This is a genomic window from Pseudoalteromonas sp. GCY (assembly GCF_016695175.1).
Taxonomy (GTDB): Bacteria; Pseudomonadota; Gammaproteobacteria; order Enterobacterales; family Alteromonadaceae; genus Pseudoalteromonas.
On the sequence record NZ_CP068023.1, the window covers coordinates 3,126,961 to 3,242,303 of the forward strand.

Sequence of the window (115,343 nt, forward strand, 5' to 3'; positions counted from 1 at the left end):
CTGTCATGCCACCGGGAGCCGACAGCACGATAAGCGCTTGTTGTTGGCCATGGTCTTTAACTAGCTCGCTGACTCTTTGTAAACAGGCAAAATCTTTGAGGGAAGACCCTCCAAACTTTAGTACTCGCATCATTTTTCCTCATTCCAAAAACAAAAAAGGCCTGTGTTCTTAGTGAACACAGGCCTTTTTCAAACTCGCACTGACCTATGCCACTATCCCGTTAGGATGGTGGTTGTAATAATGGTCGTAGTGATAATATTCGTTTTCATAATTTTAGATTGCCTGAAGTTTAGCCGCGCTGTCAATACGAAAGAGTAAAATAGATTATGCAAATTTTTAATAGTGACATTTGTAATTTGCATAGATAAGTTATCGGATACCAAACTGGTGCAGTAATCCTAATAACTGCTCTGCTTTAACCGGTTTTTCTAAAAACCCTAACGCCCCCAAATTTGCTACTCTTTCTTTCATCTTGGCCTGAACATCTGCCGAAATAACCACCACGAAACATTCAATTCGGTGTGCTTTTATTGCCTCTAACACAGCAATCCCATCAAGTATTGGCATGGTTAAATCCAGACACAATAAATCTATTTGCTGAGTTTTCAGTAAATCAATCGCCTGCTGGCCATTCTGTGCTTGGTGCAAGGTCAGGTCTAATTTGCTTTGTAAGTTTTTAATGACTTGTTTACGGGCGACAGCCGAATCATCGCAAACTAAGACGGAATAACTCATAAACTGGTCAGTCTTGTACTATCGTTAATAAAACGGTCACTGGATATCGCTATCTTATAACACATTAAACTTTCCTAGGTAAGGCGCTAAAAAGCATATTTAATGAAGATAATTATTTATTTTTAACCATTTATTAGCTAACTTTAAAAACAGATTATACAAAGGCGATGAACTTACCGTAGGAGCTCAGCTTAATTCATGCTGCAAAAAAGCCTCTCAAAAAAATTGCTCACCAATGTGCTGTCGGTTTACTTCCTTCTAACCTTTGTCGTCACATGTGGTCAAATCGTTGCTGAATACGTCAATACCAAAGACTATATTCGCAATGAACTTACCATGCTGCAAAAAACCTTTAGCCGCAGTTTGACCCGTGCCATTTGGGAACTCAATACGAAGCAGACCGTTACCACGGCTGAGGGCCTACTTGCGATCCCCATGATCGAAGGAATTATTGTACGGGATGACAGCGGTGAAATTATTTCACAGCTTGGCCGCTCACTAGATATTCACGAGCTATATAGCCAACAGCTTGTTCAAGAAGAAGCAATAATCGAAGATACACCATCTGGTTTGTTTGGTTACACATTTCCGTTGATTTTTGAGTTCTCGGGACGTGCAACTCAAGTCGGTGACGTAACATTATTTTCTAGCCGAGAGGTCGTCTTTAGTCGCATCATGATCTCTATTTACTTTTTGATAGGTAATGCGATGATTAAGACGACATTCTTGATTATTCTATTTTTAATTGCCTTCAGAAAGCTACTCACCGAACCACTAAGCGATCTCACCGAGCAAATTGAAGACTTTGAGGTCGACAACGTTGACGGTCATAAAATAGATATCGGCGCAAAAGAGCGCAATGAACTAAAGATCATGGAAGAGGCATTCAATAAGCTAATTGATAAGGTCTCTGAATATCGTAAAAAGCTCGATCAAACTCAAAAAGAGCTTTTGATCAGCAATGAAAAGCTTGATCAACATAATATTCAGTTGGAGCAAGAAGTCGCACGTAAGACCTCAAACCTGAGCCAAGCGATGATGGATCTCCAGCAACAAAAATATGAATTAGAAAAGCAGAAGTTAACGCTCACAGAAGAGATTGATTTAAGAAAACAAACAGAAGAAGAACTATTAACAAAACAAAAAGAGCTTGAGAAATACGTAGATGAGCTGAACATGGCACAAGAGCGCTTAGTGGGCTCTGAAAAAATGGCGGCACTTGGTGGCCTCGTTGCCGGTATTACGCACGATATTAATACGCCCGTTGGTATCGGCGTGACTGCGACGTCGTTCTTGCAGGAACGTTTAGATCAGCTTGAAGCGGCGTACAACGGAAAAACCTTATCACCAAAAGCGTTAGAAGAATTCATTAGCGAAGCAAAGCAAAGTGCTAGCCTACTTACCACCAATTTGGACCGCGCATCGGAGCTTGTCGCAAGCTTTAAACAAATTGCAGTCGATCAGGCCAGTGAAGCGGTTCGTACCATTAACCTGAAGCAATACCTTGGTGAAGTGATCCGCTCATTACATCCAAAATTGAAGAAAACTCATCATCAAGTGAATGTTGAATGCCCTGAAGACATGACGCTAAATTTACCAGCTGGGGCAATTAGCCAAATATTCACTAACCTTATCATGAACTCTTTGATCCATGGTTTTGAAAATCAAGACCAAGGACAAATAGATATTAAAATTAAAGAAGACAATGGTATGGTAAATATCGTCTACAAAGACAACGGCAAGGGCGTAAGTAAAGCCCAACTAGACCGGTTGTTTGACCCCTTCTTTACGACCAAACGCGATCAAGGAGGCAGTGGGCTTGGTACCCATATTACCCTAAACCTCGTAAAACAAACCTTGAATGGGGATATCGAAGTAAATAGTGAAGAAGGCAAAGGCCTCACCTACTACATCAGCTTCCCAAAAGACTTACAAAAACCAATGGCGATGTTTAGCTAACCAAGTTTAGTACACGACAACCATCCAATACGCCAAGCTGCACAGTGGCGTATTGGAGCAAGATATCTCCCTCCACCATCAAACATCATCTAGTGGAATACAAGCTGTGACCTTTTTGCTATGATGACCGCAATTTTATTCCAGACGGGCATATTTCTATGTGGTTCAGTAACTTAATCTGCTACAAATTCAAACAAGATGTAACTTACGCACAAGAAGATTTCGAAAAAGCACTCGAGCAGGATATTTTTCGTCCTTGTGGTAGCCAAGACATGACCACTTTTGGCTGGACAAAAGCCTTCGGTAAACATGGTCAGATGCTTTCACATTTCTCACAAGACAGCATTTTAGTATGTGCTAAACGAGAAGAGAAAGTGCTACCAGCCGCCGTGATTAACGAAATGGTCGCCGAAAAAATTGAGCAAATAGAGCAGCAAGAAAATCGTCCAGTAAAGAAAAAAGAAAAAGACGATATTAAAGAAAATATCCTAGCCACTTTATTACCTCAAGCGTTCAAAAAATCGAGCCTACAATTTGCTTTTATCGACCAAAAATCAGGTTGGGTTATTGTAAATAGTGCCAGCTTCAATAAAGCGGAAGAACTACTTGCACTACTGCGTAAGTCTCTGGGCACACTTCCTGTTGTACCTGCGTTTGCAAACTATGATTTAGACTTACAGCTAACACACTGGCTCACCGAGTTTAGTGCACCTGAAGGCTTTGCAATAGGCACCGACGCTGAGTTGCAAGAGCCAGACGACAACGGCGCTCAAGTCAAGTTAAAACAACATGACCTTTCATCAGACGAAATCAAAACGCACCTAGAAAACGGTAAACGTGTGACTAAACTCGCGTTAGATTGGCGTGAGCGCGTGAAATTCGTTTTACAAAACGATGGCACATTAAAGCGTTTAAGCTATGCAGAAGCACTTAAGGACCAAAATGCGGATATTCCAAAAGAAGATCTAGCCGTTAAACTTGATGCTGACTTTATTTTGGTCTCGGAAGAAATCAAAGAGTTGTTAGAAGATCTAACCAAAGGTCTTGGTGACGACGAAGGCTTAGAGTCTTAATTTAGTATCAATCATCTAGAGTCTGTTGACCTTTGGGTACGAAAAATTGATAGCGGATATGGCTATCAATTTTTCTTTGTCCAGTTCAATACGCTATCTTCACAAGGTCACTTTGCGCCAATAGCGAACGGACTAAACGCACTCAAGTACCAGCGTTTAGTTACTGGCTCGCCACTTTATTTGCACTAACCAACGCATTTGTCGCGCTTTATTTACTCTTCAATGGCATGATAGGAATTCGGCTTTGGCAGTAACGCTTTGCTAACCTGAATTTCAGGTATCGAAGACAATTTACGCCAGTAGTCCGATACCCAGCAACGGTAACTCGTACAATTAAACGGAGTTTGACGCGCGTGAATGTAAAAAGCATTTCATTGGCTTTGATGGTAGTGATAATTTGGGGGCTTAACTTTTCGGTCATTAAATTTGGCCTAGCAGAATTGCCTCCTATTTTATTCTCAGGCTTGCGTTTTTTGGTAGTCGCGATCCCTGCAGTATTCTTCATTCCTTTTCCTAAAACGTCGGTATGGAACGTACTCGGTGTTGGGCTGTTTTTAGGTGTGCTTAAGTTTAGCTTGCTGTTTATTGCGATGGAGTCAAACGCATCAGCCGGCATTGCTTCTTTGTTGCTACAAGCCCAAGTCATTTTCACGATATTGCTAAGTGTTTTGTTGTTAAAGGAAACCATGAATCGCTTTCAAGTGGTGGGGATTAGCATTGCAACGTTTGGCTTTAGTTTGTTTTTTATCAACTCCTCTGGGTCAACGACAATATTGGGCGCGGTGCTCATTCTATTCGCGGCATTATTTTGGTCGTTTTCAAATCTCATTATGAAGCGCCTGCAAGACGTTAATTTACTCCATTTTATTGTTTGGGTAAGCCTAGTGCCACCATTGCCACTTTTTACACTGTCTTATTTTATTGAAACTGACGCTCCATTGACCTTACTACTGAACACCCCAACACAGTCTTGGTTATCCATTGCCTATGTGGGTTATATCTCGACGCTGATTGCATTCGCAATATGGGGTTGGCTACTTAAAAATCACAAGGCCGCAGCAGTGACGCCTTTTGCTTTATTAATCCCTATTGTCGGCATTGTAGGTTCAGCCTTATTACTTAATGAGCAGTTGATGTTAATGGAAGCTATTGGGGGTGGTTTTATTTTATGTGGCTTAACGATTTCAGTTACAGGTGCTCGGTTAAGTAAAGTACTTAGAAAGCCTCCGGCTGAGGCTTTATCCTAAACAATAAAGACCTCAAATGAGGTCTTTATGTTCACGTATTACCTATGAAGCAAAGACGCTAAAACTACTTGTAGAGTTACAAGAATATTAAGCAAACATCGTTTTAACGTCTTCTAGTGTTTCAAGATAAGCTTCATCTGCAAATATATTTACAGCTCTGATCACGCCTTTTTCCTCGTAGAGTTTTAGAGCAGCTGACTTATCTGACACCTGTAAAATCCCCTCCACTATAGCCCCTACTCGAATAAAATCGACGTAGCACACATGTTCAGGCTTATAGTTTGGGTTAGCCCATGACTCAGCGACTTCAACAAATTCATCGGTAAACTCCCACTCTCGCATTATTGCACCACCAATCTTGCCGCCTAATTTCTGGATGGCATGAGCCAAAAAGCTTGGATTGGCAAACACTTCAGGGTGACGTTCAGCCTCCGTCAAAATCGGTAAGACACCGATATTAAACACCAAAGAAGCCAACGTGATTGTATCTTTGTTAAGCGATGTATGCTTGTTGACACGAAGATAAAAATCCATCGTTGTTATCGCTTGGCAAGCAACTTTTAGGGTTTTCTGCCAAGCTTTGTCCATGTAAGTCTTGATAAGCTTGTTATTAGAAACAAATAGCTGCTCCATCGCCATTGCAGTCGCTATATTCTTGATTTGTCTGAGACCGATACGAGTTACTGCTTGGTTTAAGGTGTTTACCTTCACCGAACGGCCCATAAAAGCGCTATTGGCAACTTTGATCATACGTGCTGCAAGGGCCGGGTCGTGAGAAATTACGTCAGCCATCTGCATCAAGTTAATTTCAGGGTCATCTGCCGCTTGCCTAACCCGCACTGCGATTTCAGGTAATGTCGGCAATACCAAGGTGTCGTTATTGATTCTGTCAGTTAGAATCGTGAGCAAAGCATTTTCTGTAGACATGAAACCAAATCCCTTAATAACTGAATAAAAGACCTGACTGCAAGCGTGAGCTTATGGCAAAAGTAAGCACTTGCTTGCTGGAGGTCACACTGCTGATTTTTAGTATCGATAACCTAAGTATTGTCTAACTTTCGGATAAAGTTAAGAAAATCTAAAAAATAATATTTTATTTATATACCCTCAATAATTAGCAAGTTAGAATTCATGACATATGGTGCTTTGTGGCAAACTTTGCCGCAAAAATACTGAAAATGACCCACAGCTGGACACAAATGATGACCTTTCACGTTAACAGCGGCTTGCGTATCACACCCCAATCTAAGTTAACTAAGTATTGTGATACAAAATCGTGTAAGGTGATCGCCACATAAATAGAACACAGACAACAAGGGAGCATTATGAAACACTCTATGATTTCGGTTGCAATCGCACTTGCAACAGGTCTCACCCTAACTGGCTGCTCTGAGCCATCAACCTCAACTGAGAAAACTAGTGCACAAGCTGATACTAAACAATCAGGCTATAAGCTAGTTAATGCATCTCAAGACCGGCTAGATATTTATACCCCAGTAACACTCGAAACAGACTTAAGTCACTTAAACGATAACCAGAAAAAGATGCTAGCTATACTCATCGACGCTTCGGTTATTATGGATGATTTATTTTGGCAACAAGCGTTCGGCGAAGACAAAGCAACATTCCTAAGCAAAATCTCAGACGAAAAAGTACGCCAATTCGCGGACATTAACTATGGGCCTTGGGATCGTTTAAATGGCGACCAAGTTTTTCTTTCTGGCTTTGAAGAAAAAGCACTGGGCGCGGAGTTTTACCCAAGCGACATCACCAAAGACGAGCTAAATAACGCCGATGTAAAAGATAAAACAGGACTGTATTCTATTATCCGCCGCGATGAAAACGGCAAGCTATACAGCACTTCTTACTCATCCGCATATAAAGCAGAATTGGATAAAGCCGCAGAGCTTTTACGCCAAGCAAGTAAACTGGCACAAGACAAAGAGTTTGCAAACTACTTAAACTTGCGCGCAGATGCATTAGTCAATAATAGCTACCAAGCATCTGATTTCGCTTGGATGGACATGAAGAATAACCCGATTGATGTGGTGATTGGCCCAATTGAAACCTATGAAGACCAGCTATTTGGCTATCGCGCCGCTTTTGAGTCTTACGTTCTGGTTAAAGATTTGGCATGGAGTGAGCGTCTCGCTAAGTTTGCCGCTTTTTTACCTGAGCTACAAACCGGCTTGCCTGTTGATGAAAAATACAAGCAAGAAGTACCAGGCTCTGATGCCGACCTAAACGCATATGACGTCATTTATTATGCAGGCCATTCAAACGCGGGTAGTAAAACCATTGCGATTAACCTGCCAAATGACGAAGAAGTGCAACTCCAAAAAGGTACGCGTCGCCTACAGCTTAAAAACGCCATGCGCGCAAAATTCGATAAGATCTTAGTACCAATTGCTGATCAACTTATCGTCCCTGAGCAACGTAAACACATCACCTTTGATGCTTTCTTTGCTAATACCATGTTCCATGAGGTAGCCCATGGTCTGGGCATTAAAAATACCATTACAGGTAAAGGTACTGTGCGCCAATCACTGCAAGAACACGCCAGTGCGCTTGAAGAAGGCAAAGCAGATATCCTAGGCCTATATATGGTTGAGCAACTACTTAAAAAAGGCGAGATCACCGAAGGTACGCTTGAGGATTACTACATCACCTTTATGGCTGGTATCTTCCGCTCAGTACGTTTTGGCGCATCCAGTGCACATGGTAAAGCGAACATGATCCGCTTTAACTTCTTTAAAGAAGAAGGCGCGTTTTCTAAGAACACGGATGGTTTATATCAAGTGAATATGGAGAAGATGGGCGCAGCGATGGAGAAACTGTCTAACCTTATCCTAACGCTACAAGGTGACGGCGACTATCAAAAAGTAGATCAACTGATCGCCACACACGGCGATATCAAAGCGGAACTACAAAAAGATCTAGATAAGCTTTCCAAAGCGAACATTCCTGTTGATGTTACCTTTAAGCAAGGTAAGCAGGTGCTAGGGCTGTAACTTCAGTATCATCAAAAACAAAAGGCGCTTCATATGAAACGCCTTTTAATCCAATATTCACGCTTAAGCTTTTTCTTTACAGGTAAAGCTAGTCGTTGATACCGATTTAACATTGCCCTTGCCACACTCTACAACAGCCATCTCAGCATGTTTTTCTACTAATTGAACATTGTTAGAAGAGGTACAGCCGATTAGAGTCAAAGGTAATACAAGCAAAATAAGTTTCATATTGACTACCCACAGCTTACTTACATTCAAATCCGTCTTTTGTAACAGACTTCACGTTGCCTTTGCCACAAACATCTTTTGCCGTCTCGGCATTTTCTCTAACTTGGTTAGAAGAACCACCAAATACAGACTTTAACTCACATGACTTTAAATTTCTAAATTTCATAATTTCACCCTTTGAATTACCCAAAAAAGGGAAAATTATACTATCGAAAAAGAAAATCACCGTCAAAAAAAAAGATCACTATAATTTAAACTTTATAAAACCAACTAATTACAATTACGAAACAACAGTATCAACATCTTACTTTTACTTTGCCTCTCATAAAAGAGCCATCAAACTATAAAAAAATAAGCTAATTCAGATAATAACAAACGAATATTCCTGTTGATGTTACCTTTAAGCAAGATAACAGTTGCTCGGTAATTAATCCTAGATACAATAATCTTTGATTTCTCTTTGGTGTTTTTTGATGGCTTTTGTGGCTTTGTCAGATTTAGCAATCGCTAAATTTACTTTCGCATCATCGCATTTGTCTTGTAGCTCTTTGCGCATCAAATAGTTTTGATCTTGCTGTTGCTGCGCCAACCCTTCCACACCACTATATTCAGTTCTGGATTCTGGTTCACGATCTTTTTGATAAGGCTCTGGCACAGTCGCCTTACAGGCGGATAATAATGATACTGCCAAAATAACAACTAAACTTTTATTCATATCGCGTACTCCTTGATTTAAAACGGCAAAAGTCAATTTCAGTTATAACAGTTCCAGATATAAACACAAAACACGTAGAGCTTAAAAGTTTGTAAAGCGCTTGATGTGTTTACAGTCTCATTGCCTTTTTGAGGATTTAAGCAAAACTCGCCTTTAACTGCTCAATTTCCTCATCACCGTAGGGTTTTGCTGGATAGAGCCCCCAAACTGGTTTTGGCCATGCAATATCGGTTTTAAATCGTGCGATGTGGTGCACATGTAGTTGCGGCACCATATTACCAAGCGCAGCCACGTTCAATTTATCTGGGGTAAAGGTGTCTTGTAACAAACGACTCAGCTTGGCCGATTCTTGCCAAAATTGAACTAGCTGCGACTCAGGTAAATCAATAATTTCTTTCGCGCCCACAATCCTAGGTACTAAGATAAACCAAGGGTACTGAACATCGTTCATTAACAACACGCTACACAGCGGCCACTCGGTAATTAAGATACAGTCTCGTTGTAATTCTTTAGCTAATTCAAATGACATAGTGAAATTCTATAAATCCTATTTACTCGGCACTCTATCCGAATTTGTTGCTATTGCAAAGCGGCTTCATTACCATCCGATCAGACTTTAAAAATATAACAAGGTGGCTACCGTGCACTCTCGCATTAAACACTACACCATCGCCCTTCCGTTAGCGCTTGCCTCTGTCACCGCTAGCGCAGAGCAACTAACGCTAGAGCGACTTTTTGACGACCCGTCTCTTTCAGGTAAAGCACCTGTAAAACTGCAATTTTCTCCTGACGGTTCTCGTGTTACTTATCTTCAAGGTAAAAAAGAAGACTATAACCGTTACGACCTTTGGGAATACAATCTAAAAGACAATACCAACCGCTTGTTGGTAGATTCTGCGGCGCTGTTTTCTGGCCCAGAAAACCTCTCAGATGAAGAAAAGGCACGTCGTGAGCGTCAACGTATTTTTGGCCGTGGTATTTTAGAATACAAATGGTCCAAAGATGGTAAAGCGCTGCTTTTCCCACTCAATGGCGACTTGTACTACTATGAAATCGCTTCAGGTAAGAGCAAGAAACTAACGGAAACGGAAGCATTCGAAACCGACGCTCGCTTCTCGCCAAAAGGCAATTTTGTTTCTTTTATTCGTGAGCAAAACCTCTATGCCATTGATCTTAAATCGGGTAAAGAAACGCAATTAACTAAAGACGGCGGTGGCGTAATTAAAAACGGCATGGCTGAGTTCGTTGCTCAAGAAGAGATGAGCCGTATGACGGGCTATTGGTGGTCGGGTGATGAACAACAAATTGCCTTCACGCGCATTGATGAAAGCCCAGTTCAAGAAGCCATTCGTAACGAAATCTATGCCGAAGAGGTCAAGCTATTCAATCAACGATACCCATACACCGGGACTGATAACGTTGAGATTGAATTAGGTGTTGTAAAAATCAATGACCAAAAGGTGGATTGGATTGATTTAGGCGACGATAAAGATATCTATATTGCCCGTGCAAATTGGTTAAGAGACAACAAAACATTGTCATACCAGTGGCAAAATCGCTCACAGCAAAAACTGGAACTGCGCTTTTACGATACTAAAAGCAAAAAACAGCAAGTCGCCCTAACCGAAACCAGTGATACTTGGATTAACCTACACTTTGACCTTGAATTCTTAAAGGACAAAAAACATTTCGTTTGGGCTTCTGAGCGCGATGGCTTTAAACACCTTTACCTGTACAGAACCAATGGCCAACTTGTGCGCCAAATCACTAAAGGCGATTGGATTGTTGAAAGCCTTCAGGGCATTGATGAGAAAAAAGGCATCGTATACTTCTCCGGCCGCAAAGACACGCCGCTTGAAAGCCACCTATACAGCGTACCACTTTTCAAAGATGGCGATGCAAAACGTATTACCGAAAAAGGCAGCTATCATAGTGTCGTACTGGCAAAAGATAACCGTACCTTTATCGATAAAAGCTCTTCTGTAAACCGTCCACCAGCCGTTGCGCTACGAAAAGTGAATGGTGACTTTGTTACTTGGCTTGAAGAAAATGCGCTGAATAACGAACATCCGTTAACACCGTATTTGAGCAATCTAGCCACGCCAGAATATGGCACGCTTAAAGCGGAAGATGGTCAAACCATGTATTACCGCTTATTTAAGCCAGCAAAGCTTGAAAACGGTAAGAAATATCCTGTTATTGTGAACGTGTATGGCGGCCCTCACGCACAACGTGTGACCAACAGCTGGCGTAGCAAAAACTTGTACTTCCAATATCTAGCTCAGCAAGGTTATGTGATTTTCCAGCTTGATAACCGCGGCTCCTACAACCGGGGTAAAAAGTTTGAAGATCCTATCTACAAGCACTTAGGTGTAGTGGAAGTGGCTGACCAGATTAAAGGCGTAGAGTTCTTGCGTACGCTAGAGTACGTCGACCCTGAGCGTATCGGTATTTATGGTCACAGCTATGGTGGTTATATGGCGCTGATGACAATGTTTAAAGCTGGCGACTACTTTAAAGCTGGTGTCTCTGGTGCGCCAGTAACCGATTGGGCTCTATATGACACGCATTACACTGAGCGTTACCTGGGTCACCCAGATACAAATGCAAAGGGCTATGAGCAAAGCGCGGTATTCCCATACGCCGATGGACTAAAAGGCCCGCTGATGATCTATCACGGTATGGCGGATGATAACGTACTATTTACCCATGCAACGAAACTATTTAAGCAATTGCAGGACGAGGTTAAGCCATTTGAAATGATGACTTACCCCGGCTCGAAGCACAGCTTACGTGGCAAAAAAGTACAAACCCACTTGCATCAAACCATTACTGACTTCTTTAATCGTCATTTTGAGGTTGAAGCTAAATAGCCTACTCTAATTGTCTTAAGTAAACACTTAATAACGCCCAACTTCTTATGAACTGGGCGTTTCTTCTCCTTTTCTCTACATTTAGTTCTAGTCCATTGGTCTAATTGTTTATTCTTCAAGACTAAGAAAAACTGAAATTATTGTTCTATCTCAAGTTATTACTACTAAGATTAATTAGCATGGCTGATACTAATTCACCTAAACACATGTCTTAAATTAGAACATTTAGCTTGGCAAGTTAGTATCAATAAGGCGTTCGCGCCCGCTTTCTATTTTTAATAATGAAAACGACATAAGGATTGCGTTATGTCCAAACAGTTTTTCCGAAACCTCACCATTTTCCAGCGGCTCGCGCTACTGATCATTGTGGTTATTATCGGCGTTATCCTTCAAAGCGCAGTGAGCTTATCGCAACAGTATGATGCGCTCGAAAAGCAGCAATATCATAAAACTCAAAACCTTGTTGAAAATGCCTATAGTTTAGTGGCTTACTTTCATCAACAATATGTATCTGGGAAACTCCCTGAAGCGCAAGCTCAATCCGCAGCCCTTAATGCCGTTGCCGCTTTACGATACGAAGGTAACAATTACTTTTGGATCAACGACTATCATCCTAAAATGGTGATGCACCCATTTAAAAGCGAACTTAACGGCAAAGATCTCAGCCAATCAAAAGATCCCAATGGCAAACGCTTATTCGTTGAAATGGTGCAAGTGGCAGAAAAAAGTGGTGCAGGATTTGTTCCCTACCTTTGGCCAAAGCCCGGCAAAGAAGCCCCTGTCGAAAAAATATCTTACGTCAAAGCGTTTACACCTTGGGGTTGGATCATCGGCTCCGGTGTGTACCTCGACACTATCGAAGCTGAGTTTGCCTATATTCGAAATTTGCTATTAATTGAGATGGCTGTACTCATTGTGCTGCTATTCCCGTTTAGCGCACTCATTAGTAAGAGCATCATCACACCCATTCAACAAGCCAAAGACATGATGAAAGATATCGCTCAAGGCGAAGGCGATTTGACTCGACAACTCGACGAAAGCGGTAAAGATGAAATCACCGCACTTGCCAAGTACTTTAACTTGTATACCGAGAAGATGCGTCATTCCATCGCAACAGTGGCCCATAACGCCAAAGAAGTTGAAACCTTGGCCAACCAAGTAAAAGCGGCTGGCGAAGAGAACTTGGCATTTATTGAATCGCAAAATGACAATAGTCGCCAAGTCGCCACGGCTGCCGAACAAATGACCATGCAAGTTCGTGAGATAAGTAGCAATGCAGATACTGCCGAGCACTCTGCTGCAGACGCTCGCAATTACAGCGCAAAAGGCAAACAAACTATTTCTCAAACCATCGCCGCCATTAAAAAGCTATCGGAGCAAATTCAATCTGTAAGTGTGACAACGACGAGCCTTGCACAAGAGAGTCAGCATATAGGTTCGGTGCTCGATGTTATTCGAGGCATTGCGGAGCAAACCAACTTACTTGCGTTAAACGCGGCGATAGAAGCGGCTCGAGCAGGTGAACAAGGGCGAGGTTTTGCCGTAGTTGCAGATGAAGTACGTACCCTTGCAAGTCGCACGGGTCAAAGCACAGATGAAATCCACAACATGATAGAGCGACTGCAAAAAGAAGCGCAACAAGCTGTAGCAGCAGTAAAAATCAGCCAACAAATCTCGGAGCAAACGGTTGACCAAGTACAGCTTGCCGATAACGCACTGACTGAGATTGAACGCCTGATTGACGCCATCTCGGATATGAATACCCACATCGCCAAAGCCACCGATGAGCAGAGTCTTGCAGCGCAAGAAGTTAATGAGCGGATCGCCCAGCTTTCTGACTCCACCCATCATTCTTTGGATACCACGCATTCGCTTAACAACACCAGTGAACAACTAACACGAGCAAGTCACGAATTGAGTGACATAGTTAACCGCTTTAGAGTATGATATCCACCCTGCAGAGCACCTGTCAGTGCTCTGCTTCTTGCCCAATAGATGATTGATATTCCTTATCTTGTCGATAAAAATAATCCGTGAGCATCTAAGCTATTTTACCGCTATATTGCCAATTTATTTGCTGAGCAGAATAGCCCGTGAAAATCTGTTTTATTATGTACCCTTGGGAGCGTGTAGAAGCTGAAAACGACAGCACGCTGAGACTTATCCATGAAGCCGTATCGCGCGGTCACGTCGTTGCCATCACCACCGTAAACAACCTCACTATTCGCGAAAGTGTTGCTAGTGCCTTCTGTGATGTATTTGTTGCGGGCCAAAAAGTATCTGACAACTTCGTGAGTTTTTACAACAAAGCTGAGTTTAAAAAAGTACAGCTTCCTTTGGCAGGTTTTGACGCGATATTTATGCGCGCTAATCCGCCGCTTGATACCTTGGCGATGAACTTTTTGGACTCTGTTCGTGATGATACTTTCATCATCAACGACATTGATGGCCTGCGCATTGCTAATAACAAGCTATACACAGCGTCTTTCCAAGGCATTGCGAGAGAGTTTATTCCAAATACGCATGTATCTAAAAACAAAGAGTATTTAGAGCGTATATTCTCTGAGTCAGAGCAAGAGAAAATGATCTTAAAGCCGCTTGATGGCTTTGGTGGTCGCGGTGTTATCGTCGTTGAAAAACGCGCGAAACAAAGCTTTAGCTCACTCCTTGAGTTTTATATTGGTGGCGACGAGGCTGGTAAAGGCAGCAACTACGTCATTTTACAAGACTATGTTGAAGGTGCCGACGAGGGTGATGTTCGCATCCTAATGCTTAACGGCGAACCGATTGGCGCCATGAAACGTGTGCCTGCAGCAAATGAAGTGCGTGCCAACGTACATGCCGGTGGCAAAGTGGTGAAACACAAACTCACCAACCAAGAAAAAGCGCTATGTAAGCATATCGGTCCTAAGCTTGTGCGTGATGGTTTGTACTTTGTTGGCATTGACGTGATAGGCGGCAAGCTTATTGAAGTTAACGTGCTCTCGCCTGGCGGGATAACCCGTATTAACCGTTTAAACCGCTGTAAGCTGCAAGTGCAAGTTATTGATTTTGTAGAGAGTGTGGTGCACGCCAAAGAGCTAGTAACGCATCGCAAAAACCAATTCCGTCAAGTAATAGAAGATGCTCATGCTATCTGAACAAGCCATCATTGCCGCGCTTGAAGCCGGCAAACCCATCAGTGGACAATTTGCTGAAGGTGCTTTTCACCTCGAAGTGAGGGAATACGTGCCTTATGTCGCCACTGCTGTACACGCAGGCCACCGCACCCGTGCTAGCCTAAAAGGCTTGTTCGCCATTAGCGATGCTGAGCGTTTACAAGAGGAAGATCCGTTTACCGACGGCATGATTGAATCATTACCCATCACGCTCATTGCGCGTGACTCACGTTACGAATACGATCTTAACCGTGCGCCAGAGCTTGCGATATACAAAGAAGCATGGGGCAAACAAGTGTGGAGCCAAGCGCTACCAAATGCAGACATAGATGTTAGCTTGTCAAAGCATGCAGCCTATTACCGCGTACTCAGTGCGCTGTTAACCACACTTGAGCGTAAGTTTGGAGCCTGCTTGCTATTTGATGTGCACAGCTATAACTATCAAATTCGTAGCTACCCTTATGCACCAACCTTTAACATTGGCACCGCGCAACTCGATACCTTGCGTTTTCGCGCCGTATTAGATGAGTTGAAAAAACAGCTAGGACTGAAAAAGCTGGCAGGCCAGCTGGTGGACTGTGCGGAAAACACGGTTTTTCAGGGCCATGGTTATCAAGCGCAATATATTACCAGCCACTTTGATAACACCTTAGTGGTACCGCTGGAAGTGAAAAAAGTCTTTATGGACGAAAACAGCGGCGAATTATTCCCTGTGGTGTTTGAAAAACTGCAGCGCAACATGCATGTTGCTTTGAGTAAAACGGCAAAAACATTTGCCAAAAATCACTGCTATAAGCCACTTCGCAAAGCAAAATCCACGTCGCAGCTTGACCCTGCGCTGATTAACGTGGACTCTGCGCTGTACCGCATAGCCAGAAACCTTGAAACGCTGCATTACGTTAACCCAAGTAATATCGCACAAGAGAAACGTCGCTTTTTCTCGAAACGTCATTACCAGCCTGCGTTTAAATATCGCCCGCTGAAAATTGACCCGTATGAGTTTAAAGAGCAACTCTATCGCTTGCCCGTTGGAAAAATCCAAGATCCGATCGTAAAAGATTTATATCGTAAAGTGATCGACAGCTACGCCACTAAAATCGAACTGATCACCCAAATTGGTCGCGAAGCCTTTTTGTATAACTCGCTACGCTATTATGGTGAGCCGGATTACAACGATATAAATAATGCGACCTTCTTGCTGCACGCGCGCGAAACCGAAACCTTGCCAAAAAAAGACATTACAGCCGAGCAAGCCTTAGTACGTTTTAATCAAGCGATTGAGACCATGGGCTTACCTTGTAAGGTCGCTATATCAAGCAAGCTCGTTGCCAAAGCAATGGTCGACAATAGTAAACGTCTTCTGCTTGTGAATAGCAGTGCGATGCTATCTGAGCTTGATATCAATGCCTTGATAGAGCATGAAATTGGCGTGCACTTACTCACGACCTTAAATGCTGACGCCCAGCAACTTAAAGTGCTGCACTTAGGTTTACCTGGCAATACCTACACCCAAGAAGGCCTTGCCATCTATCGCGAGTATCAATCTGGGCAAATAAATCTGACACGATTAAAAGTATTAGCGCTTAGGGTGATTGCGGTTAACATGCTACTTAAAGGCGATAAATTCTATCAAGTGTATGAGTTTTTAGCTGACTCGGGTGTATTAAACGTCAATGAAGCCTTTGCGCTGACCACGCGTATTTTCCGTGGTGGTGGCTTTACTAAAGATCACCTCTACCTAAAAGGCTTTAAAGACATAGTGCAGCTTGCCAATACCCGCAGCTTAGATAATTTATATCTCGGTAAAACGGGCATTGCGCACTTAGATGCGCTGGACGCGTTAGTAGAGCAAGGTATATTCACAAGGCCTAAATACCTGCCGGATACGAGTCGAGATCCCGAGCCTGATGCGATCCTAAGTTATTTAATTTCTTCAATTAAATAGGTCAAATTTGCCACTGTGGTTATACTAGTGCCAACTAGTATCTACCCAGTGGCTTTGTTTTGACACAACAGGAAATAGATTTACTCGCTTTTGAGCTGGCAAACCTTCGTCTCAAAGCCGATCTTACGCTCGCGCCAAAGTACAGTTATTTTTCAGATAAACCCTACCCGCTTGGTCGCTGCCTAGAAATTCGCGATGAAATGTTTAAACTCGTCACCACGGAGCTCAAGCAAAATTCAGAATGTTTATCTGTACTCAGAAATTACATGCTTAAAGAGAATGCCGAGCTCAAAAAAGTATGGGGTTCGCTACGCGATGAGTACTTTCAAAATGCGATGTTGGTGGGAGATTGGTATATAGATACCGCAAACGATACCGTGAATGCAAACAAACCCAGAGTTGAAATCAAACCCATCGCACAATCAGGCTTTTCAGCCATCACTAATTTCGAGCAGTTTGTGAAGATTGCTCGCGCTTACTGGCAAGTGGAGGTGTTTAAAAACACAGCCTTTCCAGCCATCGCACCTTATTTACCGTTAATTTGTGTCAACGCAAAAGGCGCTACTTGGTTAGCTGCGGCCAATGACGATATGATCAAAGTCGCTACCGACAGTGAGTTTAGGCTATCTGAGCAAATCCTCTGTCAGCTGCCAGAGCCTGACTCTGTTATCGTATCTCGCTGGCAGCAGACCCTAACTGGCGTCGATGCTTTAGATGACATTTTATTGCAAACAGGAAAGCCCGAGGGGTTTTGCCAACTTTACAGAGCTGCCGAAAAGGCAGCGGATTTAGCATTTAGAGACAGAATCGTGCGCGCCTATATGAGCTTACCCAAAGGCGCGTAGTGAATTAGAAGGAAGCGGGATAAGTCGGTTTTTCGTCCGTAATTTCCCACTTATCTTCTGTCGGCCTATCCACTCGACATTGATTTTGCTGTTGGAAACACCTGTCCTCACAGTTTTGTACTTGCATCGGATCCGAGTAATCTTTGCGACAGCTCATAGAACACGAACGTGAATCACCTTCGCAATCGACCGGCACATTGCTGACTCTAGTTGTAAAATGTCCACTACAGCCGCTAACAAACACAGCGGCGAACATTGCTGTTACCCATAATTTTGTTGTCATTGTTCTGCTCTCAAAAACACCGGCTCTTGAGCCTTTTGCGTTGCTTCTTCGCTAAAGTGATAACCTGCAATATCAAACGCTTTCAAGCTTTCCAAATCCGATACTTGGTTCTCAATGATATACCTTGCCATCATACCGCGCGCTTTTTTCGCGTAAAAACTGATGACTTTGTATTGACCATTTTTACAATCTTTAAAGATAGGTGTGATAATATCGCCTTTTAGCGCTTTCTTATCTACCGCTTTAAAGTACTCGTTCGAAGCTAAGTTCACCAAGTATTGTGTTTGTGCCCCTTCCATGACCTTATTCAGTTTGTCAGCGATAATCGTGCCCCAAAACTCATACAGGTTTTTGCCACGCGGGTTACTTAACTTTGTACCCATTTCTAAACGATAGGCCTGCATTAAGTCAAGTGGTTTTAGGATGCCATACAGCCCAGATAAGATACGTAAATGATTTTGCGCATAATTTAAATTAGCCTCAGTTAGGCTTTGCGCTTCTAAACCGACATACACATCGCCGTTAAAAGCAAATATAGCTTGCTTAGCATTGTCTTGTGTAAAGGGCTCTGACCACTCGGCAAACCTTGCCGCATTTAAGCCAGCGAGCTTGTCGCTTATCTTCATTAAGCTACCGATCTGCTGTGGTGATAAATCGCGACAAACTTGAATAAGTGACTCGCTATGCTCCAGCAGCTCTGGCTGTGTATGCATCTTGATTGGTGCGGGTGTTTCATAGTCTAGGTTTTTCGCTGGAGAGATAACTGTGATCATGGTTTGCCTATTGACTTAGCTAGTAATTAATGTCAATTTCAACACTATCCCCAAGTAACTTCAAGTGTTTGTCCGCTTTCACTTGGGTTTAAGCAATTCGCTGTTAAAGTACAGCTTCGTTTTACAACTCGACCTTATATAACAATAACCCTAAATAACGAGTATGATATGTCGCCCGATACGGACATATGACCTATTCAGCTATTTCATGGTGTTGCAACATAAGGCGTCTAATATCACTTCGCTGTTATCAATATTGGAATGAGGAACACATGACTTCAGCATTAGATAGGCTAAAACAACATTCATCAATCGTCGCTGACACCGGTGACATTGAAGCCATCCGCAAGCTACAGCCTGAGGATGCAACAACTAACCCTTCTCTTTTACTTAAAGCGGCAGAGACACCTGCTTATCAGCCTTATCTAACAGAAGCTTGGGATTATGCCAAAGCCAATGAAAGTGACGCTGACAAGCAATTAGCGCTTGCTTGTGACTATTTTGCCGTTGTGATTGGTAAAGAAATCGCGAACTCCGTGCCGGGATATATCTCAACCGAAGTAGACGCACGTTTATCTTTTGATACCGAAGCGACTATCGAAAAAGCAAAAACACTATTAAATTTATATGAAGCACAAGGCGTAAGCAAAGACAAAATATTGATTAAGATTGCATCGACTTGGGAAGGCATTAAAGCCGCTGAAGCACTGGAAAAAGAAGGTATTAAGTGTAACCTAACGCTGCTATTTAGCGAAGCACAAGCGCGTGCATGTGCCGATGCAAACGTATTTTTAATTTCACCATTTGTTGGTCGTATTCTAGATTGGCACGTTGCCAATGGCTTAGAAAAGCCAACTAACCCACTACAAGATCCAGGTGTACAATCTGTTCGTAGTATTTTTGAATTCTATAAGCAGCACGGTTATAAAACCGTTGTAATGGGCGCCAGCTTCAGAAATACAGGTGAAATCCTAGCCCTAACGGGTTGCGATAAGCTCACGATTAGCCCTTCTCTATTAGAAGAGCTTGCTGCAATGCCTGCAAACGAAGATTACCTACTTGAGGCTGACTTTGCGCCTAAAGCAAAACCTGCTGCGCTTAGCGAAAGTGAGTTCCGTTGGTTACATAACCAAGACGCAATGGCCACAGAAAAGCTTGCTGAAGGTATTCGCTCATTTGCCGATGCGCAAGAAACACTAGTCGCACGCTTTAAAGCACTATAAGCGCCTTAAACTTTCGATTGCAAAGCGCCGCATAATGCGGCGTTTTTGTTATCGCTCTCAATACAAACCTTTCTGAACACCTCCTAGATATCACCCGAATTGACCTTCATCAAACTGTCACTTGGTTTTAACCCAAAAGACACAATTGTGTTTTATTTTTATCCCGTCTGTGGTATATCAATATCACTTGAAGTGAAAATTGATGCCGCTACTTTCTGGTTTTGGTACAAAAAGCAAGCAACACGGGGTTGTTTGTAGCGTACTTTAGCTATCAGACTTTTATCGGTTCCTCATGTCGAGGTTTGCCAAATAGTATGAAGAAATCAACGGTGTCATTGCAGTTGTAGTGCTAACAACAGCCAAAGCAAATGCCACTTTAGGTTGTTTTTATCAATAGGAGATTTTCATGGATACCCTAGACGAGTTATTAGAATTATTAGAAAGTCCGGATATTAGGAAAAAAACTTCATCTAAGGGCAAAAAAAGAAAATGGCGTGAAATTGAAGCGCTAAAAGATAAACAGCGACTACGCAAAGAACTACAGGAATTGGATATTTTCGCAGACAGTGTTGATTTAGACGAATTTGATTTTAACTAAAAAGAGCGCCCTATACGGCGCTCTTTTTGGTTTTTATCTGCTATAGCTCGGCCAATCGCCAGTCAATTGGCTGTTTGCCCATTTGGGTGAGCAGCTGATTGGTTTTACTGAAATGGCCACTACCAAAAAAGCCGCGATGTGCTGAGAGCGGCGAAGGGTGTGGTGCGTGTAAAACATGGTGACGGTTTGTGTCTATGCTCTTACCCTTTTTCTGGGCGTGTGAGCCCCAAAGTAAGAAAATAACACCTTCGCTGTGGGCATTCAGCCTTTCAATCACTACATCTGTAAAGCGCTCCCAGCCCAAATGCTTATGTGAATGGGCTTGGCCTTGCTCTACTGTCAACACCGTATTTAACAGCAGTACGCCCTGTTTAGCCCAGTCAATTAGGTAGCCATGATTAGGTATGCGAAAGCCGTCAATATCCTGCACCAACTCTTTATACATATTATTTAACGACGGCGGTGGCTTAATCCCTGGCAACACAGAGAAACATAGGCCATGGGCTTGATTAGGTCCATGGTAGGGGTCTTGCCCTAAAATCACCACTTTAACCTGATCGAAAGGCGTGACTTTGAACGCTTCAAATACTTGTTCATGGGGCGGAAACACATTTATACCTTGAGCGCGACGCTCTGCCACGTAATCCATGGTTTGTTTAAAGTAATCTTGTTGTTTTTCCTGACCTAACACGTCACTCCACGTTGTCATGCTTCACCTTTTTTCATCATATTATAATGGCTTCGAGAAACGTCGAGTTTACCACATAAATCCGATATTCCCTCGAGCATACGATAGCTATAACGATGGAGCAGATCGGCATCTACCGAAATAGTTTGTTGGTACTTTACTGCTGGGATCGAAGGCCATTGCTGCCATGCAATTGATTTAACTTCTTGTTTAGTCTTTTCTTCAGGGATCACAATCACTTGTGGTGATTTCAACAGAACATTCTCAATGCTAATTTGCGGATAGTCCGTGGTGGCGTCGGCAAAAACATTTTTCACATTACACACAGTAAATACTTGCTGTAACCAACTTTCGCCTCCCACGGTCATCAGCGGTGATGGCCACAATTGATAAAATACAGCTAAGCTAGCGCTTTGTTTATACTGGGCTTTTAGTTCATCTAAACGTTTAGCAAATAAATCAGCCTGTTGCTGAGCTTGGGCTCCAAGGCCGGTAATTTTACCTAGGCGTAGCAACTCCTCGGGTAGTTTATCTAGATATTTCGCTTCACTATAAATCACGTCAACACCAAAGCTTTCGAGCTTTTCAAGCATAGGAACGTGACTTGCATTTTTCCACGCGATTATCAGATCAGGCTTAAGTGCCAAAATTTTCTCAACCGAAATGCCTTGATAGTCACCAACTTGAGGCAGTTGCTTGGCTGATTCTGGATAATCTGCATAGGCGACCGTGCCTACAATCCGCTTCCCAGCTCCTATTGCATAAAGATTTTCGACAATATGAGGCGCAAGCGCGATGATCCGCTCTGCGGGCTTAGCACTAATGCTAAAGGTAAAACCTAAAACAATAAATAAGGCGAATTTTAGCATCAGTAGTCAAACCCTTTTTGCGCCTTAATGCCGGCCTCAAAGGCATGCTTCACATTACGCACTTCACTCACGGTATCTGCAAGCTCGGTCAGACGTCGATGTGCACCGCGCCCAGTTACAATCACTGACTGCATGGTAGGACGGTTTTCTAGCGCCGTTATGACTTCGTCCAAATCTAGATAGTCATAGCTCAACATATACGTAATTTCGTCGAGCAATACCAAGTCGATGCTTTCATCTTGTAGCCATACTTTTGCTTGCTGCCACGTCGCCTGCGCAGCAGCAGTATCGGTTTCACGGTTTTGCGTTTCCCATGTAAAGCCCGTTTTCATGACCGCAAATGGTACGCCGACTTTTTCGAGCAAATTGCGTTCACCACAATCCCAGGTTCCTTTAATAAACTGTACAACCGCAGCGTTCATACCATGACCGACACAACGCGCAACGGTGCCAAAACCAGATGTTGACTTACCTTTACCGTTACCCGTGATCACTTGCAAAATACCCTGCTCTTGCTGCGCCGCGGCAATTTTTTCATCGACTTGTTGTTTTACTTTTTGCTGTCGTTGCTGATGCTTATCTTGTTGTTTGCTCATGTTATTCCTCAATTATTTTCATCAATTTTTGCCAATCTAAATGTGCTTCACAGCTGTCGGCAAGACGCGTAATTTGCTGCTCTCTGTGCTTCGCTAAATCAATCGCGGCTGTTCCCGCTTGCTTACTACCGGCCCAAGACAAGATAGCCTGTGTCGCGGTGACCGTATCAAATAAACCATGTAAATAGGTAGCTGCAATTTGATTATCTCGAGAGATAAAACCATCTTTCACACTGTTATTTGGATGTGTGCTAAATCGCAAGAATGGCACCTCTAGTGCCGCTCCAGAAGAGATCCCAGCATGAATTTCGTAACCACAAATTTCAGCACCTTGCTCATCCAATTGGCAAATGCCAGATACTTGCGTCAGTACTTTTTGCTCTGAAAGTGTGGTCTCAAAGTCAGCCAGACCAAGCCCAGCGACTTCACCGAGAGTTGATTCCACCGCATTTGGATCTCTGATGAACTTACCTAACATTTGCAAACCGCCACACACACCTAGTACCTTACCACCGTACCTCAGGTGCCGTTTGATTTCTTCCGCCCAACCCTGTTTGCGTAAGAAAGTTAAATCGCTCAACACATTTTTGCTGCCGGGCAGAATGATTAAATCACAAGGACCGATAGATTCTTGATAGCGCACATAACGCAAATCCACTTCAGGGTTTAAGCGCAAGGTGTCAAAGTCGGTGTGATTACTAATATGAGGAAATAGTAAAACCCTGACGCTTAACGATCCCCGTTCACAGATATTGTCCACCGTCACCGCATCTTCTGCATCGAGCGCTAGGCCATGCAAATAGGGCAATACCCCAAGTACAGGCTTACCCGTTTTTTGCTCGAGCCAGTCAAGTCCTGATTGCAATAACGCAATATCACCACGGAAGCGATTGATCACAAATCCTTTAACCAAGCTTTGTTCATAGTCACTTAATAGCGCAAGTGTGCCAACCAAGTGTGCGAACACCCCGCCTTTGTCGATATCAGCGATAATGATCACGGGGCATGCAACTTCACAGGCAAACCCCATATTGGCAATGTCATTTTCACGCAGATTGATCTCAGCAGGGCTCCCCGCCCCTTCCACTATGCACAGCTCAAATTGTTCGCTGAGGCGTTGATGTGAGGAAAGTACGGCCTCCATCGCTACCTTTTTGTAATCATGATAAGCGGCTGCTTCCATATTGCTAATGGCTTTCCCGTGAATGATCACTTGTGCGCCGGTGTCGGAGTTTGGTTTAAGTAAAATAGGATTAAAGTCTGTGGAAAGTGGGACTTTTGCGGCCTCGGCTTGGAGTGCTTGTGCCCGACCAATTTCACCGCCGCAAGGCGTGACGGCACTATTTAGTGCCATATTTTGCGGCTTAAAAGGCGCAACGGATAAACCTCTACGTTGCAGCACCCGGCAAAGTCCCGCAACCAGTGTACTTTTACCGGCATCCGACGTGGTGCCCTGCACCATTAAGGTTTTCATACGTCTTTACCTTTTAAACATTGTGGCAAGCCTGCAATAACAAAATCGACTCTGTCGGCCAATTTGGCAATGTCTTGATGGAGCCAACCAGACTCATCAACAAACTCACGGCTTAATTCGCCCAGCGGCACTATCCCATGCCCGACTTCGTTACTCACCAAAATAACAGTGGCGGCACAGCTTTCTAGTGCCGCCAGCAAATGTTCTTTTTTGTCTATGGTCGCGGCCTTACCCATTTCGCATAAACCAAAACTCAGCCATAAGGTCAAACAGTCGATAAGTAACAGCGCATCTTCGCGTGCAGTAGCAATAAGCTTATCAATATGCCACGGCTCTTCCACTAGCTGCCAGCGGCTATCGCGCTGCATTTGGTGAGCAAATACTCGGCTTTTCATTTCTTCATCTTGAGCCTTTGCAGTTGCAACATAGTAAAGTTCGTTCACCGCACCTTGCTCTAACATTAGAATAGCGCGCTGCTCTGCCAAGCGACTCTTGCCTGAGCGAGCACCGCCCAGTATTAACTGTATTTGTGCCATTAAAGTTGACCCACAATAAAAAGCAAAATAACAAGCTCAGCGAGTTGCTGCGCGGCCCCTAAACAGTCTCCGGTGTAACCACCGAGCTGAGCGTTAAACCATTTAATGCACACACGTCTTAGCACAAATAAGCAAGTGCACAGCATCAGCAAGTCGAACAGTGACAGCGCAAGCCATGGCCAACAGAAAATTAAAATCGCGATGGTAGTAAGCGTAAGACGAGTCGCCGCAGCTTTCGATAGATATTTAGCTACAGGTTTGACTTTGCTCAGCTTATCAGCCTGTACATAGTTAAGTGCACCGATTAAAGACACCGCAAAGGCACGGCTTAGGCTATGGGCTAAAATAAGTGCAGCGAGTGTCACTGCAAAGTCATTAAAGAGCATGGTCAATAGCGCGAACTTGGCCAATAGCAGCAATATCAGCGCACAACTGCCGTATGTACCAAGGCGGCTATCTTTCATGATCTCAAGCTTTTGTTCACGGCTCCAGCCACCGCCAAAGCCATCAAAAACATCGGCCAGACCATCTTCGTGAAAAGCGCCGGTAAGTAAAATACCCGCAGTCAGTGCGACAACGGCACCAAACATTGGCGATACATAACCACTGGCAACATAGCCAAACATGGCCGAGAAGCCACCAACAAATAAACCAACTAAAGAAAAGTAACCACTCACTTCGTTGAGTTCATACGATGAAGGGGCAGGATCTAGACGAATTGGCACTCGCGTTAAAAACACCACGGCAAGCTTAAATAGTCGCCACTCTTGCTGCCACTGCATTATGCGTCTACCACTTGCGTAACGTGGGCATCGGCAAAGCTTGCCATTTCGCAAAAAAAGCCTAGCGCAGCTTGTAATAATGGTAGCGCTAGAGCGGCTCCCGTTCCTTCACCCAAGCGCATATCTAAATGTAGTAATGGCTCAGCGTTTAACTGCTCCAGCATTAATTGATGACCTTGCTCCATAGAGCCGTGAGCAAACACCATATATTGCTTACTATGTGGTGCTATTCTACTTGCCAACATAGCCGCTGCGGTGGAGATGAAGCCATCTACTATTATCACTTTTTGTGCCCGTGCAACCGCCAGCATGGCACCAACCATTTGCACAATCTCAAAGCCACCAAGGCGCTGCAAAACTTGTTCTGGCGTCGCTAGCTTATCTTGATGATATTCTAGAGCCTGTTTGATAAGTGACCGTTTTTTGCAAAGCGTTTCATCGTCAATGCCTGTACCGCGCCCCACACATAATTCCACACTCGCACCACTGAGCGCTGCCAAAATTGCAGCTGCGGAACTGGTATTGCCTATCCCCATTTCACCAAAAGCAATCACGTTGCTACCCGCTTCAATAGCGGACATCACAACTTGCTCTCCATATTCAAGTCCTTGCTTGAGCTGCATTTCGCTCATCGCGGGTTGTTTATGAAAAGCATGAGTAATATCGCCAAGTCGCTGTGAGCGCAAATTCGGCGCAGGCTCACATGGCACTAATGTGCCACAGTCTACTACGGTTAACTGCCAACCAAGTTGCCGACAAAAGACGTTGATCGCTGCACCGCCCTGCACAAAGTTTGCAACCATTTGCCCAGTCACTTCGCTTGGCGCAATAGAAACCCCTTGGCTTGCAATACCATGGTCGCCCGCAAAAACAAACATTTCAGGGCGTGTTATTGCTAAGTGCTCTATGTTTAATTGCGTCTGCCCTTGTGAAAGGATCTGTACTAACTGCGCAGCCAAGGCTTCAAGCTTACCAAGCGCACCTAGTGGTTTGGTTTTTAAGTCAATGCGCTGTTGAATAAGCCTGTTTAAGCGAGTATCTAACGGTTTAACCATGGGTAACTCCGACGCCTCCAGAGCGGCGATTTTTGAAAATAAGCAATGCCAAGAAGAACACGCTGCCAATGGCGGCGGTGATCACGCCCACGGGAAGTTCCTGATTATCGATAAGAGTGCGCGACAATACATCCACCCATAGCATTAAAAGCGAACCGCAAAGCGCGGTGGCCACAAGCCCAATGACCTTTGCTTGCGAGATAAAAAAGCGCACGATATGCGGGATCATCAAGCCTACAAATCCGACTCCACCGCACGCAGCCACAAGTACTGCGGTGAGTAAGGAGCTCAATAACAACATACCTATTCGCACTCGTCCTACATTCACGCCAAGCGTGGTGGCACTCTCATCTCCGAGCAGCAAGGCGTTGAGTGGCCGACGCATCACTAAAAGCGTGATAAAACTCAGCAACACGACTAAACATGGAAGCCATAGCCATTGCCAGTTCGCCCTTGCAAACGAGCCTAGATTCCAAAACAAGATTGCACTGATGGCTTGAGGGTCACTCCAATAAAGCAACAAACTGGTAAAGGCACTGAACAGGAAAGAAAGTGCGACACCCGCCAAGAGCATAGTTTCCACCTGCTGCAGTGCATTGCGTTTTGCCACAAATAAAAGCAGCAAGATAGACAGCAAACTTCCGACAAATGCAGCGCCAGACATCATTAAACTGGACTGTGCACCAAACAGCGCGATAAGTACCACCACACCGAATGAAGCACCTGAAGAAATACCAAATAAATAAGGATCAGCTAGAGGGTTACGCGTCACGGTTTGCAAAATAAGACCCGCTATCGCCAGTCCTGCTCCTGCGCTCATCGCCAGTAACGTCCGTGGCAGACGAAGCTCAACTACCACCCGTTGTTGAAGTACGTTGGGATCGAAATTAATAATCGCTTGTATAACCGTATGCCAAGATAAATCAATCGCACCTATCTTAAGAGCCATCAGCATGCTAAAACAGCACAAGGCCAATAGCAGTATCGAGATCAACGCGATTCGCTTTGCGGCAATCATAACTGATACCCGTAATGAAAGCGTATATGCGGGATCTCACCGTTATTTGGCGGATGACGGACAGTAGAAACCTCTGCACATACTCCAAAAACTTGGCTTAATAGGGTTTCGTTAATGACTTCAAGTGGCGACCCATCTGCAACAAGCTCACCGTTATTTAATACTAATAAGCGGTCGCACAAGGCGCTAGCCAAATTTAAGTCGTGAAAAGACGCAATGATAGTAACGCCAAGTTGTTTGGCCAGCTCCATAATTTGGATTTGATACTTAATGTCCAAATGGCTGGTGGGCTCATCCATAATCAATACTTGAGGTGCTTGCACCATGGCACGTGCGATCATTGCCCTTTGCTTCTCTCCACCAGACAACGAGCTAAAACATTGCTCCAACTTATGGCTCAACCCAACCTGCTCAATGGCATGTAAGATTGCCTGTTTTTCAGCAGCCGTCGTTGTCGCGAGCAGTGATTTGTTCGGTGTTAGCCCCATCAATACCATATCAAATAATGGCAGAGTGAACTCAGCGGGGATCTCTTGTAGCACCACAGCAACATTTCTCGCGTAGGCCTTACGTCCATAACTGGTTAGCGGCTTACCGTTGAAAAATAGCGTCCCAGAACTTGGCGCTGTGTATTGATATAAAGTGCGCAGCAAAGTCGACTTTCCAGCTCCATTCGGTCCGAGTAAGCCAATAAACTCACCCGAATTAATAGCAAAGCTGAGTGCCTTTAAGATGGCCTTACCACCAAGCTGCACGCTAAGTTTATCGACTTGAAACTGTGGAGTGACTGCCATAGCACCTCTGATTGGGCACGGCAAAGTAGTAGCTTATAGACAAGCGACAACTTTGACTTAAGTCTGCCCGCTTAAGTATATGGATAGGCCTTGGTATCTGACTTATGCAAGAGACAAGGCTCAAGCACTTACAGTTGCGGGGACAGTCGAGGACTCACACCTCATTCCCAATATCTGCCTATCACGAAATTTGCAATATTATGAAGTCTAGACGTCTAAAATACAACTTTTGGCCAAGCAGTTTGGCTGCTGTCGTAAAAAACCTCAACTTTTACTATACCCGCATAGGGAATATCTATCTTCGATTGGTATGCGGTAAGTTCGGGCGATAGGTCAAGAATAAGTGCTACAAGCGCTTTTATTACTCCTGCATGGGCTACGACGGCGATACACTCTTCGCTTGGCGACGCCAAAATGCTGTGCCACCACGTGGCGACCCGCTGATGAAAATCATACATAGACTCACCCTCAGGAGGCGTGTGCAGCCAAGGGTTTTGCCAAAAATCGCCAATACTTGGAGATTGGGTCTCTCGCCAAAGCGTATCATAAGCTTGTCCATCCCATAATCCAAAATCAAATTCGGCGAGATTTGGCTCCACCTCAACGGGGAGTTGATACTGCTTTGCAAAGGCTTTAGCTGTATTCAGACAGCGCTTCCTTGGAGAGCTAATAATACGCCGCAGGCCACTTAGACTCGTTAACGATTGCAGCAATTGTTGAGCGCCTATGGTACTGAGTTCGGGATCTGTCACTCCAAGTAAATGGCCTGATAGGGTCGTTTCACCATGACGAACAAAATATAGCTGCCGCTGCATTTTTACTTAACCTGAGGTTTGTTACCCAAAAAGCAAAAACGCAAGCTAAGCTTGCGTTTTCAATTAATATCATTCTACGGTTACAGGATCTGGTTTTCTTTCCACATCTCTTCTTTTGCTAACCGCTTTTTGCGTTTGTCGCATGGATCGTCGCAATCACAAATTTTGTCAATGCCCATTGAGCCCAAACCACCACAACTACTTGCCATGGATTTCTTTTGTACGATAACGCCTACAGCCATCGCAACAGCGATAAGCATAAGTAAACCGAAAGTAAGGAGGAATAAAGACATTATCTAGCCCCTTTTATTGCTACATTGAATTGAGTGACGACGCGCAAATTATACGCTTTCATGGCGTCACTCACAATTAAATTATGGGGTGTTGTGCAGCTTAATTCAAGTACGGCTGAAATGCTTCACTCGCGTAACTCTTGATCCCTTCAGGACTTTTATACATCAAATACACGGGGAGTTGATGCTCAGTGGCATACGCCTTTGCACGTTCCGTGCCCATCACAGTCAATGCTGTCGCTAGGCCATCAGCCGTCATCGCAGATGGATGTAGTACCGTTACCGACACCAGCTCATGTTTAACTGGGCGACCCGTTGTTGGGTCAATAAGGTGTGTAAAGGTTTCACCGTCCATTTCATAAAAAATACGGTAGTCTCCTGAAGTTGCAATACCGTTTTTGCCCGGCTCTATCACCCGGTGAATTTGGCGTTGACCAACAGGCGCATCGGGTTTCTCGATAGCAATACGCCACTCACCATCCGGCTTCTTGCCAGAAACGCGTAGCTCGCCGCCGATTTCAACCATATAGTCATGAATATCATGGCCTTCGATCACCTCTGCGACCTTATCTATGCCATAACCTTTAGCGGTTGCAGAGAATGATAATTCAAGCCCCGCAACTGTTTTAATAAGGCCACTGTCATTTAAAATAAGCTTATCGACACCTATGCGAGTGCGCATATCGTCTAACTCAGCCTGTGATGGGCGCATTGTTGGTCTTTTGTCAGGACCAAACCCCCACAAATCGATAAGCGGTCCCATCGTAACATCAAGCGTTTTGGTCGACTTTCCAAGGCGGATAGATTCTGCAACTACCAAGCGAAAGTCTTCACTGATAGGCATGACGGTATTCGCTGCTAAATGGTTAAACTGGTTAATCTCAGAGTCTGGGATATAGGTGGACATAGATTGGTTAACAACCTTTAATGCTTGCTCAACCTCATCGTGCAGCTGCGCTTGTGAGAGCTGCTTTTCACCTGGGAATACTTTAATGTTGTAAGTCGTGCCCATAGTTTTACCAGACAGCACGATTTCCTTAGCTTCAGGTTTTGCGTCTTGGCACCCTGTTAAAAAAACGAATAAAAGCGAAATGATAAAAAATCTAGATAAAAAAGCGTAACTTGCTTGCATCAGAATTCCCTGAGTTTAGTACAAACGGGTATAAAAAAGCCCTCGAGCAAAGCATTTTGCTGGAGGGCTTATATTCTAACTTAAGTTCATTGTTAGACCGAAACCTAATTAACCACCGAAGTCATCAAGTAGGATGTTTTCGTCTTCAACACCTAAGTCTTTAAGCATGTTAATAACTGCCGCGTTCATCATTGGAGGACCACACATGTAGAACTCACAATCTTCTGGCGCTTCATGGTCTTTAAGGTAGTTTTCAAAAAGTACGTTATGAATGAAGCCAGTGTAACCTTCCCAGTTATCCTCTGGTTGAGGATCTGAAAGGGCAACATGCCATTGGAAGTTATCATTTTCTTCAGCTAGGCCGTCAAAGTCTTCCACGTAGAACATTTCACGCTTAGAACGTGCACCGTACCAGAAAGACATCTTACGCTTAGAGTTAAGACGCTTAAGCTGATCGAAGATGTGTGAACGCATTGGCGCCATACCAGCACCACCACCAACAAATACCATTTCTGCATCTGTGTCTTTCGCGAAGAATTCACCGAATGGACCAGAAATAGTAACCTTATCACCTTCTTTAAGTGACCAGATGTACGATGACATCTTACCACAAGGTAATGTTAGGTTATTTGGCGGCGGAGTTGCGATACGTACGTTTAGCATGATGATGCCAAACTCTTCTGGGTAGTTAGCCATTGAGTAAGCACGGATCGTTTCGTCGTCAACTTTAGACTCTAGCTTAAAGAAACCAAAACGTTCCCAGTCAGCACGATATTCTTCAGGAATATCATAGTCTGCATATTTAACATGGTGAGCTGGTGCTTCAATCTGAATGTAACCACCGGCACGGAAAGGTACAACTTCACCTTCAGGGATGCCTAGTTTTAGTTCCTTGATGAAAGTTGCTTTGTTATCGTTAGAGATAACAGTACATTCCCACTTCTTAACACCGAAGATTGATTCTTCAACTTCGATTTCCATGTCGTTTTTAACGTTAACCTGACACGCTAGACGACAGCCTTCACGTGCTTCACCTTTAGAGATGTGGTCAAGTTCGGTTGGTAGAATATCACCACCACCCTCTTTAATATGTACGCGACACTGACCACATGAGCCACCGCCACCACATGCAGACGATACGAAAATACCCGCGTTTGCAAGTGCACCTAATAGCTTACCGCCAGCAGGAGTCTTGATCGCTTTTTCAGGATCGCCGTTAATATCAATTGTAACGTCACCGCTTGCTACAAGCTTCGATTTCGCTGCAATGATGATAAGCACTAGCATCACAACGATAGCGATGAACATGCTTACGCCTAATACAATAGTTTCCATCGTATAGTTTCCTCGCTACCTTACAGTGAAATACCAGAGAATGACATGAAGCCAAAGCCCATTAGACCTACAGTAACAAAGGTAATACCTAAGCCACGTAAACCATCAGGAACGTCTGCATACTTCATCTTCTCACGAATACCTGCTAACAATACGATAGCAAGTGCCCAGCCCACACCTGAACCTAGACCATAAACTACAGATTCACCGAAGTTTAAGTTACGCTCAACCATGAATGATACCGCACCGAAAATCGCACAGTTAACTGTGATTAGCGGTAGGAAGATACCAAGTGCGTTGTATAGTGCAGGGAAGAACTTGTCCAATGTCATTTCTAGAATTTGAACTAGCGCTGCGATTACACCGATAAACGTCAAGAAGCGTAGGAAGCTAAGATCTACTTCTGCAAAACCTAACCACTCTAATGCACCAGGCGCTAGCACTGCGTGATAAACCAAGTTGTTTACTGGTACAGAGATACCAAGTACTACAACTACCGCAATACCTAGACCTAGCGACGTTGTTACTTTCTTAGATACCGCCAAGAAAGTACACATACCTAAGAAGAAAGATAAAGCTAAGTTTTCAATGAAAACCGCTTTAACGAATAAACTAATATACTGTTCCATCTCTCTCCCCTTATGCCTTCGCTTCTACTTGCTCTTTCTTCCAAGTACGAAGTACCCAAATGAAAGAACCAACAATAAAGAACGAGCTGAATGGCATAACTAGTAGACCCATAGGCTGATACCAACCACCTTCAGAAATAAGTGGAAGGATTTCAACACCAAACAATGTACCTGCACCGAATAGTTCACGGATAAAGCCAACTGTTAGAAGTACAACAGAGTAACCTAAGCCGTTACCAATACCGTCAAGGAATGACATTGTTGGTGGCGACTTCATTGCATATGCTTCTGCACGACCCATTACGATACAGTTAGTAATTATAAGGCCGATGAACGTTGATAGTTCTTTTGCTGTTGAGTAAACAACGGCTTGAAGCACTTGGTCTACAACGATTACTAAAGATGCAATAATCGTCATTTGGACAATGATACGCACACTTGAAGGAATGTGATTACGGATCATTGAGATAAATAAACTTGAAAACGCAGTAACCAATGTCAACGCGATTGACATGATAAGTGCATTTTTAAGACTTGATGTTACCGCCAGTGCAGAACAGATACCCAACACTTGTAGTGCAATCGGGTTGTTCGCAAAAACAGGACCAAACAAGACTTCCTTCATTTCTTTTGCATTAGCCATTAGTTCAATGCTCCTTTACGTACTTTCGCAAGGAATGGACCAAACGCTTTGTCGCTTGTCCAGAAATCAACTGTGTGATCAACACCGTTAGAAGTAAGTGTTGCACCAGATAGACCGTCTACCTTGTGTTCGTTACCGCCAGCACTACCTTTAACTACGTCGATAGGAAGCTCTTTACCATCCCAAAGTGCAGTCCACTTAGGATTTTGGATTTCACCACCAAGACCTGGAGTTTCGCTGTGCTTATAAAAGTTGATTGACTTAATCGTCTCACCATCAGCTTCTAGTGCAAGGAAGCCATACATCACACCCCAAAGGCCGTAACCTTGAATTGGTAGAATGATAGTAGACACTTTACCTTGGTCATCTTTTGCGAAATAAACTGGAGAGTTATTCGTGATACGTTGAATACCCGCTTTGTCTTCTGCTTTTGAAAGTTTGTAACTACGTTTGGCATCAAACTTAGTCGCTTCAAAGTCAAAAGATTCCGCTTTAACGTCTTCTACAAACTCACCTGTTTTAAGACTAACAACACGTGATTCGATATTTTGGTTAAAAACTTCAGACACGTTTTTAACTTTATCGTAGCCAGCAACGGCTAAAATGTTACGTTGAATATCTTCGTTTTTGTTTGCTTGCTGCATAGGGCGAAGCTGAACCGAAGCAAAAGATACTACGATTGCACACACTAAACATAAGCCAACAACTACGCCGAGCGTTTTGCCCATTGATTCATTCTTAGTTGACACGTGCCAATCTCCTCTTCACATTAGACTGCACTACGAAGTGGTCGAATAGTGGAGCAAAAAGGTTAGCGAATAGGATTGCCAACATCATGCCCTCTGGATATGCCGGGTTAACAACACGGATAAGCACAACCATTACACCGATTAACGCACCGTATAACCACTTACCTTTGTCTGTGAAAGACGCAGATACAGGGTCTGTTGCCATAAAGAACATACCAAATGCGAAACCACCAAGTACTAAGTGCCAATGCCAAGGCATTGCAAACGCAGCATTAGTTTCAGAACCGATTGCATTTAGAACAAATGACATCACAACCATACCGATGAATGTGCCCAGTACAATGCGCCATGATGCAATACGAACATAAATGAGGAACAAACCACCCAATAAAATAGCTAAGGTCGACGTTTCACCAACAGAACCTTGGATAAAGCCATAAAACGCATTAAACCAAAGGTCCATATTGCTGTAATCTAAAGCGCCTGCGCTAGCTTGACCTAGATAAGTTGCACCAGAGAATGAGTCAACAGCAGTCCACACTGTGTCACCAGAAATATCAGCTGGATATGCGAAGAATAAGAACGCACGGCCTGCAAGAGCTGGGTTTAAGAAGTTACGACCTGTACCACCGAAGATCTCTTTCGCAACAACTACACCAAACGTAATACCTAAAGCGGCTTGCCATAACGGAATTGTTGCAGGCAGGATAAGCGCAAATAGAACCGAGGTTACAAAGAAACCTTCGTTTACTTCGTGCTTACGAACTGACGCGAATAACACTTCCCAGAAGCCACCAACCGCAAACACAGTTGCATAAATAGGCAAGAAGAAGCACGCACCGTAGAACGTTTTGGCGCCCCAACCTGCATCAGCGGTTAATTCTCCGCCAAGCGCTTGGAAAATAGCTACCTGCCAAGTATTAGCAAGCTCAAAACCGTTACCTAGTGCAAGCGCAGCTTGGTGACCGATGTTGAACATACCAAAGAACATTGCAGGGAACGTCGCCATCCACACTAAAATCATAATACGTTTTAGGTCGATGTTATCGCGAACGTGCGTTGCACCTTTGTTTACATAACCAGGAGTATAGAAGATAGTTGCTACGGCTTCGTAAAGCGCGTACCACTTCTCGTGTTTACCACCAGGCTCAAAGTGAGGTTCAATGTCTTCTAAAAATTTCTTTAAGGCCATTTTTAACCTTCCTTCTCGATAGTAGTCAGGCAATCGCGTAGGATTGAACCGTACTCATATTTGCCCGGACATACGTAAGTACATAGTGCTAAATCTTCTTCATCTAGCTCTAGTGCACCCAACGAAATCGCAGAATCTAGATCACGTGAAATAAGATCACGTAATAATAGCGTTGGCAAAATATCGAGTGGCATAACACGCTCATAGTTACCAATTGGTACCATCGCACGCTTAGAACCACCAGTAGACGTTGTCATCTTGAACAAACGGCTAGGTGCTAAGTGTGAAATGAATGTACGTGTTACTGAGAATTTGTCACTACCCGGAGCGATCCAGCCAAATAGCTCTTTCTCGCGACCTTCAAGTAAAACTGATACTTGAGTATGGTAACGACCAAGGTAAGCGTGAGGGCCAGTTGCTGTTTTACCAGCTAACACAGAGCCAGAAATGACTCGGTTATCACCGTCTTCAAGCTCGCCTGCAACTAAATCTGTTAGCGACGCACCGACATGAGTTTTTACTAAGCGAGGGTTCTTAACTCGAGGACCTGCTAGAGCAATAACTCTATCTGAGTAGATTTCACCTGTCAGGAACAACTTACCAAACGCGATGACATCTTGGTAACCAATGTGCCAAACTTGCTTGTTTGTACCTACAGAATCTAGGAAGTGAATGTGAGTACCCACGTTACCTGCTGGGTGCAAACCTGCAAACTCATGAACTTCTACTTGTGAGATAGAAGAACTAGGTACGTTAGCACCCGCTTTCTTACACACAAATACTTTGCCTTCAGTCAAACGAGATACAACCGCTAGACCCGCTTCAAACGCTTCCACGTTTTCTGCGATGATAACAGCAGGATCTGCTGCTAACGGATTAGTATCTGTTGCTGTCACAAAGATTGAGCTAGGTGTTGCACTCGGCACAGCGACACGGCTGAATGGACGTGCACGAAGCGCTGGCCATTGACCAGACTCGATTAGCACTTCCTTCACTTTTTCAGAGTCTAAGTTGCTTAAATCAGCAGCTGAAAACTTCTCGAAAGTGATTTGCTCGTCGCCTTGAACTTCGATCACAACGGATTGAAGTACACGCTTAGCACCACGGTTAATTTCTTTAACTACACCAGAAGCTGGCGCAGTAAACTTGACGCCTGGGTTCTTTTTATCTTCAAAAAGAACTTGGCCTTTTTTGACTTGGTCATCCACACGAATATGCATGGTAGGACGCATACCGATGAATTCTTCACCTAGCACAGCTACTCGTTTGACAGCAGAACCATCATGAATAACTTGCTGAGGTGCGCCCTCTATTGGTAAGTCCAGACCTTTTTTTATGTTGATCATACGCACTTGCATTACATTAACGGAAAGAAACTGAAAATATCTTTAGTCACCACAGCGCCACCTCGTTTGTACTAAGTATTAGGTATAAAGAGCAGAAAGTTATGAGTCCGGATAGGGTTCCCAAACAAGCCCCTTTAAAATACCTCTCAACGCGCACAAAAAAGCAGCGTCGTGATAAAAGTCCTCACATATTTCTCTGATTTTAACATTAATCGTACTGAGTATGCGAGTGGAATTATGAAATTAATACGACTTTAACGTGGATTTAGATTAGTTGAAAAATCCATCACTGGAAGGAGTATAGACCAAAGTTGCATAGATAAAATTTTTCTTACCCTAATCTGCAAAATAAGTAAAAATTCACGGTCAAACAAAAACGGGCAAAGCACCAAGTAGCACTTTGCCCGCAAAATCAAAAACCGTGAGATTAAACGAGGTGATTAATTTCTACCGTTGCATCTACATCAGCTTCGTAATCTACGCCGTCAACCCCGAATCCGAATAGCTTCAAGAATTCGTTGTGATAACCAACATAATCCGTCAGTTCATCGATTGTATCGGTATCAACAGTATCCCAAATAGTTTGCACACGAGCTTGAACGCCGTCTTCTAGTTCCTTATAGTTTTGGAACAAGTGACCGCCATCATCAAAGCGTGGCAATTGACCATATAGATTTTCAGTAAACAACCCATGAATTTGCTCGATAGTTCCTTCATAAGTTCCATCACCTTTCATCACTTTGAATAGTGCAGAGATATAAAGAGGCATAATTGGAATAGCAGAGCTTGCCTGCGTCACTACTGCATTCAGTGAAGACACATACGCTTCGCCATTAATATCAGCAGTAGTTTCGCGAATTGCCAGCGTCGCACGGTCCAAGTCCTCTTTTGCTTTACCAATTGTTGCGTGACCGTATATTGGCCAAGTCAACTCTTTACCAATATAAGTGTATGCCGTTGTTTTGAAACCATCAGCCAGTACATCAGCTTGCTTAAGCGCATCAATCCAAAGTTCCCAGTCTTCACCACCCATCACTTTAACCGTATTGGCAATTTCGTCTTCGTTAGCAGCTTCAACTGTCATCTCATCAATGACGCGCTTTGAAGTATTCAGGTTTTTAGTTGTGATAGCTGAGCCGATTGGCTTAAGTGTTGAAGAATAAACTTCATCAGATTTAGGATCTTTACGACGAGGAGACGCAAGGCTATATACCACTAAATCTACTTTACCCAGTTCAGCTTTGATGGTGTCGATGGTTTTTTGCTTCAACTCATCAGAAAACGCATCGCCATTGATATTTTTAGACCACAAACCTGCTTCTTCTGCAGCTTGTTGGAATGCAGCCGTATTATACCAACCCGCTGACGCTGTTTTCTTCTCTGAGCCTTCTTTTTCAAAGAAGATACCTAGCGTTTTCGCACCGGCACCAAATGCAGCCGTGATACGCGATGCCAAGCCATAACCTGTCGATGCACCAATTACTAATACATTTTTAGGACCATTTTCGATTTGGCCTTGTTGTTTTACGTATTCAATCTGTTCTTGAACGTGTGCAGCACAGCCTACCGGATGCGCATTAGTACAAATAAATCCGCGAATTTTTGGTTTGATGACCATAAGAGATCCTATCCATTGATTTGATACAAAATAAAAGTGAGATTGGTCTCACTTTATTAAAATTACTGCGTAGTGTACTGGCAGATATGTAAAACACACATCTGATCAGCTATCGAACTTAGAACCACCCAAGCATTTTGGTGACTCAGGCGTCTGACCTTCTTTGTCCGAAAACTCTTCTGGTGTATAGGCATGAATGGCCAAAGCGTGAATATGGTTTTGCAGCTCATCTTTTAGCACTTCATTGATCTTTCGATGACGTTGCAGCAGCCTCTGGCCAATAAACTGTTCGCTTACAACAATGACTTTAAAGTGAGACGCTTCGCCACGGCTGTGCATATGGCTTTCATTGATAACGTTCAGATGCTTGCACGCAACGGCTTCAGCTATTTTGTCATAAATCTGTGATTGCATTGACATTATACTTTGTCTCCTAGAGCAATTCGTGACGCTACTATACGCCGTTCAGCGCGTATTTCCAACACTTCGAAAGGTGAGATTAATACGCCCCTGAGTCACCTTAGCCTGCTTTGGCAAAGCATGTTGATAGTCGCGCTGACTGTCACCTTGCATTACCAATAAGCTGCCCGTTTCCAATAAAATGTCGGTTACACAGTGGCTGACTTTGTGGCGTATTTTAAATTTGCGGGTCGCGCCAAGCGACAGTGAAGCAATTATGGGCGTCAAACCGAGCTCTGGTTCATCATCACTGTGCCAGCCCATACTGTCTTGACCATTACGATAAAAATTGGCCAATACCGCATTAAAAGGAATATTAAATCTGCGCTCTAGCGTTTGTCTGATCCCAAGCAATACCGAAGGCCAAGGAGCATTTTCAAGTCGCTTTCCTGAATAACTGTAATGCACGTCAGGGTCGGCAATAAAGCGTTCGAGTCGAGGCGTTTGATGGGTCTTACCAAATAAGGTGATGGTATTTTGCTGCCACGCTAAGCTATTAAGTAGTACATTATATAGCGCTAGACTTTTATCGTAGCTAATAGCCTGTGCTTGATAGCTAAAACCGCTCGGCAAGTTCCGTGCTTTGTCTACTGCTCTCATGTTAAACTACCCGCTGCTTTTATTTATAGAACATTCACATGACGACTGATGCAATTCTAGCCGGAAACCCTTTTACGCTACACAGGTTTCCACTCGATCAAAAAAATCGTAGCTTACAAGCTTGGGATTCAGCCGACGAATACCTGTTAGATTATGTCTTTGAACATCACCGCGATGCAAACCGTATTCTCATTCTCAACGATAGTTTTGGCGCATTATGCTGTGCACTTGCTGACAAGCACTGTACGGTAGTAACCGACTCTTATGTGAGTACCCTCGCCTATGAGTATAATTTAGAGGCCAACGAACTTGCGGACGCTAAGGTTGATGTACTCACTAGCATGGATGAGCTGCCAAAAGATATCGATCTGATATTAATAAAAATTCCCAAGAATTCAGGGCTATTGCAAGCGCAACTTGCACAGTTAAGTAAACTGACCACAGACATTCCCGTAATTGCGGCTGGCAAAGCAAAAGAAATTCACACCTCAACATTAAAAAGCTTTAGCCACTTTTTGACGGAGCCAACGACTAGCTTAGCAGTAAAAAAATCGCGCTTGGTATTCAGCAAGACGTCAGCCAAAGCCATTGATAGTAAATTCCCTGTGTCTTGGCCGCTGGAAAAAACCGATTTTATCTTGTCGAATGAAGCAAATGTCTTCTCACGAGACTCTCTTGATATAGGCGCACGTTTTTTTATCAATTACCTTCCTATGGGGAAAAAGCCATTGAAGGTCATTGATCTTGGCTGTGGTAATGGTGTCATTGGATTGATGACGCTCGCAAAAATGCCAAATGCCACCGTCACCTTTATCGACGAGTCGGCGATGGCGGTGCATAGCGCGAAGCAAAATATCGTGAATAATCTACCCGAACGTGTTGCTGATTGTCAGTTCGTTCAAAACGACTGCCTTACGGGTTTTGAAAATTACGGTGCGGATCTAGTACTGTGTAACCCGCCATTCCATCAGGCCAATGCAATCACCGATCACATCGCTTGGCAGATGTTTTTACAGGCTAAGGCTGCGCTTCGCCAAGGGGGAGAGTTAAGAATTATTGGTAACCGCCACTTGGAATACGACGACAAACTCAAGCGTTTGTTCGGTAACAGCAAGACACTAGGCAACAACAAAAAATTCACTGTTTTAAGTGCAATAAAGAGGAGCTAACTTCATGCGTTTTTCATTGCTGATTATTCTGCTAACCTTGATACTCGTGGGCTGTGAAAGCTCACCACGCAGTGTCATTCTTCATCCGGAATATCAAGGACCTTCGTCAAACGCGCTTGCCGCCAATGTGGCGGTAGAAGTAAACGATCTGCGGACTACAAAATACACCATTCGCGTGAAAAACCAAGAACCCGCACTTTACGTACCTGATGCTAATTTACCAGTTAATTTCAATCAGGTATTAACGCAAGCACTCACTGCACATGGCGCGCAAATAACACCGGCCGCTGCAGCGCAAATCACTGTGAATATCAATCGCTTTAAAGCCATTATTGATGAGTCTTTCTCGACTCACCAAAGTGATGCTGAAGCTGATGTCACCGTACTGATAAAGCAAGGCTCTCGCAGTTTCGAGAAGCAATATAAAGGTAGTGCTAATTTAAATGGCCCACTAAAACACGACCAAGCCAAAATCGAAGAGCAGCTCAACAACCTAGCTCAACAGGTTGTTACTCGAATCGTCCAAGATCCTGAATTTATTCAATTTGTGAGAGGAAGTTAATGAAAAAAATAATTCTAAGCTTAACCATCCTATTATTAAGTATGAATGTATTTGCCGAAATGAACGGTAAATTCGTACAAAAGAATAACCTATTCCCTCGAGTTCAAATCAATACTAGTAAAGGACCTATTATTGTCGAACTAGACAGATCTAGAGCACCTATCACAGTGAATAACTTCTTAACTTACGTTATCAACAAAGATTATAACGGCTCTGTCTTTCATCGAGTTGAGCGTGATGAAGCCAACGAAAAAGACTTTGTTATCCAAGGTGGAGGTTACGACAAAGAGTACGATGGTATGTTTGAGCGCGAAGCTATCTTCAATGAAAGCGGTAATGGTTTGAAAAATGATATGTATACCATTGCCATGGCCTACCAAGACAACAAGCCACACTCAGGTACCAGACAGTTTTTCTTTAATATGGATGACAACGATCACTTGAACCCAGGTAGAGGCTGGGGTTTTGCCGTGTTCGGGAATGTGTCTGAAGGCTATGAAACACTGGATGCAATTATGAAGGTGGAAACCGGCTACAATGAAAAGCTTGGCTATACCTTTATACCTAAAGAGCCCGTCATTATTCTTTCAGTCGATGTATTAAAGCAGCCAGAGTAATACCCTTTTATGTTGATATCATCTAGCTTTTCGCAATATCTTGGTTATTACAAAGACAAACGTCTATTAACTGTCTTTGCTTTTGGAATAAGTAGCGGTTTTCCTTGGGTATTGATTGGCTCGGTGATGTCAGCTTGGCTTAAAGATGAAGGGTTAAGCCGTAGCACCATTGGCCTATTTGGCTTAGTATATGGCGCCTATACAATCAACTTTTTATGGTCCCCACTCGTTGACCGAATAAAAATCCCCCTGCTGTATAATCGCTTAGGGCAAAGACGAAGTTGGATAGCAAGTTGCCAGTTTATTATTATTGTTGCCACCTTTGCATTAGCCACTATTTCAATTAAAGACCATCTTTCGCATGCTGCATTATTGTGCTTTATTATTGCGTTATTTTCAGCTACCCAAGATATTGCAATAGATGCTTATCGCATCGACATTTTACCAGAAGACGAAAGTGAAAAGGCAACGGCAGCGGCAGCGATGGCGACTTCAGGTTGGTGGTCTGGCTATGCCTTACTTGGTGCAATTCCGTTCTTTATGGCCGATTTACCCGGCTTTAGTTGGCCCATCATCTATCAGATGCTAAGCGTCATCGTAGTGTGTTTATTAGTTGTCACTTTGTTGGCAAAAGAGCCAAAATCTCATCGCGAGCAAGTACAGGCACAGCTACAGAAGAGTTACGAGCGAAAACTTAACCACAGCGCTTCATCAAATGCTTCTAAAAAGATCTATGCCTGGCTTGCTGTGACTCTGGTTGAACCCTTTAAGCGATTTTTTGAAAAGAATGGGGTTAAAACGGCATGTGCCCTACTCGCCTTTATTTTCCTATTTAAGATAGGAGAGGCCTTTTTAGCCCGAATGTCCATCGTATTTTATAAGGAAGTCGGTTTTACAAACACCCAAATTGGGCAATATTCTAAGCTTGGTACCGGTGTGATCACTATCGTGTTTGCTTTTCTTGGCAGTATCTTTAACCATAAATACGGTATCGTAAAGGGCTTATTTATTAGTGGTGTTGCTATGGCCGCATCAAATTTAATGTTTTCTTGGATTGCGATTGCAGGCCCTAAAGAACACCTATACGCGCTTGCAATTGTGGTGGACGGCTTTACCCAAGCTTGGTCACTAGTAGCGATGGTTGCATTTATTTCTATGCTCTGTGATAGAGCGTTTAGCGCAACCCACTATGCCTTACTTGCATCACTTGGCAGTTTAGGCCGCACCGTACTATCGGGCTATAGTGGTTTTGTGATAGATGATTTGCTTGGAGGTAATTGGGCACTCTTCTTCGCGCTAACTGCACTTATGGTGCTTCCGTCATTATTGTTTTTGTATTTAATTCGGCACAAGCTTTATGCTATTGAAAAGGCGTATCATGATAACAAAAGCTAGAGGTGCAGGTCCTTGCACCTTTTACGTTCTCGCTAACTAAACGCTTATTGATCTTCTTTGATTAGCTGTAAGCCTTCATAAGGATCAACTTCTAACGCTTCGCAGTAACGTAAAAACTCAATGACATCCAATCGACGCTCTTGGTTTTCAATTTTACCGATGAATGAATGAGGCGTACCTAACACCTGCGCAAGACTACGCATTGTGTGACCTTTCTCGTGGCGCTTTGATTTTAGCCACTTCGTTAGTTTGCCGTTTTCTTCAGAAGAAACCGTTTTACCCATCATAATTAAACATCTCCTACTAGATGAAAGACTAAATTATCTAAATGAAATATGCCCGTCTCATTTAGTTATTATCTAAATATTACAGTTGTAGCTTATCGAGGAACTCTACAATGCAAAATGTTAAGCCTGTATGAACTCAGCAATTTGCCTCTAGAACTCGCTCAAGCTTACAGTTTACCCCGAATGCGGTACAACTTACCAGCTAGCTGCGATAAGTTATACCAAACCAGTAACACGTAGACAAAATGTTAATTTGTCCCTATGTACCCAATTAGGTATAGACTAAAACGCGAGTAACACCTAATTAATTTTTTACTTTTTCTTAATTCATTAAGGGCTGTAATATCCAGTAACACTTTAACAAATTTTTTAAAAAATGTACCAGTATTTGAAATAAATTATTTTTCTTTAAAAAATAAAAACTTACAGCTAACATTTACTAAGTGGTTAAAAAAGAGGCTATTACTAGATGATTCGATTACTGTTTTTACTGCCAATTCTATTGTGCTTAGGCTGGATTTACTTCCTTCGTTCAAACGGCGTGTCACTTAAGCAAGGGAAGAAAGGCTTTATCTACATCTTAGTATTTTCATCTTTTGTTTTAGGATTTTTTGTCTTAATGATGTATCTAACGGGCAGTTTGTGACAAATAAAGAAAATTGAGTTGTGGTGGGCAGAAACAAAAAGAGCCATGACAAAAGCATGACTCTTTAGTGGAACGTAGCGCGAATAATGTCTAGACGCTGAAACTTGCACCACAGCCACAAGTGGTTGTTGCATTGGGGTTGTTTACAAAGAAACGTGCACCTTCAAGCCCTTCGGTATAGTCCACAATGCCGTCGATTAAGTACTGAATACTCATTGGATCGACCACCATAGTGACACCGTTTTTTACGATTTCCAAATCACCCGGATTTACTTTTTCATCGAAAGTGAAACCATATTGAAAGCCTGAGCAACCGCCACCCGTTACATACACGCGTAGCTTAAGATTGGCATTCTCTTCTTCTTCAATAAGTTCCTTTACGCGGCTTGCGGCAGCGTCAGAAAACTGAATTGGTAATTGTTCAGACATAGATTTAGACCCCTAATCCTGTAATCTGCAAATTATCTAATACCTGAGTATTTTAATCAAGTATAGCGTTTGTACCAATTATCTTTGATAAATGATCCATTTTTGGAAGAAAGAACTCCTCGTTCACCTGTCAAAACGTTTCTATTTATTTTTTGTCATTGAGAGATTTTTAACTCTGCACGTAGCCTACTATTGAATGTATATTGATATAAATTGGTATCTATATGCTTAACCAGAGAAAATAAGACTATTGCCTCAGTTAAGTTGCGTTAGCACAAGGACTTAGTGTAAAAAATTTGATATTCTTAAACGGTTTACTATTGTGGAATGACGTTCATGTCGTTGGATACATTAAGACGAAGCCTTGCAAAACCTAAAACTTCAGCGCAACTGTGCCTACTTGGTGCCGTTGCAGGCCTGCTTGCGGCGATACTTATCATTGCTTTTCGTCTTACTATTGAATTAACCCAAGGCACATTTCTCGATAAATCTGATGACTTTACTGAGCTTTCTGAGCTACATCGGCTATTTTTGCCTGTGCTTGCTGCGCTACTCATCGCTGTCTTTGCCGCCTTAACAGGGTTTAAGCATTACCGTTTGGGCATTCCATATGTGATCAATCGGATCAAACACCACTACGGTCATATGCCAATTTGGAATTCTGCTAACCAATTTTTTGGTGGTGCCGTTGCTTTGATCTGTGGCTTTTCTGTTGGTCGAGAAGGACCATCTGTGCACATGGGGGCAACAGCAGCAAGCATTCTATCAGAGCGTTTACATCTGCCACTCAATGCCGCGCGAACTTTAGCCGGTTGCGGTGTAGCTGCAGGTATTGCTGCCTCATTTAACACCCCGCTCGCGGCGGTGATATTCGTCATGGAAGTCGTGCTCAGGGAGTATAAAATCCACATTTTCGTGCCCGTGATGTTGGCTTCAGTGATCGGTGCAATGAGCACGCAATATGTGTTTGGTAATAGTTCCGAGCTGGCGCTCATTCATATCACTCCGTTGAGTTTTTGGCATTACCCTTATTTAATTATTTGTGGTGCAGCATTAGGAGCGGTTGCTTTTGCCTTCAATCAAAATCTAATGCTGATCATCAAAACTTTTAAGCCCATCAGTATGTTTCCTCGTCTTTTATTAGCGGGTTTAATTGCGGGATTAATTGGCTACGCCGTACCGGGAGCAATGGGCTCAGGTATGAGTGCTATCACCCAAGCCGTTGAATCTCCACATAACTTACAGCTACTTACCACAATATTGATTGCCAAGCTGATGGCGACTTTATTTGCGATTGGACTTGGTATTCCCGGTGGTATTATTGGTCCAGTCATTGGGCTTGGGGTTATCATGGGCACCTTAATGTCTTTCTTTGCCCAGTTTATTGAACCCAGCGTCGATGTTGCGGGAACTTATGGTGTACTCGGTATGGCAGGCTTACTTGCGGCGACTTTGCACGCTCCGCTTGCAGCACTTACTGCGGTAATGGAGCTGACTTCCAATCCAAAAATAATCGTTCCAGCTATGCTGGTGATCACCACAGCTTACGTTACGGCTTTACAGGCGTTTGGCAACCGCTCCATTTTTATTCAACAACTGGACTTTCAAGGACTGCCTTATCAAGTATCCCCCGCAAAAGAGGCCTTACAGAAAGTGGGGATAGTGGCTGAGATGGATGAAAATTTTAAACTGCTCTATTCCGACGACAAAGAGCAAATAAAAGAAACCCTATCCGCGGTTGATAGCCAAACACCACTCATTGTTTATGACGAACAAAGCGGCTACCGCTTAGCCGAATACGATTTAAACTTAATCTCCGAGGGCAGCGTATCGGTCTCTTATATCGAGCTACAAGGACTAAGCACGCAAGCGACCTTAGCAGACGCCTTTGATGTGCTAAAAGATAAACGTTCAGGCGCGGTATATATATACAATCAAAAGGATGATAAACAAATACTTGGGTTATTGCGATGGGACCAAATTCGTCACATACTCACCACCAGAAACAGTTTACTCTAATCTAAAAAGTGGAATTTATAATGAGCTTATTGCTAACGTATAAAGCCTTACATATCTTTTTTATGATTGCCTGGTTTGCAGGGATTTTTTATCTGCCACGTCTCTTTGTGTATCACGCGATGACTGAAGAGAAATCTTGTAGCTCAATGCTCAAAATCATGGAGCGTCGCCTACTCTATTTTGTAACCCCATTTGCTATTCTCACCGCGGTGTTTGGGGTCTTAACGATTGCAGAATACGGACGTGAGTGGTTTAAACACAGTATGTGGCTACACTACAAACTGACTTTGGTGATTTTACTTTATATTTATCATGGCTATTGCTTTAAATTGCTTGCCGACTTCAAACATGATCGCAATCGTAAAAGCGACAAGTTCTATCGTTTTTTCAACGAATTTCCCGTACTAATCCTATTAGCCATTGTCTTTCTTGCCGTTTTAAAACCTGTACTGTAACCGTGCATTATTGGGGGGACTTGGGTATAATATGCGCCCAAGTAACCGCCCACAATCTGCGTGTTATTTGGTTGGGTAAGCGACCTGCAACCCGGTAGTCAATTTGTCTTTAGGAATCGCCAAATGTTCAGTTTCCAAGGTGAAAACATTCTTTCTGTCAACCAATTAGACAGAGATTCAATTGAACACATCTTCTCCATTGCAAAAAAAATGGAACCCTATGCTAAAAAGCAAAAACGTACCCAAGTACTCAATGGGGCGATTTTGGCAAATCTATTCTTTGAACCAAGTACGAGAACACGCGTAAGTTTCGGCACCGCATTTAACCTCCTGGGCGGCCTAGTCCGTGAAACCACAGGTATGCAAAGCTCAGCACTGGCAAAAGGCGAATCTTTGTATGATACCGCCCGCGTGATTTCTGCTTATGCTGACGCCGTGGCAATGCGCCACCCAGACGCAGGCTCAGTAGCCGAGTTTGCAACCGGTTCCGACGTTCCTGTCATCAACGGTGGCGATGGCCCTAATGAGCACCCGACTCAAGCACTGTTGGACTTACTGACGATTGACCGAGAGCTTAGCCGCTTTGGCACTGGTATTGACGGCATGCACATCGCCCTAGTCGGTGATTTAAAATACGGACGCACCGTGCATTCTTTATCAAAGTTACTTAGCCACTACAAAGATATCCGCTTTACAATGGTTGCACCAGATGGCTTACAAATGCCTCAGTCTATTTTAGATGTCGTAGACAATGCCGGTCACCGTATTGAAGTCGTGTCTAAGATGGAAGGCAATTTAGCTGCCGATATCGTTTACCAGACTCGTATTCAAGAAGAGCGTTTCCCTTCTCAAGAAGAAGCAAACAAATACCGTGGTGGTTTTAGGATCAGCCAAGCGATTTATGACGCTCACTGTAAACCTAGCTCAGTATTAATGCACCCATTACCACGCGACAGCCGTAGCGATGCAAACGAGCTAGACAACGACCTAAATAACAATGACAACCTAGCTATCTTCCGCCAAGTTCAAAATGGTGTATTGATCCGTATGGCACTTTTTGCCCTAACGCTAGGTGTTGAAAACCAAGTGGAAAAACACGAGGTAGAAGTACCTTGGTTTAGCCGCAAACGTGAAAGCTAAAAAGGATCGACAATGACAATCAGTCAAGACTTATTCAAACGCGCCCAAGACTCAATCCCTGGAGGCGTCAACTCTCCTGTTCGCGCTTTTAATGGTGTAGGTGGTACGCCACTATTTATCACCAAAGCCGAAGGCGTTCACACTTTTGATGCCGATGGTAAACAGTACATTGATTATGTGGGTTCTTGGGGCCCGATGATCTTAGGTCATAACCATCCTGAGATTAAACAAGCAGTACTCGAAGCGGTTGAAAATGGCCTATCGTACGGCGCGCCGACGGAAACTGAAATCCTAATGGCGGAAAAAGTAAAAGCGCTAGTACCATCTATTGAAAAAGTGCGCATGGTAAGCTCTGGTACAGAAGCGACCATGAGCGCTATTCGCCTTGCTCGTGGTTACACAGGACGCGATAAGATCTTAAAGTTTGAAGGCTGTTACCACGGTCACGCTGACTCTTTGCTTGTTAAAGCAGGCTCCGGTGCACTTACCATGGGCGTGCCTAACTCACCAGGTATTCCTGCCGATTTTGCTAAGCATACGTTAACGGTTTCATTTAATAACCTTGATGAAGTAAAAGCGATTTTTGACCAGTACAAAGATCAAATCGCCTGTGTGATCATCGAGCCAGTTGCTGGAAACATGAACTGTATTCCACCGGTAGAAGGCTTTTTAGAAGGCCTACGCGAAGTATGTACTGACAATCAAAGTGTGCTTATCTTTGATGAAGTCATGACAGGCTTTCGTGTTGCACTTGGTGGCGCTCAACAGTACTACAACATCACCCCAGACTTGACCTGTTTAGGTAAAGTGATTGGTGGTGGTATGCCAGTGGGTGCGTTTGGTGGTAAAAAAGAAATCATGGATTACATCGCCCCTGTTGGTCCCGTTTATCAAGCAGGTACGTTGTCTGGTAACCCAATTGCTATGGCTGCCGGTTTAAAAGCGCTAGAGCTGCTTTCAAAAGAAGGGCTACACGCAGAGCTTGAAGCTAAGAGTAAAGCCCTGTGTGAGGGATTTCAAGCTGCTGCTGATGAAGCAGGTATCGCACTTACGACTAACTACGCAGGTGGTATGTTTGGCTTCTTCTTTACTGACGCTAAGAAAGTAACCAGCTATCAACAAGCAACTGAATGCGACCTAGAGCGCTTCAAAAAGTTCTTCCACCTGATGCTAGATGAAGGCGTTTATTTAGCCCCATCTGCATTCGAGGCGGGTTTCGTGAGCACAATGCATTCTGACGAAGAAATCGCTAACACTATCAATGCTGCAAAGCGTGCATTTGCCAAGTTGTAATCACTGATTGCAACCCACATTAGTTTGTATTTAAAAAGCCCGCTCAGGGCTTTTTTTGTTTTTTCAGCTACGCTTTGAATAAGCTTTTCAAAAGCTTCGGTCTATTTAACCTAGACTCATGTTATTTAACCAAGGCGTACTTAATTAATAACGCTGTGCTAAGTTAAAACGATCATACAGAGGAAGTGATGGCTGGATTTAATACGCTAATTAATCCTGTAACCCGTTTGATGGCGCGGTTGCGATACAAAACAAAAATGGCCGTTGTATTTGGCATTTTATTACTACCGCTAAGCCTCAGCTTGTTTTTTCTAAACAGTGTACTTAACCATTCTATCTCTGTCAGTGAGATGCAAAGGCAAGGACTCGCGCTTTACCCCAGTATGTTGGAAAATATTTTAGCGGGTAAAGCCGCTGATAATTCAAATTTATTACAACGCGCTAAGCTACCCAAAGTGAGCGCCGCAGGCGCAAGCGCCCTTGAGCAGCTCTCAATTGCCTCTCAACTTGCCGTCGATGATGATCTTGCACGCAGTTACCTGAATCGCACGCTTGTTGAATCTGCACCAAGACTTATATCGCAAATCAATCAAATTGAAGCGCAGGCACGCGATATCATCAGTAGAGGCAGTTTTACTCCAGATAGTTTTATTGCACTGTCCAATTTAAACAAAGGATTACCTGGCGTCACGACACAATTTTCAGGCAAACTTAACATTGCTATCAATGATAACCAGCAACTCAAAAAGCAGCTTAGTCAGCCCTTAGCTGAGCTTGAGTCTAGCCTCTCAGATTATCAGCAAGCGGTGAAAACAGGCTTGTTAGACCCTGATGAACTGGCGCTCTCACAAGCGCAATTTAACCGTTACTACCAAAGTGCAAGTGATGCTATCAAGCAGTTTGTTAATGTTGCAACACCCACGCTTGCCGCGCTTGTCGCTGAAAAACAAAACCAGCAACGGTGGATCAGAAACACCGTTGCCTTGGCTTCACTACTCGCACTGATCATCGCTATTTATCTTATGGTTGGCTTTTACTCTTCGGTCATGGGCACCATCACGACTTTCTCACATGTCGCGCAGAGCGCTTCTCGAGGGGATTTAAGCATCAAAGCACAGACAACCGGCTCCGATGAGCTTAGCCAAATTATTGAACAATTTAATGCGGTACTACATGCCTTTATTTCTTTACTTGGTAACGTTCGATTAAGTAATGACGAGCTACAGCAAGCAACAAGAACACTCAATAAGATAAGCCAAGATACTGAGAAGGACGTCGCCCAGCAGGAGAATAAAATCCAGTCTATCCACCATTCACTCGAGAATATGGCGCAGTCCGCTCGCTCGGTTGAGGATGCCGCATTTAGCGCCACAGAGCTGGCCTCCGTAGCAGCCAAACAAGTAAAGCAAAGTAGCATCAATACCACAGCCCTTGCACAGCAAATGACCGAACTACAAGCTGAGTTTCAACAAAGTCGTGCAGCCTTAGACAAGCTCGCGGAAGACACGCAAAACATTAGTCAGGTGAGCTCCGCGATTAGAGAGATTGCCGAGCAAACCAATTTACTCGCGCTCAATGCCGCAATTGAGGCTGCTCGTGCAGGTGAACAAGGCCGAGGATTTGCGGTGGTAGCGGATGAAGTTAGAACGCTTGCGCAGAGAACGCAGCAACAAACGGAAGAAATACACAATATTATTCAATCTTTACAAGCTGCATCAGAGACACGCAAGACAAAATGCGCAGCAGTGAAGACAATATGGCGCAAAGTGTTATCGCCGCGAATGAAACCAATGAAGTGCTTCAGCACGCAGAGCAAAGCATGCGAGACATAGATGAACAAGGGAAACTGATCAGTCAGTTAGTGCAACAACAAACCCAAGCGACCGAACACGCATTGAATGAATCATCTGAGATCAGTAACTTAGCACAGCATACTCTGGGTTCCGCAAGAGCGACCCAGAGCGATGCACAAAAACTTGGCAAGCTCTCACAAACTTTAAATAAAGAAATCGATAAATTTAAAGCTTAGAGGCTGTGCTAGACAGGCCCTAGAGTTAACAAACTCTAGCAGCCAATAGTTTGCTCAACACCTAGGTCTTGGTTCGAACATGCTCTCTCTAATAGGTAGCTGCAATACAGGACCACAACTCGGAGGCGACTGCTTACCCGTTTTCGGATTGACAAACGCCCAGCGAATGGACTTTGGACGCTCATCAACAATCGCTTGTGGATTTAGTGGTTTAAGATAGCGAATATAGAGCTCAAGCGCACCTTGGCTGCCCGTTAATCCCGTTGGCTTGTTATCATCGCGACCAATCCAAGCAACAGTGACCGTATTTTGGTCAAAACCTGCAAACCAGCTGTCTCTTAAATCATTACTCGTCCCCGTTTTCCCTGCAAGTTGAATTGAGGGGAAGTGAAGATTGAGGCGTTTTGCCGTGCCTTTTTTAGTTACACGCTTCATACCGTATTTCGTCATGTATACCGCATCGCTGTCTAGCGTTTGGCTTTTTTGTACTGGATGTTCGTATACCAGCTTACCCAGTGAATCGGTGATAGCCATGACGCTGGTCAACTCGCTCTGCTTACCATCTGCAGCAAGTGTGGTGTACGCCTCTGCAATATCAAAACTGGATAGCTCTAACGCGCCCAATAATAAAGAAGGATAAAGTGGAATCGACTTAGAGACACCAAGGTCATTCAAAGTTTGTGCGACTCGGTTAACCCCCACATCCAAACCAAGGTTTACTGCTGGAATATTGATGCTATTGCTGAACGCTTCAAACATTGGCACTTGGCCTCTGAATTTATGATCAAAGTTCTCTGGAGACCAAACCTTACCTGAACCGTCTGTCACTTCAAGGGGACTGTCATCAAGCAGCATGCCCAAATGGTAGTTTGGATTCGACAAAGCACTCAAATAAATAGCGGGCTTGACCAGTGAACCTATATTACGCTCGGTGTCTAATACCCGATTAAAACCTGAAAACTTCAACTGACGACCAGCAACTAACGCCGATACCCCCGCTTTTTCAACATTAACTGACAGCATCGCGGTTTCTAGATCTTCCGTTTTAAAGCGGCGCTCTAAGTAAGGTAAGCCCTTTTTAACGGCATCTTCCATCGCCGTTTGTTTTTGTAAATCGAGATAGGTGAAAATCCGAATCCCAGAGTCGACAATGTCATCATCAGGCACGAGTTTCTTTAACTCGCGATTCACCAACTCCAAATATCCAGGATAAGACTGCATACGGCTCGCTTTTAAAGGCTGTACATCAATCGGCCTTGCCAGCGCTGCGCGATACTCAGGCGTTGTGATAAGGCCATTTTCCACCATTAACCTCAGGACTAAATCACGCCTTTCCATTACCCGCTCAGGGTAGCGCCTTGGGTTATAAAAAGACGGCCCTTTAACCATCGCGACTAACATCGCGACTTGGTCAAACTCAAGCTCGTCCACTGGCTTACCAAAATAAAAATCGGCCGCAAGCCCCATACCATGAACGCCTTGATTATAGGCTTGTCCCAAAAACACTTCGTTTAAATAGGCTTCAAGGATTTCATCTTTGCTGTAACGGAAATCTAAAATCAATGCGATGAATGCTTCATTCACCTTGCGGACTAAGGTGCGATCTCTGGTGAGATAAAAGTTCTTTGCGAGCTGTTGCGTGAGCGTACTGCCACCTTGCACTGTTCGCCCAGCTTTGATGTTGGCATACAATGCACGCAAAATAGACAGCGCAGAAACCCCATGATGTTGGTAAAAGTCTCTATCTTCTACCACCAGCAGTGTTTCTTTTAAAATATTAGGGAATTTATCGAACGGAACAAACTCTCTGTCTTGACGCGATTCATTGCCGATCCGAGCAATTTGCACTGGTTCTAGGCGAGCCCCAGCTAAGCGCCGACCTTGATTATCGACAATATTGGCAAGCTTCTTACCAGCAAAATTAAGCGTAAAAATACGCGCCACTTCTGGGCCATCGTAGAATTCGAACGCGCGGCGATGAATGGTGATTGTGCGACCTTGAACGGTATATTGACCGGTACGGCTGATACGATTTACACGAGAATAGTTAAGCCGCTTCAGCTCCCACAGCACTTCATCCTCATTAAGGAACTGATCAGGAAAAAACTGCATCGATCTGGCATAAACTTGAACGGGAAGTTCCCACTTATTGCCCTCAAACTGCCGGCTTATTTTCGCGTCTAAGTAGATGATATAGATTGCAACAAGGAATATCGCCGCAATAGTCCCCTTCCAAAAGAAAGACCACAACGTGCTCAGGACACGGCTTTTAACTCTTTGCATCTTAGAACCGTTTTGCTGGGTATTGTTTTTACGCGAAGTGTTCGCTTTGACGTTTGATTTGTTGGTAGGTGTTCGTTTCTTTTTATCCGTCATGACCCAAGTAAAACTAAAAAATGAATCGCAAGATGGTAGGGTAACCTAAATTAACAACTGCTGAAAGTAGAATAATATTTATAAAGAAAAGTGAGCCCTACTGGACTCACTTTGTTTAGACAACGAGAACTTTACAATATTGACCGAGAGCCAAATTGGTATTACTGTCCGCGAACTGTCACGAACTCGGGATAGGCATCTACGCCACAATCATGTTGATCCATACCGCTTAGCTCTTCTTCTTCGCCAACGCGGATCCCCATGCTCGCTTTCAATACACTCCAGACAATATAAGAAGCAATGAAAACAAAACCTAAAATAGTGATAAGTCCCACAGCCTGACCTTGGAAAGTAGCGTCTGAGTTTGAAAATGGTACCATCATCACACCCAGCGCACCGCATATACCGTGAACAGAGATAGCACCGACAGGATCATCAATTTTTGCTTTATCTAGCGCAACGATGCTAAACACCACCAATGCACCACCTATGGCACCGAGGATAAGCGCTAATACAGGTGTTGGAGAGGCAGGCTCAGCGGTAATGGTCACCAGACCTGCTAGTGCACCATTAAGCACCATAGTTAAATCCGCCTTGCCCCACATTAATTTACACACCAACAGTGCAGCAACCGCACCTGCAGCCGCCGCCGCATTGGTATTTAGCATGATTTGACTAACCGCGATGGCATTTTCTTTGTCGGCAAGGAACAGTTGAGAGCCACCGTTAAAGCCAAACCACCCCATCCACAAAATAAAGGTGCCTAGTGTAGCCAGTGGCATGTTGGAACCAGGAATTGGATAGATCTCACCATTTTTACCATATTTGCCTTTGCGCGCACCAAGTAACAAGACACCCGCTAGTGCCGCAGCAGCACCGGCACCATGCACAATGGCAGAGCCGGCAAAGTCAACAAAGCCAAGCTCAGATAAGAAACCACCGCCCCACGTCCAATAGCCTTCTAACGGGTAGATAAAACCAGTTAACACCACACAAAATGCTAAAAACGCCCATAATTTCATACGCTCAGCAACAGCGCCCGAGACAATTGACATAGCCGTTGCAACAAATACAACTTGGAAGAAAAAGTCGGATTGCAGTGCATGGTCGGCATCCTTAGCAGCACTGCCAATGAGCGCACCAAGACTTGGTAAAACCCCACCTTCGGCATTATCGACATACATGATGTTGTAACCAATAAGCAGATACATAGTACAAGCAATAGCGTACAGTGCGACGTTCTTGGTAAGGATTTCAGTGGTATTTTTTGAGCGTACTAATCCCGCTTCAAGCATAGCGAATCCAGCAGCCATCCACATAACTAAGACGCCAGAGATCAGAAAGTAAAAAGTGTTTAATGAAAATTTTAGTTCTATTATTGTATTTTCCATTGCTTGGCTCCCCTTAAATGGCTTCTTCATCAAGTTCGCCGGTACGGATCCGAACAACTTGGTCTAAGTCGTAAACAAAGATTTTTCCGTCACCAATTTTTCCAGTGAACGCAGCCTTTGTAACCGTTTCCACAACGCGCTCGGCGTTTTCGCTTAACGTCGCAATTTCTATTTTTATTTTTGGAATGAAATCGACTTGATATTCTGCACCGCGATATAGTTCGGTATGTCCGCGCTGACGTCCGAATCCTTTGACGTCAACAACCGTCATGCCTTCAATCCCCAGATCGGCTAACGCTTCACGTACCTCATCAAGTTTAAATGGCTTTATTATTGCACTTATCATTTTCATGCTGAGTCCCCTTAGGACAATTGATCCTGTTGTATGCAGTAATCCAACCTTTGTGCCAAATTTTTTATTCCTTAATTAACAATGAATTAAAGTTGAAGATGGAATTTTACGCATAAAAAATGCACCATCTAGGTGCATTGATATTAAGTCTGAACTGAGTTGGTGCATAAACACCCAAATAACGAAAAGCTAATGCGCGATAACGCAATTGCGTTGTTTGTCCTTCGCTTTGTAGAGCGCTTTATCAGCCTTGCGCATTACTTCGCTTAGACTCTTTGATTGGCAAGCCGCGAGGCCAATACTGATGGTGCAATAATGCTTACCCTCAGGAATTTTGAATGCTTGCTGCGCAAGGCGCTCTCTAAAGTCTTCTAGCATGTGCTTTGCCATCTTCATATCTGAGCTTGGAATAAGCAAAGCAAACTCTTCCCCACCAATACGTGCCACAATGTAGTGACCAAATGCACTACGCAGTAAATCAGCAACTTGTTTAAGTACATCATCACCGCTTTCATGACCATATTGATCATTAATAGATTTAAAATGATCGAGGTCTAACAATGCCAATATATGCTGACTCGGTTTGTTCTTGATTAAACGCTCTGCTTGCTGACAGAAATAACGGCGATTATAAAGTCCTGTTAAATAGTCTCGATGGGCATATTCTTTGATTTCTGCAATCAAATTGAGCTGCTCCATCGTCTGCATGATGCGGCAATGAAACTCTTCACTCATAAAAGGTTTTGCCAAAAAGTCATTGGCGCCATATTTGATAAACTTTGCTGACAAACCATGACTTCCCGCGCCAGACAGACCAATAATCGCCAACTCATCTCGTCCGCGACTATTACGAACGGATTTCACCAACTCAAAGCCATCCATCGTCGGCATCGCAAAGTCTGTCAGCAGTAGCTTAATTTCATGGTCAGATAGCAACATCTCCAGTGCCTGTTCGCCATCTTGCGCCTCAAGCACTGTAAATAATTGCTTTTCAAGCATTTGCTTCATTACCGCTCGACTGATCACAGAATCATCGGCGATCAGCGCCTTGCAACCTTGGTTTCTCAACAGTCTAGATGCTAACTTGACCGCGTATAGGTATGAATCACGGTTATCTTTAATCACATAATCCACCACGCCCATTTCAAGCATTTGCTGGCGACTATATTCATCTATTTTTGAGGTCAGCACCACGGTAGGAATTTTGTGGCTGAGCGTGAGCTGCACGACCTCTGCGTCCATCGCATCGGGCAGCGTTAAATCTACCAGCGCCAATGTATATTGGTGCTGTGCTAAGAAGTCCTTACTTTCCTTGAGGGACCAAGCAAAATCGATTTCGACATCTAGATGCTGAGCAGCAAGGTGTCGCAATACCTGTTGTACGACTTTACTGTCTTCAACAATTAAAATTCTTTGCATGGATTGAGATCTCTTAAGTACAACGAGAAGCGCAGTGAAACAAGAATTTAACGGGGCTAAATACTTTATTACTACATAATAAAGTACTAAATATACGCGAATCTTGCACTAAAAAAAACCAAATCGGCTCAAATTCGTTACTTTTCGATAAACGAGGTTACAACAGCCTACTTTCAAACCTGCCGTTTTTTTTGTTGAGTTTGTCTCAATGGCTTTGAATTTCAGATGAAATACTTCTTTAATGCAGACATACCTACTGTAATACCGAGGAAGCAATGAAAAAATTACTACCACTATTGCTCGTGAGTTGTGCCCTACTCTCAGCGCCAAGCATAGCTGAAGAGCACAACCGCGCAATTGAGATAGATCATAAAATAACAACTGAGCATAGAGCCGAAATAAAAGGTGAACGTATTAACTACACCGCGACAACAGGCACACAGCCGGTGTGGAATGAAAACGGCGACGCAGTTGCAACGTTGCATTACACCTACTACAAGCGCACAAAAATCAAAGATATGAGCAAACGTCCGCTGCTGATCTCATTTAACGGCGGTCCAGGCTCTGCTTCCGTGTGGATGCACATTGCCTATACTGGCCCAAGAGTATTAAAAATTGATGACGAAGGATATCCACTGCAACCTTACGGCTTGAAAGATAACCCATATTCAGTGCTAGATGTTGCCGATATTGTTTATGTAAACCCAGTAAACACAGGTTATTCTCGCGTACTCAAAAATGCTGAAGGTAAATATCCTAGTAAAGCCGAACAAACAAAGATGTTTTTTGGCGTCAACGCGGACGTGAAGTACTTAGCCGAATGGCTCAATACATTTATTCATCGCAATGAGCGTATGCTTTCCCCTAAGTACCTGATTGGTGAGAGCTACGGCACGACTCGAGTGTCAGGTCTTGCGCACGCGATGCAAAACAATCAGTGGCTTTATCTCAATGGCGTGGTGTTGGTATCTCCTACGGAAATCGGCATTAAACGAGAAGGTCCGGTTGAAGTGGCAAACCGTTTACCGTATTACGCTGCCGCCGCTTGGTACCACAAAGCGCTGTCTTCTGAATTGCAAAATAAAGATTTACTCGAAGTACTTGCAGAGGTTGAACAATATACGGTTGATCAGTATCTTCCCGCACTCGCCAAAGGCGCATTTATCGGCGCCCAAGAAAAGCAAAGTGTGACACAGGCCGTTGCTAAATATAGTGGCTTAAGCGAGGGCTTTGTGGCTCAAAACAACCTAGATATTCCTACTGCGGCATTTTGGAAAGAACTGTTGCGTGACCGTGGCTATACGCTAGGTCGATTAGACTCACGCTATCTTGGTATTGATAAAAGAGACGCTGGTTCTCGCCCTGATTATTGGCCTGAACTGACCTCTTGGTTGCACTCATTTACGCCTGCGATTAATCATTACTTCGCAACGGAGCTCAACTATAAAACCGATGTAAAATATAATATGTTTGGTTCAGTTCACCCTTGGGATAACAGCGATAATAATGTCGGTGAGCAATTACGATTAGCAATGGCACAAAACCCTTACCTAAACGTGATGATCCAATCTGGGTACTACGATGGCGCAACGAATTACTTTGATGCCAAGTACAATATGTGGCAGCTCGATCCGAGCGGAAAAATGCGTGATCGCTTAAGCTTTAAAGGTTACCGCTCCGGGCACATGATGTACCTGCGTCATGAAGATTTACAAAAGTCGAACGAAGATCTCCGCGAGTTTATCTTAAAAACAACCCCCAAAGCGGATCAGTCAGCGCTTTACTAAATTCCCAACCCATTGTGGCCGCGCAAGCGGTCACTTATCTTAATGCTCACCAGATTGTAAAAATTTCCTTTTATCCTTCTACAGTTACCTATAATCTAGATATACTCAATACTATCTCTCTACAACTTAGGCACGCACCATGAACGAGCAGTTTAAAGTCGTCTTCGTTGGCATGGCCGACGGTAAGGATCAACAAAGCGCCGCTATCGCAATTGCAGACAGGTTGAAAACCTCACCTTCAAAGATCCAGCAATTTTACGCTGGCAAAAACTTGTTTGCTCCTGCGGATAAAGCCAAAGCGCTAAAACAGGTAAAATTACTTGCAAGCGCGGGGATCAATGCCAAGCTGCAAAGCCAAACAGCCGCTACTCCGACCAACGCAGATCAAGAGCGCGTATTTGAAGCGCTGGATTACATCACAAGCAGTCTAATACGTATCGAAGAGCGATTAGAGGAGCTCGAGCAACGCGTAGCACCAACTCCCCATACTAAAATAGAAGATACAACAGACGAAGAATGGGAGACGAAGGAGCTATTTGATGAACTGGACTTTGAACCTAGCCCTCCGGCTAAATCTAAGACTTGGCTATATTATCTGCTCGCTGTATTAATTATTTTATTTATTCTGCTTGGTGTAAGTTTGTTTTTCCCTGAGTGGCTCGCGTTAGAATGAATAAAACTAATAACAACATAAATAAATCTCAAGTTACTCGTGCTAATTTGAGAAAAACGATTAGAAATGCAAGAAACTCGCTATCAGCAGAGCAACAGAAGACAGCCGCGGCACATCTCAACATTAATTTTTTTCAACAAATAAACCTCCCAGAAAATGCCAATGTAGGGGTCTATATTCAAAACGATGGCGAACTAGATACATCCCTTTTAATTCAATCGCTTTGGGACAAAAAACACCAGGTTTTCTTACCCGTAATCCACCCCTTCAATCCTGCAAATTTACTCTTCCAGAAGTATGAAAAAAACTCACCCATGAAGGCAAATCGCTATGCTATCTTGGAACCTAAGTTAGATTGTTCAGCTGTGGCACCGCTTGCATCATTGGATTTACTGTTGATGCCTCTGGTTGCTTTTGATGAGCAAGGTAATCGCCTCGGTATGGGCGGTGGGTACTACGATAGAACATTAGCGTTACACTACGCTGAGCAGCGAGCTAAACCAGCACTTGTTGGCCTTGCTCATGATTGCCAGCAAGTTCCAAGCTTACCAACAGCAGCTTGGGATGTACCGCTCCCAACTATCCTCACTCCAACCCAACTATACACTTGGCCAAAAAATAATTGAGCAGGCAAACAGTTAAGCGCATTTTGAGGCGCTTTTGACCATGACGCTGACACTTTGATTGAGTTATACTCCATACAACTTCAATGACAACTAAGTGTAGCGTTATGACTCAAGATGAAATGAAAAAAGCCGCAGCATGGGCAGCTTTGAACTATGTAGAAGAAAACACCATTGTTGGGGTTGGTACAGGCTCAACGGTAAACCACTTTATTGATGCGCTTGGCAGTATCAAGGATCAAATCAAAGGGGCAGTATCAAGCTCTGAAGCTTCAACAGAGAAGCTAAAAGCACTTGGTATTGAAGTTTTCGAGTTAAACGATGTGTCAGAGCTTGCGGTATATGTTGATGGTGCAGATGAAATCAACAGCACCAACGAAATGATAAAAGGCGGTGGCGCAGCACTGACGCGCGAGAAAATCGTTGCAGCCGTCGCCAAGAAATTTGTTTGTATTGTTGATAATACTAAGCATGTTGAGACTCTAGGTGCATTTCCACTACCTGTTGAAGTGATCCCAATGGCGCGTAGCTACGTGGCTAGAGAGTTACTAAAACTAGGTGGCGATCCGGTATACCGCCAAGGCGTCATCACTGATAACGGCAATGTCATTCTTGATGTGCATGGCCTAAAAATTAGCGCAGCTAAAGCGCTTGAAGAAAAAATTAACCAGATTGTTGGCGTCGTGACTAATGGCTTATTTGCCGCGCGTGGCGCTGACGTTGTAATAACAGGCACTCCAGAAGGGCCTAAAATCAACTAGTGAGATTACAGATGAGCAAGGTTTCGTTATCAAAGGATAAAATTCGAATTTTGTTGTTAGAAGGCGTACATCAAAGCGCCGTTGAGACGTTAAAGCGCAACGGTTATAGCAACATAGACTACGTTAAAACATCCTTACCGGAGCCTGAGCTGATCGAGCGGCTCAAGGACGCTCACTTTGTCGGGATCCGCTCGCGTACTCACCTTACAGAAGCAGTATTAGAACAGGCTGAAAAGCTGGTCGCTATTGGCTGTTTCTGCATCGGCACCAACCAAGTGGATTTGGATGCCGCTAAAAAACGCGGTATCGCCGTATTCAACGCGCCATTTTCTAACACCCGCTCTGTGGCTGAACTCGTACTAGGTGAAATTCTCTTGTTACTGCGCCGTGTTCCTGAGCGTAACGCAAAGGCGCATCGCGGTGAGTGGGATAAATCTGCCGACGGTTCATACGAAGCCCGTGGTAAAACGCTGGGTATTATTGGTTATGGTCACATTGGCACCCAGCTTGGCATTATGGCTGAGAATATCGGTATGAACGTCGAGTTTTATGACATCGAAGATAAGCTCACGCTCGGCAACGCAACGCAGTTACACACGCTTACGCAATTGCTACAAAGAGCGGACGTGGTCAGTTTGCATGTGCCAGAGACATCACAGACCAAAAACCTTATCGGCATGGCTGAAATTGAAGTGATGAAGCAAGGCGCAATTCTAATTAACGCATCACGCGGAACGGTTGTTGATATCGACGCCTTAGCTGAAGCATTAGCGGCTAAGAAACTTTCCGGCGCTGCTATCGATGTATTCCCCGTTGAGCCAAAATCTAATCATGAAGAATTTGTCTCACCACTACGCGAGTTTGACAATGTACTGCTAACCCCACACGTTGGTGGCTCTACGCAAGAAGCACAAGAAAACATCGGTGTGGAAGTCGCGGGCAAGTTGGCGAAGTATTCAGATAATGGTTCAACAGTCACAGCAGTTAACTTCCCGGAAGTTTCTCTACCTGAATTATCAAACCGAAGTCGTTTATTACACGTACACGTAAACCGCCCAGGCGTACTAACGCAAATCAACCAAGCGTTCGCTCAGCACGGTATCAATATTGCGGCGCAATACCTACAAACGGATGAATCTATTGGTTACGTAGTTATCGACGTCGATAGCGACCACTCTGAAGTGGCGTTGAAAGAGTTAAGTGCGGTTGAAGGAACTATCAGAGCACGTATTCTTCACTAAGAAGAATCATTTGAGGTCTTATACCTCAGGCATAAAAAACCAGTCACTGTGAAGCGACTGGTTTTTTGTATCAATCCGGCTTACGCCATGAAATCAACACCTTCTTTGATGTCTTTTTCAAGTGTCGCTAGCATGTCGTCTTTTGCTTTTTGCTCAAACGCGCTTAGCTCACCGTAAGGAAGTAACTTCTCTACACCATTTTGACCAAGGATAACTGGCTGTGCAAAGAATGTTGCATCGCCTGTGTTACCTTCAACGTATGCGTACTCAAGTACTTCTTCACCTTGTAGACCTTTCACTAGTGAGAAGCAGAAACGTGCTGCTGCTGCACCCATTGAAAGTGTAGCTGAACCGCCACCCGCTTTAGCTTCAACCACTTCAGTACCCGCGTTTTGGATACGAGTCGTTAGTGCAGCAACTTCTTCGTCAGTGAACTCAACACCTTCAACTTGAGAAAGCAGAGGTAGAATTGTAGTACCTGAGTGACCACCAATTACTGGGATCTTAACTTCAGCAACATCTAGGCCTTTAAGCTCTGCGATGAAGGTTTCAGCGCGGATAACGTCAAGCGTTGTTACACCGAATACGCGAGCTGGATCATAAGTACCTGCTTTTTTGAACACTTCGGCAACGATTGGTACCGTGCCATTTACTGGGTTTGTGATGATACCAACAAGTGCTTTAGGGCAGCTTCTAACGATACCTTCAGCAAGTGTCTTGATGATACCTGCGTTAACGTTGAATAGGTCAGCGCGGTCCATACCAGGCTTACGAGGCATACCAGCAGGGATAAGCACTACGTCAGCACCAGCAAGAGCTGGGTCTAGGTCGTCTTTACCATAACCCGCTACTTTTACCGCAGTTGGGATGTGAGATAAGTCAACTGCAACACCAGGTACAACAGGTGCAACGTCATAAAGCGCTAACTCAGAGCCAGCTGGAAGACCATTTTTAAGCAATAAAGATAGAGCTTGACCGATACCGCCAGCGGCACCTAATACAGCAACTTTCATTTGGATTCTCCATAATTTGAAGGTGAAATTGAGTGTGCAGTAAAGATAATGAAAAGCGCTGTTAAACACAAATTAATCACGGTTATTTTCGAGATTTTTTGACTAATGTCTTAAATAAAAGTGTAAAGATCGCGACACTTTGTACACTTATGCTTTACGACTGCCATTTTGATCGCGCAAATTTGGGAATCTCGGCGGTTTTGTGTAGAATTTAAAGATTAGCCGTAAAAGAAGACAGACTATGCAGCCGCAAGAAAAACAAGAAGCACTGATCAAAGCATTTAAAGCCATTTTAAAAGAAGAAAACTTTGGCTCTCAAGGTGAAATTGTTGATGCTCTAAAACAACAAGGGTTTGACAACGTCAGTCAGAGCAAAGTGTCGCGCATGCTGAGCAAGTTTGGTGCTGTGCGTACACGTAATGCTAAGCAAGAAATGGTTTACTGCTTACCCGCTGAAATGAGCGTTCCAACAGCAAAAAGCCCTTTGCGTCAGTTAGTCGTTGATATTATGCACAACGAAATGATGATTATTATTCGAACCAGTCCTGGTGCTGCACAATTAATTGCGAGGCTACTTGACTCATTAGGCACCGCAGACGGCGTATTAGGTACCATTGCTGGCGATGACACGATTTTTATTGCGCCTGCCAAAGTATCTGAAATCGACGTTACTTTAGATAAAGTAAAAACCCTGTTCGATAACGTTTAGTCTATTATTTTATTAGTGCTAACTCACAAGTTAGCACTTACTTAGCACTTACCTTGATACTTTCCCCCAACAAGCACGCTTTCCACTATCACGATAAACAGAATAAATTGCTTATCTTTACAGCAAAAAAACGTTTGACATAATATGTCTAATTGTGGCAACTTTAGAAACACATGTGAGGCTTTCTCACTACGCATGGATGGTTTTTAAGCTGATTGACTAGCTTCTCGGATTTGTTTCCTACAGTGTCTCCGTCTTACCGGACACGAACGCTATTCGCTTCACTCAATCATCTCACATTCTATGATGCGGAACTCACCGCTTGATAAACACAAAGACACCTTATGGCGCTGAGTGGACAATTCACTTACTTAACCGCTTAAAAGGAAATACAAGGAACTAAGGAACAGCAATGGAATTTTTAAATACTGCATTTACGTTTCCCACTGTTATTTTTTCAACACTATTACTCATAGTGTTGTTGTTCTGGTTAATTGCTTTACTCGGTTTTACTGATATCGATATCTTAGAAGGCGATATTGATATTGAAGCCGAAGGCGCAAGCTCTGGTTCTTTTTGGGAGGTCGCTTTTGGTGGCGTCCCAGTGAGTATTTCACTGAGTTTAATCATCGCGCTGGGTTGGATTATCAGTATTTATGTGCAACAGTTTTTTGCTTATCTATTGGGCAATGGCATTTTTTACTACCTGATGGGCACGGTATTTATGCTTGCCAGCCTCATTGTTGCATTACCACTAACCGCTGTAATTGTAAGGCCATTACGACGCTTTTTCGAAAGCCAAGAAACCACTTCTAAGCAAGCGCTGGTTGGGCTCGAATGCGTTATTGCAACATCAAAAGTTAGCAACACTTTCGGTCAAGCCAGAGTATATATTCAAGGAACGGAGCAACTCATCGAAGTGCGCTCGGATGAAGATAACACTTTCACACTAGGAGACTGTGCCTTACTTATCGAACATGACACCCTTACACATAGCTACACGATTGTGGCTAAACCTTGGTAATAGTACGGAAAATAACGGAATTTAGGAACGAGTTGGCATAGCTAATACCAACTCAAACAACATAGCGCAACGCAGGAAAAAACATGGAATTTCTAAACAACCTCGGACCGGTGCTCGCAATCGTGGGCATATCCATCGTCATTATTTTTGCCATTCTACTTCTGATTGGAAAGTTCTACCGCAAGGTTGAACAAGGTCAGGCATTGATCATCAACAAGATGAAAAACGAGCCGGATGTCACGACAACGGGCGGCATTGTGCTACCTGTGATCCATAAAATGGAAGTCATGGATATTTCAACTAACCGCATGGTACTAGAGCGTCGTGAAAACAGCGGCCTGATCTGTAAAGATAATATCCGTGCTGACATCGCCATTACTTTTTACATTCGCGTAAACGAAAACAAAGAAGATATCCTACGCGTTGCGAAACAAGTTGGCTGTGCCCGCGCATCTGCACCAGAAACCTTACAAGCATTATTTGAGGCAAAATTCTCCGAAGCCTTGAAAACCGTTGGTAAGCGCATGAATTTTGAGGAGCTATTTACACATCGTAATGAGTTCCGAGATTCTATTAAAGAAGTGATTGGACAAGATTTATCTGGCTATACGTTAGAAGATGTAGCAATTGATTATCTTGAACAAACCTCGATCGACAAGTTAGATCCAAATAACATTCTTGACGCTGAAGGTATTCGCCGTATTACCGAAAAAACCTCACGCCAAAACGTAGAAACTAACCAGCTTAAATGTGATGAAAAAGCGCAAATCGACAACCAAAACCAAGCTGCCTTTGAAAAAGCCGCAGAAGTCGAGCGCCAACGTGAAGATGCCAGCGCGAGACAACGCCGTGAAATCGAGTCGGTGCGCGCTCGCGAAGCCGCTGAAGCTGAACGTGTTAAGCATGAAGAGCGCTTAAAGGCCGAAGAAGCACGCCTCAAAGCGGACGAAGCAATTGCAATTGCAGAACACAACAAACAACGCGAAATCGATGTTGCAGAGCAAAATCGCCTTCGCTTACTCGGCATAGAAGAAGAAAAAGTCACGCGTTCTCGCCAGATTGAAATTATCGAACGTGAGCGTGAAACCGAAATACTACGTATTCAAAAGGCCAAAGCGCTAGAAGTTGAACGTAAAGAGATTGCCGATGTTCAGCGTGAACGGGTTGCCGTTGAGAAAACCGTTGCCGAGGAACAAGAGCGCATCAAAGACGTGCAATGTATTGCTGAAGCCGAGCGTGAGAAGCAAGCGAAAATTATTCTTGCTCAAGCAGAGGCCGAAGAAGCGTTGGTTAAAGATATTGAAGCGGCTAAAGCTAAAGAGCAAGCTGCCGAATTTAAAGCCCGTGAAATGGAAAAAATGGCTGCGGCGGAGCTGCGTATTGCGAACCAAACCGCTGAGTCGAAGAAAATTCTTGCCGAAGCTGCTCAGGTTGAAGCGGCAGCGCCTGGTCTTGCAGAAGCCGATATCATTAAGGCTAAAGCCGCTGCAAGTGCGATACAGGGTGAAACAGACGCCAAAGTGCTACAGCAAAAACTAGAAGCCGAAGCACAAGGTAAACGTGATATTGGCCGCGCCGAAGCCGAAGTACAAGCAGCAATGGCAGAGGCAACCAAGAAGCAAAGTGAAGCCGAAGCGCAAGGCAAACGTGAAATTGGTTTGGCAGAAGCTGAGGTTCAATCAGCAATGGCTGAGGCAATTGAAAAACAAGGAGAAGCAGAAGCTATCAACCTTGAACGTAAGATGTCAGCAGAAGCCAAAGGTCTTACAGAGAAGCTGGAAGCACTTAATAAGATGGATAAAGACGCCCGTGAATACGAAAGCTTCACGCTACAGTTAAACCAACAGAAAGAGCTGACGCTTGCGAGTATCGAGGCGAACAAACAAGTTTCTGCAAGTCAGGCTGAAGTATTAGGTAAAGCATTGAGCGGTGCTGATATCAACTTTATGGGCGGCGACGGCCAGTTCTTTAACCAGTTTATGAATGCCATCACAGTAGGCAAGTCAATTGACGGCTTAGTAGGCGAAAGTAAGACGGTACAAACCGTATTTAAAGATCACCTAAACGGTGAACGTAATTTGATGGACGACCTAAAAGGGGTATTGGCTGGTGCCAATGCGTCGTCGGAAACGCTAAAAAACATCAACATGAGTAAGTTCTTCCAACAGCTAAGCAATAGCTCAGATGCGGACAAACAGCAGCTACTCAGGTTACTTGGCGGCTCGTTAAATGGCAGTAAACAAAGCGAACCACTAGAGTAATTAACCCTGAGGAGTCAATCTGCTTGACTCCTCTCCCCCATTTGCGACAGCGCACATAGGAAAGCAAAGAATGACGGAAGCAACGCAACAAGCGCCAGAGCGAACGCTCGAACAAGACTCTTATCAACTTATTAAACGCCGGCTTAGTAACTTTGGCGGTGAACTGAAAAGTCAGATAGATAAACTCAACCAACAGCGTGTTGACACATTTGGCAGCACCGAGCTTAAAGTGAAAGGTCGAGCAAGAGTTCGTACTGAGCATAACTGCGTACCGCGCGACATTGTACTGATCGGCGACAAGCTTATCTTTGCTTATAATGTGTTTATGGGGCTTAAACAAAATACCCAAGTCAGCGATGTATTCACCGTACAAAAGCTACACCTGCAAGAAGACCATTACGAAATAGAACCTTACCCGCAAGAAACTAAATTCCTCACTGACCAACGTTTCTTACGCGACTTTGACGAACTATACACGTATTACAAAGACACCCGTCTACAACACCTATTTGTTAAATCAAACAAGCTCTTTGCGCTATTTCAGATTGGCGAAAAGCTCTCTGATGTCCGCGTGTTTCGCTGGCAAATCGCCAAAGACGAAACCTTAGATTATATTGATAATCGAGGAGAGCGCGACCTAGGCGAAGTGGAAAACTTTGACTTTGAATGGCAAAAAACCGATCGCGCCGATCACGTCGAAGGCCGTCACCCACATATTAATGTGAACGACAAAGTGTTTATTGAAGTATCGAGTGGCAAACTCACCGTAAAAATAGAAAACAATACCCAAAGCGGTGAAGGTATTTATCAAGAAGCCGTTGATGACGCCAGTCAATCACTCGCAGATTGCGATTTGCGTTTTGCCGAAGTTGGCGAAATGGTGTTGTTAAAGTTACTTCCCTACCGTGAAAAACAGTGGCGTTATTTTATTTATAATTGCCGCACCCAGCAGGTATTACGCCAAGATGCGCTGGGTGGTGCCTGTGTTCAATTACCTGAGAACCAAGGGATTATTTTTCCTGGTGGCTATTATTTACAATCTGGGCAAACACGCTATTTTGACGACCAACTGGACGATTTAATTTTCCATCGCCAGATCAAATCACCCAATGGTGAAGATGTACTGTATATCTTCTACGAACCAAACGAGGGTCGTTACGCACTTTTCTCTTACAATATTATTGAAAAAAACCTGCAAAATCCCATTTATTGTCATGGCTATGGTATTTATGACGATGGCTTAGCGCTAACCTTTAAAGCAGAGCCAGAGCCTGAGCGCGTACATCCTATTCAAATCTGGCAAAGCCCATTTTGTGGCAGCGAGTTTGCCGCACAAGCCCCTCGCGCAACCGGCTTATTTGGCCGGATCGGCAACCCGGATTTAGTACGCGCGATTTCTGATTTATACAGTGTGTTCCAAGCCATTAACGAACAAAGCCCCACAGTCTTTCATTATGAAGATTTAATTGCCCTCACCCGCAGTATTTTAGACCGCTATCATTGGCTTGCTGAAGCGGACTTTGCAGATATCACAGCAAAACTACATGAAATTTTTGAAACCTCGGAGCAGGTACTAGACGAATTTGAAAAGGTAAGCCAAATTGAGGCCGACGCTCGGCGCGCAGAAACCGAAATAGAGCAAGCCATGCAAGATGTGCTTCGCGAGGTGAGACCAGATAGCTTTAAAACAGCGGAGCAGTTTGTCCAGAGCTTAGAATCTCTCAAACGCTTAAAAGGCAAAGTGATCAGCCTTGAAGAAGTGAAGTATATCAATCTTGACGCGCTATCTGCCATGCAGCAGCAGATTGATGAGCAAACCCTGAGCTTAAGCCATAAAACCGCGGAGTTTTTGCAGCAAGATAGTGCTTTGGCGCCCTACTACGAGCAGCTAGACTCCTTAGAGCAAGCCAGAGCACAAACAGAGAGTGTCACCGAGCTTAACGGCTTTTTGGCGACCTTGGAAACCTTGAGCGCTGAACTTGATCTGCTCAACCATACCATGCTTGATCTCGACATTGACGATAGCCGCATTCGCACTAAAATTTTGGAAGATGTCAGCGCCATTTATGGTCAAGTAAACCGCGCCAAAGCAGCGTTAGAAATTCAGAAAAAGAGCGTGGGCAGTGTTGAAGCAAAAGCCGAATTCGCGGCTCGTTTTAAGCTTTTCAGCCAAAGTATTACCAGCGGTCTAAGCGCTGCCAAAACCCCAGAGCAATGTGACGACCAGCTATCTCGCTTACTTATCCAATTAGAAGAGCTCGAGTCTCAATTTAGTCAGTATGATGAGTTTTTAACGGAGATCTTGTCTAAACGTGATGACGTTTATGAAAGCTTTGAGGCGCACAAACAGCAGCTCATTGACGAAAGACAGCGCCGCGCGCTGAGTCTAGCAAACGCTGCCGAGCGTATTTTACAGGGGGTGACACGACGCTCGCAAAGTTTTAAAACCTTAGATGACATCAATAGCTACTTTGCCTCCGACCCTATGATTGGCAAGCTTCGCGATTTAACGCAAGAGCTAAAGCGCCTAAGCGATGAAGTGAAGGCGGATGATATTCAAGCCAAACTCAAGGCCTGCAAAGATCAAGCGATCCGCGCTTTGCGAGACAAGCAAGATATTTATATTGATGGTGGCAATACCGTTAAAGTCGGCAAACATGCGTTTAGTTTCAATAAACAAATCCTTGATTTAACTTTGCTGCCTCGTGGTGAACAGCTGATGTTACACCTCACTGGCACTGAGTATTTTGATACTATTCCTGACGATAAGATCAATCAACAGCTCAATGATGCAAGCACGTACTGGGAGCAAAACCTGATCTCAGAAAACCGTCACTTGTATCGAGGCGAGTACCTTGCAGCTCAAGTATTAGCGGCTGCGGAGCAAGATGGCAACGACTTTAGTCAAGCGGATCTAGAACTTGCAGTTGATGAGGGAAGTTTACTGCCTATCGTACAAAAATTTGCAGAACCCCGATATCAAGAAGGCTATGAGAAAGGTATTCATGATCAAGATGCCAGCCTGATCTTAGCTAATTTACTAAAACAAAAACGACAGCTTGAGTTACTCGTCTACCCTGCCAGCTGTCGAATTGCGGCACAGCTATTTTATACTCATCAAAGCAAGGCTGAGCTAGCTGAATTGGCGTTTCAGGCTATACAAGCAGAGCTGATGGCAACGAAGTTAGATGACCATAGCTTTAGCCAACAGCTAAGCAAAGAATTAAGTGAAAAGATCACAGCATTTTGTCAGCAAAACTTATCGAGCTATTTAACCGAGCTACACCGCTTTTCAGGCGAGTTAAGCGCAACTTACTTAATTAAAGCCCTTGCCAAGCAAGTTAAGCCGAGACAATTTGACTTGGCTTCACCTGCAAAACACATCAGCGAGCAGTTTATCTCGATGGCAAAGGCCAAAGGCGTTTGGCAACAACTTGAGGACTCATTAACGCATTTGACCAAACTTGAGGACAAATGCCGCCTGTTAAGCAGCTGGCTGCGCGCCTATGGCAGTAAGCAAAATGAAAGTGCTGAGACCTTGCTTGAGGCCGCTAACTGCATTTTGCTTTCCACCCAGTTAGATATCACCTACCAAGTCAAAGAAGCCGAAATAAAAACCGACATTTCAGGCTTAATGGGCCAACATCCACGTATCGAGAACCAAGTGCTACACCTAGATTACGCAGATTTTTTTGCCCGTAGTAACGAGTATCTCACGGTTCATGTTCCGGCCTACAAACAGTACCAACAGTTAAAAGCACAAGTGCTTGAGGCACAAAAGCAGCGTTTGCAATTGGATGAGTTTAAACCCAGACCGCTAAGCTCATTTGTACGTAATCAGCTGATTGACAAAGTCTACTTCCCTATTATTGGCGATAACTTAGCAAAACAAATAGGGGCTGCAGGAAACAATAAGCGCACCGACTTAATGGGCATGTTGCTGCTTATCTCCCCTCCGGGCTATGGTAAAACCACGTTAATAGAGTATGTGGCTAACCGCTTAGGACTCACCTTTGTTAAGGTCAATTGTCCATCCATAGGTCACGACCAAGTCTCTTTGGATCCTGCTCAAGCTATCAATGCGACCGCCGCAAAAGAAATTGAAAAGATCAACCAAAGCTTTGAGATGGGAAATAATGTGATGCTGTACCTTGACGATATTCAGCATACCAACCCCGAGTTTTTACAAAAGTTCATCTCTTTGTGCGACGGTTCAAGACGCATAGACGGGGTGTGGAATGGCCGTAGTAAAACCTATGATCTGAGAGGCAAAAAGTTTGCCGTTGTGATGGCAGGAAACCCATACACCGAATCCGGTGAATCTTTTAAGATCCCAGATATGCTTGCCAACCGCGCCGATATTTATAATCTCGGTGACACCCTTAGTGGCTGCGAGCAAGAATTTGCCATGAGCTTTATTGAAAATACGCTCACTTCCAATGCAGTGCTTGCGCCACTTGCCAATCGTGGTATGGAAGACTTGTACAAGCTAGTACGCATTGCCGACGGAGAAGACATCTCCATCAATGAATTGGAATTTAATTACTCTCAAGCGCAAGTGAATGAAATTGTCAGCGTACTGAAAAAGCTGCTCACCATTCGCAACACCGTGCTCAAAGTAAATACCCAATATATTGCCTCTGCAGCGCAAGATGATAACTATCGAACCGAGCCACCGTTTAAGCTACAAGGCAGTTACCGTAACATGAATAAGATGGCTGAAAAGGTGGTTGCTGCCATGAATGACAGTGAACTTGAAAACCTAATTCAAGATCACTATCGCGGTGAAGCACAAACGCTTAGCAAAGGCAGCGAAGAAAACTTACTTAAACTGGCTGAATTACGCGGTACCTTGACGGATGAAGAAGCAACACGCTGGCATGAAATCAAAGCCGAATATGCCCGTCTGCACCGCAATAGTGACGAAGGAAGCCCTGCGCAGCTAGCCGTTGAACAGCTGAGCTTTGTCAATAAATCCCTTTCGCAAATCGCCGCTAAACTCGATAAAGAGCAGCTTAGCTTTGATTACAGTGCGCTGTTGCAACAATTAGCTCAGGTGCTTAACGAGCAAGAGTTTGCCACGCAGTTAACTGAGCTACGTGAGGCCTTAACGCAGCAACCTTACGCTACACCGCTAAAGCAATTGATAGGTTCACAGCAACAAGTCGCAGAGGAAATTGCTGGACTACAAAACGCTATCAAACACACTGCGAACAACGAGCAGCTACTCGCTAACCTTAGCAAACTCAATGACTTGCTTAGCACCCAAGCCCAAATACAACAAGCATTGGGTCAACAAGGTCAGCAGCAAAATACACTTTTTGAAAACCTGTCTGAGCGCTTAGAGGCGGCGGCACAACCGCAGATCCAAGTCGACAATCATGTTGATGACAGCAGTGCTAAAGCACTTGAAGCCGTCACGACATTGTTGACAAATACCCTAGCAAACTCAAGCGCTGAGCAAGTCCAGCAGCAACAACTAAAAGACATTTTACAAAAGCTTGAGGAGATTCAATCAAGACCTGTAGTTAGTAACGGTTCACCAGCGAAAAACCCGTATATGTTGTAACGGCAAAAAAACGCTTGCGAAACAAGTCAAAGCCCATGGATGGGCTTTGGAGATGTAAAGTTAAAAAACTTGAACTCGGGATAACAACTTGTTCTCTAGCAGCTGTTATCCCTTACTACTACGTTAAATTTGCTTGCAATAGGCCAGCTATTGACGCACAAATTTGCCTTGTATTAAGAAATAACTTCTGGCTAGAGTGATAATACGCTTTTGAACTTAGGTATTTTAGTAGCTTAACTAACTTCTTACCCCGAGTTCAGGTTAAAAAGTAATTTACTCCGGCATTTTTGCCATCACCGCCAAAAACTCTAGTGAGGGTGCAAAAAACGCGGAACCCATATCGGCACTGGAATAATCTAATATGGGGTCGTATTCATCCCCTTCACCCAATCGGCTTCTTAGTACCTGCTCAAAAGCATCGCCCTTGGCGCTGCAACTTAGCGACAAGCTTCCTTGTTCAAATACATCACCAAACGGCATGCTTTGATTAAGCAGTAGCGCATTACCATTTGCGTCTTTCAATTCGGTTAATATCGCATGATTACAGGGTTCGCAATCTTCAATTAGGTCATTGTCTAGACGTGTACGCCCCATCAATTGCTCTTGCTCAGCGAGCGGCAACTCCTGCCAGCGCAGTAAATCAAACTTCACCCGCTGTACGTGAATATAACTACCAAGGTGGTCGGCTGCATTCGGGTTGTGCACAAGTGCAACTTCTCGCTTATTGCGCCCTCTAGGTGTGTCTGCGCCATAAATAAAGCCATTAAAATCACGACCATCTAAGAAACGGAAGGCGCGCACATGTGCCACCATTTCGACTAGGCCATTTAGCATATGCAGCACACTTTGAGCAAAGATATGATTAACGTCTTCTCGGTCGGAGCGGATCACATAAAGCAAGTCAAAAGGCTGGGTATGCACGGTGTGCTCAGCTTCAACAATATGTGGAAAGCTTTTTAATTCTTTAGGAATAAACTCAGGATAAATGTGCGGCCAGTATTGCGCACCAATCGCGACAAAGCTCGACAGCATAGATTCAGAGAATCTGTCTTCCAACTCCTCTTGCAAGCGTCCACAATTGGCGAGCGCCGCTCTTAGCGCCTCGTCTTGCCCTTCAAGCACATTGAAGAACAAGTGTAAGCCGTGCAAATTGGCTTCAGCACACACACCTGATTGGGCAAGCGCCATGCTCTACTCCCTGCTTTTATTCATTTGCTATTAAGAAAAGAAATTTACAGCATGTGCCTTAATTTTTAAAGAGATTGGTTGATTTAAGTCGAGTGGTTCATGAGCCGGATGCGGTATTTCAAGCTCTTGTCCCTCTAATGCAACTCGGTAAATGTACTCTGTTCCCATAAAGCGCTGATTGAGTATTTTAACGCTGCCAAGCTCGGCGTTTTCTAACGTAATGTGCTGTGGCCTCACATACATTTCGCCCTTCGCGTCGATATTACCGAGCTCAACGAGAGACTTTACGGCACCAAATTGGGTTTCTACCGAAGCGCCATTCACTCGCTGTGCAGGAATATAAATTCCCTGACCCAAAAACTCGGCAACCATTTTGCTCTTCGGTCGTTGGAACAACGTTTTCGGCTCGCCCACTTGTGCGATTTTCCCTTTATCCATAATTGCCAACCGATCGGCAAAAGCAAAGGCTTCTTCTTTCGAGTGACTAACAAAAATCGCGGAAACTTGCTGATCTTTGATTATACGGCGAATATCGTTAATTAACTGAAACCGCACTTGGGCATCTATATTTGAAAACGGCTCATCAAGCAGCAACAGATTTGGCTTGTACGCCAGTGCTCGCGCAATTGCGACGCGTTGTTGCTGGCCACCTGAAAGCTCGTGTGGAAAGCGGTCGCTATAGTCTTGCAACTGCACCAAATGGAGCATTTCAGCCACTCGGTCTTGACGTTCACGCTTGCTTTTTGAGGTTAAACCAAACGCGACATTTTGCGCCACAGTGAGGTGTGGGAATAACGCATAGTCTTGAAACATCATGCCTATATTGCGTTTTTGTGGAGGTACGAAAGTGCCGTTACCATTCATGGCTTTGCCTAAAATACTCACCGAGCCTTGAAATGGTTCAATCAAGCCCGCTATCGCCTTCAGCGTGGTAGTTTTACCGCAGCCACTGGCACCAAGCAAACAAACAATCTCGTTTTGTTCTACAGTCAGATTTAGGCTATCCACAACGGCTTCACCGTCATAGCGATAAGAGAGATTTTCAAGCACTAAACTATGCATTAACTTCGCTGCTCCATAGAACGGTTTACAACATAAAGCGGAATTAAACCAACCAACACAATAAATAACGCAGAGACAGAAGCCAGCTCCAGCTGCTCATCACTCACATATTGGAAAACGTGTGTTGCCAGTGTTTCATAATTAAAGGGTCGTAATAACAATGCCGCTGGAAGTTCTTTCATACACTCAATAAAAACCAACAGTGCTGCGGTTAAAATACCGCGACGCAGCAATGGCAGATGTATTGATAACATGGTTTTGAAACGATTGCGACCCAACGAAAAACTTGCCATATCTAGACTTGGGCTGATCCGCTGATAACTCGATTCGACCGCGCCTTGCGCAATCGCATAAAATCGTACAACGTAAGCGAAAACCAGTGCAAAAATCGTCCCGCTAAACAGCAAGCCAGGCTCAAATGAAGTACCTTCAAGCCAAGTATTTAGCTTGTCGTCTAATAAAGTGAGTGGAATAAGTACTGCAATTGCCAGCACAGTGCCCGGTAGCGCATATCCGGTACTTGCAAGCTTGCCCGGTAGCGTGACGCGTTTACCACTACTAACTCGCTGGTTAAACACCACCAGCATGCTCATGATAATTAATACCACACTCACCCAAAACGCTATTTTTAAACTTTGCCACGCATACAAGAAAAAGTCGTCATTCCAAGCTTGTTCAAAATAGTCGATGGCGTAATCTGCAAGCACCCATGTAGGCACGATAAAAGCAGCAATTAGAATAAGCCAACAAAAAGCGCTAGCGAGCCAAGCCTGCGCGCCTTTAAGATGATAAAGCGTGGTACTGTTAACGCTCGATTGACGCTCGTGCACTACCTGAGTTGGGCGGCTCACTCGCTCCAGTGTCAGGGCTAAAAATAAAAACAGTAGCATAATGCCTGAAATTTTAGCCGCAGCAGTAAGTGAATAATAACCCAACCAAGTATCGTAAACGGCGGTGGTTAGTGTGCTCACAGCGAAGTAATGTACGGTTGCAAAATCTGCCATGCTTTCCATGGCGATCAGTGCCAGCCCCGCCACAATCGCGCCTCGCGACAAAGGTAAACTTACCTTAAAGAAGCTCTGTGAAGGCGACTTGCCCATCAATTGGCTGGCTTGCACCAGCTTAAACGACTGCTCTCTTAGCGCCGTTCTAAAAATCAAAAACAAATAAGGATAAAGCACCAGTGCAATCATCACGATAGCACCTGACAAAGTGCGAATATCAAAGAACCAATAATCGTCTGGAGATTGCCAACCAAACCACTTTCGCAGCGCTATTTGTACAGGCCCAGCATAATCCAGCAAATCGGTATACACGTAAGCAATCAAATAGGTTGGCATCGCAAGGGGTAGCATCAACGACCATTCGAAAAAACGCCGTCCAGGAAATTCACAATACGCGGTTAGCCAGCCAAGTGGTAGCGCGATTAAAGCGCAAAGGATACATACACCCACAATCAGCAAAATCGTATTGCGGACATAATCCCACAGAACGGTGTCCCAAAGGTGAGCAAAGACTTCAGAGTCAGGTTGTAGCGACTCAAAGATTAAAAACATCAGCGGGACTGATAGGCTAAGCCCTATCAGCCACGCAAAACTCTGCCATTTAGACAGTGAAAATGATAATTGCATTAAAGGTCAAATTTTACCTCATCGATTAGCTTAAGCGCTAACGGACGGTATTTACTGATCTCTGACAATGGTAGGCTGTCTTCCTTAAACTCACCCCAAGATGCCACAAGTTTCGATAACTCGACGCCAGGTTTAACCGGGTATTCCATATTCATCGACGCATACATATTTTGCGCCTTATTGTCGGTCATAAACTCAATGAGTTTCAAGGCATTTTCTGTATTTTTAGCGTGCTTGGTCAAGACAACACCAGAAACGTTGATATGTGAACCACGATCTTGTTGATTTGGGAAGTTGATATATACCGCTTCAGCCCAGGCTTTTTGTTTCTCATCTTCCATCATCTTACCGAAGTAATAGCTGTTTCCTATGGCCAAATCACACAGTCCTTCTTTTACTGCTTTGACTTGTGCACGGTCGTTACCTTGAGGCTTACGAGCTAAGTTTTTCTTCACGCCTTCAAGCCATTCTTTGGTTTTTGCTTCACCATGATGGGCAATCATAGACGCCACTAAACCAAGGTTATAGGGATGTTTACCTGAGCGCGTACAAATTTTACCGCGGTATTGTTCATCCGCTAGCGCTTCATAAGTAAGCGCATCTAACTTGCCTACACGGTCTTTTGCAGAATATACATTGCGCACACGCTTAGTAAGCGCAACCCACTGGCCTTCAGGATCTCTGAAATTCGCTGGGATATTCTTGGTGACGGTTTCGCTGTTAATTGCTTGTGTTAGGTTTTCGTCTTCAAGTTGAATTAGCGCACTGAAGTTTGAAGTGAGTACAAGATCGGCACGGCTATGCTTGCCTTCACGCTTAACACGCTCGATTAAGCCTTTTTTTGCAAAAACCACATTGGTCTTGATACCGGTTTGCTTGGTGAAGTCATCCAAAATAGGTTGGATCAGAAAAGGTTGTCTAAACGAGTAGATATTAACTTCCTCTGCAGCCATTGCTGGTAGGCAAGTAAGCGTTGCCAGTATAGTAACAAGTGCTTTTTTCATAAAGACTCCATTAGGTAAACAATAATTATTATCAACTAATTCTACCTGTAATTGTGCCGTTTTACACCCTGAATATTTGAAACTACGCTCAAGATAAAATTAGCGTTGTAGAAAACGGGAGAATTACCTGTGAGATATATCTCACTTAGCTACCAGAAATTGAGTAAAGACGTGCTGAAATAACACTCAAAATTAAAGTAAGAAATTGAAAAATAAAAAGTTATTTATTATTACTAGAAAAAGATGCGAAAAAGATTGAATTTCACTGCTCCCGATTTTTTTTAGTCTGCTTATACTTAACAACATCTCAGGAAGAGAGATAAAGGATACAGAGGAAACGCTCAGGGCAGGACTTGCTAATGGACAAGCACCCACTTAAAGGAATATAGGGAAAAGAGAGCGAGATTGTATGTCACATGGTGTGATTATGTTAAAGGACAGGGATTAAAGGTTCATGATGAGCCTAAGGATTGCTTCAGGGGAGGGGCTAAACGTTGAGGGATAACGTTACTGCATTGGATATGCAGGTGGTTAAGGATGAGGAAGGAAGGTACATCGGATGTACTGGTAAAATGTGGCTTAGGAGATGCCAATTGTTGCAATTAACAGCGCAACACCTAGCTTGAAGCAACACGTTCAGGCTACCAAGTGCCAAGGTAAAACAAGGTGATGATTGGCACTGCTATTTTGGAAAGTAGCAAACAAGGACAATTAGAACAAGGGGTTGTTCTTAGCAAGTGGATGGCAATGGATAAGACAGCGGACGTGTAAAAGGAAGATGGACACAGGGCAAGATGCCTTTATTCGCAAAACGAGAACACCAAGCGATGCCATGGAAGAGGAAAGATTCAGGACGTTGAACTACTCAACTTTGCAGGATGCATTTAGAAGATTCCGTAAGCGCGACTCAGCAATGGGTCGCGCGCTTCTTATTTTGTTCCTATCTATCGTGTGATATTACGCTTGTGTTGTCGAGATGTTTGTGTTGTCGAGATAAATCTCGACCTACCGTCATCTTGCTCACCCTACAGCGTAAACAATGCGGCTTTTTGTCGAGATAAATCTCGACCTACAGTTTGCTGCGCTTACCTTTTAAGTAGGCATCTCTGAAATCGATAAAATGCGCGGTTAATTTATCTGCCGCATCCTGCTCGCCGCATTCGGCAAACAATACACACGCAACTTCTGCCGTACCGAGCTGATGTTCATGCGGCGCTACTCGAAGCTTGTAATCCGAGAGCTTTTCAGGGGCGATGGATAACACGGGTAAATTATCGAGATAGGGACTCTTTCTGAACATTTTCTTAGCTTCACGCCATGTGCCATCCAAAAAGATAAATAGTGGTGTTTTATTTTCAGTGCGAGTCACCTTAGTAATTACCCGTTCAGGCTCCACGCCTTGCTCTGGGAAAACGACTATTGGTGTATATTGCTTGTCCGAAAGAAGCGCTAATAACGCAGCGTCAGGCTCAGTTCTGTCCCAACGAAAGGCATGATTATCTGGGATCACATCGGCAATTAAGCGTCCGGTGTTAGAGGGCTTAAAGCTTTCATTATGATACATAAGCAAACACACTGCACAGTCTGCTTTGGCCACTTCGACTTTATCGCAAATACATAGAGTCGTGGCTAATAAGCAGCATTCACAACGCGCAAGCTTTGATCCCCTTGCCTTGTATTCGCGTTGAGCCGCAGCGATTTGACGCTGTCTAAGCGCTAGTACTGAATTATTCACTCTGTTCCCCATCTAAAAATGCCGGCGTATTTTAGTAAAGCGCTCGGCTGGCGTCTACGCAAACTTATGCAACATCTTTACTCATGACATAAGCTTTTGTACTCTAAAGTTTTATTGGGTTTCATTAGGAGTAAAAAATGCAAGTAAAGGACTCTGCAAGACTGAGTTACCGCCTACTCACCCCACAAGATGCACAGCTGCTCGCCGATCTTGATAGCGACCCTGAAGTAATGAAATACATCACAGGCGGTCAGACTAACTCACTTGAAGAAGTAAAAGCCGTATATATTCCACGTTTAACCGAGTTTACCGATGAGATCAAAGGTTGGGGGCTTTGGGGCTGTTTCGAGCAGCCAAACAAGGCATTTATTGGTTGGATTTTGGTTCGCCCTGCTAACTTCTTTTCAGAACAAAGAAACGATCAGGATTTAGAACTCGGTTGGCGTTTTAAACAAGCCTCTTGGGGCAAAGGGTTTGCAACAGAGGCCGCACAACATCTTCTTCCAGACCTAATAGCAGCAAATCCTACTTTGACGCACTTGAGCGCTATCGCTGAAGAAGAGAACCTTGGCTCCATCAATATTATGAAAAAACTTGGGATGAGTTATGTGAAAAAAGGGCTCCACAAAGATATTTTAGGAGATATGGAAGTCGTTTATTATCATAAAGTTATTAATTAACCGAACAAAAGCGCAACCACTTAACACCACGGTTGCGCATGCTCACTACTATTAAATACCTTTGCGACGCAGTGGTTCTGCATACATACTCAGCACCAATTGCTTCAGCTCTTCCGGTACAGACTCAAGCGTTGAGATAAAATCCTCTTTATCTTCTGGACTAACTTGCGCATCATCGCCTGCAGCTAGGTGATTGGTTGAATGCAGATAGTATAAATCTAAAATCTGTTTATCAATGACATTCGCCAGCTCATCTGGGTTTTCAACATCCGCAGTGATAGGGTCGCCAAATGCGATATGCACATGGCCTTTATCTGAGCTAAAACCTTCGACAATGCTAGCAATGTCTTCTCCTTGCGCTTTCACATATTGGCCAAACTGCTTTTTATGGTATAGCTCTTTAGCCTTAGCAACCGCGCACGGTTCATATTGATAGGAGATAGCAACGGGCACAATCCTTAGCTGCTTTACATAATCTGAAAAATCTAGCTTCTGTTTGCGACCATTGAGCTGAAGCATCTTTAACAGTGCCGGATCGGTTTGATCCACTCCATCCTTTGCACGCCCCTCTTTTTGCGCAATCCAAATGGAGTTACCTTCACTCAATGAGTCAAAAATATAGGCAGAAAGTTGGGTTAATGCTTTTAGCATTTCTTTCGGCGCCTTTGCCGAACGTTTTACAATAAAACTCTTATTAAGGCGCATAAGCTCAGTGATATAAGGTACTTGCAGTAAGTTATCACCAATAGCGATACGCACCGTGCGCATATCCTGCTGATGTAAGCCCCAGTTAACAAGCGCGGGGTCTAATACGATATCGCGGTGATTTGAAATAAATAAATACGAGGTATTCGAGTCTAATGTTTCAAGGCCAGAATAAGTCACCTTAGACGTCGTTTTATTGATTAAAATTTGTAAATAGTACGCCACTTCATCTTGTACTTGTTCAATCGTACAAAAACCGCCCCACTTCTTTTTTAGTTTCATTCTTACGAGTGGGCGTGCAATCACAGGCCAAGCATTCAACCAAGCTGGCAGGTTATATTTGGCGATCACATCAATGAATTGATCATCACCTAGTAGACGTGCCAATGCTGGCACTACTTCATCATCATTATACGGTCTAATGTCAGCGTATTTATCCACTCTACTTCTCAAATTGTCGGATTAACGAATACTGGAACGCATTCTATCGTGTCAAATAAACAGACGCTAAGCATTTCATGTCTGACCACCAAGGCGATATACCAAGTTGGAACATTAAATGCTTAAGCGTCATGCAATTGTAATACGGTAAAAAGTACCACAATTGTTTATCTTCTAACAACTTTACCTAATTTGAGTATAGCTAATCTTAGTAAGAGTGCTGCTAATAATGCGCCCATCGATACGGTTAACCAATGTGGTAGCACTTCGTGTTCCTCACCTATCATCGGCGTTACCACAAAACCGTAAGTATTGACTAAATAATCAGTTAAATAGCCAAAGATAAGTGCAACCCCGATAACACCGCCCAAGTAGGCAAACACGGCACGACGCCCTAATTCTTTACCAACCACCCCGATTGTGGCGATGTTAGTTGCAGGACCTGCGAGCATAAATACCAATACCGCACCGGGTGACACACCTGCCATTAATAAACCCGCAGCAATTGGAGTTGAAGCGGTTGCACAAATATACATTGGGATACTGATAAGAATAACCACTAGCATGGCGATAATACCGTCGCCCCACTGAGACAAGAAAGACTCAGGCACAAAGGTTTGTACTAACGCAGCAAAGAATAAACCAATAAGTAGCCAAACCGCGGTGTCGGACAGTAATTGATTACAGCTGAACTTAACAGCTTCTACAATTTTGCCAAAAACCCCTTGGTTTTCAGGTACGGGGGCTGGCTCACAACAGCTTGTCGTGACTGATGAAGCATCGCAACAACTGGTTACGACAGGCTCAGTAGTATCACAACAAGACATATTCGCCCCTGCCATTGCTAATTGCGGGCCAGCAGGCGCACAGCAGCTTGAGCTTACTTTTGCGGTTTCCACTTTAGTGCTGGCGCAACAGCTATCATGGCTGTGATGCTTTTCAGCAGGCTTTGGCTCTGGGTGATGATTAGCGTCACAACAACCGCTAGTCGCGCTTGGTTCCTCTGAGGTATTAAGGTGCTTTAGTGGCACAGGCTTATCGTCTTTCTCACTGCCAACGAGCAACCCAGCCGCAATTGCACTAACCACAGCCGCAATTGGCCTAATTATCGCCATAAAAGGACCAAGTAGCACATAAGAAACTGAGATAGAATCCACTCCAGTTTCAGGCGTTGAGACTAAAAATGCGGTTGTCGCACTTTTCGAGCCCCCTGCTCTTCTCAGTCCCACCGCAGCAGGAATAACGCCGCAAGAGCAAAGCGGCATAGGTGCCCCAATCAGCGCTGCCTTTATCGTCGTCCAAAACCCTTCTTTCCCTAAATGCTTTTGCAACAAATCTTTTGGAATAAATACATTAAGTAACCCGGCCAATATTAGGCCAAGCAGTAACCACGGGGCAGATACTAAAAATAGCTGCCAAAAATTTACTATCAGTTCATTCATCGATAGCCTCCAAGGCCGTTAAAATCGAGCAGCTCACTGCCGCTTCCTTACCGCCGCAGCATTGCTCTGCTAGCGTCGATAACGATTGTTCAAATTTTTGTAACTCAGCGATCCGCGCTCTCACTAAATCCCGTTTAGTAATAGTCAGCGTTTTCACTTCTTCGCAACTATGCTGATGCTTTTCAAACTTTATCTTCAGCAAGTCTTGCACTTCTTTGAGGCTAAACCCCACTTCCTTCGCGCGAAGAATAAAGCGCATTTGCTTTTCACTTTGCTCATCAAACAACCGATACCCGCCCTCGCTCCTTGTGCAAGGGTGTAGGAGATCGTTTGCTTCATAATACCTTAACGTGTCAGTTGATACGTTAAGCCGCTTTGCCAGCTCACCAATCTTTACCACTTTACACTCCCAAGTCCTGAAGATTATCCTAGTCGACATCACAAGTATAAACCTTGGAGTTAACTCCAAAGTCAAGAAAAGGATAAAAATAATGCAAATCGTGGTATTAGACGCTAAAACTCTCGCAGGAACCGATCTTTCCCCCATTGCCGAACTAGGCACATTAACGTCTTACGACACCACATCCAGAGATGACATCATCACGCGCTGTAAAGATGCAACAGTCATCATCACCAATAAAGTACAGTTAACTGAAGAAGCAATCGCGGCGTTACCGCAATTACAACTAATTTGTGTTGCAGCCACAGGCGTCAACAACATCGACTTAGCAGCCGCAAAAGCCCATCAAATTGCGGTCGCAAATGTGGCTGGTTATTCAACCCCTTCTGTAGTGCAGCACACCTTTACTATGCTTGGTAACTTAATGACAAATATTCATCGTTATCAGCAAGACTGCCATGCAGGGCTTTGGCAGCAAAGTGACATGTTTTGTCGTTTGGACTACAGCATCAACGAAATTGCAGGCAAAAACTTTGTGATAGTAGGCCATGGAACATTAGGAGAAGCCGTTGCAAAAGTCGCACAAGCATTTGGGGCTCAGGTAATTGTTGCCGAACGTAGAGGCGTAAATGAGGTTAGAGCAGGACGAATGGCTTTTGAAGAAGCACTGCGTATTGCAGATATTGTATCGATTCACTGCCCGCTTACCGCTGAAACAGAAAACCTGATTGCGAGTGCTGAATTCGCCCTACTTCCAAATCATGCTTATCTTATTAACACCGCAAGAGGCGGAATAGTCAATGAGCAAGCGTTGGTGGATGCACTAACTAACAAGCAAATAGCTGGTGCTGCTGTGGATGTCCTCACTCAAGAGCCGGCACAAGCAAGCAATCCACTCGTTCAATACCAAGGTGAGAACTTGCTTTTGACGCCGCATACGGCATGGGCGAGTAAAGAAGCCATCGAACGTTTAGTCAGCGAAATTGCCATTAATATTGAAAATTTTGTGGCAGGTACAACAAGAAACCGAGTGGTCTAGATTATTGTTTTAGTGAGTGATATAGCTAAATGTTAGTAAAAATCATCAAATACAAACTGTTCAAAAATCAACAACAGACTGATATTTATGAACTTTATTAGTTGGCAAAAAGTTTGCAACTCTTGTGATGATTCAAGCAAAAAATAAATGGCTGTTTGCATTATTTGCTCAGCAACAAAATTAAAAAGGAAAACAACAATGAAAAAATTAATGTTAGTGGCTGCGCTTAGCTCTACTCTATTATCAGGCTGTATCGTTGCCGTATCCGACGGTGAAGTAGAGCACGGTTGGGCTTCTGAATACAACTCGTCTAACTGGGAACATAAACAGCGTAAAAATCGTGAAAAGATTGCCAACCTTGAAATGGGCGCGTCTTACTCATCAGTAAAAGACATGTTTACAACCCCTGATTTTAGCGAGTTGGTGTCAAAAGACGGCGACAACTATCAAGTGCTGTACTATGCAACCAACAGTAAACACTCAGACGGCAAAGTAACAAAAGATGAGTGCACGCCATTGGTATTCAAAAACAACCAACTTGTTGGCTTTGGCGACAACGCCCTAAAGCAAATTCAGTAAGACTTTATCGCACCAAGGATGGTGAATAATGCGGATATGCATTCGCTCCTGCATATGGCTTTAGATATTTATAGCGCTTTAATAAATACCGTGCTTTGCTGTTTTTGTGCAGCGGCAAGGGCACTATCTGCCATTTTTATCAGCTCACTAAGCTCACTACTACAGTGATTTTCAATATGAACTGCACCAATGCTAACGCTCACATGAGCACATATGGGTGAGGCAATATGGGGGATTTTTAACGCATTAACCGAGTCATGCAACGCTTCTGCTATCTCATTAATTACATCAATATTATGCTGAGTTAGCACCAACGCAAAACGAGTACCATCAAAACGGCCAACAAATAAAGAACGTCGGGTTGCGCCTTCTTCTAGCGCTTTGGCGACCTTAAATAAACAATCATCACCGTGCATGTAGCCATAATGCTCATTAAACGTTTTAAAATAGTCCACCTCAACCAGCATAACGGTAAACGCACTGCCATCAGCTTTTGCGCTTTCTAATGCCGATTTCATAGCTTCATCTAGATATCTACGATTGGGCAACTCCGTTAAACCATCGATAGAGGCTAGCTTTTCTAGCAGGTCATTTTTCTTTTTTATTGCTAAATGGTTTTTGATTCTGGCTTTTACAATCAAAGGGTTAAAAGGTTTAGTAATATAATCCACGGCCCCTAACTCCAAACCTCTTGCTTCATCTTTAAAGCTCACACTACCGGAGATCACGACAACGGGAATACCGTAAGTGCTCGCATCCTTTTTTAGGCACTCTAAAACAGAAAATCCAGCGCCGTCAGCCATTAACACATCTAAAATAATAAGGTCTGGTTTGCTTGCTTTTAGTTCATCAATACATAACTTAGTGTCAGTGCTATGGGATAACCGATAGCCGTCACCTAATGTATTACTTAGGACCATCTTATTTATTGGGTCATCATCAATAATAAAAATGTGCTCAGCTTGCTGCATCTTATGACGCTACCTTTTTAGCTCGATAAAGCACACCACCTGTGAAAGTGCATTTGTTAACACATCCAAGTCAGTGCGATTTGTTATTGTTGTGATCGTTTTGCTTTGCGTTTCAAGGTCTTTTGCAACTTTCGCTAGTCGCTTAAAGCCCAAACCTGCTGCAGCGCCCTTAATTCCATGTGCTAATTCAAATAATGCTGAACCTTGCTCTATTTCAGCAACCTGTTCTAGGTAATCATGGCAAAGTTTAGCAAATTTATCTAACATTGTTTGCAAAAACGTTTCATTTTGCATCATTTGCGATAAAGCAAACTCATAATCAAAAAAAGCTTCTTCTGTTTTATCTGACTGGAAAATATTACTTGCCAATGCCTTGCACGCCTGTGTGCTATTAATTGGTTTTACCAAATAATCATTCATGCCAACGGCTGTGGCTTTCGCCCGCTCTTCTTTACTTGCATTGGCGGTCAAGGCAATAACGGGTAGCTCAGTTTCAGACCACACGGCTCTGATCTGCTTGGTCGCTTGATAGCCATCAATGTTTGGCATATGGATATCCATCAGGATGATGTCGGGTTGCAGTGAGCGGCAAACTTCCTCAATATGTTCAGCGCTTTGTAGCCCTATTGTAGAAATACCATTCTGCTTCAACATATTTTCAGTAATATCTAAATTTAAGTTGTTATCGTCGACCACCAAACAAAGCGCACCGGCAACCTGCATACACACGTTGTCGACGGTTTGCGTCATATGGGCAAATTCAGCAAGCCAAGTATAAGCTGATTGGTAAAACACACTTTGATTAAGCGCAATATGGTTACTTTGCTCAGGAAATTCCCCTTCACAATGTAGTAGTAATGCAGTATTTTCAGGTAGCGAATAAGCGGGGTCAAGCGCTGCTTCTGGTGGAATTACAATAATAGACTTGTCGAGCATCGCATGCATCGCGTGCAATCGCTCAACAGATAAAGGTTCTGCGAGACCTGCAAAATAGCTTGGTAAGCTATGCGCTTCGGTGGTGAGACAATAAACTTCTTTGTGACTATCCACAACTGGGCAAGCGCCTTTATCTAGCACCAATTCGAAGAAAAAGCAGCTTCCTTCGTTCGGGGTTGAGTTAACCGCAATATCGCCACCTAAGAGTGCAACTTCTTGCTTCACAATCGCAAGCCCCAAACCAATGCCCTCGTGACGACGTGTGAAGCTTTCATCACCTTGGGTAAATGCATCAAAAAGGTGTTCAATCTCTTGCGCTTTGATCCCAACTCCAGTGTCCCAAACAGCAAACTTTATGGTTTGTTTTGCAGCTCTATCATTAACTAACGTTACCTTCAAACCAACCTTACCATGATTGGTATACTTTACGGCGTTACCAAGCAGGTTTACTAAGATTTGCTTTACCTTATCTTCATCACTGTAAAGGTAAGGCCAAACTTGAGGGCCGACCTGTAACTCAAATTCCAAACCTTTTTGTATACATAAAGGCTTAATCAGTGATTCTATCGTGGTAAATACATGGCAGGTTTGAAATGTCTCGTATTGAATTGTGCCTTGATGACTTTCTACTTTGGCAAACTCTAAAATACTGTTGAGCATGGTAAGCAGCTCATTTGCAGCCCCAGAAAGCTGCTGTAATTTTTTATTCTGAACTCGAGTCAGCGCCTCACTTTTGATCATATCCGCCAGACCTAATATGGCATTAATTGGCGTTCTAATTTCATGGCTGATATTCGCGATAAAGCGGCTTTTTGCAAGCGTTGCGCGCTCAGCATCTTGCTTCGCTAACAGCAGACCAGTGATATTTTGAATATGGATCACGTAATACTTAGGGCGCTTATTTTTATCCCAAACTAAAGAAATACTCAATTGTAACCAGCGGTGCTTACCCGACTGTGAAATCATGTGTTCAACGACTTTCTTTTGCTCCTTTAATAGCCCAGCCAAGACAGGCTTTAGCTCTTGCCAGTTTTGTTCATCAAACAGGCGTTCCAGCTGCTTTTCTCCCGTATTCTTATCAAGTGACAAGTAACGTTTGGCAGCCTTGTTCATCTCCAAAATTTTACCGCTAATCGCAGCTAAAATAACGCCATTAGGTGCAAACTCAGTCGCTGCCCTAAAGTTTTCTTCAGAGTCTCTTAGGGCATTATATGCCTCTTGTGCAGCGGTAATATCTCTCGCAACCCCCAAACAACCGATGAGCTTTCCAGTTTCCGATTTCAATGGCGTGATAGTCAAAAAGTAGGTATTCGCCCCAAGGACAAAGTTAGTTGCCACTTGTTCTTGCGAGCGCTCCATCGCCGCTTCTTGCTCAAGTAATATGGTTAATCCAGATGTCACTTCAGGTTGTGTTTTCGCAACCAAATCCGACTTATCAACCCCCATAAACTCTTCAAACGCGCGATTACAGCCTATGAATGAACCGTCTATATTTTTGAAATAGATAATATCGGGTACAGAGTCAAGCACTGCATTAAGTAAAGCCGCTTGACGCTCTTTTGCCTCAAAGCTTTGCTTTAATGCCTGTTGTTTTCGCTTAATTTCGTCATCGAGTTCTTGATTATGTTGCTTAAGGGCATGCATTAAGCGCGATTTTTGCTCCACCACCTGCTTGATTTGTATAAACCAAGGTTGCCATTCTGAGGGAATGGGATAGTTTAAAGTGGCTTGTGGTGTATGCTCTTGCAAAGATAGATAATTCACAAAATGCTTTAAAGGTCGGACAAATATTTGTCCGCTTAACCACACAATAGTCACAAAGGTAAAAAGAATAAAAAACAGTAATAGTGCAAGTTCGAGCAAGATCTCCCGCTGTAGCGGAGCGGCAAACTGCTCATAGCTTTCATGATAGTTTAAACTGATAGGCTCTTTGGCGGGTTTTGCAATAAAGTGCAGTCCATACTGCCAAGGTGCTGATGAATTTACAAGCCCATCGTGGTCGTGATCATAGCGTTCCCCCGCGATAATCTCATCACTTTGGTTTTTAAATTCCATCGTACCCTCTAAGGAGCCGATGTTTAACAACCACCTATCAATAATATCGCTATCATAGATCATCAATACATGAGCGTTATCCACCGTTGATAGTTTCTTACCGAGCGCGAACATTTGTCTATCGAAAAACTTCACGGGTGGACCAACGACTATATTGCCCAAGCTAAAGTCGGGTTCGAACTTACCTTGAACTAGCCGCGTGATGAAGTGGCTGCTTGAGGCTTCTCGACGCTTTACATACGCAAAGCCGTCATCTTCTATGTATGCGACCGCATACAATCCACCTTGCAACGCGAGCGCGGCATCAAAAGCGGTATTAAGCGACAATACGGTTTGCCATCGTTTAGTGGCAAAAAGCGCTTCACTGACTTGCCCACGACCAACAATCTCTCCACCATTGTTTGGTAACGCATGATAATAATGTTCAGGGTGTTGCTCTATATCTTCTAACCACTCTGGTGGCTTTTGAAAAGAAATGGGCTGCGCTAGGTTAACGGCGATACTATCAAGAACAACATGTGCAGCATAAAACTCTTGTTTCAGCTGCTGAGAAACATATTCATACTGACCAAAACGTACTTTGTACTGGCGTTCGAGTTTAATTTGATAGAGATGGTAAGCTAAGACGAGGACAAGTAGGATGGGTATTATTACCGCCACTAAAATTCCCTTTCGGTAACTTTTTAGTGGTAAAAATTCTTTTGTCGCATCCATTTACTGGCTCGTTCCCGTTTGCACACAGTGTTAGCAAAAGAGTAACGAGCCAGTCGGCTCAAGGCAAGTTATAAATTTTCTTCAGCAAAACTTGCCAAGCGGCTTCGTACTACACCGTTTAAGTTAATGGTAGCGCTACCTTCAAAGTCTTTAAAGCGCTCGACAATATAGGTTAACCCTGATGTCACTGGGGTGAGATAATTACTATCAATCTGGGCGAGGTTTCCCGTACAAATTAATTTGGTTCCCTCACCGCAGCGAGTGATGATGGTTTTTAACTGTGATGCCGTTAAGTTTTGGCTCTCATCTAAAATAACGACCGCATTTTGAATACTTCGGCCACGCATAAAGTTTACCGATTTGAACTGAATGTTCGCCTTTTCCATAATATAGTTACGGCTAGTCACGGGGCTTTCATCGTGTTTGTGGAGCACTTCTAAGGTATCTGTGATTGCCGCAAGCCAAGGGGCCATTTTCTCTTCTTCCGTGCCAGGTAAAAAGCCGATGCTCTCTGCAATTTCAGGCGTATTTCGCGTCACAATTACCTTATCGTAAATCCCTTTTTCGATGATCATTTCAAGCGCACTGGCAAGCGCCAATAAGGTTTTTCCGCACCCCGCAGGCCCGGTTAGTATCACCAGTTCAATGTCAGTATCTAATAATGCATCCAGCGCCATACCTTGGTTGATATTTTTCGGTTTCACTCCCCATGCTTGACGGTGCATCAAACGTTCAACGCCTAAGTCTTTTAATCGAATGTGCTCAGAGTCGTAACCCACAACCCGAGCTGCGAAGTGATTAGTATCGTCTATCAGATACTCATTACAGAACACATCTGGTACGAGTGATTTTGGCACATCATGAACCGTGTATCGCCCTTCCTGCTGCGTTTGACACTCACCAACATTTTGCCAAAAATCGCCTTCAACCTTTTTAAAGCCACTGGTTAACAGCGCAATGTCGTCAATCAGTTGATCGGTACGATAGTCTTCAACATACTTGAGTCCAGCGCCTTTCGCTTTTAGTCGCATGTTGATGTCTTTGGTAACCAGCACCACTTTTTTGTCGCTGTACTGAGTTTGCAAATGTACCGCACAATTAATAATGCGGTGGTCATTTTCGTTGCCGGGTAACCCGGAGATGGAATCAGGAAACAGGTGATCGTTTACAATAATTAATTTACCTGAACTGGGCGTTCGGTGACTTTCAATTCTCAATGTTGGTAGCGCTACCCCCTCTAACATTTGCTCTGGTGTTGCATCGCGAAGCACATCATCTAACCCACGAATGGCAACTCTTGCGTCTCGGCTTACATCACTCTTTCGATCTTTAATGTGATCGAGTTCTTCAAGGACAGTCATGGGAATAACAACATCGTGTTCTTGGAAGGAAAGGTAAGCGAGCGGTTCATGGAGAAGTACGTTGGTGTCGAGCACGTACACTTTATGGTCTTTGTCTTGTTTTACCATAGCGCATTCCTGTTGTTTACAGATTATTATGCTATACCCAATACACAACGTAGTGACCGATTATGTTTTGGGTATAGTTCAAGTTTAGTCTATTTGTCACAAAAGTCGCTTTTATGACAGTAGAAAATCCAACTTGCATATTGATAAAAAACAACTAGTTGGCGATTGCCATGCCAACTAAATAGAAAAAGCGCCAGCACTTGATAAATAAAGGCTTGAGTCACTGTTGTGTATTGAACAAACCGACATGAATAGGTAACATAGCCGCCTTTTTTCTGCATAGACGAGATAACCATGAATTTTTCCTTAGGTCAGCGCTGGATCAGTGATACGGAATCAGATTTGGGATTGGGTACAATAGTGGCACTTGAGGGGCGTCAAGTGACTATTTTATTTCCCGCTAGCGGAGAAAACCGTGTTTACTCAGTACAGGAAGCGCCTGTAACTCGAGTTGTATTCAACCCAGGCGATGTGATCCGCCATGTTGAAGAGTGGGAACTACGTGTTGACAGCGTGGAAGAGCAAAATGGACTATTTTGCTATCATGGTACTCGAGTTGATAATGAAGAAGAGACTTCATTCAAAGAGACCTTTCTTGATCACTTCCTCAAGTTCAATAAACCTCAAGATCGTCTATTTGCAGGCCAAATCGACCGTTTTGATCGCTACACACTGCGCTATCAAACTTGGCAACACCAGTTTGATAAAGAACAATCTCACCTTAAAGGGTTGATAGGTCAACGCGCTAGCCTTATTCCACACCAGCTGTATATCGCCGATGAAGTCGGTAAGCGCTTTGCACCTCGCGTACTTCTGTCTGATGAAGTGGGCCTAGGTAAAACCATTGAAGCGGGCATGATTTTACACCAGCAAATTCTCTCTGGTCGTGCCAACCGTGTGTTGATCGTGGTTCCAGAGAACTTACAACACCAATGGCTTGTAGAGATGCTACGCCGCTTTAACCTACATTTTTCGATCTTTGACGAAGAGCGTTGTAGCGAAGCTTATGCAGATGCACCGAATGTATTCGAAACAGAACAACTAGTACTGGTTAGCCTAGAGTTTATTACCAAAAAGCGCCGCTGGTTTGAACAAGCCACACTCGCTGATTGGGATCTACTGATTGTCGATGAAGCACACCACCTGACGGTCACTAAGGAAAAGCCAAGCACTGAATATCAACGTATTGCTGAGCTTTCTCAAGATATTCCTGGACTTATCTTGTTGACTGCAACACCTGACCAATTGGGTCACCGCAGTCACTTTGCGCGTTTACAGCTACTCGATCCAGACCGCTTCTACGACTACGACGTGTTTGTTGAAGAAGAAAGTCATTATAAAGAAGTCGCAGAAGCAGCGAACAACCTACTACAAGACAAAAAGTTAGACGCAAAAGAAGAGCAAACACTTTGTACACTGCTAAAAGAAACCGATATTTCTGAGCTACTTGCTAAGGCACAAAGTGGCGATAGCGACGCCAAAGCTGAAATCTTGTCCATGTTACTAGACCGTCATGGTACTGGCCGTATTCTATTTAGAAATAGCCGCAGTGGCATTGATGGCTACCCAAGTCGTTTGTTACATCAATACCCAGTACCTTTACCAAAGCAATACAAAACAGCAATGGCGGTAATGGGTAACATTGGTGGTATTCAAAGTCCTGAATTTAACGCGATGCGTGCTTTGTTCCCAGAAAAAATCTTCCAAGAGTTTGAAGGTGAAGGAAGCAGCTGGGCGCAGTTTGACCCGCGCGTTGAGTGGTTGATTGCTAAATTAAAAGAGTTAAAGCACGAAAAAGTACTGCTTATTTGTGCCAAAGCGGAAACCGCAATTAGCCTTGAACAAGTGTTACGTGAGCGCGAAGCAATTAAAGCGGCAGTGTTCCACGAAGGCATGTCTATCATTGAGCGCGACCGCGCGGCAGCGTTTTTTGCTGATGAATATGATAGCGCGCAAGTATTGCTCTGCTCTGAAATTGGCTCTGAAGGTCGTAACTTCCAGTTCTCACATCATTTGGTGCTATTTGACCTACCACTTAACCCTGACTTACTTGAGCAACGTATTGGTCGTCTTGACCGTATTGGCCAAAAGCACGACATCAATATTCACGTGCCTTACTTTGAAAGTACTGCACAGGAAGTATTACTACGTTGGTATCACGAGGGCTTAGATGCGTTCGAAACCACTAGCACCACAGGGCAAATGCTGTATAAGTCTTTCTCTGATGATTTGTTAGCGCTGATCGCTGAACACAACTGTGACGAAGACGAATTAGATCCTCTATTGGAGCAAGCCGCAAAAGAAAACGCACAGCTGCGCACAAAGATGGAGCAAGGTCGAGACCGCCTACTTGAGCTTCACTCAAGTGGCCAAGGTAAAACAGATAATATCGTTGCTGAACTTGAAGCACTTGATAACGACGTAATTTTGCCTGCGTTTATGATTAATGTGTTTGATACTTTTGGTGTTAACCAAGAAGACAAAGGCGAGAATACGATTATTCTCAAACCTACCGAGCACATGCTTAACCCTTCTTTCCCTTGTTTGAAAGACGATGGCATCACAGTGACTTTTGACCGTAACACCTCACTGTCACAAGAAGACGCGCATTTCATCAGCTGGGATCACCCCATGGTCAGCGGCGTAATGGATATGATCTGTAACGATGACTTTGGTTGTGCATCAGTGGCACTGCTTAAAAATAACAAGTTACCTGTCGGTACTTTCTTTGTTGAAATGATCTTCGTTGCAGAAGCTTCTGCGCCTAAGTCTCTTCAAGTGGGCCGCTTTTTACCGCCAACTCCAATTCGCGTCCTAATGGATAAAGGTGGCAATGACTTAGCGCAAAACGTGGCGTTTGATGCATTCAATCAACAGCTTTCTGCCGTTGGCAGACAAACCGGCAGTAAGCTAGTTAATGCGCTACAAAGCGCTATTCACCCACTTATTACTCAAGCTGGCGATATTGCACAAACTCAACTTGAAAGCATTCAAGCCAGCGCGATGGATAAAATGCAAAAGCAATTAGGTGATGAGCAAGGTCGTTTGCAAGCACTTAAGGCTATCAATCCGAACATCCGTGATGAAGAAGTTCAAGTATTTGATAAACAAAGAGCTGAGCTGAGCACACACATTGAAAAAGCGCAGCTTAAATTGGATGCGATTCGTTTAATTGTGGTTGCAAACCAGTAAATCTCCCACACCGAAAGAGAGCTGCGGCTCTCTTTCTCGCTACCGCTCACTTAGCAACTCATATATAATACGCGGCTTCGTTCTGTTCATGCTGAGGCAGCTGGTGTTACTAAATTACGCTCCCCCCCTTTCTCCCTATCTTGATATTTTGTACCAAGATGAAGATATGTTGGTGATCAACAAACCAAGCGGGTTACTCACCGTACCTGGTAAAGATCCAAAGCATTGGGACAGCGCTATCGCCAGAGTGAATTTTGTCTACCCTACGGCAAGAATTGTGCATCGCCTTGATATGGCAACATCCGGCGTACTGTGCCTTGCTATGAATAAAGCAGCGCATCGCCATCTGAGCATTCAATTTCAAGACCGGTTAACCCACAAACACTACATCGCCCGAGTTCATGGCAAATTACAACAGCAAACGGGTTCTGTTGATTTACCGCTGGTGTGTGATTGGCCTAACCGCCCTAAGCAAATGGTTTGTCATGAGAGCGGGAAACCTTCATTAACGCATTTTGAAGTCATGGAATATGAAGCACAAGCAACACGCGTCAAGCTAACTCCCATCACAGGACGCTCTCATCAACTCAGAGTACATATGCTTTCGCTTGGACACGTTATCCTAGGTGATAGACTATACGCTACGGGAGAGGCGTTAACGGCGGCTTCACGTCTACAGTTGCATGCAGAGATGCTGCAAATTTCACATCCAACAACCGCTGAGATGATGACCTTTACTGCAGCAGTTCCTTTCTAAGTAACCTGATTACTCTGTTAGTTAGAAACGGTTTAGAAACTGTGGTCTTCGAAAAATTAAGCAAATTTAGCGTTGCCAGCTAACGCTCAGATTAACGTTTGCTTAGTCACTAAACAAAGCGAGTAAAAAGCACGCGGTTAACACATAAATTGCATTACTATGGTTTCGTGATCGGCAGATGTTTTATATACTGTAATTGTTCCCTAGCTCGTAGGACAGCTGATTAAGTCCCTGAGCCGATAAATTTCTTTCAGGATAGCAGTTTGTTTACTATTGAGCATGCTCGGCATGTACCGAGAAGCCTACGGTAGGCTGTTGCTCTCCGCCTTGAACCTCAGGGTTCAAGGGCTGACATCGGCATCCGCGAAGCCGGGGAACAATCTTTCCCACTCTACACTTGTCATTGCTTCAGAGCTAACTCGCTTTTACACATACTCAATAAACCACATCTCCAACTCCATACTATAAAAGCGGCCACTTAGTTAACGCCGCAAGGCAAAAGAAATCGCGAGATAAACGCTAGAAAAGAGTCGCGAGATAAACTCTAGAAAAGAGTCGCGAGATAAACTCTAGAAAAGAGTCGCGAGATAAACTCTAGAAAAGAGTCGCGAGATAAACTCTAGAAAAGAGTCGCGAGATAAACTCGCTGCTACGAAGGATTATTGCAAGCTACGCTCATATCTCAGTGTTCTTGCTTATTACTAGTTAGTACCAACTCACTACAAGACATCTTTATATGGAAGGAAAAACCATCAAAAACTTTCATTTTTATTGATAACCTTTTGTTCTATTCCATAGTCAAAGAATATTTTAGACCAATCAACAAAACCTCTATAGTAGCGCGTTATTTTCATATATTTCGAAAGGTATTCTGATGTCTTTTGCTGTTATCGCCGCGTTGGCGGTTTTTATTGCCATACTTTTCGGTCTTTACCGCTTTCAACAGCGCTCCGAAACCCTGTCACGAACAGTATTATTAGGCTTAGTTGCGGGTAGCCTATTTGGACTCGCCCTACAATTTGTTTTCTCAGGTGACTTAATCACCAAACAGACTGTACTAGATTGGGTTGCGATTGTTGGTAGCGGCTATGTCAATCTTCTCAAAATGGTCATCATGCCATTGGTCTTAGTTTCTATGATTGCCGCGGTCGTAAAATTAGATAATCAAGGCTCTCTTGGAAAAATCTCGTTTGTCACCATCGCAATTTTAGTTTTTACCACGGCCATTGCGGCGCTCATTGGTATTTTTATCACTCAAGCATTTGGTTTAAGCGCTGAAGGTTTAGTCGAAGGTGCACGCGAAACTGCCAGAATAGCGGTACTTGAAGAACGCGCAACAGCCGTTGCCGATTTAACCATTCCACAAATGCTGCTTAGCTTTGTACCAACCAATCCGTTTGCTGACTTAACTGGCGAGCGTTCTACCTCGATTATCGCCGTGGTGATTTTTGGTGTATTAACTGGTATTGCTGCTCGCAGAGCCATCTTGGAAGAGTCAGACTTAAGTAGCCCAATAAAAAATGCAGTTGAAGGCACACAGGCAGTTGTGCTGAGATTAGTACGTATGATCATCGCCCTCACGCCCTATGGTGTAGCTGGCTTGATGGCCAAAGTGATCGCCACATCTAGCATGGCTGACATTATTAGCTTACTCGGTTTTATTATTGCCTCTTACGTTGCCATTTTACTGATGTTTTTGGTGCATGGTTTGTTAGTTACTTTGGTTGGTGAAAACCCAAAGCATTTCTTCCAAAAAATTTGGCCTGTTTTAACTTTTGCTTTCACCTCACGAAGCTCTGCAGCAACCATCCCATTGAACGTTGAAGCGCAGATCCACAAGCTTAATGTTCCCCCTGCGATTGCAAACCTTTCTGCATCGTTTGGTGCGACAATCGGACAAAATGGCTGCGCTGGCATTTATCCTGCAATGCTTGCTGTAATGGTTGCGCCAACGGTAGGAATTGACCCGTTCGCACTCGACTTTATTGTCTCTTTAGTGGCTATGGTTGCAATTAGCTCGTTTGGTATTGCGGGTGTTGGAGGCGGTGCCACTTTCGCGGCGCTGGTGGTATTACCTGCGATGGGACTACCAGTGACAATTGCTGCGCTGCTTATTTCTATTGAGCCATTAATTGATATGGCAAGAACGGCACTCAATGTATCGGGCTCAATGACCGCAGGTACAGTGACAAGTCGCTTGTTAAAGCAAAAGCACAATAACGAAGCGATATAGTGCTATGACAGCTTAAGGGCCAGTTAGTTATTCTGGCCCTTCACTTTTAATCAATCACGAGCTTTGCAGTGCCAAGCCAAAAAGACAGCAAGGACTTCATTGAATCCACCAGCTCATGATATTGGGAAGGTTTGGTCATATAAGAATTCGCCCCAAGCAAGTAACACTGCTTTATATCTAGCTCAGAGTCCGATGTACTGAACATAATAACCGGAATATGCTTAAGGTTTGCAGCCCCACGCATCTCAGCTAATACATCTTTACCGCTTTTTCGTGGCATATTTAAATCAAGAATAATAAGGCTAGGTAATAGCTCGGTGCTATTGAGTTTTTCAATCAACTCAACGCCATCACTTACAAATTGTAACTTAGCCTCCATCACGCCGTTGTCTTCAAATGCATCACGGATTAATTCTTGGTCGTCGAAATCATCATCTGCAACTAAGATATAGTTCACAGAGTGAAGCTGTTTAATTAAATCATGATGATGGACCATACACACTCTCCTTAAACTCGCATTAAACCTCGAGTTTGTATGCTGATATCAGAACCGCATCAATGGCTCTACAGCTAAGTTAACTCTCTTGCGCTGAAATTGGCAAACTAAAATAGAAAGTAGAGCCTTGCCCCACTTCCGTTTCGACCCATATGCGACCATGATGTCTTTCGACGATTTTTTTACAAATAGCAAGCCCAAGCCCAGTACCGGCATATGCGCTACGACCATGTAATCTTTCAAAAAGATTGAAGATTTGCTCACTAAATTCGGGATCAAAACCAATCCCGTTATCCTTAACGGCAACAATCAGTTCATTTGCTTTACGTTCGCTGCTAATCGAGACTCGTGGTGCTCTTTCTGGCGCACTAAATTTAATCCCATTATTGATTAAGTTTAGCAGCACGCGTTGCAACTGTCTGCGGTCTCCAAATACATCACCAAGCCCTGTGGTATCCACTTGTGCATTTGATTCTTTAATCACTAACTCAAGATCCTGTAAGGTTTCAGCTAACGCATTATCGCCATCAAATGATCTAAATGACTCACCTTTACGATCAATCCGTGAAAAGCTTAATAATCCTTTTATCAACTTTTGCATTCGCTCAGCAGAATCCATCATGCGCTTAAGATAAGAGGCATGTCTATCATTTAGCCCCTCTGCAGAACACTGGATCCGATCGCCGAACATTTGAATTTTTCTGAGCGGTTCTTGCAGATCATGGGACGCTAAAAATGCAAAACGCTCCAGCTCTTGATTCGACTCATGTGCTTTTCCAAGTGCTATCGTCAGTAATTGCTCAGCAGTACGGCGCGAAGTGATCTCATTTTCCAACGCTTCGGTACGCTTGGTAACTTTTTGCTCTAGAATTGCATTAAGCTTTTTATATCGCTCAGATTTAGCCAGCACATAATTTACCAAGGTATTACGAAACTTCAATGCACAACTTACTTCGGCTTCCGTCCAAGGGTGAGATTTGCACTTCACATTCTCGACCCATAACTTAAACGAACTACGTGGCATTAAACGATGGCTACCATCATCCAAAAACTCAATGGATTTTTCAGGTTTCCCTCCCCAATTTTTGGTTTGAATAACTTCCTTTCTAAACCACATGATGAAGTGATTAGCATCCGCTGAAAGTGGCATCAATAGCACCCCACTCGCGGTTTTCGCAAAGGCTTTAAATGCTTCGTTAAGCTCACCTAAATTATGGCAATAAAAAATGGAGTCGTCCCCAAGTTGATGCTCTGCAAGCCAACGGTAAATACTCTCAATATCCGCCTTTGCGGGAGTTTGCCCGTAGCATTCCAAATCATTTTCAACGCGCCACGCGACACCTGTAGCTTTCATCATCTCTTGTAATGCCGCGGATTCGTAGCGCAGCCCATCAACAAAAAAGATTTCTTTTGCCATGCGCTCTGTTACTGAAGAGCTTAAGGCCAGTGCATTGGCTTCAGCCATTGCTTCTAAAGAGGAGGTTTTAAGAGAAATTAAGTAAGATAACATCACCCCCATATACTGGGCGACTTCACGGGTGTTAAATGGAACTATATGCTTTTCGTAGTGGTGGCAGGCAATCAATCCCCACAACTTGCCCGCGACAATAATACTAATGGACATAGTTGCCTGAACGCCCATATTGCGTAAATACTGACAATGAATAGGCGAAACACTACGTAAAATACAGGCACTTAAATCAATTGGCTTATCTTGCGGATAAAGCGGTGAATTTTCGCCATCAACATCAGCAAGCAAGCGGATCGGATTCCTTAGATACAGCGCTCTTGCTTGTTTTGGAATATCAGACTCAGGAAAATGTTGATGTAGAAAGGAGTTAAGTCCACCTCGTTTAGCTTCTGCAACCACCTCACCATTATACTCATGGTCAAATTTATACAGCATCACCCTGTCAAACCGCGTTAACTCTCTAATTTCCTCCACGGCCATCTCGTACGAAGCCTGTAACGACTGAGAATCCACCATACTAGACAACGAATGCTTCATAAGGTGTTGCATTGAATGATTGATTTCAACGCCATGCGCCGTGTTTTGCTCAAGTTCTAAAATGAGCCCAGCTTCGTTTTGACTTGCTACTACGGAGAATTCAATGCATTTTGAGTCCTTGGTTTTTATGCTGGCTGTCATCGGATTCAAACGATGGATATCAGAGGAGTTACAGTTGCTGGCAAGCAGCTCAGAAAATGGAGACGCAAAAATCGTTTCAGCATAAGTATTGACCAAAGCACTAGGCTCAAGTCCTACAAGTGCGGCAAAGTTTTCGCTAAAATAGCGTAGTGTTAATGTGTTGGTGTCGAATAGCAATAAATAGCCATGCGGCTGAATTGAACCTGGAATATGAATTGGCTCTTTATGACAGTTGTCTAATGTTGCTTCGAACTTCTCCACCTTTTGTACACCTTTTTCCTTAATTTACCTCGCAATCTCATCCTATCACGGGTCCCCACCTAGTATGCAAGCAACAGAGTAAGTAAGCACTCGGTTCACAAAGCAATTAAATGCGATTAGACTTATGCAATTAGGAAGTAGAAAGTAAGTGAATGATGACAACCACAGTAAAGTGTCCAACCTGCCAACAGGCTGTTGAATGGTCTGATAAAAGCCCATTTCGCCCGTTTTGCTCAAAACGCTGTCAATTAATTGATTTAGGTGATTGGTCTGACGAATCAAATACGATTTCAACACCGATGAAAAGCGGTGAGCTCACGCCTCAAGATGCGGAAAGTTTGATTGAAGATATAGAAGCGATGCTGGCAAAAAACGACAACAGCTTTTTTAAAGAATAAACCTGTGGGCCGATTTCCTCGGCCTTTCCCTCTCATTAGCAACTTGTTTGGCAAGACAAGCAATTCAAACTCGGCGGATTGTACTAGCGCTCTATTTCCGTTTGATCTTGTTCCGTCTTTTGCCCTGTGTTTCTCACCTCATTTTGATAGGTTTTAGCTATATGCCCCGCACCTTCTAAAATATCACTTAATTGGATCCGGCAAATTTCCGACAATTTAATTAAGGTACCTAAGCGAAATGAGCTTGTTCCGTTAAGATAGTCGTCTAGTGTGGTGAGACCTATTCCGAGCTTTTGGCTAATGGTTTTTTTAGTATAGCCTTTACGCTTTTTGAGTTCTTTTAGCAGTTCTCGGATCCTAAGTGTCACCTCGTATTCTTCAGGTGTCTGCATGTCTCCCTCAGTGATACCTAGTAACAAACAGCCAACAACAAAGAATACCCTTAGTTACTCTGAAGAAAACAAAAGTTATTGGAAAGTTTGTGCGCGTAAATTAAGAATTTTTCAATTCGACACTATTTCAAAAAGAGTTGTCCGCAGACTTGCTAGATGTACTCTTAATCGAAAAATACCACAACGCAAACATGTTATCAACATGTAACTTAAAGCAGTACAAACAGTTGTAATATTTTGTACATTGATTCCAAGGAGTCGGTTCTTTACATCAATCTGGAGTACAAGCTCTCATTTTACAGGAAGGTGACAGTGACTGAAAAATGATAAAGCCCTTACCGTGGAGGTTAGGGCTAAGTTGGAAAGACTTAATCTGCTTTTTTATGGCCTTTGTGACTACGACGTGATTTAAGTGCTTGAAGCTTATCGCGCTGCTCTTCACTCAATACATGGAATACCTTGTGGCGAGTTTCCATTGAAAGTAGCGCCCACGCTTGCTTTTTATCTTGGCCTTTTTCCAGTAAAAGTTGCGCTTGAACCTTATCAAAGGTTGGGGCTGCCATAAGTGCTTTCATTTCTTCACGATAAGCTGAATGTGCTTCTTTTCCGCTTTCTTTTAGCGCTTTTTTGGCAGTTTTGTAATCCGCATAAATTGTCTTTAGTTGGCCTTGCTGCGCTTCTGTCAACTCTAATAACTTCTGGCCTTTATCTGATAGTAGCAACCTTGCTGAATGCTCAAGCTGCCCGCTCATCGGGCCCGCGTTTGCAGTGAAGCTGAAAGTCGATACGCCAAGTGCTGTAACTAATGCTAAAGTAGATAGTAATTTCATGGTATTGGCTCCTTGTTCGCCATTGCTTTGTCACTTCCAAATTTAGCAAGCACAAAGAAAAGGAACGTCAGACAGAGGTAAAGTTTTGTCAGTGCTTTGCAAAAAAAAGCAAAGGCAATTTACATAAGGCGTTGAAGTAAGGTGTAATATGCTAGAGCCGAACTATTCAGGCCGACGCCAATCAACAATGCTGGACTAAGTATGACAATGAAACATTCCATTTTACTTATTGATGACGACCAAGAACTTTGCAGCCTGTTAAAAGAATACTTTACTGCAGAAGGCTTTGAAGTGGCGATGGCCCACACAGGAACTGAAGGTTTACAGCTGGCATTAAAGCAAAATTTCGATCTGATATTATTAGACGTAATGCTTCCTGAAATGGATGGTTTTGAAGTACTAAAAGCGTTACGTGTCCAGAAGATGACACCCGTTATTATGTTAACGGCAAAAGGCGATGACTTTGACCGCATCTTTGGTTTGGAGCTAGGTGCTGACGATTATATTCCAAAACCGTTTAACCACCGCGAGCTACTCGCGCGCGTTAAAGCCATTACGCGTCGCGTCGATCATTATAAGCAACACAGCCCGGATGATACCTTTACTATCCACCAGCTGCGTTTAGATGTAGCTTCGAGAAGCGCTACTGTTAATGGCGAAGTGCTGTCACTGACGGGCACCGAATACGAGGTGCTACTCTTGCTGGTCAGAACCGCAGGAGAAGTGGTCGACAAGCAGACTATTTCGCGACAAGTACTAGGCCGGCCACTAGTGCCTTATGATCGCTCTATTGATATGCATGTCTCTAACGTTCGCAAGAAAATTGCCGCCTTAAGTGAGCACACTTATATCAAAACGATCCGCGGCGCTGGCTATATTTTTCTAAAGGCGTAATGAATGAAGCGGTACTTACTTGTTAAGGTTTTTGCCTGGTTTTGGCTCACTATCATTGCCACTATGTTGCTGCTGCTCGGGATCAGCATGCTACAACCTGATGTTGTAGAGACTCACCGCATCTCAAAACCCATGCTGCAAAATCTAAAACAATTAGAAAAAGCGTTAATACGCGCAAGCGAGCGTCCTAATTTTGAGCTGAATAAGGTCGCCAAACTGCGTAAAAGAAAGGCGCGAAATATCTATTTGAGCCATCGCGATGCCGAAAAAAGCGTTGCCGCCGATCCCAATATAAAGACGCTGAATTTAGATTTACTCAGTTTTACCGAAGATGCCAAGCCGGCCGCTATTTTTACTCCTGAGTACAAGGCTTTTGGCCCCCTAGAGCTTACACTTCAAGGTGAAAGCTATCGTCTATATTTAATTTTTGAAAACCATACTCCAAGTGCGCTCATCAAATTAAGAACTCTACCGCTTTGGGTAAAAATCGCGGTCGTGCTGGGCGCAAGCTTGTTACTGTGTTTTTGGTTTACTCGAGATCTATTGTCGCCAATTAAAGAGCTACAAAAAGCCGCAGCAAAACTTTCTCGTGGAGAATTGTCGAGCAGAGCCGATATAAATACCAAGCGCCAAGACGAGCTCGGTCAACTGGGTCATGATTTTAACTTGATGGCTGATAAATTAGAGTCTCTGGTTAACAACCAAAAACGCTTGCTTGCTGATATATCCCATGAACTACGCTCACCGCTCACCCGCTTGCAAATGGCCACAGGCCTCGCTGCTGGCCATGCCACAGCGCAAAGCCAAAGTTATATCGAGCGTATTGAGCGTGAAGCTCAGTTAGTTGAAAATATGCTCAGCGATATTTTGCATTTATCTAAGCTCGAAGCGGATCAAGTGCCAATCGATAAGCAAATAATTAAGCTCAATGAACTGCTCGACCCGATATTGGAAGATGCATTGTTTGAAGCACAACAATTAGGGAAGAACCTTGTCGTCACAGCACTACCCGAGGCAACACTTTATGGCGACCCAATGCTACTTAACCGCGCATTCGAAAACATTATTCGTAACGCGATTAAGTATGCGACTAACCGTATTAATGTCGATATTGAGAGCGATAGTAATCAGTTGCTATGCACTATCAGTGATGATGGTAAAGGCGTAAGTGAAGATATGCTCGACAAGCTTTGTATTCCATTTTTCAGAGTGTCCAGCGCACGTACGCCAACCAAAAATCAAATGGGCGGGTTTGGGCTGGGTCTTGCCATTGCGCAGCACGCGTTAAAAGTACATGACGCCCATATCGAATTTAATAATAATGTAGGTTTGCAAGTCAGCATTCGAATTCCATTACACAGGTAGCCATGTTTTATAGCCAGAGTCAGCAACTTGAATCACATCTTTCTGAAATTGATAAGCACTGGCAAGGCTGCCAAAAAGGCTTTTTTGATACCCCTCATGGTAGACTATTTTACGCCTACCACATTCCAGAAAAGGCAACGTTCAGCCTTATATTGGTTAATGGCCGTATTGAATCTGCTCATAAATACAGAGAATTGCTGTGGGAGTTTGCGCAAAACAACATAGCGGTATTTACCTATGACCATCCAGGACAAGGCTACTCGCCGCGATTACTTAAAGACCAGCAAATCGGCTATGTTAGACGCTTTGAAGATTATGCAGCAACACTGCACTGCTTTATGGATCAAATCGTTGCCAAGCAAAATACCTTGCCACTTTTTATATTGGCGCATTCAATGGGTGGCGCCATTACCTGCGACTATTTATCGCTATTTCGGCCTCACAACATAGAGGGAGTCTATTTATCAGCCCCGATGCTTGGGATCAATACGACTCCCTACCCGGCTTGGTTTGCCGAGGGACTGGCAGGCGCAGCTTGTTTATTGGGGCTAGGTAAGCATTATGCATTGGGACAGGTGCACTACCACAACAAACCTTTTCAAGATAATGACCTTACAGATTGCCCAATCAGATATGCGCTATTTAGAGGTTTGTACGATCAATTTCCCGAGCTGCAACTCGGAGGTGTCAGTTTTGCTTGGTTATACACGGCACTACATAAATGCCGCTCGTTTAAAGATATTAAGCTAGATCTCCCAATCCGCATCGCGACAGCCAGTGAAGACAGCATTGTTGATAATCAGGCGCAAAGTCAATTTGCCGCGCACAGAGACAATGTGACAGTTACAGAGTTTATCGGGAAGCATGAACTGCTTTGCGAGCAAGATAACACCCGCAAAGCCGTGTTAGATGACTTTTATGCGTTTACAGCCGAGCTGCTTAGTGCTAAAGAAACTGGGTCTTGATGGATAAGCACGTCCATCTCACAATCAAACTCTTCTTTAATGCTAGCAACTACCTCATCCGCAACCTGATGCGCACGCATCAGCGGCATATCATCGTCAAGCTCTAGATGCAGCTGAATAAATTTGATTTTGCCACCTTGTCTGGTACGCAAATCATGTACTCCGTAAACGTCCTCATGGCTCGACGCGATAAGTATGATCTGTGCTTTTTCTTCGTCTGGCAGCTCTTTATCCATCAAGTGCGCAGCACTTTCCTTGGCAATATCCCAACTGTTATAAAGTAAATACATCGCCACCAAAATACCAAAAATTGGATCGGCGTAACCTACGCCGTAAAAGTTAAGCAATACAGCTAGGAGCACAGCAAGGTTTAATAAAATATCGCCCTTATAATGTAACGAGTCGGCCTTAATGGCGATGGACTGCGTGCGTTTAACGACTTGATACTGCACCGCAACCACCAACAAAGTACAAACTATCGCAAATAAACTCACCCACACACCAAACAACGAATGTGGAATTTGAGTTGGATTGATAATGCGCTCTACACCATGAAAAGCCAATAAACTCGCTGAGCCCGCGATAAAGGCCGCTTGCCCAAGCCCAGCTAATGCTTCTGCTTTTCCATGACCAAATCGATGATCATCGTCCGCAGGACGCAGTGCGTAGCTCAGTACAAAAAAATTCATTAAAGAGGCGCTAATATCAAGCAGTGAATCAGTTAAAGAGCCGAGCATAGCGGCACTACCTGAAGACAGCCAAGCCCAACACTTAGCTGCGATCATCAATCCCACCATTATGATGGTAAAGACACTCGAAAACCTAACCCAAAACTCATAGCTGCGATCCACTGGCACCTCATTTTTTCATGTTATTTAATCTGAAGTTTGGCTGACTAACCTGAGGTTAACTGAAAACCTAAACCTCTAATTAGTCGTCAAACCACTCGCAAAATGCCACGGCATCGCGATGCTGTTATATTACAGGGTAATGCTTTGAAATGAAAAACAGATTACGGTTGTATAGTTTTTCACAACAGTCGTACTTTAAAAACAGGGTAATACCGTTCACTCTATCAAGCGCAGCACATATAAATGTCGACAAGTATCAGCTATACTGCCGGACAAAATTTAATTGAGGCCTATCATGTTAGATATCGTTTTATACCAACCCGAGATCCCGCCTAATACAGGCAATATTATTCGTTTGTGTGCCAATACAGGGTATTCATTACATCTAATAGAGCCGCTAGGATTTGAATGGGATGATAAACGGGTAAGACGTGCTGGCCTTGATTATCATGAATTTAGCGAAGTAGAGCGCCACCCAAACTTTGAAGCATACTTAGCAAAACGAAACCCAAAGCGAGTATTTGCTTGCACGACAAAAGGTACCAAGTACCATCATGAAGTAGCCTATGAAGCTGGTGACTGTCTACTGTTTGGCCCGGAAACTCGTGGCTTGCCAGAAGACATTATTTTTTCACTGCCTGAGCCGCAACGAGTCCGTATTCCTATGCGTCCCGATAGCCGCAGTATGAACCTATCTAATGCTGTTTCCGTTTTTGTTTATGAGTCTTGGCGACAACTTGGATTTGCTGGCGCAAAGTAAAAATAGCTCCTATCCTCTGCTGCATAGGAGCAAATTTGAGGCACAAAAAAGGCGCCTTACGACGCCTTGCTAACTTTAATTTACATTAACTATAGGGATTCTTTTAAATTTCTGCGTGGTGTAAAATCGTACCAACAATATCACTGAATTTATTTGCCGGTTTCATTGAGTTTACTGCACGTCCACAGGCTTTCATCATATCGATTAGGTCAAAATAACCGACTGGATGCTGAGTCATTTCGTCAATAACAAGTAAAAACTCAAAGCCACCTTCTTCCATTGTTTTTAGCACATTGCCAACCACAGTTTGGCTAGTTTGTTTTAAGGTGATTTGACGAAGATCTGATAGTGGGATCATGACATCATTGACGTTTAAATCACGTCTTGTACAACCACGTCTTTCTGCAATGCTCAACACGTAGCGACTGCCAATTTTTGCATTAGAGATCATACCAACAAGCTTTTCTTTGCTATCAACGACAAAGCTTGCTCTGCGGTGCGTTTTGTCCAGCACTAACGTAGCTTCATCTATGCTACTGTTTTCATCAATATGCTGCATTGGTGCCAAATGTAGATTGTGCATTAGGCAATGTGCTGGCGCTTGCTCTAGGTTGTCAGTGTTACAAGCTGGGAAGTTATTTTCAGCAAGTTCATAATTTGCAACAGGTTGAGTTTTCAATACTGTGTAAGTGTTCATAGATCACCTCTATCTTTAAAATTAATTAAGCACGGAAAAGGACTAAATTAATTCGCGACAGGTGGTGCTCGAATAGACTCGCATACTGAGTTTGAATAAGAATAGTTTGGTTGCGATTGCGCTATGACAAAGCTACTAGCAACCACGAAACGATGAGTTGTTGATACAACGCAATCATCTAAGTCAGGGCTGAAGTTCGAATTGTCTAGGTCGACAACGATAGGCGCGATTGAAAGCGTGGTATCACATTTAGCAGCATCTGCCGTTGACACTGTCAACAGACTCAACATACAAAATGTAATCATCCAACGAACTAACCGCATAGTATTCTCACTTCTACTGCCTTACTTTGAGTGTATGGGCAGTTTCTTGCGTTTACAAGTATTATTTCTAATCTATTTACTAAGCTTCTAAATATACTAAGGTTAATTTTTACACACACTCAGGCACTATGTGTGGGCTGAGATGAATTGTTACTAATCTCCTGTTTGTAGCGCGTCGTTTAGCGTTATACTAATGCCAACATTTTTGGTATGTGCCTTAAATCAAAAGAATGAAATCATAACAATTTTCTTAATTAAGTGATCTATTTTGAGGCGAGAAAATCTTGTCGATAACCAGGCGAAATTTTTGCTATTTAGTTGTTCTAAATAAGAAATTTTTAACGCAGTTAGCGTCAGATTTACTCCTTCAAATTGAGCAAGTATTAAGACTAATTGGTATTACAACACGAGGTGTACAGTGCAACTATCACGCGGTATCGAGTACTTTATTGCCGGCTTTTCTTTGATCACCCAAAAAGGGTTAAAACGTTTTGTATTTATTCCTCTAACAATCAATGTATTGTTATTTGGTGCGTCGCTCTTTTTTCTTTATGACTGGCTGACTCAAGGGTTTAATTATCTCAACGGATTATTACCAGACTGGCTCAGTTGGCTTGAATGGCTAATGTGGCCAATTGCTATCTTAGTGATACTTTTTAGTTATAGTATGATTTTCACGGTGATAACCAACTTTATTGCTGCGCCTTTCAATGGCTTACTCTCCGAAAAAGTCGAACTTTACCTGACCAACCAACAAATCAATGATGATAAGCTAATTGATACCGTAAAAGATGTGCCACGAATGTTGGGTCGAGAATGGACAAAACTCTGCTACTACCTTCCACGTGCACTTGGTTTTTTCATCTTACTTTGGATACTGCCTATCGTTGGGCAAATTTTATGGATTATGTTTACGTGTTGGATGTACAGCGTGCAATACAATGATTATCCATTTGATAACCATAAAATTCATTTCAAGCAAATGAAAGACGATTTGAAGAGTAAACAAGGGCTGTCGTATGGCTTTGGCTTTGCGGTGTTCGTGCTGACCTCTATCCCATTTGTTAACCTCATTGTGATGCCCGTAGCCGTTTGTGGCGCCACTAAATTGTGGGTAGAGAACTATCGTCAGCAATATCGGTAAAACGCTCGTATGACTGACATCTAGCTGTCAAAAACTCATGCTTTACTTACTTTTTTGCAAGTATTCAGCGGAGTCGCTATGCGCCTAACATTAAGCCTTATCTGGTTAACGGTATTTTTAACGGGGTGCCAGGCAACAAAACCGTTTGATGTCGGTACACGGCCTCAATTTTTAGTCTCGCAACTTCCAGATGGTGAGCTTAAAGAAAAGCTTGCAAGCTGTTTAGATAAACCAATCAAGCGCTCACGTTTTTCCATAGGACATCGCGGTGCGCCACTTTTCTATCCGGAGCACACCAAAGAATCATACACTGCCGCCGCGAAAATGGGAGCTGGCACGCTCGAATGCGATGTTACTTTCACGAAAGACAAAGCCTTAGTTTGTCGTCATGCACAATGCGACTTACACGCAACGACAGATATCTTACTAAAACCTCAGCTTGCGGCTAAATGTAAAAAGCCTTTCACACCAGCCAATCCAGACGCCAATGAGCCTGCTTCAGCAGAGTGTTGTACCTCAGATCTCACATTAGCGGAGTTTAAACAGCTAACCGGTAAAATGGATGGCGTAAATAATAAAGCCACAACTGCCGCCGAGTACGTAAAAGGCACACCGAATTGGCGTACAGATCTTTATGCTAGTACAGGTACATTAATGACCCACAGCGAAAGCATTGCTTTATTTAAGCAACTTGGTGTAAATATGACTCCTGAGTTAAAAGCACCAGAAGTGCCAATGCCCTTTAATGGTTTAAGCCAAAACCAGCTCGCGCAAAAAATGCTGGATGAATATTCTGAGCACGATGTCCCCCCATCTCAAGTTTTCCCACAATCCTTTGCTTACCAAGATATTCAGTACTGGATAAAACATGCGCCAGAGTTTGCAAACCATGCCGTATTTCTTGATGGTAGAGAAACCAGCGAACATTTTGATATTAACAAACCAAGTACTTGGCAACCATCAATGGAAGACTTAGTCAAAAATAAGGTAAAAATTATCGCCCCACCAATTTGGATGCTAATTAGCGAAGATAAAAACGGCGATATCATTCCGTCACAATACGCCCTTGCCGCTAAACACGCAGGATTAAAGATAGTTGCTTGGTCTTTAGAGCGCTCAGGCCCTTTAGCGAACGGCGGCGGTTGGTATTATCAATCTGTAAAAAACGCAGTTAAGCATGATGGCGATATACTTAGGGTGTTGGACATATTGACAAAACAAGTTGGCGTAGTTGCAATATTTAGTGACTGGCCCGCGACTACCAGCTTTTACGCCAGCTGCATGGGAATTGAGTGATAGGTTAATAAGAGTTGTAGCTAGTGTGGGTAAAACCCGCACTAAGTTATGATTTGCAAATGCCAGAAAGCAAAAAGCCTCGCGATTGCGAGGCTTTTTTAAAGTATGGTGCCCAGAGGCGGAATCGAACCACCGACACGAGGATTTTCAATCCTCTGCTCTACCGACTGAGCTATCTGGGCAAATCTTTTCAAATATCTAAATCCTCAAAAGGATTTTCAATACAATTTCAAATAGCTCTACTGAATAGAGCTATTTAGAAAACACAGGCTTTCGCCTAAATAAAGTGGTGCCGACTATCCGAGTCGAACGGATGACCTACTGATTACAAGTCAGTTGCTCTACCAACTGAGCTAAGTCGGCACACTAAATTAGTGGTGCCCAGAGGCGGAATCGAACCACCGACACGAGGATTTTCAATCCTCTGCTCTACCGACTGAGCTATCTGGGCAAATCTTTTTTAGTATCTGAATCCTCAAAGGGATCTTCAATACAACTCCAAGCAGCTCTACTAATTGAACTATCTGGAAATCTTTTTGTTATCTAAAAAACCCAATCAACTGAGATATCTAGAAAACACAGGCTGACGCCTAAATTAAATGGTGCCGACTATCCGAGTCGAACGGATGACCTACTGATTACAAGTCAGTTGCTCTACCAACTGAGCTAAGTCGGCACACTAATTCGTGTACCATGCAGTTTCTGCATGCACCACATTGCTAATGCAATGATTTTAATCTGGTGCCCAGAGGCGGAATCGAACCACCGACACGAGGATTTTCAATCCTCTGCTCTACCGACTGAGCTATCTGGGCGTGCGGCGTATTAAACGGGTTTTGCGGTTCTAAGTCAACCCTTTTTTTAAATACATTTATCGTTTGCACAGTTTTCAGACAAAGCGGTTAAAATACCGCTTTTTCGATGAAAAAACACCCGACTAGCCATGTTTTACTGTATTTATCGACTTATATCTATAAATAACGCAAACTGCTCTAGGCCTATAACAAAGAAAAAGGCGTCACTTAAGAGGAATATGTGCTTAAAGGAATAAAATAGAATGGAAATACATATTCTATCTCATTCCTATAGCGAAGCTCGGCAGCAAGGTTTATCAATCCTGTTTAGAGATTGTCTTTATGTTGAGCTTCAAATCTTTGTTGCATGACCTGTATCGCTTTTTCTACCGCTTGCTTGGCATTACTCGTATCGCCGTTTGTTACCGCTAATATCGCTATGTTCTTTTCTGGCAACACTAAGTTGTCTAAATAGAAGGTCCCAGTAAAGCCATTGTGATGAAAGCTATTGTTGTTTGGAGTAAGGATCCAGCCTAAGCCATATTCTGGGCTAACCGGTGTGAGCAGTCGCGTATATGAATTAGCACCAATCAAATTATCACCACCTCTGGCACCCGCGAGATAAGCACGTAAATAGTATGACAGATCGGTCAAGGTCGTACTGACTAACCCAGCAGGTCCAACAACGTTTGGTAGATCTACCCTGTCGGCCGGTGTTATTGGATGCCATTGCCCTTCTCGCATCTGATGACCACTCGGCTGTCCTTCTGGATCTCCATAGCTAGCAGGCCCAAATCCAATATTTTCCATTCCAAGAGGAATGAATACTTCTTGCTTCACTAACGCTTCCCATGATTGCCCCGTCACACGCTCCAACATATGGCCTGCAACAACATAACCTGCATTGCTGTATAGATAGGTTCCGTGAGTCACTTCTGGTTGCGTCGTTAACACCTCTTGAGTCCAGGCATATCTTTGCTCGACCATGCCACGTTGATCTAAATGCCACTTACCTGAATACATGGAGTCAAGATCACGCTTAAAGCCTGAAGTCATCGAAAGCAGTGCCGTTAATGTAACAGACTCAAATTCAGGGTTGATTTTTCCGATTAACTCAGGGAAAACATCACTCACCCGACTGTCAAATCGAATTAACCCCTGCTCAACCAAACGAGCAGCGACGGTTGCTGTCATGGACTTACTGAACGAACCAATCGACCACTTATCAAGTTTGGTGACCAGAGCTTGGCCTGTGCTCACTCGCACACCAGCTACATCAAGCTCAATCAATTCATCCCCATAAACGATAAATCCGCCAAGTGCGGGCATCGCAAACTCAGCTCGGATTGCTTCCAGTTGTTCGTTGAGTAGCCCGTCTCCCACCTTGCCATAGCGCGGCGGAGTGACGGTTATGTCTTCGTTAGCGCTCTTTTCAATAACAATAGAATTGTCACTGTTATTACAGCCAGTTAGTAAGGCGCAGCCCAGCAGTGTAATAAGCCAACCAAACGCCAACCGACTTTGACGTAGAAACATGAGATATCCTTATAAGTATTAGGTTGAACGAATACTACTTTATAAAAACGTTACGTAAAATTTAATTTTTATTAAATTTAAATGCTTTACACATCGCAGACGTAGTTAAAATTATCGAGATAACAATCTGATTATTTTAAGATTTAAAACAATCAGGTGATCTCAGTGTATTGCCACTATTGAATGAAAAACGAGAGGTAAAAACTTGCCGAAGGTGATAGGATTGCTACAACTAATAAGTATAAATAATTCTTTCGGGATTAAGCATGCCAAATAGCGCGAATACCAATGCAAATGGACGGATACTTTTTTTATTTATCGCAATACTGACTGTTGGACTATGTAGCGCCGCAGGTGCTTATCTACTGCCGAAGCAAGCTGACGTCCCTACCGCACCAACCGTGAACCTACAACAACAAGCAACAACAGTTGCAACTCCCCTTGCCAAGGTGGTCACACAACACGGTTTTGACAGTGCCAAACAGATTGTATCCGCATTATTAGCATCTAACGAACATTTGGGCGCCTATTTGTACGTCAATACGGGGATGGGGCAACCAAATCTGATATTTCAACAAAGTGCAGGTGAGCAAATCATTGCATTGAATCGTGAAGAGTCTTATAACAAAGACACAATGCAGGTTTACCACATGCCACTACTTCTAGATGAGCAAAACATTGGTGAGCTCATTTTGACTTATACACCACCCGTTGCAACTACGTCATCAGGCGATCCATTCATTGCCTATATACTGCTCGCTGCCGCTATTATTAGCGCCTTGATGATTGTTGTGACTGCTGCACGTCGGCTTTCAGGCGCATCAAGTAACGATACTGAAGAACTCATCTCAGAAATCAATCATCTAACGATGGATAAAAACTACAAGTCGACGGTGGGTACCTATTATAGTGGCGGTCTAGCTGAGGTTGCTGAAGCGATCAATGCGCTGTTAAAGCAAGTACAATCATCCATAGAATCCGATCAAGCAACGCAAAACGAATTAAAACAGCTTCAAGAAAGTCTCGAAACCGAAGTTCAAGCACGCACGCTGGCGCTAGAAAAAGCGATTTTAAATGCGGAGCGTGCGAGTGATGCAAAAACCACTTTCTTAGCCACCATGAGCCATGAGATCCGCACACCAATGAACGGCGTCATTGGTACCATTGATTTACTGCGCCAAACCGATCTTGACGGTGCTCAACACCGCCTCACCACGATTATTCGCGATTCGGCATTCTCTTTACTTGGTATACTCGATGATATTCTCGACTTTTCTAAAATTGAGGCGGGTAAATTACGTATAGACAATAGTGCTTTCTCAGTAGCAGAAACCACAGAGGAAGTCGCACGTGTGCTTTCGTCAGTAGCGAAAAAGCGTAAGTTAGACTTACAACTGTTTATTGCACCTGACATTCCAACGAATTTAGTCGGTGACACCGTTCGCGTTAGGCAAGTACTTTATAACCTGTGCAGTAATGCCATAAAATTTACGACTACCGACGACTCAATCCAAGGTTATGTAAAAATCTCCGTTGAAGTTGCACAAAACACCTCGGAGCATTACACCCTACGCTTTACCGTCACTGACAATGGTAAAGGCATGACAAAAGCCCAGCTTAGAGAGATTTTTAATCCATTCATTCAAGCTGAGGGCTCTATTACCCGAGAGTTTGGCGGCACAGGGCTTGGCCTTTCTATTTGTAAAAGTCTAATCGAACTCATGCTAGGTAGCATTCATGTCAATTCGGATATTGGTATGGGAAGCGAGTTTGTTGTAGAGCTGCCATTTAGTGTGGATGGCAAAGTCAATTACGCAAATAAGCAAATGTTAAACGGTCGCACTGTTGCTCTACTTACCCCGAATAATGAGAGACGCACTATTTTAAATCGCTACCTTTCATTTATGGGCGCGAGCGTGATTGCTATCGATGAAAGCGAAATAACCGAAAACCAACACGAGGACAAATTGATTTGGGTGTTAGACGGTTTAGACGGCATGGATAAAGTCAATGAAGAGCTAAGAACGGTAGTTTATTCGCTTGAGAAAAATGAACAGCAGGTTGTTGTCCTAAGTAAAATGGACGAAGCCGCGCTTAATCACAAAAATATTTTCTACCTCAATGCCTCTCCATTATGTAAGTCTAGCTTTATGACGGCTATCTTGGTTGCCGCCGGTTTGCATAAACCAAAGGAGATTAAACCTTCACGTACTATCAACGATTTTTTAAGTGTTGATGAAGCAAGAGCAACCAACAAACTTGTATTGTTAGTTGAAGATAACGTATTAAATCAGCAAGTACTGACCGACCAATTACACTTGTTGGGTTACGGCGTCGAGGTCGCGGAAAATGGTGAGGAAGGTCTAGAACTTTGGAAAAAAGAACACTTCTCAATCGTACTGACTGATTTGCATATGCCCAAAATGTCAGGTTACGACATGGTCAAACATATTAGAGACTATGTAGAAACCTCAACCGATACCATTGAGCAACCATACATTATTGCTGTTACAGCCAATGCACTAAAAGGCGAAAGAGAACGCTGTGAGGCTGGTGGTATGAACGACTATATCACCAAACCGGTAGAGTTAAATGTACTAGAAGCGACACTTAATAAATGTATTGAAAGCTTGCCCAAAATACAACAGCCACGACAAAGTGCTGAGCCGTCAGCTGCCGCGCCGGTAGTCGTTAGCCAAGTACAAGCAGGATCAGAGCAAGAGGCTGAGGTAGAGCCTGAAGTTATTGAGACAGAGGCTAGCAAGCCTGCACCAGCTATCAATATGGACATGCTAAATAAGTATGTAAACCATGATGAGGCGAAACGAAATCGCTTTTTCAGAATGTATTTAGAACAAAGTAGTCAATTAACACGAGATGTAAACGGCGCGGTGATCACGATGAGCCAAGAAGAAATCATTGAAGCTTGTCATCAACTTAAGTCCATCTCTAAAACTATCGGTGCCGAAAAAGTAGCAGAAACAGCCATAGAGTTTGAGACTTTATGTAAGGAAGGCACGCTTACCACCGATCAACTTATTCAAATGCGTGATAAATTGGAGCGGGACTTTTTAGCCGCGACAGAGTTTATCCAACAATATTTGAGTCGAGAAGCTTAATACTGTGGGGGTACTGCCCCCACAAATCTTATCACTAATTGGTTGGAGGCGTTTTTCTCGACTAGGTAAAGATAAATGGATCGCAGGGTCAACCTACTCCTACACCTGCAAGCAAACGATAAAGATATATGCCTGGAAGGTGATACTGTTCATTTAGATATAACCACCACCTAAAAGAATGATCCTCTCCTGAATCACTGACCGCATTTTATTCGCTTTCTGACTCCAAACACTTCCCCTATTAATTCTCACTGAGTATACTGACGCACTTTTTTAAATTAGTTAGTCGTTACATACAACAAACGCTAAT

General features: G+C 43.6%; 99 protein-coding genes, 5 tRNA genes, 1 other RNA gene and 1 riboswitch (1 of these 106 running past the window's edge). Of the genes, 45 read left to right on the plus strand and 60 right to left on the minus strand.

The genetic code is table 11. The features are described from left to right. Together thrA and JJQ94_RS19395 are read right to left on the minus strand one after the other, a co-directional pair. On the minus strand, window positions 1-130 hold the start of the coding sequence (thrA, locus tag JJQ94_RS19390; protein ID WP_099030152.1) for a bifunctional aspartate kinase/homoserine dehydrogenase I. Its footprint begins 2,285 nt before the window's first position; 130 of the gene's 2,415 nt are visible here — the first part of the coding sequence; its start codon is at window positions 128-130; its stop codon lies off the left edge, out of view. 240 nt (window positions 131-370) lie between these two features. Beyond that, window positions 371-736, minus strand: a complete 366-nt coding sequence (locus JJQ94_RS19395; RefSeq protein ID WP_010372125.1) for a response regulator — start codon at window positions 734-736, stop codon at window positions 371-373. Between the two features lie 198 nt (window positions 737-934). On the opposite strand from JJQ94_RS19395, the gene JJQ94_RS19400 reads away from it, so the two are divergent. From JJQ94_RS19400 to JJQ94_RS19410, 3 genes are all read left to right on the plus strand, one after another. Then, window positions 935-2,695 carry a sensor histidine kinase gene (locus JJQ94_RS19400; protein WP_010372128.1) on the plus strand — a complete coding sequence of 587 codons (1,761 nt, stop codon included), beginning with the start codon at window positions 935-937 and terminating at the stop codon, window positions 2,693-2,695. Window positions 2,696-2,853: 158 nt separating this feature from the next. Beyond that, complete coding sequence (rdgC, locus tag JJQ94_RS19405; RefSeq protein ID WP_099030151.1) at window positions 2,854-3,768, plus strand: recombination-associated protein RdgC; 915 nt, start codon at window positions 2,854-2,856, stop codon at window positions 3,766-3,768. Window positions 3,769-4,121: 353 nt separating this feature from the next. After that, the gene (locus JJQ94_RS19410) at window positions 4,122-5,015 is read left to right on the plus strand and encodes an EamA family transporter (RefSeq protein WP_099030150.1); all 894 of its coding nucleotides are present in this window, start codon (window positions 4,122-4,124) and stop codon (window positions 5,013-5,015) included. An 87-nt stretch (window positions 5,016-5,102) separates the two neighbouring features. On the opposite strand, the gene JJQ94_RS19415 is transcribed toward JJQ94_RS19410, so the two are convergent. After that, window positions 5,103-5,942, minus strand: a complete 840-nt coding sequence (locus JJQ94_RS19415) for an HDOD domain-containing protein (RefSeq protein WP_099030149.1) — start codon at window positions 5,940-5,942, stop codon at window positions 5,103-5,105. Window positions 5,943-6,340: 398 nt separating this feature from the next. Here JJQ94_RS19415 and JJQ94_RS19420 point away from each other — a divergent pair, with 398 nt between their 5' ends. Further along, window positions 6,341-8,026, plus strand: a complete 1,686-nt coding sequence (locus tag JJQ94_RS19420) for a dipeptidyl-peptidase 3 family protein (RefSeq protein ID WP_099030148.1) — start codon at window positions 6,341-6,343, stop codon at window positions 8,024-8,026. 244 nt (window positions 8,027-8,270) lie between these two features. On the opposite strand, the gene JJQ94_RS19425 is transcribed toward JJQ94_RS19420, so the two are convergent. From JJQ94_RS19425 to JJQ94_RS19435, 3 genes are all read right to left on the minus strand, one after another. Next, window positions 8,271-8,420 (minus strand): hypothetical protein, encoded by a 150-nt coding sequence (locus JJQ94_RS19425; RefSeq protein WP_172439930.1) that lies wholly within the window; start codon window positions 8,418-8,420, stop codon window positions 8,271-8,273. 267 nt (window positions 8,421-8,687) lie between these two features. After that, complete coding sequence (locus JJQ94_RS19430; protein ID WP_010606121.1) at window positions 8,688-8,969, minus strand: hypothetical protein; 282 nt, start codon at window positions 8,967-8,969, stop codon at window positions 8,688-8,690. A 136-nt stretch (window positions 8,970-9,105) separates the two neighbouring features. Then, window positions 9,106-9,498, minus strand: coding sequence for an HIT domain-containing protein (locus JJQ94_RS19435; protein WP_099030147.1), 393 nt, complete (start codon window positions 9,496-9,498; stop codon window positions 9,106-9,108). Window positions 9,499-9,610: 112 nt separating this feature from the next. On the opposite strand from JJQ94_RS19435, the gene JJQ94_RS19440 reads away from it, so the two are divergent. From JJQ94_RS19440 to JJQ94_RS19460, 5 genes are all read left to right on the plus strand, one after another. Continuing rightward, window positions 9,611-11,842 (plus strand): S9 family peptidase, encoded by a 2,232-nt coding sequence (locus JJQ94_RS19440; protein ID WP_099030146.1) that lies wholly within the window; start codon window positions 9,611-9,613, stop codon window positions 11,840-11,842. Between the two features lie 306 nt (window positions 11,843-12,148). After that, complete coding sequence (locus JJQ94_RS19445; protein WP_099030145.1) at window positions 12,149-13,789, plus strand: methyl-accepting chemotaxis protein; 1,641 nt, start codon at window positions 12,149-12,151, stop codon at window positions 13,787-13,789. A 146-nt stretch (window positions 13,790-13,935) separates the two neighbouring features. Then, window positions 13,936-14,982: a glutathione synthase gene (gshB, locus tag JJQ94_RS19450; protein ID WP_010372154.1), complete on the plus strand. Its 1,047-nt coding sequence runs from the start codon at window positions 13,936-13,938 to the stop codon at window positions 14,980-14,982. Further along, window positions 14,966-16,945 (plus strand): flavohemoglobin expression-modulating QEGLA motif protein, encoded by a 1,980-nt coding sequence (locus JJQ94_RS19455; protein WP_172439929.1) that lies wholly within the window; start codon window positions 14,966-14,968, stop codon window positions 16,943-16,945. Before gshB ends, JJQ94_RS19455 begins: the two co-directional genes overlap by 17 nt. 59 nt (window positions 16,946-17,004) lie before the next feature. Further along, window positions 17,005-17,790, plus strand: coding sequence for a hypothetical protein (locus JJQ94_RS19460; protein ID WP_099030143.1), 786 nt, complete (start codon window positions 17,005-17,007; stop codon window positions 17,788-17,790). A 279-nt stretch (window positions 17,791-18,069) separates the two neighbouring features. Here the strand turns inward: JJQ94_RS19460 and yaaA are convergent, their stop codons facing one another. Continuing rightward, window positions 18,070-18,846 (minus strand): peroxide stress protein YaaA, encoded by a 777-nt coding sequence (gene yaaA, locus JJQ94_RS19465; protein ID WP_099030142.1) that lies wholly within the window; start codon window positions 18,844-18,846, stop codon window positions 18,070-18,072. A 272-nt stretch (window positions 18,847-19,118) separates the two neighbouring features. Here yaaA and tal point away from each other — a divergent pair, with 272 nt between their 5' ends. Further along, on the plus strand, window positions 19,119-20,069 hold the full coding sequence (gene tal / locus JJQ94_RS19470; protein WP_099030141.1) for a transaldolase: 951 nt from the start codon (window positions 19,119-19,121) through the stop codon (window positions 20,067-20,069). 406 nt (window positions 20,070-20,475) lie between these two features. Further along, window positions 20,476-20,667: a DUF3545 family protein gene (locus JJQ94_RS19475; protein ID WP_099030140.1), complete on the plus strand. Its 192-nt coding sequence runs from the start codon at window positions 20,476-20,478 to the stop codon at window positions 20,665-20,667. 40 nt (window positions 20,668-20,707) lie between these two features. Here JJQ94_RS19475 and ung read toward each other — a convergent pair whose 3' ends face one another. From ung to JJQ94_RS19580, 21 genes are all read right to left on the minus strand, one after another. Further along, window positions 20,708-21,376, minus strand: a complete 669-nt coding sequence (gene ung, locus JJQ94_RS19480) for a uracil-DNA glycosylase (RefSeq protein WP_017216385.1) — start codon at window positions 21,374-21,376, stop codon at window positions 20,708-20,710. Then, window positions 21,373-22,224, minus strand: coding sequence for a cobalamin-binding protein (locus tag JJQ94_RS19485; protein WP_099030139.1), 852 nt, complete (start codon window positions 22,222-22,224; stop codon window positions 21,373-21,375). Before JJQ94_RS19485 ends, ung begins: the two co-directional genes overlap by 4 nt. Next, window positions 22,224-22,820, minus strand: coding sequence for a cob(I)yrinic acid a,c-diamide adenosyltransferase (gene cobO / locus JJQ94_RS19490; RefSeq protein WP_099030138.1), 597 nt, complete (start codon window positions 22,818-22,820; stop codon window positions 22,224-22,226). Before cobO ends, JJQ94_RS19485 begins: the two co-directional genes overlap by 1 nt. Window position 22,821: 1 nt before the next feature. After that, complete coding sequence (locus JJQ94_RS19495) at window positions 22,822-24,294, minus strand: cobyric acid synthase (protein WP_099030137.1); 1,473 nt, start codon at window positions 24,292-24,294, stop codon at window positions 22,822-22,824. Further along, window positions 24,291-24,830 carry a bifunctional adenosylcobinamide kinase/adenosylcobinamide-phosphate guanylyltransferase gene (gene cobU, locus JJQ94_RS19500; RefSeq protein WP_099030136.1) on the minus strand — a complete coding sequence of 180 codons (540 nt, stop codon included), beginning with the start codon at window positions 24,828-24,830 and terminating at the stop codon, window positions 24,291-24,293. Before cobU ends, JJQ94_RS19495 begins: the two co-directional genes overlap by 4 nt. Continuing rightward, entirely contained in the window at window positions 24,830-25,612 is a 783-nt protein-coding gene (locus tag JJQ94_RS19505; RefSeq protein WP_099030135.1) for an adenosylcobinamide-GDP ribazoletransferase, read from the minus strand. The genes cobU and JJQ94_RS19505 overlap by 1 nt, the downstream gene beginning before the upstream one ends. Beyond that, window positions 25,612-26,667 carry a nicotinate-nucleotide--dimethylbenzimidazole phosphoribosyltransferase gene (gene cobT / locus JJQ94_RS19510; protein WP_099030134.1) on the minus strand — a complete coding sequence of 352 codons (1,056 nt, stop codon included), beginning with the start codon at window positions 26,665-26,667 and terminating at the stop codon, window positions 25,612-25,614. The genes JJQ94_RS19505 and cobT overlap by 1 nt, the downstream gene beginning before the upstream one ends. Continuing rightward, window positions 26,660-27,685, minus strand: a complete 1,026-nt coding sequence (locus JJQ94_RS19515; protein WP_099030133.1) for a FecCD family ABC transporter permease — start codon at window positions 27,683-27,685, stop codon at window positions 26,660-26,662. The genes cobT and JJQ94_RS19515 overlap by 8 nt, the downstream gene beginning before the upstream one ends. Beyond that, a complete protein-coding gene (locus JJQ94_RS19520) occupies window positions 27,682-28,479 on the minus strand; it encodes an ABC transporter ATP-binding protein (RefSeq protein WP_099030132.1) in 798 nt (265 codons plus the stop codon). The genes JJQ94_RS19515 and JJQ94_RS19520 overlap by 4 nt, the downstream gene beginning before the upstream one ends. A 69-nt stretch (window positions 28,480-28,548) precedes the next feature. Then, a riboswitch (cobalamin riboswitch) is annotated at window positions 28,549-28,676 on the minus strand. A gap of 18 nt (window positions 28,677-28,694) precedes the next feature. Further along, a complete protein-coding gene (locus JJQ94_RS19525; protein ID WP_099030131.1) occupies window positions 28,695-29,294 on the minus strand; it encodes a histidine phosphatase family protein in 600 nt (199 codons plus the stop codon). An 80-nt stretch (window positions 29,295-29,374) separates the two neighbouring features. After that, the gene (gene nqrM, locus JJQ94_RS19530; protein ID WP_010372193.1) at window positions 29,375-29,587 is read right to left on the minus strand and encodes a (Na+)-NQR maturation NqrM; all 213 of its coding nucleotides are present in this window, start codon (window positions 29,585-29,587) and stop codon (window positions 29,375-29,377) included. 100 nt (window positions 29,588-29,687) lie between these two features. Beyond that, window positions 29,688-30,719, minus strand: coding sequence for an FAD:protein FMN transferase (locus JJQ94_RS19535; RefSeq protein WP_099030130.1), 1,032 nt, complete (start codon window positions 30,717-30,719; stop codon window positions 29,688-29,690). Between the two features lie 108 nt (window positions 30,720-30,827). Beyond that, complete coding sequence (gene nqrF / locus JJQ94_RS19540; RefSeq protein ID WP_010372196.1) at window positions 30,828-32,054, minus strand: NADH:ubiquinone reductase (Na(+)-transporting) subunit F; 1,227 nt, start codon at window positions 32,052-32,054, stop codon at window positions 30,828-30,830. A 20-nt stretch (window positions 32,055-32,074) separates the two neighbouring features. Further along, complete coding sequence (gene nqrE / locus JJQ94_RS19545) at window positions 32,075-32,683, minus strand: NADH:ubiquinone reductase (Na(+)-transporting) subunit E (RefSeq protein ID WP_045987684.1); 609 nt, start codon at window positions 32,681-32,683, stop codon at window positions 32,075-32,077. 10 nt (window positions 32,684-32,693) lie between these two features. Then, a complete protein-coding gene (locus tag JJQ94_RS19550; protein WP_010606099.1) occupies window positions 32,694-33,326 on the minus strand; it encodes an NADH:ubiquinone reductase (Na(+)-transporting) subunit D in 633 nt (210 codons plus the stop codon). Further along, window positions 33,326-34,075, minus strand: coding sequence for a Na(+)-translocating NADH-quinone reductase subunit C (locus tag JJQ94_RS19555; RefSeq protein WP_010606098.1), 750 nt, complete (start codon window positions 34,073-34,075; stop codon window positions 33,326-33,328). Before JJQ94_RS19555 ends, JJQ94_RS19550 begins: the two co-directional genes overlap by 1 nt. After that, window positions 34,065-35,267 (minus strand): NADH:ubiquinone reductase (Na(+)-transporting) subunit B, encoded by a 1,203-nt coding sequence (locus JJQ94_RS19560; RefSeq protein ID WP_010606097.1) that lies wholly within the window; start codon window positions 35,265-35,267, stop codon window positions 34,065-34,067. Before JJQ94_RS19560 ends, JJQ94_RS19555 begins: the two co-directional genes overlap by 11 nt. A gap of 2 nt (window positions 35,268-35,269) precedes the next feature. Beyond that, window positions 35,270-36,613 (minus strand): Na(+)-translocating NADH-quinone reductase subunit A, encoded by a 1,344-nt coding sequence (locus JJQ94_RS19565; protein WP_099030202.1) that lies wholly within the window; start codon window positions 36,611-36,613, stop codon window positions 35,270-35,272. Window positions 36,614-37,040: 427 nt separating this feature from the next. Then, window positions 37,041-38,231: an enoyl-ACP reductase FabV gene (fabV, locus tag JJQ94_RS19570; protein ID WP_099030129.1), complete on the minus strand. Its 1,191-nt coding sequence runs from the start codon at window positions 38,229-38,231 to the stop codon at window positions 37,041-37,043. A 105-nt stretch (window positions 38,232-38,336) separates the two neighbouring features. Then, window positions 38,337-38,651 carry a BolA family protein gene (locus JJQ94_RS19575; protein ID WP_099030128.1) on the minus strand — a complete coding sequence of 105 codons (315 nt, stop codon included), beginning with the start codon at window positions 38,649-38,651 and terminating at the stop codon, window positions 38,337-38,339. Between the two features lie 45 nt (window positions 38,652-38,696). Next, the gene (locus tag JJQ94_RS19580; protein WP_099030127.1) at window positions 38,697-39,290 is read right to left on the minus strand and encodes an alpha-ketoglutarate-dependent dioxygenase AlkB family protein; all 594 of its coding nucleotides are present in this window, start codon (window positions 39,288-39,290) and stop codon (window positions 38,697-38,699) included. Window positions 39,291-39,328: 38 nt separating this feature from the next. On the opposite strand from JJQ94_RS19580, the gene JJQ94_RS19585 reads away from it, so the two are divergent. The 4 genes from JJQ94_RS19585 to JJQ94_RS19600 are packed head-to-tail and all read left to right on the plus strand — an operon-like array spanning window position 39,329 to window position 43,033. After that, a complete protein-coding gene (locus tag JJQ94_RS19585; RefSeq protein WP_099030126.1) occupies window positions 39,329-40,459 on the plus strand; it encodes a methyltransferase in 1,131 nt (376 codons plus the stop codon). A 4-nt stretch (window positions 40,460-40,463) separates the two neighbouring features. Continuing rightward, a complete protein-coding gene (locus JJQ94_RS19590; RefSeq protein WP_099030125.1) occupies window positions 40,464-41,021 on the plus strand; it encodes a YajG family lipoprotein in 558 nt (185 codons plus the stop codon). Next, complete coding sequence (locus tag JJQ94_RS19595; protein ID WP_099030124.1) at window positions 41,021-41,638, plus strand: peptidylprolyl isomerase; 618 nt, start codon at window positions 41,021-41,023, stop codon at window positions 41,636-41,638. Before JJQ94_RS19590 ends, JJQ94_RS19595 begins: the two co-directional genes overlap by 1 nt. 9 nt (window positions 41,639-41,647) lie before the next feature. Continuing rightward, window positions 41,648-43,033: an AmpG family muropeptide MFS transporter gene (locus tag JJQ94_RS19600; RefSeq protein ID WP_099030123.1), complete on the plus strand. Its 1,386-nt coding sequence runs from the start codon at window positions 41,648-41,650 to the stop codon at window positions 43,031-43,033. A gap of 44 nt (window positions 43,034-43,077) precedes the next feature. Here the strand turns inward: JJQ94_RS19600 and JJQ94_RS19605 are convergent, their stop codons facing one another. Together JJQ94_RS19605 and erpA are read right to left on the minus strand one after the other, a co-directional pair. Continuing rightward, the gene (locus JJQ94_RS19605; protein WP_017216404.1) at window positions 43,078-43,320 is read right to left on the minus strand and encodes a helix-turn-helix domain-containing protein; all 243 of its coding nucleotides are present in this window, start codon (window positions 43,318-43,320) and stop codon (window positions 43,078-43,080) included. Window positions 43,321-44,056: 736 nt separating this feature from the next. Then, window positions 44,057-44,395: an iron-sulfur cluster insertion protein ErpA gene (gene erpA, locus JJQ94_RS19610; protein WP_010372235.1), complete on the minus strand. Its 339-nt coding sequence runs from the start codon at window positions 44,393-44,395 to the stop codon at window positions 44,057-44,059. Window positions 44,396-44,731: 336 nt separating this feature from the next. Here erpA and JJQ94_RS19615 point away from each other — a divergent pair, with 336 nt between their 5' ends. The 6 genes from JJQ94_RS19615 to JJQ94_RS24250 all read left to right on the plus strand — a co-directional run bounded on the left by JJQ94_RS19615 (window position 44,732) and on the right by JJQ94_RS24250 (window position 51,331). Next, window positions 44,732-46,414, plus strand: a complete 1,683-nt coding sequence (locus JJQ94_RS19615; protein ID WP_099030122.1) for a chloride channel protein — start codon at window positions 44,732-44,734, stop codon at window positions 46,412-46,414. Window positions 46,415-46,434: 20 nt separating this feature from the next. Beyond that, the gene (locus JJQ94_RS19620; protein WP_099030121.1) at window positions 46,435-46,869 is read left to right on the plus strand and encodes a CopD family protein; all 435 of its coding nucleotides are present in this window, start codon (window positions 46,435-46,437) and stop codon (window positions 46,867-46,869) included. A 123-nt stretch (window positions 46,870-46,992) separates the two neighbouring features. Beyond that, a complete protein-coding gene (locus tag JJQ94_RS19625; protein ID WP_010372246.1) occupies window positions 46,993-48,009 on the plus strand; it encodes an aspartate carbamoyltransferase in 1,017 nt (338 codons plus the stop codon). Between the two features lie 12 nt (window positions 48,010-48,021). After that, complete coding sequence (gene hemL, locus JJQ94_RS19630) at window positions 48,022-49,302, plus strand: glutamate-1-semialdehyde 2,1-aminomutase (protein WP_099030120.1); 1,281 nt, start codon at window positions 48,022-48,024, stop codon at window positions 49,300-49,302. Window positions 49,303-49,490: 188 nt separating this feature from the next. Further along, a complete protein-coding gene (locus JJQ94_RS19635; protein WP_236596523.1) occupies window positions 49,491-51,134 on the plus strand; it encodes a methyl-accepting chemotaxis protein in 1,644 nt (547 codons plus the stop codon). Next, window positions 51,122-51,331, plus strand: a complete 210-nt coding sequence (locus tag JJQ94_RS24250) for a hypothetical protein (protein WP_236596524.1) — start codon at window positions 51,122-51,124, stop codon at window positions 51,329-51,331. The genes JJQ94_RS19635 and JJQ94_RS24250 overlap by 13 nt, the downstream gene beginning before the upstream one ends. A gap of 54 nt (window positions 51,332-51,385) precedes the next feature. Here the strand turns inward: JJQ94_RS24250 and mrcB are convergent, their stop codons facing one another. The 4 genes from mrcB to JJQ94_RS19655 all read right to left on the minus strand — a co-directional run bounded on the left by mrcB (window position 51,386) and on the right by JJQ94_RS19655 (window position 56,869). Beyond that, window positions 51,386-53,707 (minus strand): penicillin-binding protein 1B, encoded by a 2,322-nt coding sequence (gene mrcB / locus JJQ94_RS19640; RefSeq protein WP_099030119.1) that lies wholly within the window; start codon window positions 53,705-53,707, stop codon window positions 51,386-51,388. Window positions 53,708-53,868: 161 nt separating this feature from the next. Beyond that, window positions 53,869-55,098, minus strand: a complete 1,230-nt coding sequence (locus JJQ94_RS19645) for an ammonium transporter (protein ID WP_045987693.1) — start codon at window positions 55,096-55,098, stop codon at window positions 53,869-53,871. 13 nt (window positions 55,099-55,111) lie between these two features. Beyond that, window positions 55,112-55,450: a P-II family nitrogen regulator gene (locus JJQ94_RS19650; protein ID WP_010372259.1), complete on the minus strand. Its 339-nt coding sequence runs from the start codon at window positions 55,448-55,450 to the stop codon at window positions 55,112-55,114. Window positions 55,451-55,639: 189 nt separating this feature from the next. Continuing rightward, window positions 55,640-56,869: a GGDEF domain-containing response regulator gene (locus JJQ94_RS19655; protein WP_010372263.1), complete on the minus strand. Its 1,230-nt coding sequence runs from the start codon at window positions 56,867-56,869 to the stop codon at window positions 55,640-55,642. A 275-nt stretch (window positions 56,870-57,144) separates the two neighbouring features. Here JJQ94_RS19655 and JJQ94_RS19660 point away from each other — a divergent pair, with 275 nt between their 5' ends. From JJQ94_RS19660 to serA, 5 genes are all read left to right on the plus strand, one after another. Further along, window positions 57,145-58,656, plus strand: a complete 1,512-nt coding sequence (locus tag JJQ94_RS19660; protein WP_099030118.1) for a S10 family peptidase — start codon at window positions 57,145-57,147, stop codon at window positions 58,654-58,656. Window positions 58,657-58,795: 139 nt separating this feature from the next. Continuing rightward, window positions 58,796-59,329 carry a hypothetical protein gene (locus JJQ94_RS19665; protein ID WP_010372269.1) on the plus strand — a complete coding sequence of 178 codons (534 nt, stop codon included), beginning with the start codon at window positions 58,796-58,798 and terminating at the stop codon, window positions 59,327-59,329. Further along, a complete protein-coding gene (locus tag JJQ94_RS19670; protein WP_069023020.1) occupies window positions 59,326-59,955 on the plus strand; it encodes a 5-formyltetrahydrofolate cyclo-ligase in 630 nt (209 codons plus the stop codon). The genes JJQ94_RS19665 and JJQ94_RS19670 overlap by 4 nt, the downstream gene beginning before the upstream one ends. 104 nt (window positions 59,956-60,059) lie before the next feature. Further along, entirely contained in the window at window positions 60,060-60,713 is a 654-nt protein-coding gene (gene rpiA, locus JJQ94_RS19675; RefSeq protein WP_099030117.1) for a ribose-5-phosphate isomerase RpiA, read from the plus strand. An 11-nt stretch (window positions 60,714-60,724) separates the two neighbouring features. Beyond that, complete coding sequence (gene serA, locus JJQ94_RS19680; RefSeq protein ID WP_099030116.1) at window positions 60,725-61,954, plus strand: phosphoglycerate dehydrogenase; 1,230 nt, start codon at window positions 60,725-60,727, stop codon at window positions 61,952-61,954. Between the two features lie 80 nt (window positions 61,955-62,034). Here the strand turns inward: serA and mdh are convergent, their stop codons facing one another. Further along, window positions 62,035-62,967, minus strand: a complete 933-nt coding sequence (gene mdh, locus JJQ94_RS19685) for a malate dehydrogenase (protein ID WP_099030115.1) — start codon at window positions 62,965-62,967, stop codon at window positions 62,035-62,037. A gap of 241 nt (window positions 62,968-63,208) precedes the next feature. Between mdh and argR the strand changes: the two genes are divergently transcribed. The 4 genes from argR to JJQ94_RS19705 all read left to right on the plus strand — a co-directional run bounded on the left by argR (window position 63,209) and on the right by JJQ94_RS19705 (window position 72,530). Continuing rightward, window positions 63,209-63,676: a transcriptional regulator ArgR gene (gene argR, locus JJQ94_RS19690; protein ID WP_010372285.1), complete on the plus strand. Its 468-nt coding sequence runs from the start codon at window positions 63,209-63,211 to the stop codon at window positions 63,674-63,676. Window positions 63,677-64,088: 412 nt separating this feature from the next. Beyond that, window positions 64,089-64,700 (plus strand): OB-fold-containig protein, encoded by a 612-nt coding sequence (locus JJQ94_RS19695; protein ID WP_099030114.1) that lies wholly within the window; start codon window positions 64,089-64,091, stop codon window positions 64,698-64,700. A gap of 83 nt (window positions 64,701-64,783) precedes the next feature. Beyond that, window positions 64,784-66,961 carry an SPFH domain-containing protein gene (locus tag JJQ94_RS19700; RefSeq protein ID WP_099030113.1) on the plus strand — a complete coding sequence of 726 codons (2,178 nt, stop codon included), beginning with the start codon at window positions 64,784-64,786 and terminating at the stop codon, window positions 66,959-66,961. A gap of 70 nt (window positions 66,962-67,031) precedes the next feature. After that, complete coding sequence (locus JJQ94_RS19705) at window positions 67,032-72,530, plus strand: DNA repair ATPase (RefSeq protein ID WP_099030112.1); 5,499 nt, start codon at window positions 67,032-67,034, stop codon at window positions 72,528-72,530. A gap of 273 nt (window positions 72,531-72,803) precedes the next feature. Here JJQ94_RS19705 and JJQ94_RS19710 read toward each other — a convergent pair whose 3' ends face one another. From JJQ94_RS19710 to JJQ94_RS19730, 5 genes are all read right to left on the minus strand, one after another. Beyond that, window positions 72,804-73,718, minus strand: coding sequence for a Dyp-type peroxidase (locus JJQ94_RS19710; RefSeq protein ID WP_099030111.1), 915 nt, complete (start codon window positions 73,716-73,718; stop codon window positions 72,804-72,806). Window positions 73,719-73,748: 30 nt separating this feature from the next. Continuing rightward, window positions 73,749-74,780, minus strand: a complete 1,032-nt coding sequence (locus JJQ94_RS19715; protein WP_099030110.1) for an ABC transporter ATP-binding protein — start codon at window positions 74,778-74,780, stop codon at window positions 73,749-73,751. Further along, complete coding sequence (locus JJQ94_RS19720; RefSeq protein WP_099030109.1) at window positions 74,780-76,411, minus strand: ABC transporter permease; 1,632 nt, start codon at window positions 76,409-76,411, stop codon at window positions 74,780-74,782. The genes JJQ94_RS19715 and JJQ94_RS19720 overlap by 1 nt, the downstream gene beginning before the upstream one ends. Next, window positions 76,411-77,415, minus strand: a complete 1,005-nt coding sequence (locus JJQ94_RS19725) for a Fe(3+) ABC transporter substrate-binding protein (protein ID WP_039493791.1) — start codon at window positions 77,413-77,415, stop codon at window positions 76,411-76,413. Before JJQ94_RS19725 ends, JJQ94_RS19720 begins: the two co-directional genes overlap by 1 nt. A 1,069-nt stretch (window positions 77,416-78,484) precedes the next feature. Then, window positions 78,485-79,150, minus strand: a complete 666-nt coding sequence (locus JJQ94_RS19730; RefSeq protein ID WP_099030108.1) for a tRNA-uridine aminocarboxypropyltransferase — start codon at window positions 79,148-79,150, stop codon at window positions 78,485-78,487. A 137-nt stretch (window positions 79,151-79,287) separates the two neighbouring features. Here JJQ94_RS19730 and JJQ94_RS19735 point away from each other — a divergent pair, with 137 nt between their 5' ends. Beyond that, window positions 79,288-79,830, plus strand: a complete 543-nt coding sequence (locus tag JJQ94_RS19735) for a GNAT family N-acetyltransferase (protein ID WP_099030107.1) — start codon at window positions 79,288-79,290, stop codon at window positions 79,828-79,830. 51 nt (window positions 79,831-79,881) lie between these two features. Here JJQ94_RS19735 and JJQ94_RS19740 read toward each other — a convergent pair whose 3' ends face one another. The 3 genes from JJQ94_RS19740 to zntR form a co-directional block, all read right to left on the minus strand. After that, entirely contained in the window at window positions 79,882-80,976 is a 1,095-nt protein-coding gene (locus JJQ94_RS19740) for a 1-acyl-sn-glycerol-3-phosphate acyltransferase (protein WP_099030106.1), read from the minus strand. Between the two features lie 167 nt (window positions 80,977-81,143). Next, on the minus strand, window positions 81,144-82,418 hold the full coding sequence (locus JJQ94_RS19745; protein WP_099030105.1) for an SO_0444 family Cu/Zn efflux transporter: 1,275 nt from the start codon (window positions 82,416-82,418) through the stop codon (window positions 81,144-81,146). Next, window positions 82,411-82,818: a Zn(2+)-responsive transcriptional regulator gene (gene zntR / locus JJQ94_RS19750; protein WP_010606066.1), complete on the minus strand. Its 408-nt coding sequence runs from the start codon at window positions 82,816-82,818 to the stop codon at window positions 82,411-82,413. Before zntR ends, JJQ94_RS19745 begins: the two co-directional genes overlap by 8 nt. Before the next feature lie 91 nt (window positions 82,819-82,909). Between zntR and JJQ94_RS19755 the strand changes: the two genes are divergently transcribed. Together JJQ94_RS19755 and JJQ94_RS19760 are read left to right on the plus strand one after the other, a co-directional pair. Then, the gene (locus JJQ94_RS19755) at window positions 82,910-83,857 is read left to right on the plus strand and encodes a D-2-hydroxyacid dehydrogenase (protein WP_099030104.1); all 948 of its coding nucleotides are present in this window, start codon (window positions 82,910-82,912) and stop codon (window positions 83,855-83,857) included. A 198-nt stretch (window positions 83,858-84,055) separates the two neighbouring features. Next, on the plus strand, window positions 84,056-84,436 hold the full coding sequence (locus JJQ94_RS19760) for a DUF3192 domain-containing protein (RefSeq protein ID WP_010372325.1): 381 nt from the start codon (window positions 84,056-84,058) through the stop codon (window positions 84,434-84,436). Window positions 84,437-84,504: 68 nt separating this feature from the next. Here the strand turns inward: JJQ94_RS19760 and JJQ94_RS19765 are convergent, their stop codons facing one another. The 4 genes from JJQ94_RS19765 to JJQ94_RS19780 form a co-directional block, all read right to left on the minus strand. Next, window positions 84,505-85,407 (minus strand): GGDEF domain-containing response regulator, encoded by a 903-nt coding sequence (locus JJQ94_RS19765; protein WP_099030103.1) that lies wholly within the window; start codon window positions 85,405-85,407, stop codon window positions 84,505-84,507. 9 nt (window positions 85,408-85,416) lie between these two features. After that, window positions 85,417-89,058: a hybrid sensor histidine kinase/response regulator gene (locus JJQ94_RS19770; RefSeq protein ID WP_236596525.1), complete on the minus strand. Its 3,642-nt coding sequence runs from the start codon at window positions 89,056-89,058 to the stop codon at window positions 85,417-85,419. Window positions 89,059-89,180: 122 nt separating this feature from the next. Then, window positions 89,181-90,581: a PhoH family protein gene (locus JJQ94_RS19775; protein ID WP_010372335.1), complete on the minus strand. Its 1,401-nt coding sequence runs from the start codon at window positions 90,579-90,581 to the stop codon at window positions 89,181-89,183. Between the two features lie 89 nt (window positions 90,582-90,670). After that, entirely contained in the window at window positions 90,671-90,877 is a 207-nt protein-coding gene (locus tag JJQ94_RS19780; protein WP_099030101.1) for a hypothetical protein, read from the minus strand. On the opposite strand from JJQ94_RS19780, the gene rapA reads away from it, so the two are divergent. From rapA to JJQ94_RS19800, 4 genes are all read left to right on the plus strand, one after another. Beyond that, window positions 90,876-93,773 (plus strand): RNA polymerase-associated protein RapA, encoded by a 2,898-nt coding sequence (gene rapA, locus JJQ94_RS19785; protein WP_099030100.1) that lies wholly within the window; start codon window positions 90,876-90,878, stop codon window positions 93,771-93,773. The two genes, JJQ94_RS19780 and rapA, sit on opposite strands and share 2 nt — an antisense overlap. A 103-nt stretch (window positions 93,774-93,876) precedes the next feature. After that, window positions 93,877-94,530: a bifunctional tRNA pseudouridine(32) synthase/23S rRNA pseudouridine(746) synthase RluA gene (rluA, locus tag JJQ94_RS19790; protein ID WP_172439927.1), complete on the plus strand. Its 654-nt coding sequence runs from the start codon at window positions 93,877-93,879 to the stop codon at window positions 94,528-94,530. Between the two features lie 197 nt (window positions 94,531-94,727). Then, window positions 94,728-94,910, plus strand: a non-coding RNA gene (gene ssrS, locus JJQ94_RS19795) — 6S RNA. Between the two features lie 494 nt (window positions 94,911-95,404). Beyond that, window positions 95,405-96,763, plus strand: a complete 1,359-nt coding sequence (locus JJQ94_RS19800) for an L-cystine transporter (protein ID WP_099030098.1) — start codon at window positions 95,405-95,407, stop codon at window positions 96,761-96,763. Between the two features lie 46 nt (window positions 96,764-96,809). Here JJQ94_RS19800 and JJQ94_RS19805 read toward each other — a convergent pair whose 3' ends face one another. Together JJQ94_RS19805 and JJQ94_RS19810 are read right to left on the minus strand one after the other, a co-directional pair. Then, window positions 96,810-97,259 carry a response regulator gene (locus tag JJQ94_RS19805; RefSeq protein WP_010372351.1) on the minus strand — a complete coding sequence of 150 codons (450 nt, stop codon included), beginning with the start codon at window positions 97,257-97,259 and terminating at the stop codon, window positions 96,810-96,812. Between the two features lie 79 nt (window positions 97,260-97,338). Then, a complete protein-coding gene (locus JJQ94_RS19810) occupies window positions 97,339-99,669 on the minus strand; it encodes an ATP-binding protein (RefSeq protein ID WP_099030097.1) in 2,331 nt (776 codons plus the stop codon). Between the two features lie 155 nt (window positions 99,670-99,824). On the opposite strand from JJQ94_RS19810, the gene yacG reads away from it, so the two are divergent. Continuing rightward, on the plus strand, window positions 99,825-100,067 hold the full coding sequence (gene yacG / locus JJQ94_RS19815; RefSeq protein ID WP_099030201.1) for a DNA gyrase inhibitor YacG: 243 nt from the start codon (window positions 99,825-99,827) through the stop codon (window positions 100,065-100,067). A gap of 83 nt (window positions 100,068-100,150) precedes the next feature. On the opposite strand, the gene JJQ94_RS19820 is transcribed toward yacG, so the two are convergent. Both JJQ94_RS19820 and JJQ94_RS19825 read right to left on the minus strand, forming a co-directional pair. Next, window positions 100,151-100,459: a helix-turn-helix domain-containing protein gene (locus JJQ94_RS19820; RefSeq protein WP_099030096.1), complete on the minus strand. Its 309-nt coding sequence runs from the start codon at window positions 100,457-100,459 to the stop codon at window positions 100,151-100,153. A gap of 368 nt (window positions 100,460-100,827) precedes the next feature. Next, window positions 100,828-101,289, minus strand: coding sequence for a Spy/CpxP family protein refolding chaperone (locus JJQ94_RS19825; protein WP_099030095.1), 462 nt, complete (start codon window positions 101,287-101,289; stop codon window positions 100,828-100,830). A gap of 207 nt (window positions 101,290-101,496) precedes the next feature. On the opposite strand from JJQ94_RS19825, the gene JJQ94_RS19830 reads away from it, so the two are divergent. The 3 genes from JJQ94_RS19830 to JJQ94_RS19840 are packed head-to-tail and all read left to right on the plus strand — an operon-like array spanning window position 101,497 to window position 104,513. Then, entirely contained in the window at window positions 101,497-102,183 is a 687-nt protein-coding gene (locus JJQ94_RS19830) for a response regulator (protein WP_069023059.1), read from the plus strand. A 3-nt stretch (window positions 102,184-102,186) separates the two neighbouring features. Continuing rightward, window positions 102,187-103,548, plus strand: coding sequence for an ATP-binding protein (locus JJQ94_RS19835; RefSeq protein ID WP_099030094.1), 1,362 nt, complete (start codon window positions 102,187-102,189; stop codon window positions 103,546-103,548). Window positions 103,549-103,550: 2 nt separating this feature from the next. After that, window positions 103,551-104,513 carry an alpha/beta fold hydrolase gene (locus tag JJQ94_RS19840; protein WP_099030093.1) on the plus strand — a complete coding sequence of 321 codons (963 nt, stop codon included), beginning with the start codon at window positions 103,551-103,553 and terminating at the stop codon, window positions 104,511-104,513. On the opposite strand, the gene JJQ94_RS19845 is transcribed toward JJQ94_RS19840, so the two are convergent. Then, window positions 104,465-105,298 carry a cation diffusion facilitator family transporter gene (locus JJQ94_RS19845; RefSeq protein WP_045987716.1) on the minus strand — a complete coding sequence of 278 codons (834 nt, stop codon included), beginning with the start codon at window positions 105,296-105,298 and terminating at the stop codon, window positions 104,465-104,467. The two genes, JJQ94_RS19840 and JJQ94_RS19845, sit on opposite strands and share 49 nt — an antisense overlap. A gap of 361 nt (window positions 105,299-105,659) precedes the next feature. On the opposite strand from JJQ94_RS19845, the gene trmL reads away from it, so the two are divergent. Further along, window positions 105,660-106,124 (plus strand): tRNA (uridine(34)/cytosine(34)/5-carboxymethylaminomethyluridine(34)-2'-O)-methyltransferase TrmL, encoded by a 465-nt coding sequence (gene trmL, locus JJQ94_RS19850; RefSeq protein ID WP_017216443.1) that lies wholly within the window; start codon window positions 105,660-105,662, stop codon window positions 106,122-106,124. A 103-nt stretch (window positions 106,125-106,227) separates the two neighbouring features. Here the strand turns inward: trmL and JJQ94_RS19855 are convergent, their stop codons facing one another. Both JJQ94_RS19855 and JJQ94_RS19860 read right to left on the minus strand, forming a co-directional pair. Further along, window positions 106,228-106,821 carry a CBS domain-containing protein gene (locus tag JJQ94_RS19855; RefSeq protein WP_099030092.1) on the minus strand — a complete coding sequence of 198 codons (594 nt, stop codon included), beginning with the start codon at window positions 106,819-106,821 and terminating at the stop codon, window positions 106,228-106,230. Between the two features lie 47 nt (window positions 106,822-106,868). Then, window positions 106,869-107,144 carry a hypothetical protein gene (locus JJQ94_RS19860; RefSeq protein WP_099030091.1) on the minus strand — a complete coding sequence of 92 codons (276 nt, stop codon included), beginning with the start codon at window positions 107,142-107,144 and terminating at the stop codon, window positions 106,869-106,871. Window positions 107,145-107,562: 418 nt separating this feature from the next. Between JJQ94_RS19860 and cysZ the strand changes: the two genes are divergently transcribed. After that, window positions 107,563-108,288 carry a sulfate transporter CysZ gene (gene cysZ, locus JJQ94_RS19865; protein ID WP_099030089.1) on the plus strand — a complete coding sequence of 242 codons (726 nt, stop codon included), beginning with the start codon at window positions 107,563-107,565 and terminating at the stop codon, window positions 108,286-108,288. Window positions 108,289-108,366: 78 nt separating this feature from the next. Continuing rightward, on the plus strand, window positions 108,367-109,584 hold the full coding sequence (locus JJQ94_RS19870) for a glycerophosphodiester phosphodiesterase family protein (RefSeq protein WP_099030088.1): 1,218 nt from the start codon (window positions 108,367-108,369) through the stop codon (window positions 109,582-109,584). Window positions 109,585-109,690: 106 nt separating this feature from the next. Here JJQ94_RS19870 and JJQ94_RS19875 read toward each other — a convergent pair. The 6 genes from JJQ94_RS19875 to JJQ94_RS19900 form a co-directional block, all read right to left on the minus strand. After that, window positions 109,691-109,766: transfer RNA gene (locus JJQ94_RS19875), tRNA-Phe, on the minus strand. A gap of 105 nt (window positions 109,767-109,871) precedes the next feature. Then, window positions 109,872-109,947 (minus strand) — tRNA-Thr (locus JJQ94_RS19880). Between the two features lie 12 nt (window positions 109,948-109,959). After that, a tRNA-Phe gene (locus JJQ94_RS19885) sits at window positions 109,960-110,035 on the minus strand. Window positions 110,036-110,184: 149 nt separating this feature from the next. Continuing rightward, a tRNA-Thr gene (locus JJQ94_RS19890) sits at window positions 110,185-110,260 on the minus strand. Window positions 110,261-110,323: 63 nt separating this feature from the next. After that, window positions 110,324-110,399, minus strand: a tRNA-Phe gene (locus tag JJQ94_RS19895). Between the two features lie 306 nt (window positions 110,400-110,705). Beyond that, window positions 110,706-111,914: a serine hydrolase domain-containing protein gene (locus tag JJQ94_RS19900; protein ID WP_099030087.1), complete on the minus strand. Its 1,209-nt coding sequence runs from the start codon at window positions 111,912-111,914 to the stop codon at window positions 110,706-110,708. Between the two features lie 266 nt (window positions 111,915-112,180). On the opposite strand from JJQ94_RS19900, the gene JJQ94_RS19905 reads away from it, so the two are divergent. Beyond that, window positions 112,181-115,033 (plus strand): hybrid sensor histidine kinase/response regulator, encoded by a 2,853-nt coding sequence (locus tag JJQ94_RS19905; protein ID WP_099030086.1) that lies wholly within the window; start codon window positions 112,181-112,183, stop codon window positions 115,031-115,033. Window positions 115,034-115,343 lie beyond the last annotated feature (310 nt).

Coding starts and splice junctions, on each gene's coding strand:
- JJQ94_RS19395 (WP_010372125.1), bottom strand. CDS start 736: ATGAGTTATTCCGTCTTAGTTTGCGATGATTCGGCTGTCGCCCGTAAA.
- JJQ94_RS19400 (WP_010372128.1), top strand. CDS start 935: ATGCTGCAAAAAAGCCTCTCAAAAAAATTGCTCACCAATGTGCTGTCG.
- rdgC (WP_099030151.1), top strand. CDS start 2,854: ATGTGGTTCAGTAACTTAATCTGCTACAAATTCAAACAAGATGTAACT.
- JJQ94_RS19415 (WP_099030149.1), bottom strand. CDS start 5,942: ATGTCTACAGAAAATGCTTTGCTCACGATTCTAACTGACAGAATCAAT.
- JJQ94_RS19420 (WP_099030148.1), top strand. CDS start 6,341: ATGAAACACTCTATGATTTCGGTTGCAATCGCACTTGCAACAGGTCTC.
- JJQ94_RS19425 (WP_172439930.1), bottom strand. CDS start 8,420: ATGAAATTTAGAAATTTAAAGTCATGTGAGTTAAAGTCTGTATTTGGT.
- JJQ94_RS19430 (WP_010606121.1), bottom strand. CDS start 8,969: ATGAATAAAAGTTTAGTTGTTATTTTGGCAGTATCATTATTATCCGCC.
- JJQ94_RS19435 (WP_099030147.1), bottom strand. CDS start 9,498: ATGTCATTTGAATTAGCTAAAGAATTACAACGAGACTGTATCTTAATT.
- JJQ94_RS19445 (WP_099030145.1), top strand. CDS start 12,149: ATGTCCAAACAGTTTTTCCGAAACCTCACCATTTTCCAGCGGCTCGCG.
- JJQ94_RS19455 (WP_172439929.1), top strand. CDS start 14,966: ATGCTCATGCTATCTGAACAAGCCATCATTGCCGCGCTTGAAGCCGGC.
- yaaA (WP_099030142.1), bottom strand. CDS start 18,846: ATGATCACAGTTATCTCTCCAGCGAAAAACCTAGACTATGAAACACCC.
- tal (WP_099030141.1), top strand. CDS start 19,119: ATGACTTCAGCATTAGATAGGCTAAAACAACATTCATCAATCGTCGCT.
- JJQ94_RS19475 (WP_099030140.1), top strand. CDS start 20,476: ATGGATACCCTAGACGAGTTATTAGAATTATTAGAAAGTCCGGATATT.
- ung (WP_017216385.1), bottom strand. CDS start 21,376: ATGACAACGTGGAGTGACGTGTTAGGTCAGGAAAAACAACAAGATTAC.
- JJQ94_RS19485 (WP_099030139.1), bottom strand. CDS start 22,224: ATGCTAAAATTCGCCTTATTTATTGTTTTAGGTTTTACCTTTAGCATT.
- cobO (WP_099030138.1), bottom strand. CDS start 22,820: ATGAGCAAACAACAAGATAAGCATCAGCAACGACAGCAAAAAGTAAAA.
- JJQ94_RS19495 (WP_099030137.1), bottom strand. CDS start 24,294: ATGAAAACCTTAATGGTGCAGGGCACCACGTCGGATGCCGGTAAAAGT.
- cobU (WP_099030136.1), bottom strand. CDS start 24,830: ATGGCACAAATACAGTTAATACTGGGCGGTGCTCGCTCAGGCAAGAGT.
- JJQ94_RS19505 (WP_099030135.1), bottom strand. CDS start 25,612: ATGCAGTGGCAGCAAGAGTGGCGACTATTTAAGCTTGCCGTGGTGTTT.
- cobT (WP_099030134.1), bottom strand. CDS start 26,667: ATGGTTAAACCGTTAGATACTCGCTTAAACAGGCTTATTCAACAGCGC.
- JJQ94_RS19515 (WP_099030133.1), bottom strand. CDS start 27,685: ATGATTGCCGCAAAGCGAATCGCGTTGATCTCGATACTGCTATTGGCC.
- JJQ94_RS19520 (WP_099030132.1), bottom strand. CDS start 28,479: ATGGCAGTCACTCCACAGTTTCAAGTCGATAAACTTAGCGTGCAGCTT.
- JJQ94_RS19525 (WP_099030131.1), bottom strand. CDS start 29,294: ATGCAGCGGCAGCTATATTTTGTTCGTCATGGTGAAACGACCCTATCA.
- nqrM (WP_010372193.1), bottom strand. CDS start 29,587: ATGTCTTTATTCCTCCTTACTTTCGGTTTACTTATGCTTATCGCTGTT.
- JJQ94_RS19535 (WP_099030130.1), bottom strand. CDS start 30,719: ATGCAAGCAAGTTACGCTTTTTTATCTAGATTTTTTATCATTTCGCTT.
- nqrF (WP_010372196.1), bottom strand. CDS start 32,054: ATGGAAACTATTGTATTAGGCGTAAGCATGTTCATCGCTATCGTTGTG.
- nqrE (WP_045987684.1), bottom strand. CDS start 32,683: ATGGAACAGTATATTAGTTTATTCGTTAAAGCGGTTTTCATTGAAAAC.
- JJQ94_RS19550 (WP_010606099.1), bottom strand. CDS start 33,326: ATGGCTAATGCAAAAGAAATGAAGGAAGTCTTGTTTGGTCCTGTTTTT.
- JJQ94_RS19560 (WP_010606097.1), bottom strand. CDS start 35,267: ATGGCCTTAAAGAAATTTTTAGAAGACATTGAACCTCACTTTGAGCCT.
- JJQ94_RS19565 (WP_099030202.1), bottom strand. CDS start 36,613: ATGATCAACATAAAAAAAGGTCTGGACTTACCAATAGAGGGCGCACCT.
- fabV (WP_099030129.1), bottom strand. CDS start 38,231: ATGGTCATCAAACCAAAAATTCGCGGATTTATTTGTACTAATGCGCAT.
- JJQ94_RS19575 (WP_099030128.1), bottom strand. CDS start 38,651: ATGTCAATGCAATCACAGATTTATGACAAAATAGCTGAAGCCGTTGCG.
- JJQ94_RS19580 (WP_099030127.1), bottom strand. CDS start 39,290: ATGAGAGCAGTAGACAAAGCACGGAACTTGCCGAGCGGTTTTAGCTAT.
- JJQ94_RS19585 (WP_099030126.1), top strand. CDS start 39,329: ATGACGACTGATGCAATTCTAGCCGGAAACCCTTTTACGCTACACAGG.
- JJQ94_RS19590 (WP_099030125.1), top strand. CDS start 40,464: ATGCGTTTTTCATTGCTGATTATTCTGCTAACCTTGATACTCGTGGGC.
- JJQ94_RS19595 (WP_099030124.1), top strand. CDS start 41,021: ATGAAAAAAATAATTCTAAGCTTAACCATCCTATTATTAAGTATGAAT.
- JJQ94_RS19600 (WP_099030123.1), top strand. CDS start 41,648: ATGTTGATATCATCTAGCTTTTCGCAATATCTTGGTTATTACAAAGAC.
- JJQ94_RS19605 (WP_017216404.1), bottom strand. CDS start 43,320: ATGATGGGTAAAACGGTTTCTTCTGAAGAAAACGGCAAACTAACGAAG.
- erpA (WP_010372235.1), bottom strand. CDS start 44,395: ATGTCTGAACAATTACCAATTCAGTTTTCTGACGCTGCCGCAAGCCGC.
- JJQ94_RS19615 (WP_099030122.1), top strand. CDS start 44,732: ATGTCGTTGGATACATTAAGACGAAGCCTTGCAAAACCTAAAACTTCA.
- JJQ94_RS19620 (WP_099030121.1), top strand. CDS start 46,435: ATGAGCTTATTGCTAACGTATAAAGCCTTACATATCTTTTTTATGATT.
- JJQ94_RS19625 (WP_010372246.1), top strand. CDS start 46,993: ATGTTCAGTTTCCAAGGTGAAAACATTCTTTCTGTCAACCAATTAGAC.
- hemL (WP_099030120.1), top strand. CDS start 48,022: ATGACAATCAGTCAAGACTTATTCAAACGCGCCCAAGACTCAATCCCT.
- JJQ94_RS19635 (WP_236596523.1), top strand. CDS start 49,491: ATGGCTGGATTTAATACGCTAATTAATCCTGTAACCCGTTTGATGGCG.
- JJQ94_RS24250 (WP_236596524.1), top strand. CDS start 51,122: ATGCGAGACATAGATGAACAAGGGAAACTGATCAGTCAGTTAGTGCAA.
- mrcB (WP_099030119.1), bottom strand. CDS start 53,707: ATGACGGATAAAAAGAAACGAACACCTACCAACAAATCAAACGTCAAA.
- JJQ94_RS19645 (WP_045987693.1), bottom strand. CDS start 55,098: ATGGAAAATACAATAATAGAACTAAAATTTTCATTAAACACTTTTTAC.
- JJQ94_RS19650 (WP_010372259.1), bottom strand. CDS start 55,450: ATGAAAATGATAAGTGCAATAATAAAGCCATTTAAACTTGATGAGGTA.
- JJQ94_RS19655 (WP_010372263.1), bottom strand. CDS start 56,869: ATGCAAAGAATTTTAATTGTTGAAGACAGTAAAGTCGTACAACAGGTA.
- JJQ94_RS19660 (WP_099030118.1), top strand. CDS start 57,145: ATGAAAAAATTACTACCACTATTGCTCGTGAGTTGTGCCCTACTCTCA.
- JJQ94_RS19665 (WP_010372269.1), top strand. CDS start 58,796: ATGAACGAGCAGTTTAAAGTCGTCTTCGTTGGCATGGCCGACGGTAAG.
- JJQ94_RS19670 (WP_069023020.1), top strand. CDS start 59,326: ATGAATAAAACTAATAACAACATAAATAAATCTCAAGTTACTCGTGCT.
- rpiA (WP_099030117.1), top strand. CDS start 60,060: ATGACTCAAGATGAAATGAAAAAAGCCGCAGCATGGGCAGCTTTGAAC.
- serA (WP_099030116.1), top strand. CDS start 60,725: ATGAGCAAGGTTTCGTTATCAAAGGATAAAATTCGAATTTTGTTGTTA.
- mdh (WP_099030115.1), bottom strand. CDS start 62,967: ATGAAAGTTGCTGTATTAGGTGCCGCTGGCGGTATCGGTCAAGCTCTA.
- argR (WP_010372285.1), top strand. CDS start 63,209: ATGCAGCCGCAAGAAAAACAAGAAGCACTGATCAAAGCATTTAAAGCC.
- JJQ94_RS19695 (WP_099030114.1), top strand. CDS start 64,089: ATGGAATTTTTAAATACTGCATTTACGTTTCCCACTGTTATTTTTTCA.
- JJQ94_RS19700 (WP_099030113.1), top strand. CDS start 64,784: ATGGAATTTCTAAACAACCTCGGACCGGTGCTCGCAATCGTGGGCATA.
- JJQ94_RS19705 (WP_099030112.1), top strand. CDS start 67,032: ATGACGGAAGCAACGCAACAAGCGCCAGAGCGAACGCTCGAACAAGAC.
- JJQ94_RS19710 (WP_099030111.1), bottom strand. CDS start 73,718: ATGGCGCTTGCCCAATCAGGTGTGTGTGCTGAAGCCAATTTGCACGGC.
- JJQ94_RS19715 (WP_099030110.1), bottom strand. CDS start 74,780: ATGCATAGTTTAGTGCTTGAAAATCTCTCTTATCGCTATGACGGTGAA.
- JJQ94_RS19720 (WP_099030109.1), bottom strand. CDS start 76,411: ATGCAATTATCATTTTCACTGTCTAAATGGCAGAGTTTTGCGTGGCTG.
- JJQ94_RS19725 (WP_039493791.1), bottom strand. CDS start 77,415: ATGAAAAAAGCACTTGTTACTATACTGGCAACGCTTACTTGCCTACCA.
- JJQ94_RS19735 (WP_099030107.1), top strand. CDS start 79,288: ATGCAAGTAAAGGACTCTGCAAGACTGAGTTACCGCCTACTCACCCCA.
- JJQ94_RS19745 (WP_099030105.1), bottom strand. CDS start 82,418: ATGAATGAACTGATAGTAAATTTTTGGCAGCTATTTTTAGTATCTGCC.
- JJQ94_RS19755 (WP_099030104.1), top strand. CDS start 82,910: ATGCAAATCGTGGTATTAGACGCTAAAACTCTCGCAGGAACCGATCTT.
- JJQ94_RS19760 (WP_010372325.1), top strand. CDS start 84,056: ATGAAAAAATTAATGTTAGTGGCTGCGCTTAGCTCTACTCTATTATCA.
- JJQ94_RS19765 (WP_099030103.1), bottom strand. CDS start 85,407: ATGCAGCAAGCTGAGCACATTTTTATTATTGATGATGACCCAATAAAT.
- JJQ94_RS19775 (WP_010372335.1), bottom strand. CDS start 90,581: ATGGTAAAACAAGACAAAGACCATAAAGTGTACGTGCTCGACACCAAC.
- rapA (WP_099030100.1), top strand. CDS start 90,876: ATGAATTTTTCCTTAGGTCAGCGCTGGATCAGTGATACGGAATCAGAT.
- JJQ94_RS19780 (WP_099030101.1), bottom strand. CDS start 90,877: ATGGTTATCTCGTCTATGCAGAAAAAAGGCGGCTATGTTACCTATTCA.
- JJQ94_RS19800 (WP_099030098.1), top strand. CDS start 95,405: ATGTCTTTTGCTGTTATCGCCGCGTTGGCGGTTTTTATTGCCATACTT.
- JJQ94_RS19805 (WP_010372351.1), bottom strand. CDS start 97,259: ATGGTCCATCATCATGATTTAATTAAACAGCTTCACTCTGTGAACTAT.
- yacG (WP_099030201.1), top strand. CDS start 99,825: ATGACAACCACAGTAAAGTGTCCAACCTGCCAACAGGCTGTTGAATGG.
- JJQ94_RS19820 (WP_099030096.1), bottom strand. CDS start 100,459: ATGCAGACACCTGAAGAATACGAGGTGACACTTAGGATCCGAGAACTG.
- JJQ94_RS19825 (WP_099030095.1), bottom strand. CDS start 101,289: ATGAAATTACTATCTACTTTAGCATTAGTTACAGCACTTGGCGTATCG.
- JJQ94_RS19830 (WP_069023059.1), top strand. CDS start 101,497: ATGAAACATTCCATTTTACTTATTGATGACGACCAAGAACTTTGCAGC.
- JJQ94_RS19835 (WP_099030094.1), top strand. CDS start 102,187: ATGAAGCGGTACTTACTTGTTAAGGTTTTTGCCTGGTTTTGGCTCACT.
- JJQ94_RS19840 (WP_099030093.1), top strand. CDS start 103,551: ATGTTTTATAGCCAGAGTCAGCAACTTGAATCACATCTTTCTGAAATT.
- JJQ94_RS19845 (WP_045987716.1), bottom strand. CDS start 105,298: ATGATCGCAGCTAAGTGTTGGGCTTGGCTGTCTTCAGGTAGTGCCGCT.
- trmL (WP_017216443.1), top strand. CDS start 105,660: ATGTTAGATATCGTTTTATACCAACCCGAGATCCCGCCTAATACAGGC.
- JJQ94_RS19855 (WP_099030092.1), bottom strand. CDS start 106,821: ATGAACACTTACACAGTATTGAAAACTCAACCTGTTGCAAATTATGAA.
- JJQ94_RS19860 (WP_099030091.1), bottom strand. CDS start 107,144: ATGCGGTTAGTTCGTTGGATGATTACATTTTGTATGTTGAGTCTGTTG.
- JJQ94_RS19870 (WP_099030088.1), top strand. CDS start 108,367: ATGCGCCTAACATTAAGCCTTATCTGGTTAACGGTATTTTTAACGGGG.
- JJQ94_RS19900 (WP_099030087.1), bottom strand. CDS start 111,914: ATGTTTCTACGTCAAAGTCGGTTGGCGTTTGGTTGGCTTATTACACTG.
- JJQ94_RS19905 (WP_099030086.1), top strand. CDS start 112,181: ATGCCAAATAGCGCGAATACCAATGCAAATGGACGGATACTTTTTTTA.